We start from the raw sequence: 115,343 nt of genomic DNA, 5'->3' as shown, positions 1-115,343 counted from the left end.
CAGTTACCCGACTCACCAGGCAGCTAAGAAAACAGAATGTCAGCTCGGAGTTCAGCAATGCAGAATTATTAACCATGTCTTTACTGGAACAACACGGTAAATTATTATCAACAGAACTTGCCGAAATGGAGCGGGTTTCAAAGCAGGCCATTTCACAAATTATTAACCGCCTGTTTGATGCACATTGTGTAGAGCGATTTCCTAGTGATGATGATAAGCGTAAAATACACATTGGCTTAACAAAACTTGGTGAAAAGCATATCATCGCCAGTAGGAAAATAAAAGAAGAATGGCTGGTTAAAACCATGGAACAAATATTTTCAGAGGAAGAAATTAATCTTATTCAGGCTTTTCTCCCACTATTAACCCGGCTTGTAGAACACAATGGTACAAAGGTATAGTTTTACTTTCCCGTTATGTTAATTAGACTTAACTTGCGAATCCAATGGCATTATACTTTACATCCATAAATTCAGGCAGTAATGGCAATTGTTACTATGTTGGCAACGAAAACGAAGCCATTCTGGTTGACGTGGGCCTTACCTGTAAAGAGGTGGAAAAGAGAATGCTGCGATTAGGCCTTGTTATCGAAAAAGTAAAGGCTATTTTTATTTCTCATGAGCATAGTGATCATATTAAAGGCCTGTCAGTGTTCGCAAGGAAATATAAAATCCCAGTTTATATCAGTGTGGGAACACTCAAAAACAGTAAGTTAACCCTCGACGAGCAAAATACCTTCGGATTAAGCCATACCCAAAATATTCAAATCGGTAAACTGAAGATAACGGCGTTCTCAAAATTTCATGATGCTGCAGATCCTTATTCTTTTACCATAGAGTGTAATGCGGTGAGAGTTGGTGTTTTTACAGATATTGGTTCGGTATGCGATCACTTAATCTCACAGTTTAAACATTGTCATGCGGCATTTCTGGAAGCCAATTACTGCGCTAATATTTTAGCCAACGGACAATACCCTTATTTTTTAAAAAGAAGAATCACTGGTGGGCGGGGTCATTTGAGCAACGCACAGGCGCTTGATTTATTCATGAATCACCGTCCGGATTACATGACGCATCTCTTGCTCAGTCATTTATCCAAAGACAATAATGATCCGGCCCTGGTAGCGCAAATGTTTGCACCTGTTGCCGGCAATACCTTGATTAAGGTTGCATCCAGAGATCAGGAAAGTGAAATTTACTATGTATCCAATCAGGACAAAGTAAATTATCATTTCGATCCTAAACAGTATCAGCCTGATCAACTGAATTTATTTTAATTTTCTAAATTCATTCCGCAGCTTATCATTTAATATTTGAAGGCTTTTCGCTTCTGTTTTCTTTAATCATAAAGAATATATGCACTTGTGGAACTTAAATGATCAGTTTCATCTACCGCAAAAACAAATTTTTATTGTCTGCAATTCATTTTGTTCAGGCCGAAATGCCAGTCTTTTCATGCTTTCATCTCAGTCCTTTTGATCATTTATCTGGGTTGTAGTGTAACTGTTTTGATTTAACTTTTTTGAGCAAGAAAAATCAACATATGAAAACGATAAGAAATAAAATGTAAGCATATTTCTTCGAATAACACATTCAAAAAATATAATTTAAAATACAATACATTAATATTAATAATACAAATATAATCAATCGAAACTAATAATAAAAAAGCTGAAATCACACAAAAAGCATCATTAAACTGACTTAAAATAAAAATATATGTTTTTATTAAACCTTCCATAAAAGCTATTTTTTTTTAGGGAAAAGCCTGATATTTTATATTAATTAACATTATTATAATAAAAAATTAATGATCATATCTGTATTTTTTCTAAAAATTAGGATTATGTTTGTATTAAAATTACACAAACTATGTAATTTTATATCTTAATTGATATCAATATTTTGTCTTTGTATCAATTGTATTCATTTTATCCATTGCCAGATTTTATTATATTTTTATTATTTTTAATATATACATTAGACTTATTAATAATACACACAAATAATCTACTATTTTCTGCCTTTACGACATAAACTATACGAACTAATACATTCTATTTTTCATTCGGCATGCTGTTAAATCCTGCTGAATGGATGAGCAGAATAAAATGATCAAATTATGAACAGACATACGCTTATTGGCTTAACGCCTTTTGAAATTCCGGATACTACATTGGTAACCAGTTTAGCGAAAACTTCTTGTTTTCCTGTGCTCAGTCTTGGGCACGATCAGATTAAAGCCGTGCAGGCATTAAAAATCCTGAGCGAACAAACCATGACCGATTATGGTATCTGTTTCAATTCTGAAGCATTGCTGCAGATCGAAATCCCTACCGGGGTGAGTTTGATTATTGCTCCATTCGGCTTTGCTTTTGTCAAACCACCTGCTGCAAAAGTCATTTACCAGGTTTTTGATCTCGAATCAGCTAAAAATGCCAAAGCGGCCGGGGCGCACGGCATTATCATTAAAGGAAATGAAGGAGCAGGAAAAGTTGCCCGTGAATCCTCTTTCGTGCTTTTTCAGCGGGTGATGAAAGCAGCCTTAGGCATTCCGGTTTGGGTACAGGGTGGAGTGGGCATTCATACTGCCGCCTCATTAATTGCTCAGGGCGCTGCCGGAGTCATATTAGACAGTCAGCTGGCACTTTTTAAGGAATGTGCTGCGCCGCTAGAATTAAAAGCCATTTGTGGTAAATTAAACGGAACGGAAACCAGGCTTATTGATCACCACCGGGTATTGGTTCGTCCTCATTCTCCAGTATTACCTGAAGATAGTCAAAACTACTCCACACTTAAAACCTACTTTAAGGGCTATGATCTCCATACGAGTTATCTTCCAATGGGTCAAGATATCAGTTTATCAATAGATTTATTTGAGAAATATAAAAAGCTTGATAAGCTGGTATTTGGTTTTAAAACTTCCATTTTTGGTCATTTAAAACAAGCAAAGGCTTTAAATACCATTAGTGCCCACAATGCACTTGCTACAGATCTAAACATCAAATATCCCATTGCACAAGGTCCTATGACCCGGGTGAGTGATGTGCCACTTTTTGCTGATGCAGTTTCGACAGCCGGGGCTTTATCATTTGTAGCCTTATCTCTTTTAAAAGGAAATGCAGCGAAAAACCTGATCGATCAAACCAAAGCATTAGCGGGTGCCAAAACCTGGGGCGTTGGTATACTGGGTTTTGCACCGCAGGAACTTCGCGATGAACAGCAGCAATATATTTTAGCAGCAAAGCCACCCGTGTTGCTGATTGCCGGTGGAAGACCTTCACAGGCTAAACCCTTTGAAAAGGCCGGTATTAAAACATTTTTACATGTACCCTCTACCGCCTTATTAGATATGTACCTGAAAGAAGGTGCCAGAAGGTTTGTCTTCGAAGGCCGAGAATGCGGAGGCCATGTTGGCCCTTTATCCAGTATGGTTTTATGGGAAAAACAAATAGAACGACTTTTAAAGGAAGAGAAACCGGAAGAGATCAGTATATTTTTTGCAGGAGGCATTCATGATGCCTTTTCAGCTGCATTTATTTCCATCATGGCCGCTCCCCTTGCCGCAAAAGGAATGAAAATCGGTGTGTTGATGGGTACAGCTTATTTATATACACAGGAAGCTGTAAGCACGGGTGCTATCCTGAATAAGTTTCAGCAGGAAGCCATGCAGGCTCAGGATACCATTTTACTGGAAACCGCTCCGGGACATGAAACCAGGTGTCTGAACTCTTCATTTGCCGGTTTTTTCAATCAGGAAAAATCAAGGCTTCAAGCAGAAGGAACAGACAAAAAGCTGATTTGGGAAAAACTGGAAAGCCTGAATGTGGGCCGGCTGAGAATTGCGGCCAAAGGAATTGAAAGGCAGGGCGATCAACTGGTTGAACTCAGTGAGCAAGAACAAACTGAATTGGGCATGTATATGATTGGCCAGATTGCCCCTATGCACCAGGAAGTAATTTCCTTGGCGGATTTACATGAAGAGGTGGCGACTAAAAATTTCAGTTATATTGATCAGGCTATTTTACCTGCTCCGCCAAAAAGCGAAACCAAATCATTAGATGTAGCCATTGTTGGAATGGCCTGTATTTTCCCTGGTGCCAAAAATCTGGATGAATACTGGCGAAACATTGTATTAGGGAAAGACTCCGTTACGGAAGTTCCGGATGAAAGATGGAATAAGGATGTTTATTATGATCCCGAATCTACAGCCGGCGACATGTCGCACTCTAAATGGGGTGGTTTTATTCCACAGATCGATTTCGATCCGCTTGAATTTGGTATTCCCCCGCAATCTCTGGCGGCCATTGAACCTACCCAGCTCCTCACCTTACTGGTGGCTAAACAGGCCATGCAGCATGCCGGCTATGGTGATCAGGGCGTTGACAAGGAAAACGTATCCGTAATTATTGGGGCAGAAGGTGGAAATGACCTTGCCAACAGTTACAGTTTCAGGTGTTTTTATAAACAGGTGTTTGGAGAAATGCCGGCAGAAGTGGATGCCGCACTTCCTAAAATGACAGAAGATTCTTTTCCCGGCATTCTGGCCAATGTAATATCTGGCAGAATTACCAACCGGTTAAATTTAGGTGGACGAAATTTTACAGTTGATGCAGCCTGTGCCTCATCCCTTGCCGCTATTGACCTGGCTTGCCAGGAGCTTTTCCTCGAAAAGTCGGATATGGTTCTGGCTGGTGGAGCCGATCTTCACAACGGCATCAATGATTACCTGATGTTCTCCAGTACACATGCCCTCTCGAAAAAAGGAAGATGTGCCACTTTCGATTCGGAGGCAGATGGAATAGCCCTGGGCGAAGGCATTGCCATGGTAGTTTTGAAAAGACATGAGGATGCTTTAAGGGATGGCGACACGATTTACACTGTGATAAAAGGTGTTGGTGGTTCCAGCGATGGTAAAAGCCTCGGTCTTACTGCACCGCGTAAAAACGGACAAATCAATGCTTTGGAAAGGGCCTACAGCCAGGCCGGAATTATGCCTTCGAGTGTGGGCCTGATTGAGGCGCATGGTACGGGTACCGTTGTTGGCGACAAAACAGAGATCAGTGCTTTAACTGACATGCTGAACGAAACTGGTGCAACGGCCGGGCAAACACATCTGGGTTCAGTCAAAACACAGATCGGCCACACCAAATGTGCCGCCGGTATTGCCGGCTTAATTAAGACCTCACTTGCCGTTTACCATGGTATTAAACCACCAACCATTCATTTAAAAACACCGAATAGTTTTTACAATGCACAAACAAGTCCTTTTGCCTTCCATACTGAGGCTGGTTTATGGATGGATCGAAAACGTTATGCCGGAGTGAGTGCCTTTGGCTTTGGCGGAACCAATTTCCATGCCGTGCTGGAAAGTGGCAAAAATGTAGAAAATGAACATCCCATACTGAAATCGTGGCCATCAGAATTATTTGTGTTCAGGGGTGATACTTACGATGAAGCAAAAACGAGTCTTAACAACATCAAAAATTTACTGGAAATTAATGCTCAGATCGCGCTGAAAGATTTAGCCTTCAGCCTGGCAACAGGCAGCCAGAAACCCGTTCAAATGAGTATTGTAGCCAATAATGCCGAAGATCTGGTGATGAAAATTGACCTGGTTTTATCTGGTATAGAAAGTAAAGACACCTATAAAACGAATATAAAAGAAGGCAAAGTAGCCTTTCTGTTCCCAGGACAAGGCAGCCAGCGGATTAACATGGCCAGAGATCTTTTTGTGATTTTTCCTGAAATGAGGAAGTTGTTAAAGGACTATCCTGATTATGAAAAAATATTGTTCCCGAATGCAGTATTTGATCCTGAATCTGTCAAAAAACAAAAAGAAAACATCAAAGATACACGGATGGCCCAGCCACTACTTGGCATTGTTGACCTGGCCATTGCAAAATTACTCCAGTCTTTTGGTATTCAGCCTGATATGGTTGCCGGTCACAGTTACGGCGAATTACCGGCACTTTGTTTTGCAGGCGCTTTTGAAGATGACCAGCTGGTTAAATTAAGTGCCGAAAGGGCAGAGTCAATTCTGGATGCGGTTACGGATGGAGATCCCGGAAGTATGCTGGCGGTAAGCGTAAAACGTGAAGATTTAAACAGCCTGCTTTCTGGCGTAGACCATGTTTATCCCGTAAACTTTAATGCGCCAACGCAGTGCGTTATAGCAGGTTCAACACCTGGAATTCAGCATTTGGCGGCTAAACTCAAAGCGGCAAAAGTGTCTTACCGGCAGCTGGAAGTAGCCTGTGCTTTTCATAGCCCGGTGGTAGCCAAATCTAAAGAACTTTATCGCGATGTACTGACAAAAGTTTCATTTAACAATATTGAACTACCTGTTTGGTCGAACACTACGGCCAATGAATATCCTACAAATGCAGCAGCCATCAAGGAACGTTTAACGGAACACCTGGTTCAGCCGGTACTTTTTGTTGATCAGCTGAATAATATGTATCAAGCTGGCGCGAGAATTTTTATCGAAGTAGGCCCAGGTAAAGTACTAAGCGGATTAACAAAAGCCTGTATCGGTAAAGATGAAACTATATTTCATACCGAAGATCAGGGACAGAATAAACTGAGTAACCTGCTTGGAACTTTAGCCAGCTATATTTCAACCGGAAGAAGCATCAATCTGGAGAAATTATTTGAGGGAAGATCAGCAACCATGATCCAGGTTGATCAACCATTATTATACAAAAAAAGTTCAGCCATTTGGCATGTAAATGGTCAGCATGCCATCCCATCCACCGGAAAGCTTCCTGAAAACGGTGCTGCTCCGATTACCAAACCCATCATCCTCATGAAAGAAACACAAAGCCAAAGTATCAATCAACAGGTTACCACATCAGCAACAGACATGATGATGCAGGAATACCTGCATAGCATGAAAACTTTAATTCAGGCACAACGTGATGTGATGCTGTCTTTTCTGGGGCAAAACCCATCGGTTCAGATACCCGCTTATCCGCAGCCACAGAATGATTATCCAAACCAGGTTCCTATCAAAATTGAAAATCAGTTAACGGGTCAGGTGGAAATTTCTCCTGTGATGGAAGTAAAATCTGCAGTACTGGTGCAGAAAGATATTAAACAAATTCTCCTGCAAATTGTGAGTGATAAAACAGGCTATCCTCAGGAAATGCTGGGCATGGAAATGGATCTGGAAGCCGACCTGAGTATCGATTCCATTAAGCGGGTGGAAATTATCGGCGCATTACGTACTGAACTGGGTGGTTTTTCTGAACTGAATCTTCCGGAAGATAAGATCATGGAGCAGCTGGCAGGCTTAAAAACGCTGAGCAGCTTAGTGAACTGGATTACAGAAAATACACAACAGCAGGCACCTGAAATCCAGGTGGTAATCTCCACACAAATTGCAACGCCGCAAAAATTGTCTGTCGATCAGTTAAAACTGGCTATACTGGAAGTAGTAAGTGAAAAAACAGGCTATCCGAAAGAAATGCTGGGCATGGATTTAGACCTCGAGGCCGATTTAAGTATCGATTCGATTAAGCGCATGGAAATTATTGCCTCACTTAAAGAGAGAGTTGGTTTCGGTGCTCAAGGCGAGCAGACGGATGATTTAATGGAAAAGTTAGCCGCCATAAAAACCCTGAAAAGCCTGGTGAACTGGATCGCGGATATTGAAACCGAAACCACCGAAATACTGATTGAAGCGAAAAAAATAATAGAAGACAGTATTGACGACCAAACGGTTAAAGAGAAACTTTCGCGTTTACGTTTCGAACTCACTCCTGCGGCACTAACCATTACAGAGGCGGCGATATTAAAAGATCAACGTTTTGCACTTATGAATGATGGTGGCGGACAAGCTTTAAAAATTAAGGCGATGCTTGAAAAACATGGTGCCATTGCAGATATTGTAAACTTTGACGATGCACTTGAAAGCTATCAGGGCTTAATTATCCTGAACATGTTTGAAGCACAAAAAAAGGCAGGTATCCTGGATCATTTCTCTACCATTAAAAAACTCAACTTCGATAAGGTGAAATGGGTTTATCTGATCGCCGATACAAAAAGGTATTTCAATGCAGAATCAGATATTTCTTTTCTGAGAAATTACCAGGGCTATTCGGGTTTCTTTAAAAGCCTGGATCGGGAATACGAACACACCAAATGTCGCTTTATCAGCCTGGAGACTAAAATGTCGGCAGATGAAATTGCCAACGTAACCTTAAATGAAATCCTAAATCCGGATAAGCCTTCTGAAGTGATTTACAATGACCATAAAAGGCATATCATGGAACTGATCCCCACACAGCTGAGTATGGAAACTGATGAGGAACATATCAAACTGGATAAGGAAGCTGTAGTGTTGGTTCTGGGTGGCGCACAAGGCATTACAGCAGAATTGATGATACATTTCGCAAAAGATTATCCATGCCGCTACATTTTAGTAGGCCGGTCAGCCAACCCGCAGTTAAGCCTTCAGGAAGCAACTTCAAAATTAGAAACTAAAGACGACATCAGGCACTACGTCATTCAACAGGGACAATTTCCCACACCTGCAGAAATTGAAAAAGAAACCAGCCGGATTTACAAAAACAACCAGATCCTGCGATGCATTTCCATGCTGGAAGAAGGTGGCTCTACCGTGGTTTATGAATCATTAGACTTAAGGGATGAAGATGGCCTGACCAGATTGATCAAACAGGTTTATCAGGATTTCGGAAGGATTGACGGCGTGGTACATGGTGCCGGGCTACTGGAAGATAAATTGTTCAGCAGTAAAACTTCCGAATCTTTTGGAAGAGTTTTCGATACCAAGGTGACGCCTTTACGGGTACTTGCAGAGCAACTCCGGCCAGAAACCCAGTTCGTTATTCTCTTCTCCAGCATTGCATCGGTATACGGTAACCGCGGGCAAACAGATTATGCGGCGGCAAACAGCGTAATGGATAAATATGCCTGGGCTTTGAAACAAAAAATAAAGGGAAAAGTAATGGCCATTAACTGGGGACCCTGGAAAGGCGCCGGAATGGTTTCACCAACGCTTGAAAAAGAATACCAGCGCCGGGGCATTGCACTGATTCCCTTGCAGGATGGAATGGAAACTTTCTTGAACGAACTGAAGTATGGCAAAGAAAGCCAGGTGTTAATTATGGCTGGTAATACCTGGACTTAACCCATTTACAACTATGACGAAGAAAAGTGATGTTGCAATTATAGGGATGTCTTGTACATTTCCCGGGGCGAAGAATGTCCAAATCTTCTGGGAAAACATATTAAATGGCGTAGATTCTACCCAAACCGTTCCTGCTGATCGGATCGACCCGGTTCATTTTGATCAATCGGCGACAGGCGTAGATCGTTTTTACTGCAACAAAGGTGGTTTTATTCCAGAGTATAGCTTTGATCCGCAACGCTTTGGGATTTTACCCTTAGCTGTTGAAGGTACGGAGCCAGATCATTTGATTACGCTGGATTTGGTGCACAGTGCCCTGGAAGATGCGGCTATTTTCGAAAGAAATTACAGTCTTGATAAAACCGGAATTGTCATCGGCAAAGGCAATTACACTGGTCCCGGAGCAACCAGGGCCATTGAAATCGTGAGAACAGGAGAACAGATTTCCAGCATACTCAAAAACCTTATTCCTCATTTATCTGATGCAGACCTGGAAAAAGTAAAACAGGAGTTTCAGTTAAAAAAGGGCCGTTTTAGTGCAGATACCGCCATGGGATTAATCCCGAATCTGGTCGCATCACTGGTGGCTAACCGGTTTAACCTGGGTGGTTTGGCCTTTACACTTGATGCCGCCTGCGCAAGTTCACTTCTAGCTGTCGATCACGCCATACAGGAGCTAAACAGCGGACGCTGCGACATGATGATTGCAGGTGGTGTTCACTTGGGGCAAAACGCGGCTTTCTGGAGCATCTTTTCGCAACTCGGTGCCTTGTCAAAACAAGAAAAAATAAAACCTTTTGATCAGCATGCCGATGGATTAATTATTGGTGAGGGTTGTGGCTTTGTCGTACTTAAAAAACTGGAAAATGCAATTCAGGATCAGGATAAAATTTATGCGGTAATTAAAGGCATTGGGGTGAGTAGTGATGGTAGTGGCACGAGTGTGATGAGTCCATCCGTTAAAGGTCAGCTGAAAGCTGTTACACAGGCCTGGCAAAATGCAGCACTTGAACCACAGCACATCGGATACCTGGAGGCGCATGGAACAGGAACACCATTAGGCGATAAAACGGAAGTTGAAACACTGAAACAGTTTTTTGGCCAGGATGAAACGCTGCCCAAAGCCGGAATCGGTTCGGTGAAATCAAATATCGGGCATGCCATGCCTGCCGCCGGTATTGCAGGATTGATTAAAACTGCTTTAGCCCTGTACCATGGCGTAATCCCTCCTACTTTACACTGCGATGAACCATTGGCGCAATTGCAGGAAACCAGATTTTCTGCTGTTCAACAAACAACAGACTGGGAAAATTCGGGTTTACCAAAGCTGGCCGCCGTAAATGCTTTTGGCTTTGGCGGCATTAATGCGCATGTGGTTCTGGCTGGTTTTGATCAACCCAAAAAAGACGAAGTGATTGTACTTGCCCGTCAAACGCAGCAGGAATTATTGGAAGCCCTTAAAACGGAAGATTACCGTAAAGGATCGGGAAATTTCCGGATCGCCATCTTTAATCCAACTGTCGACAGGATCAATAAAGCCTTTAAAATCATAAACAAAAATATGCCCTGGAAAAACAAGCAGGACATCTGGTACAGCAATCATCCCCTGCTTGAGGAAGGTGCTAAAATAGCTTTTGTTTTTCCAGGCCTGGATGGCTTATCCGGCGGAGAAGTAAATAGCGTAAGTAAATATTTCAACATCGAAACAAACGAACAGGAAACCAGCGATGGCCTGCTCAGTGATGCGCTTCAAACTTTAAATAAAAGCAGTGTTCTGGATCAGGCACTAAAAAAATTAGGCCTGCGGTCTGACATGAATGCGGGCCACAGTTTAGGCGAATGGCTGGCTGCAAGATCTTCAGAACTGGCAGAAGAAAGTTCGGTAATGAATTTACTGAAGGTTTTAACACCCGAAACATTTGAACTAAAAGACTCACGCTTTATCGCCATCGGCTGTGGTGTAGAAAGCCTTGAACCCATAATCAAAAATATTCCAGACCTGTACATTTCAAACGATAACTGCCCGCAACAGGCTATTCTATGCGGCAGCAAAAATGCGTTGGAAGAACTGGTTCCTGTTTTAAAAAGGAAGCAGATCTTTCACCAGGTTTTACCTTTCCAATCAGGTTTCCACTCCCCTTTTGTAGCCGATAAACTGGAAGTCATCCTGGCAGGAATGAAAGATATGACTTTCAGAAAAACCACTACGCCATTGTGGTCGGCCACTACACTGGAAACTTACCCAGAAGGTTTCGAGGCCATCAGACAGTTAAGTGCAGAACATTTAATTAAACCAGTTCGTTTCCGGGAGCTGACAGAAAAGCTTTATCAGGAGGGCGCAAGAGTATTTATTCAGGTGGGTTCAGGTGGTTTAACCGGTTTTATTGATGATACCCTGAAAGGAAAAGAAATTAGTACAATCAGCGCCAATGTGCCTATCCGGTCTGGCATCGCACAATTACAAAGAGTTATAGCCGCCTTGTTTGTGGAGGGACGGGAAATTGGACTTGATTTTCTTGCACACAAAATATCCAGTCCGCTTAAGCCAAATAAGGGGATCAGGCTTGCACTGGGCTCACCCATCATCCGAGACCTTGAGCACTTAAAAAGCCTGGCTATTAAAAATCAGCCGAAGGCGAAACCTGTATTGGCCGATTCTTTACACCCGGTACTGAATGCTTTTAATGAAAACGTTTTAGAACTGATCAGCATGCAGGAAGAAATGATCGGGCATTTTGAAAATACAAATTTCAATGTCCGGCACCAGGCAAACATCGCATACCAGCATCCTCTAAAACCCATCCGTCAAGCTTTCAGCCAAATGCTGGATGTCAGCCTGGATAATTGTCCGTATTTAATCGATCATTCCTTGTTGCGGCAGCCAAAGGGATGGCCAACGGTTGAAGATATGGACCCGGTAATCCCGATGACGATGATTTTTGAACTGTTTGCAGAAATTGCCCAGGCACAATCACCAGCAGATAAGATTCATAAAATCAGCAACATGCGTGTTTTCCAATGGATGAACGTGGTTAAACCCTTTCAGGAAACGGTTATCGGAGCATGGAAAGATGAGGAGACCGTTTACCTCAATTTAGAACGCTTTGCCAATGCGGAGGTAAAACTCTCACCATTTTTAAACACAGCGCCAGACCGTAGTTTTGATATTGGCGAAAAGCTAAATATAGACCGGACAACGGAACAAATTTATGATGCCCATATGTTTCATGGTCCGGCCTACCAGGGCATTAAAAAAATTGTAGCTGTTGGCCAAAAAGGCATTACCGGAATTATTGAAGCAGCAGAAGGTAAGGGCTCACTACTGGATAATGCCGGACAGCTTTTTGGCTTATGGTTACAGCTCACGCTGGAAAAAGACCGTATCGCCTTTCCTGTTAAAATACAGGAAATAGAATTTTTTGGCGAAATGGCCGATCAGGAAGGCACTTTTGAATGCACTTGTGTGCTGACAGATCTGAACAATGAGTTTGCCACGGCCGATATCGTCATGAAAAGGGCCGGCAAAACCTGGCTGATTATTTCGGGCTGGCAAAACCGGCGACTGGAAATAGACGAACCGCTTTGGAATGTATCCATGTCGCCGCTACGCAACCGCTTATCTGAAGAAATTGCACCTGGGGTTTTCCTTTTCGGAAATGCCTATTCGAGAGTGGTATCATGGGATTTTATCCTGAAAAGATATTTCAACCAAACCGAAAAAAAATACCATAACAACCTTTTACCTAATAAAAGAAAAACATGGATGATCAGCAGGGTGGCAGCAAAAGATGCAGTTAGAAATTTGTTAAATACGGAAAAGCAACAGGCCTGCTACCCCATTACTTTCGAGGTTTTTTCTGATGAGTTTCGCAAACCCTATGTAAAAGGCGGTTTAACTGAAGGAATACAGATTTCTATTGCCCATAAGGGAACAGATGCCGTTGGTATTGCCCGGTTTGATCAGGCCGTAGGAATAGATATAGAGACCATCGAAGAAAGAAGTCCTGCCTTTTTCGACCTGGTTTTTAATGACCACGAACTCGAACTTTTAGCACAAAAAGATAAAAAGGAATGGGCAACCCGCTTCTGGGTAGCCAAAGAAGCATATGGCAAATTTTTAGGGAAAGGCTTACAGGGAAACCCCAAAGCTTATACCATAGAAAAAATTAATGGTGATGAACTCATCATTAATAACATCACAATCAAAACAATTCAACATCAAAACTATATCATCGGATGGACACTATAACGACTACAAAATTAAGCAGCGAAGAGATTTTCAATCTCATGAAAAAATTTATAACTGAAGTAATCGGAGAAGAATTTGTGGAGGAAATGGATATCACACCAGAAAGTTCCTTTACAAAAGATTTAGAAATGGACAGCATTGAGATTGTGTCCTTTTCAGAAAAAATCAAAGCTCATTTTGGCGATCAGATTGACTTTACGGGCTGGCTGTCATCAATGGATCTGGATCAATTGATCAATCTCAACCTGGGCATGATCATTTCTTACATCGAAGAATGCCAGTCTTAAGGATTAATAACAAATCGGTACATATTCAGGAGCTGAATCAAAACGCACCTGAAACCGTTGTGCTGGTGCATGGCATGTTCAGTAATTTATCGGTTTACTATTTCAACATCGCTCCTATTCTGGCTACGCATTTTCATGTAGTGCTGTATGATTTAAAAAGTCATGGCATTAGCGAGAAAACCCTGTCAGGTTATGATCTTGAAAGCATGACGAATGATTTAAAGTGCTTAATAGATGCACTGGACTTAAAACAGGTTTATTTAGGTGGCTATAGTTTCGGTGGATTAATTGCATTGAAAATGGCTATCCGATTTCCAAACCTGGTTAAAAAACTGGCGGTGATTGAAGCACCCGATCCCAGCGATGAAAAAGCCCGTGGCATCATTGAAGAATATAGCCGTGAGTTTCTGGAACATTATGTGGAAAATTTCACAGATACCACCAAAGTTAAAATGGGAAAACGACAAATGGAAAAGAATCACCGCATGTATGAATACCTTTTTCATCAAACCTCCATTAAAGAAGATATGATTCTGGAGAAGGATTTTTTTGAGGATGGTGCCATTAATCAACTTGATCAGGATGTGCTATTACTTTACGGTTTGACATCAAATTGCCTTGATGCCGGTAAAAACTTAAATCAAAAAATTAAAAATTCATCGATTCAAATCGTTGATGGAGACCATAATATTCCAATACAGGAGCCACAACTCATTGGAGAGGCGCTATTAAATTTCTTTCAACAAAAATAAAAAGCATTGATGCGTATGGCAAAATTTGTATTCATTGTACCTCCATTAACCGGTCACATTAACCCGACATTAAGCCTGGGTACTGTCTTGCTGGAACGCGGGCATGATGTTGGCTGGATTACTTTAGATCAATCATTGGGTGAAAAACTCCCTCCTGGTGGTGAGTTACTGCTCATCCAATACCACGAAAACGACCAGCAGAAAAAGGAAGCCGAAAAATATCTGGATCTCATTACCCAAAAAGTGGTTTACGGAATTGACAGTGTTAAGTTTCTGTATGAAGAGGTATTGATTCCCCTGAACCGACACAGTTACGAAGGTATTGCTGCCTTGCTGGATGAGTTTGAACCTGATCTTGTCATCACAGATCATCAGATGTTTGCAGGTGCCATGGCTGCTTTCCATAAAAACTTGCCTTACGCCACTTCCGTTACTGCGCCAGCGGCGATAAAAGTAATGGATGAATTGCCAAAAGTTCATGAATGGGAAGTGAATCAAATTACAGCTTTGCAACAGGAATTTGGTATTGAGCATTCAAGAAATCTCGCTACATCTGACCTCCTCACACTGATTTTTACGTCAAAAGAATTTTTCGGTGAAATGGAATTACCTGAACAATTTAAATTTGTGGGACCTGTTTTTAACCGTCGGCAAGTGGAAATCCCATTTAACTGGGAAGCTTTTCACGCCATTCGCCAACGCAGCATCCTGGTTAGTATTGGTACAACATTCGATCATGAACACAAGAAAAGCTTTTTTAGTAAAGTTGTCGAAGCATTTTCATCCCTGGATATTCATGTTATTGTTGTTTCTGATCCGGGTTTATTTGAGGCATGGCCGAAAAACTTTACCGTTCAAAAACAAGTCCCGCAGGTTAAATTATTGCCTTATGTAGCTGCAGTAGTTTGCCATGGCGGCCACAATACCGTTTGCGAAAGTTTAATGCATGGTCTCCCATTGGTGGTTACTCCGATTGCTTATGATCAAAGTCATGTTGCAGGACGCGTCGTTAGAGTGGGTGCAGGTGAACGCCTGAATTTTAATCGCTTTAAAGCGAAACATCTTTTAGAAGCAGTAAATCTTGTACTTGAAAATCCATCATACAAAGATGCTGCCATGCAGATTAAACAATCTTTCACTCATGCAGGTGGAAACGAAACTGCTGCCGATTTATTGGAAAATGCACTTTTCAAAACAAGTAAAACACTCATCATAACCTAAATCCATATGTCTAAATTTCTATTTGTTGTTCCGCCTTTCTTTGGTCACATTAGTCCAACGCTAAGCATTGGTGCAAGCCTACTGGCCCGGGGGCATGAAGTAAAATGGTTCGGAATCACTCCGCTGGCTCAAACTCATCTTCCGGAAGGTGGTGAATTTATCTATCCTGAGACAGATCTGCTCCCCTATGCTGATGAAATCAAACAGATCTTAAAACGTCAGGATGATGGCCCCGCCTGTTCCGGCCCGGAAGTGATGAAACTTGCCCTCGAAGAAACTTATGTTCCCTTTGCCCGGATGATGATGAAGGGCCTGAATAAATTTGTAGATGAATGGAAACCCGATGTTATCATTAACGACTGCATTACCTTTGCCGGTGCATTAAGTGCTCATTTGAAAGGCATTCCTTCAGTAACCACCACGCCGGTACCGCCCGATGTGATGGGTGATGCGGCAAAAAATACACCTAAAATATTTGAATGGCAGCAAAACCTGATTTTAGGCCTGCAGAAAGATATCGGCATTTATAGTGATCAAATCCATATCCATTCTCATCGGCTGAATTTAGTTTTCACTTCCCAGGCTTTTGCAGGTTTCGAGGAAAAACCACCACATATGCACTTTGTGGGCCCGGTAAAGGGTCGTCCAAACTCAGCCGAATTTGACTGGGATCGATTGGCCAAATCCACCACGCCAAAGGTTTTTGTGTCTTTAGGCACTTTACTGGTGGATATCCGCGCAGCATTTTTCCAGAAACTCATCGATGCTTTTGCTCATGAGCCCATTACCATCATTGCCGCAACCAATCCTGATATTTTCGAAGAATGGCCGGATAATTTTATCGTTAATGGCTTTGTTCCCCAGTCTGAACTCATGCCTTATATGGATGCTGTCATCTGCCACGGCGGCTTCAATACGGTAAACGATACTTTCACAAACGGGTTACCCATGCTGATTACTCCCATAGCCTACGACCATTTTCATACGGCAAAATTAATTGAGCAGGCTGGTTGTGGCATCAGCATCCGGTACAAACGGCTTCGAATTTCTGATTTAAGAAATACCGTTTTTGAACTATTGGAAAACCCCAAATATCGCGTGGCTGCTCAAAAAATAAGGGAAACATTTCTCGAAGCCGGAGGAAACGATAAAGCAGTTGAACTACTGGAAGATTTTGCGAAAAACAACAGCGTTTTAGAACCAGCCTGATGCATCAGATGAAAAGGAAATTACTCTTCGGCGAAAGGATGCTCTATGGTGATGGAAAACATCCGTTTAATATGGTAATTGGGTTTAAAGTGAGCGGATCAATTAAGGAAATCAATGTTGATTTAGCACTTATCAAAGTGCAGCAAAAGCATCCATGGCTAAGGGCATCAATAACAATTGACAAAGATAAGAGACCATGGTTTACCACACATTCAGCTTCTTCATTTAAGGTAGAGGTACTTGTGGTCAATCGCATTAGTGATGACGATTGGAAAAGGCAGTCTGAAACGGAATGGGCTAAACCCTTTGATGCGTCAAGATCGCCACTGTTCAGATTAACCTGGATAAAAGGTGAAGCGTTTTCTGAATTTTTACTCGTTTTTCACCATTGCCTTTGTGATGGTGCTGCAGGCCTTTCCATTCTGAAGGAGTTTCTTTTATTACTCGATAATCCCGAAGCCGCAATCGGTGAGGAAATTGCGATTCAAAGCATGAATGATATTATTCCGCCAAAGGTGCTGAAAAGCTATCGAATGCGCACTAAAAATACCTTAATTGGTAAAATGGCAACACTGGCCTTATGGATGATGCCGATAAAAAAAGTTGCAGTAGACCGGAAGCGTGATTTTTTGATCCACTGGAAACTTGATGAGCAATTTACTACAGCCATTTTATTGTTCTGCAAAACACATGGTTTTACTGTGAATACGCTCTTAAGTGCAGTTGTGCTGAAGGCTTTTAAGGCAGTACTGGCAGATAAGTCTTTTAATAAAATTTCCCTTCCTGTCGATATCAGGAACCTAAATCCATTAATCAAAAAAGACCATGTTTTTGCTTTTGGTTTGATGATCGTGCTCTCTGCCAGTAATGCCGATAGTTTTATTGAGGGCGTGAAACAACTTCAGAAGGATGTAAACCGTAAACTGGCGAAACTTGATCCTTATACGCTAATGATGATGATGGAGGCCTGTCACCCTGCCTTAGCTAACTTTAGTAACCTCTTAAAATATGGCAAAACGAGTAATGATTGCATGTTTTCCAATTTAGGAAAGCTCGATATTCCGCATGAGTATGAAAACTTTCGATTGGAAACCATTTACAGTCCTTCTGTGATAGGTCCGTTAGGCAATACAACTACCATTCTGACATCAACATTTAGAGAACAGATGGACTTTTCATTTGTGGCAAGCGAAGGATATGTTTCCTTTAATAATGCCGAACGAATTAAGGAGAAAATGATTTCTCTTCTCAAAGAAAACATTGGATTATAGGATGATCAATATGAATAGAAAATTAATACTCGGTGAAAGAATCATGTATGTTGACCCGGCAACGCCACTAAACTGTGTGTTCACGGCGAAAATACTGGGTGAGTTTGAGGAACCAAATCTCAGGATAGCACTCGACAAGATTCAGCGAAAGCATCCCTTGTTGAGGATGAATATTGAGCAGATAAATAAAACGCCACACTTTGTGCTTAATGAAAACATTGATAAAATTCCAATACGCGAAGTTGATTTTCATTCCGATCAGGATTGGCTCAGAGAATCGAAAACGGAGTGGTATAAGTTATTTAACCAGCATCATAAACCACTGGCCAGACTGGTTTGGATTAAAGGTCACCAGGAATCAAACCTGATATTGGTATTACCGCATTGTATTTGCGATGGCAGTACGATTGTCAACCTGATGCAGGAATTATTGACACTCATTGACAACCCAAGTCACGAACTTTATCCCTATCCGTCGTTTTCTTCCGTTAATGAATTACTACCAGATCATTACGTACCTGACCATTATCTAAAACGCAAAACTTTTGCTGCACTCGGCAGATTATTTTTTCTCTTCAAGCAAACCTCTGAAAAAAGATTGAACCAGAATAATTATGCAATTAACTGGAAGTTGGATAAAGAAGAAACCATTTTTTTTATCAAAAAATGTAAAGCTGAAAACACAAGTGTGCATGCTGCCATCTGTGCCATTTTTATAGCTGTTTTTAAGGTATTGAAGAATGATAAGGCACATGGGAAAGTAATTTGCCCCGTAGATATCAGGCGTTTTATTCCCGAAATTAAAGCCGATACCATGTTTGCATTTGCCCCAATTGCAGAGCTGAAGGTTCGGAAAAATGATGGTGATGTTTGGGAAAATGCCAGAATGTTAAAAGCAGATCTCGACAAAAAAGTCAGCGAAATGAATGTATCGCATCTGCTGCATGTGAGTGAATCTTTCCATCCGCTTGCAAATAAAATGATCGGTTTTCTACGGTCTACAAATGGATCCCATGATATTACGCTAAGCAATATGGGTTTGTTAAATATTAAACAAGATTACAAAAATTTTAGTGTGGAAACCATCTACAGTCCTACAGTTGCCTTCCCCTGGAAGAACGCAAACACACTGGTTGTCAGCACTTTCAATAATAAACTTGACTTTTCTTTAATGTCTGATGAAAATTTCCTGACCGAATCTGATGCGATGTGGATTAAGAAAAAAGTACTCGAAATGATGACTACTCACCATAATTCCCTTGCCAGTGCCTGATTTTGCAACAAATCATAAATTACGCTGGCGAAAATTCGTGAGGAAAACGTTATTGATCTATTTAATTCCGAATGTTACATTGAATACCGTGATTCCATATTTTGCGCTTAGCACGCAATCGTCAGTACATTTATTTACCGGTGAGCAAAACCTTGCCCGCTTTATATTGCCGATGTCTTTACTTCTTCCTTTTCTGATAACGGTGGATGTTTTTAAAAAGATAAAAGCATTACAGCATACTGAAGGTTTGCATTTTGAATGCAATAAGATACTAGAGGGAAAGATGAAGATGTTTAAGTTAGCAGGACTACATAGCCTATACACTATTTTGGCCATTCTATCTGCCCTGATGTTCATCCACTTTAGCTTTCCTGCAAATTTCGATTTCGGGATCATGAAATCGGCTTTGTCAGCTGGTATATTGGCCGGATTTTACTCCATCACCTTTTTTTATTTATCCGTTAAGAAAATCCGGGAAGTGCCTTAATGTGAAAAGCATTCTGAACGATCACTAAACAACTAACTACCTGCAAAACAAAAAGCTTTAAGGAAGATGAGTCAGATCATTCTTTCTTAAAGCTTTTCTTGAAATTCTTTTTCAGCTGATTTTTTTTGAGTCAGCCGCCAGAATTATAAATTTTTCACAATTGCTTCATCTAATGGTTTGGTTTTAGAACGGAAACGGTGTACCAGTTCTCCTTTTTCATTAATCAGGAATTTTTCAAAGTTCCATTTGATATCGCCCTGCTCCTCTGTATTGGTTTGGGAAGTCAGGTATTTAAATAACGGATTGATATCATCCCCCTTTACACTTGTCTTTTCTGCCATTAAGAAGGATACATTGTACTTACCTGTACAGAATTCTTTAATTTCGGCATTGGTAGAAAATTCCTGCCCGCCGAAATTACCAGCCGGGAAGCCAATTAACACCACTTTTTTACCATACTGTTTCTGAAGTTTTTCAAGGTCTTCATATTGAGGAGTAAAACCACATTTTGAAGCCGTATTCACTATCATAATTTTTTTACCTTTAAATTTAGATAGTTTTACTTCCTTACCATCAATGGTTTTAAAGCTGAAGTCATAAACATTTTTTGGAGGGTTCGGAACCAAAAAGTTCAATAGGATTAAGATTGTGCTGATCATCGTTTTTTATTTTTATATACGAATATAGGCACAAAAAGTTTGCTTAAACGTAATGTTCCTGTAATAATGTAAATGATCATTTTTCTTTCACCCTGGCAAGAAAGCAAAACGAATAGCTTTCTGCTTTCTGAAAATAATGATTAGCCTCACTTCTTAAATTTGAAAAAAAATCGTATAAAATTCCCTGCATGTTTTGATTTATGCTTTAATTATAGCTTTATTTGCACAAAATCGTATTTCATGGCTAAAAACTTATTAATCGTCGAGTCACCCGCAAAAGCTAAAACCATAGAGGGCTATTTAGGAAAAGATTTCCTTGTGAAATCAAGCTACGGCCATATCCGGGATTTGGTTAAAGGCGACATGGCCATTGATATTAAAAACAATTTTGCCCAGACCTACGAGGTGCCAGCTGATAAAAAAAGCATGGTGGCCGAACTTAAAAAATTAGCAAAGGAAGCCGAAATGGTCTGGCTAGCATCCGATGAGGACCGCGAGGGAGAAGCCATTTCCTGGCACCTGTTTGAGACTTTAGGCCTGAAAGAAGAGAAAACCAAAAGGATCGTATTTCATGAAATTACTAAACCTGCCATTTTAAAAGCCATAGATAGTCCGAGAAGTATTGATTACAACTTAGTTAATGCGCAACAGGCTCGTCGGGTTTTAGACCGGTTGGTAGGTTTTGAACTGTCACCGGTACTATGGAAAAAAGTAAAACCTTCTCTTTCAGCAGGTCGGGTTCAATCCGTAGCGGTGCGTTTAATTGTTGATAGAGAAAGAGAAGTTCAAAACTTTAATGCTTCAGCAGCCTTTAAAATTACCGCACAGTTTTCTACGGGCAAGGGCAAAGAAATAGTTAAAGCTGAACTGCCACAACGTTTCGATAGCGAGGCAGAAGCAGAAAAGTTTTTACAGGATTGTGCAACAGCAAAATTTGATATCACCAGCCTGGAAACCAGACCAGCGAAACGTAACCCTGCTGCCCCATTTACCACTTCAACCTTACAACAGGAAGCATCCAGAAAATTGGGTTTCTCCGTAGCCAGAACCATGCAGGTGGCGCAGAGATTGTATGAAGCCGGTAAGATTACGTATATGAGAACGGATTCGGTAAACTTATCTGATACCGCCTTATCTGCTGCTGAACAAGAAATAAAATCGGCCTATGGTAACCAATACCACCAGCCAAGAAAATATAAAACGAAATCTGCAGGTGCTCAGGAGGCTCACGAAGCCATCCGCCCAACTTATTTCGACAGACACACTGTTGACGGTGATATTTCTGAGAAACGTTTGTACGATTTGATCTGGAAACGTTCCATTGCTTCACAAATGAGCGAGGCATTATTTGAAAAAACCACTGCACAAATCACCGCATCTACCAGAAAAGAACATTTGGTTGCCGAAGGTGAAGTATTAAAATTTGATGGTTTCCTGAAAGTTTACCTGGAATCTACCGATGATGATGAGGGTGAAGAAAAAGAAGGTGGCGCCATCCTCCCTCCATTAGCAAAGGGCCAGGAGTTATTTTTAAATGAAATGCAGGCTACGGAACGTTATTCCCGTCCGCCGGCAAGATATACAGAAGCCAGTTTAGTTAAGAAATTAGAAGAACTGGGTATTGGCCGTCCATCTACTTATGCACCAACCATTTCTACCGTTCAGAACCGCGGTTATGTGGTTAAGGAAGACAGAGATGGCAAACCACGTAAGTTTACCGCAATCGTTTTAAATAACGGAACGGTTAAAAAGGAAATTAAATCTGAAATTTCAGGTGCTGAAAAATCAAAACTTTTCCCAACTGATATTGGCGAAGTTGTAAATGATTTCCTGGTTGAACACTTTAAAGGTATTGTCGATTTCAATTTTACAGCAAATGTAGAAAAGGAATTTGATGAGATTGCGCAGGGTTTACAGGAATGGACTAAAATGCTGCACTCTTTCTACAATCCATTCCACTTAGAAGTTGAAAACACTTTAGAAACCGCGGAACGTGCCACTGGTGAACGTTTATTGGGTACAGATCCGGCTACGGGCAAAAATGTATATACTAAGGTTGGTAAATTCGGTCCGCTGGTTCAGATTGGCGAACAGGATGACGAAGAAAAACCACGTTATGCTAGTTTAATGCGTAATCAGTCTGTCGCCACCATCCAGCTGGAAGATGCCCTTGAATTGTTTAAACTTCCGTTTTCGCTTCCTGACTTCGAAGGTAAAGAAGTGATGATCGGCGTAGGTCGTTTCGGCCCCTATGTAAAATGGGGAGAGAGCTTTATTTCATTGCCTAAAAATGAAGATCCCCTATCTGTTACCTACGACAGGGCAGTGGAAATTATTCGCGAGAAGATGGATGCGGATGCACCAATTGCGCATTATCAAGGCTTAGGTGTTACGAAGGGAAAAGGCCGTTTCGGACCATTTATCAAATGGAATGATTTATTCATCAATATTCCTGCAAAGGGCTATGATTTTGATAATTTATCTCAGGAAGATATTGAAACCCTGATTAATAAAAAGGTGGAGAAAGAAGCAAACCGCTTTATCAAAACCTGGGATGCGGAAAAAATTTCGATTGAAAATGGCCGTTGGGGACCATTTATCCGCTTCGGTAAGTTAATGCTTAAACTGAGAAACAACGAGGCTACCAAACAAAAATATACGCCTGAAGAATTAGCAGATATTGATTTGGAAGTGATTAAAAAAATGATTGTTGAGCAGGTGCCTAACGCATTTGAAACCAAGAAAAAAGCACCGGCAAAAAAGAAAGCACCAGCTACGAAAAAAGCCGTTGCGAAGAAAAAATAGATCAGGATTAAATTTACATGCTATTATTCTATCATTCAAAATTTCAATTATTCCATCATTAAACATTCAATCATTAAAAATTGAAAGCAGATTTACCAGAAAATATAGTTGAAGATATCGCAATGGCCGTTGTACTGATGAGCGAAACGCCGGAAGTTAAAAACTGGACTGTCTATTTGGTTAACTTAAAAAATGAGCCGATTACCAATGTGTTGATCAGCTCTAAAGGTTATGGCGAAAAAGATGGCAAGCAGGTTAAAACTTCTGTTTTGCGACATTTCATCGGCGATATGGCTGCACAGGACTTTAAAGGTGTAGAAGCCATTGATCCGGAAGTTTTTGGCTTGACAAATGAATACTGGCTGAGTTATTATATAGGTTCTACCATCTATGATAAGAAGTTCATCTTTCTTCCGGAAAGCATTATCGATACCAATTTGATCAAAATCCCATTGGTGAATAGACCGGGAGTAATGATTAAGTAAAAAGTAAAAGAATGAGGGTGTAGGAGGTTATCGATTAATGGAAATACCCAGGTATCAGGACTTTAGACGCTAACGTTAATTAAAGCACCTAAAACTCTAAACTAAAGGACTCAAGACTCCAAACTCCAAACTCAAGACTCCAAACTCAAGACTAAACTAAGGCACTTTAACCGCTTGCCTGCCCAGCAACTTCCACCCTGCCTTTTCTTTAGACCAGATGAGCAGGATATAAAGATTTACACTGCCCTTAATGCCCTTATCATTTGTTTGCGCCATCAATTTATGACGAACCAGTGCTGTATTACCTTGGACGATGGTTTTAGGATCAGCTATTATGATATCATCTAAAAAATCTGATTCACCAGAAAGTAATGAATGCATAAACTCCTGCTTATTTTGAATTTTTCCGCTAGAATGGCCGTAACTCAGATTGTTTAAAAGCAGCTGATCCAATTTAGTGCTATCTGGTGTAACCATTAATGCTAATAATTTGCTTACCGCCTGATCAACCTCCTTTTCAGCATTTTTTTGTTGCGCAAAAGAGCTAACAGCGACAAACATCAGGCATCCAAAAATCAATATTCTTTTCATTATATCTGGTTTAGGAGATTTAAGATGTAAACATATCTAAATCATCCTATATCAACAAATAGAAAAAGGAATAAACATTTTATGTGTTAAGTATTGATTGGCATTTAATGATTACATTCATTGATGATAAAACTGAAACAATCAAGACTATTAAAAGCTACAGAATCATTCTAATTGCGTCTTACTTTTCAACATCATTCTTTTTCAGCTGAATTTTATTTAATTTCCTCCACCTAAAACATTATTCCAAAATGGAGCAACCATCTACCTACCAATCATCATCCAAAAAGAAATTCATTTTTATAGGTCTCTTAGCAGTTTCTATTGCGGCAATCATCTTTATTTATTTCCGCCACAAGAAAAAATCAAATGACGACAATCAGGCCTATGCTAAATACATCGAGGCATATACCTCCGGTACAATATCTAAAAAAAGTTTCATCCGTATTCACCTGGCGAATGCAGCAACGGGCATGCAGGATTTGGGAAAGGCAGACTCCCGGGAGTTGTTCGATTTCTCGCCATCTATTTCTGGGAAAACTTATTGGATTGACCCACAAACGGTCGAATTCAGGCCGGATGAAAATCTGAAACCAGGCAAGGAATACGAAGCAAGCTTCAAATTATCAGAAGTTTCGGCAACGGAAAAAGGACTGGAAGATTTTGATTTTGAATTTAAGGTGATTACACCTGGCATCATGCTTACGCAGAATGGCCTGGTGTCTCAAAACAATACTTCGCTGGAGTATATGAAACTGACAGGCGAAGTGGCGACAGCAGATGCAGAGGAAACCGCGAAGATTGAAAAAGTCATTACCCTTGATTTTGACCAGAAATTAAAAATAAAATGGCAGCACGATCCTGCAAAAAACATATCAAAATTTACGGTCGACAGCATCAAGAAAAAAGCAACAGATCAAACCCTTAAATTAGATTGGGACGGTGATGAATTGGATGCAGAACAGAAAGGTAAAGAAGAAATCCGCATACCTGCCTTAAATAAGTTTGAAATTCTGGATATGAAAGCCATTCAGGGCGAAGAAGACTATGCCCTGGTACAATTTTCTGAGCCCATTGGTGTAGGTCAGGATTTAACCGGAATGATTTCCCTTGGAAATTTAAGTGACTTAAGGTTTACGATAGATGCCAGCCAGGTAAAGGTGTATGCTGCAGAAGAACTCAAAGGAAATTACACGTTAAATGTGAACAACGGCGTAGAGAATATCAATGGCAAAACATTAATGGGTGGCAAAACTGCCAATTTAGTTTTCGAAGATAAATTACCGGCCGTAACCATTGCAGGTGCTGGCACAATTCTGCCAAATTCAAGCAAACTTGTACTGCCTTTTGAAGCCATTAACCTTAAGGCTGTAGATGTGACTGTCATTAAAATTTATGAAAACAATATTCTGCAATTCTTCCAAAGCAATAGTTACCGGGATGGAAACGAGCTCAGAAGGGTAGCTAAACCTATTCTGCAGAAAACCATACGCCTGGATGAAGACAAATCTTTAAACCTGCATAAAAAGAATCGGTTTACGCTTGACTTAGATAAGATGATCCGTACGGAACCTGGTGCCATGTACCGGGTAACCATCGCGTTCAGAAGGGAATACAATGCGTATAACTGTAAAGCCAATGATGAAAAAGAGGAAAGCGATGGTGAGGATAGCTATTATGGTGAGAACGAAGGATATGGTGAAAAAATTGATGAGGATGACGATTTCTGGCAACGCTATAATAACTATTATCCTACCAATTACCGCTGGAATGATAAGGATAATCCTTGTACGCCATCTTTTTATACCAATCAGCGTTGGGTAAGCAGAAACTTACTGGCTTCTAATATCGGCTTGGTTGCAAAAAGAGGAAATGATAACAGCATGCTGATTGTGGCAACAGATTTGTTAACTGCCAAGCCATTAAGTGGTGTCGATTTGGAGTTGATGGATTACCAGAAGCAGGTCATTTTTACAACGAAGACAGATGGTGATGGCTTTGCGCGTTTTGACTTAAAACGCCAGCCTTTTTTGTTGATTGCCAAAAATGGTTCTGAACGTGGATATCTAAAACTGGATGACGGCAGTTCGCTTCCGTTAAGTCGTTTTGATGTGAGTGGTGATGTAGTGCAAAGTGGTTTAAAAGGATTTATTTATGGAGAACGCGGTGTCTGGCGACCTGGAGATAGTTTGTTTGTCTCTTTCGTACTGGAAGATAAACTCAAAAAACTACCGGCCAATTATCCGGTTACCATGGAATTTTATAATCCAAAAGGGCAATTGTATAAACGTCTGATTAATGGCAAACCGTTAAATGGTTTTTACACTTTCAAAACGGCAACCGAAAATACAGCACCAACCGGGAACTGGATGGCGAAAGTGAAGGCTGGCGGTGCAACTTTTACCAAAACCCTCAAAATTGAAACGGTTATGCCAAACCGGTTAAAGATTGATTTCAATGTAGGCAACAGGCCTTACCTTACCACCGGAACTTCTGCTGCTACCCTATCGGCTAAATGGCTGTTCGGAGCAGTTGCTCAGAATTTAAAGGCCAAAGTGGATGTTAACCTGAATACCACAGAAACTAAATTCAAAGGTTTTGAAGGCTTTAGCTTCGATAACCCTACGGTTAACTTTGAATCGCAGGTGAAAACCATTTTTGAAGGCACACTAAATGCTGTAGGAAGCGCACAGGTGAATACCAATTTAAATGAAAACAACACCGCCCCTGGTATTTTGAGGGCTAATTTTACTACAAAGGTTTTTGAACCGGGTGGGAATTTCAGTATTGATAATTTTAGTATTCCTTATCACGTATATAAGAGCTATTTGGGTATTCGTCCGGAAAAGGGTGATAAACTCAGTGGCATGCTGGTTACCGGCAAAGACCATAAAATTGAAATTGTAAATGTAAATACAGATGGAAAATTACTTTCTGGCAGTAAAACCGTTCAGGTAGAACTGTATAAAACACAATGGCGCTGGTGGTGGGAACAGGATGATCAGTATACCTACGCCAACTTTACGCAAAATCAATACAACAAGCTGGTAGAAACACACCAGGTAAACCTCTCAAATGGAAAAGGCAGCTGGAATTTAAGAATTAATGAACCGGAATGGGGTCGGTATTTAATTTTAGTTCGGGATGCAAATGGTGGTCATGTAACCGGAAAATCTGTTTACGTGGATTGGCCGGGATGGGCACAGCGCGAACAGGGTTCAAATCCAACAGAGGCCTCTATGTTATCATTCACCGCAAATAAAGAGAAATTTACGGTTGGTGAAGACATCACCTTAACTATTCCTACTGCCGAAAATGGCAGGGCATTGGTATCTATTGAAAATGGAAGCCGGGTTTTAAAAACCTTCTGGATTGATACCAAAGCCGGACAAACGCAATATAAATTTAAGGCAGAGAAGGAAATGGCACCAAATGTTTTCGCAAACATTACATTGTTACAGCCTCATGCACAGACGGTTAATGATTTACCGATCCGGATGTATGGTGCGATTCCAATTTTGGTGGAAGATCCACAAACCATTTTGAAGCCTACTATTAAAATGCAGGATAAGATTAAACCTGAAACGGAAAACACCATTACCGTTGGAGAACAGAATGGAAAGCCCATGACCTATACCATTGCACTGGTTGACGAAGGCTTACTGGATTTAACACGTTTCAAAACGCCAGATCCACATGGTGCATTCTATGCCCGTGAAGGATTAGGTGTTAAAACCTGGGATTTATTTGATTATGTTTTAGGTGCATGGGGTGGAAACCTGGAAAGAATTTTAAGTATTGGTGGAGATGGCAGTATCAATAAAAACCTAAATCCGGCAAAGGCTAACCGATTTAAAGCAGTGGTTAAATATATGGGACCATTTACGATCGGTAAAGGTGAAAGCAAAACCCATAAATTCAAATTGCCACAATATATTGGTGCCGTAAGAGCAATGGTTGTAGCCGGACAGGATGCAGCTTATGGCTTTGCAGAAAAATCAGTTCAGGTGAAAAAGCCTTTAATGGTTTTAGCAACATTGCCACGGGTAATTGGTCCGGGTGAAACCTTTACCTTACCGGTTACCGTTTTTGCGACAGAAAAAAATCTGAAAAATGTTTCTGTTCAGCTTCAGGCAAGTAACCTGATTGTTCAGGGTACCAATAAACAACAGCTTTTCTACAAGCAAACTGGAGAGCAAATGGCTTATTTTGAAGTAAAAGCTCCGAATACAATTGGCATTGCTAAAGTAAAAGTTATTGCACAAAGTGGTGGTGAGCGAACAGACTATGATGTGGAAATGGATATTCGAAATCCAAACCCTTATGTAACCAATGTGGTATCTGCAACCGTTCAACCTGGTCAGAAATGGGCGGTAAATTATGCCCCTATCGGGATGACCGGAACAAATTCAGGTGCACTTGAGGTATCTTCTATCCCATCGATTAACTTAAAGAAACGCCTGAGCTATCTCATTCAATATCCACATGGATGTATTGAGCAAACCACGTCAGGTATTTTTCCGCAATTGTATTTAGATCGGTTAAGTCCGTTGAATGAGCAACAAAAAGCCATGACGGAGAAAAATATTAAAGCTGGAATTAACAGAATAAAAGGATTCCAAACCACTGATGGTGGGTTATCTTACTGGCCTGGCGAAGGAAATGCAGATGAATGGGGCAGTAATTATGGTGGCCACTTTTTGGTTGAAGCACAAAATGCGGGTTACACTTTACCTGTCGGATTACTGGAAGATTTACTGCGTTATCAAAAAACAAAAGCAGCTAACTGGGCACCTAACAGCAATAATTTTTATGGTGGAGATTTATCTCAGGCTTATCGCTTGTATATGCTCGCACTTGCAAAAAAACCAGAAATGGCTGCGATGAACAGGTTAAAAGCATTCGAATACTTATCCGTTTCAGCAAAATGGCGCCTGGCTGCTGCTTATAAATTGGCCGGACAAAATGATATTGCCCAAAGCATGATTCGCGGATTAGACACTTCCATCCAGCCATACAAACAGTTAGGAGGAACTTATGGCTCCGATGTTCGTGACGAGGCAATGATCCTGGAGACGTTAACGCTGCTTGGTCAAAAAGCCAGGGCAGCAAGCTTGCTGCAACCCTTAGCATCAAAATTAGGCGAAAACTCCTGGTATAGCACGCAAACCACTGCATACAGTTTACTGGCTATTGCCAAATTCTGTGGCACCAATCAATCATCGAATAAATTACAATATCAATATGTTTTAGACGGAAAAACCGCAGCAGTCAATTCTGGTCAGTATTTAACCAGCACGGCAGTAAACTTTAAAGGAAATACGGCCTCAGTTACAAATAATGGTAAAAACGTAGTATTTGTACGTTTGGTTTTGGAAGGACAACCTGTTGCAGGTCAGAATAATTTCTTACCAAACCGACCTGAGGTATTGGACATGAACGTAATTTACAAGCGTTTAAACGGAAAGGTTTTAGATCCAACGACATTGAAACAAGGAACCGATTTTTATGCTGAAGTAACGGTTAAGAATCCGGGAAGAATGGGATATTATGAGCAAATGGCTTTAACGCAGATTTTCCCATCCGGATGGGAGATTATCAACACCAGGGTCAATGATAATCAAAGCATCCTGGCCTCCTCTCCTTTCACTTATCAGGATATTCGGGATGACCGCGTTTTCACTTACTTTAACATTCGTGAAAATGAAAGTGTAGTCTATAAGGTATTGCTTAATGCTTCTTATTTAGGGAAATATTATTTATCAGCCATTCAGTGCGAGGCCATGTATAATAATGATATTTCAGCAACGCAAGATGGTAAATGGGTGCAGGTAGTGAAATAGCCTGTTTCATTTATTCCTATCTTCAAACCTCACAGGTTTTAAAAACCTGTGAGGTTTCTAATTTTATAAAATAGTATGTATAAAACACCAAAAGCATTTCTTATCACAGATATCATTTGTATCATCTTGCTATTGGTGTTTTTATTGCTTTTACCTTCAAAACTTTTTAAATCTCCAACCTCTTTTGTGGTAGAGGCCAGTAATGGAAATCTACTGAGTGCAGCCATTGCCAGCGATGGCCAGTGGCGTTTTCCAGTGGCTGATTCTGTGCCTGTAAAATTCAAGGATTGTATTATTGCATTTGAAGATAAACGATTTTACAATCATTTTGGTGTTGATTTCCTCGCCATGAGCAGAGCCATGCGGCAAAACTTTCGGGCAAAAAGTGTAGTGAGTGGTGGCAGTACCTTAACCATGCAAGTGATCAGATTATCAAGAAAAGAAGATAGAACCATATGGCAGAAGATTTATGAAATGATCCTCGCTTTCAGGCTGGAACTCAAATATTCCAAGCAGGAAATTATTGGTTTATATGCTGCTAACGCACCTTTTGGTAGCAATGTAGTGGGATTGGAAGCTGCAAGCTGGCGTTATTATGGCCGTAATGCAAAAACACTCTCCTGGGGTGAAATGGCTACCTTAGCTGTTTTACCCAATAGTCCGTCATTGGTTCACCCCGGAAAAAATTCAAACCGGTTAATCAAAAAGCGAAATGATTTATTAGATAGGTTAGCAAAACTTAAGTATATAGATCAGGGAACGGCAAACCTGTCAAAGCTGGAACCTATTCCTGGAAAGCCCATGCCCCTGCCACAAAATGCACCGCATTTGCTAAATCGATTCAAGGCAGAAAGAGCGAGTTTGGAAATTAATTCTACCCGAATTACCACAACGCTGAATGAGGATATACAACTTAAAGTGAACGCCATTCTAAAACGCTATAATAATCGTTATCGTTCAAATGACATCAATAATATTTCTGCATTAATTCTTGATGCCAAAACCGGTACGGTGGTCAGCTATGTAGGTAATATTTATCAACCTGAAAATACAGAACTGCTTAGTCATGTAGATATGATCAAAGCACCAAGAAGCCCGGGAAGCACCTTAAAGCCATTGCTCTACGCCAGTATGTTAAACGATGGCTTTATTCTGCCGCACACCCTGATTCCGGATGTGCCCACGCAAATTGCTGGTTATTCCCCTCAAAATTATGATTTGGGTTATGATGGTGCCATTGCCGCCGATAAGGCTTTAAGCCGCTCCTTAAATATACCAGCAGTGAAAATGCTACAGCAGTATAAGTATGAAAGGTTTTACGATAAGCTAAAAAAACTTGGGATCGGAACATTAAATCAACCGGCAGATCACTATGGTTTATCTCTTATTTTAGGCGGCAGCGAAGTAACCATGTGGGATCTGGCAAATACTTACATGGGGATGGTGAGAACTTTGAACCATTTTAATGCCTATAAGGGATTATACGACCCTAATGATTATAAGCAAGCAACCTATTATCATCCTAAGCAAGATCCTGACAAAGATGATCAACGTAACTCTTTTTTAGATCATGGAGCCATTTGGGCAACATTTAATGCTATGGAAGAAGTCATGCGTCCGGGCGATGAAGGCTTATGGGAACAATTTTCTTCATCGCAAAGAGTAGCCTGGAAAACAGGTACAAGCTTTGGCTTTCGCGATGCCTGGGCATTAGGCTTAACGCCCAGTTATGTTGTTTGTGTGTGGGTGGGCAATGCAGATGGAGAAGGCAGGCCGGGTTTGGTAGGCATAGAAGCTGCCGCTCCGGTTTTATTTGATCTGTTTAGGTTATTGCCTAATGGAAAATGGTTTGAAACACCTAAAACAAAACTTAAAAAAATCAAAGTGTGTAAGCAAAGCGGTTACAAGGCCGGAGAATATTGTCCCGATGTGATAGAAGATTGGGTACCAGTTGCCGGAGAAAAAACCGCTGTTTGTCCCTTTCATAAAATTATTCATTTAGACAAGACCGGAACTTATCGTGTTACTGATCAATGTGAAAGTGTAACCAACATGCAGCATAAAAGCTGGTTCATTCTTCCCCCGGCTATGGAGTATTATTACCGGATTAAAAACAGTGACTATAAAAATTTGCCACCTTACCTTTCTGGTTGTGATCTATCCGGTGGAAATAATGTGATGGAGCTCATCTATCCAAAAAATGGCGCTTCAGTTTATATTCCGCTTGAATTAAATGGAACACGGGGAAAAATCGTTCTAAATGCGGCACATCGAAATCAAGGTTCTAAAATTTACTGGCACATTGATCATGAATATATCGCTACCACCACCAATTATCACCAATTGGCTGTTAGTCCGCCGCCAGGAAAACATACACTGACTTTGGTAGATGAAAATGGAGAAAGACTGGTGCAGGTTTTTACAGTGATGGATAAGGATAAAAAGAAATAGCGAGGTTATATCTTGGGAAGTTTTAACGGCAAAAAAAAGAAGATTTCCGCAAAGAATAAAAAATTAGGCGGGTTATTTTTTCACCACAGAGGGTAAAGAGATTTACACAGCGCACACCAAGAACTTGTAAAAGAAATAAAATTTGAGCTCGATACGCGCTATATCTCCGTTTGCTTCACCACCAATTCCCGCACCACTGTTCCATAAACGATCAGGTATTGCGCTAACATATAGCTGGCCATGATTAGTATGCCTGCCTGCGGAATAGGCCTGCTAAACTTATTAACTGCCAATACACTATCTGATAAAAGAAAGAGTAATGCGCCCATCAACACCAACTTAAAACTACTTAAATTCACTTTCCCATAACGGTTAAGTGCCATAATCGCCATGAATGTAATGATGATGGCATACATTAAAATAGCAAACTGCCAGGCACCGAGGTGAGGTTGTAAGTAAAAGAATAAGCCCATACAGAAGATAATTAATGCACCTGCACCCCACAAAAAAAACGGACTTCTAAACTCTGGATTAGATTTATGATCAAGTGTAAAAGCCCTGATATAGAAGATGTGACAAAGCAGAAATGCAAACAGTCCATAATTAAAAAAGCGTCCATTCCCTGCTGGTAACATTAAAAAAATATCACCAGCCAAACTGAAAATTAAACCTGTAAATATTCTTTTATGGAAACGGCCTTTAAGATGAGTAGCTACATACAACCAAATCAATAATATCATTATGATGAATGGTTTAGAAACTTGGCTCAACAAAATATGTCCTGCTGTTTCTGCATACAACTGAACAAGATATACCAATGAAAAAATGAAGGCAAAAAGTTTAGTTTTCATTAAAATTTACGAATCGAAGAACAAATTTAATGTTAATACTTAATGCCAGGAAATGGTAATGAAGGTATTCTGGTTAGCAAACCTGGCGAAGTTTTTTTGCCTTAATCTCGCCGCCCTCCTGAAGTCCAAAAATTAACATTAAAAATTCATCAGTTTCCTGAATGGCAATATTAACCACCACACCTGATAATCCACTTTCATCACTTATAGTATCACCCACCTTAATTTCCAGTAGTGTTGATGTTGGAATGTTATCATTTAAAACAGTCATGATATTGATATATTTATATAAATTAATTTGTCGGTAAAACAAGCTTAATGAGCTACATTTTAAATTTCACAGGAAATTAAAATATTCTTTAGGCCAGCTTCCCCTAAACGCTGGCAAAATTGAACATATTTTTAATAAGGCAAAGCATTAATCGTAAAGAAATTTGGTTTTCTTGACAAGCCAGTGAGACGGCTTTTGAGAAAAATGCACCAATACCGTTTTACAGCGAGATCGAAAACGAAATGTATTTTAAGCTAAAGGCCTTCACAAAAATGAATGGCCTTTAGCAAAATATTGTATTAAACGGTTAAAAGTGAGGGCTTCTCATGGTAGGTTCTCCATAGCAGTTCACCAAATAAGGTGTTCGACCAAGCAAACCAGTCACGGGTAAATTTAGCCGGATTGTCTTTATGAAAAGATTCGTGCATAAAACCTTTGCCGGCATGAGTTTTTTGTAAAGTACTGATACAATATTTGATTTCTGCATCATCTTTTGATGTTAATGCCCTCATCGTAATGCTCATTGGCCAGATCATATCCTGACCAACATGTGGTCCGCCTATTCCTTCAGCAGCAGTACCTTTAAAAAAGTATGGATTATCTTTAGACAACACAAATTTCCTTGTGTTTTGATAAATCGGATCATCGGCACTCATCGCACCAAGATAAGGCAAACTTAACAAGCTGGGTACATTAGCATCGTCCATCAAATAATTACTTCCAAAACCATCGGTTTCAAAAGCGTAGATTTTGCCATATTTTGGATGCGCCACAATTGCATGTTTTTGCAAAGCCTTATTTACCTCATCCGCCAGATTAAGCAAATTGCTTTCCAAAGTTTGATCACTTTGAAGTGCCTTAATCATTTCAGCTGCTTGCTTCAGACTGGATACGGCAAAGAAATTTGAAGGTATTAAAAATGGAAAAATGGTTGCATCATCACTTGGGCGAAAGGCCGAACAAATCAATCCGACCGGATTTACGGGAAAACCATATCCAGCCATTGGTAGTGAATCTGTTGGTTTGTTAGTTTCACGTTGAAAATGATACGGGCCGTGATCCGTTTTACGTTGCTGCTCTTTAAAGGTTTTTAGAATGGTTTCTATACCCTTCTTCCAATTGGCATCAAATGGTGCTTTATCACCTGTTTTTTTCCAATAATGATAAGCTAAACGAATGGGATAACATAACGAATCGATTTCCCACTTACGCTCATGTACACCTGCCTGCATGGCGGTATCATCTGTTTTCCATTCACCAACTTTATTGGCATCGCCATAAAAAGCATTGGCATAAGGATCTTTCAGCACACATTTCGTTTGATGATTGATCACTCCGGCAATTAATTTCTTAAGGGCTTCATCTTCATTTACGAACTGTAAATATGGCCAAACCTGGGCCGAGCTGTCCCTTAACCACATGGCATCTATGTCTCCGGTGATCACATAAGTATCCGGACGACCATTTTTTTCTGAATAATAAACGGTGGTATCTAATGTATTCGGAAAGCAATTTTCAAATAGCCAGGCCAGCTCAGGATTTTTAACCTTCGACTGGAAAGTTTTTATAGCATCATCTACAGCTTTACTTTGAAAATGCCTTTTTCCTGCCGGAACGCGAACTACCGGAAACGCCGGAGCAAAGTCTGCGGCAAACGAAAACTTGGACGCCACTACTCCTGCTCCAAGCAAGCCTGTATTTTGAATAAATGTTCTTCTTTTCATTAATTTATATTTTTACGATTTGGTTAAATTTAAAGTCGCCAGCCGGGCATATATTTCCAGTATTCCGGCTTGCTGCAACAAATTTTTATCAGTTTCCTTTCCTAAAAGATTTCTTTCATCACGTTCCGTTTTCCAAACACGTTCTGCATCATTAATAAAGAATGCCAGGCGTGATGCATTTTTTTCAACGGAGTACAGCGCGAGGTAACCTCTAAGTAAAACAGCATTAAACCAGTAATGATCCGGCAGTTTTCCATTTTTATAAAATCGTTTTTCAGCAGCAGTGGCAATAAATTTTGCTTCTTTGAGGTATTTTTCATCCTTTGTGATTTTATATAGCAGCACATTCGATTCCAGCATCGTACCCGTATTGTAAGTGTAGGTAGCAGAATCTATTTTTAATGATGAAACCTTTATGGCATCAAAATAAATACCATCAGGCCCCCTTAAGGTTTTATTTGTCCAGTTATAGACCATTAACGCTGTATCCAGATACTTCTTTTCCTTGGTAGCCTGATATAATCCGAGCGAAACTAAGATATTAGGCCCATTTGAACAAGTGTTTTTGGAGGTTTTCTCATCTTCTTTCCAGTATAAACCCCCACCGGTTTTTTCATCATATCCCGTTAAAAGCCAGGTATAAATTTCTTTTGCCCGGTTAAAGTAAACTTTGTTTTTGGTACGGCTGTAAGCATCGAGGTAAGCAATGGCAATCCATTGATTATCATCATAAAATCGACTGCTTTTTTCAATGTAGGATTGATAGGCTGGTGCAGGAGATGTTTTGGTATAATACTGATCAATCGCTTTCATCACTGGCTGCATCCCGTGATCATTTTTTAATACCTCTGTTTCATTTTTAGCCTGAATCAATGCACAAAGTGGCCATAAATAAGAATATGGTTTTTCGGTTTTTCCAATGTTTTCCAGGTATAGTCCCTTATCCTTCAGGTAAAAATAACGATCTATATTACCTTCGATAATCTTAATGCGTTGTAAATATTCAAATCTACTAACTTGTGCAGGTGAATTGATCCAGCAGGAAATCAGCAGTAAAAAGCCGGTTAATACTTTAATGATGTGTTGCATTTAAAATTATCAAATGTTAATCCCGCTTTATACCGATCATGGTTAGCCCTTAAGAAGATTCAGGTGATCGGCATTTGGTCAGAACTTAACAAATATTAGAATATTTTTTAAAAGATCAAAATTAAAAACATACATTTTGACATTCCTAAATCGATTTTATGAATCATTATGGGTGATTGATCTGAAATAGCAATATATCATCAATCAATATAAATAAAGCTGCATTTATCGGTTAAATCACCGCCACAGAAATATAAAAAGAGCAACAAGATCACCAGATAAAAAGAAACATGCATTGCTTAAATCAATGCTTCATTTAAGCGGAATCATTCAGCATGCTTTTTTATCTGGATTTTATATCTTTAAATAGATTATATAAATATGAATACAGATCATTCCCTGCCTTCAAACCGCATCTTATCTATTGATATCCTGAGAGGAATAGTAATGATTGTTATGGCACTTGACCATACACGTGATTTTTTTCACATATCGGCCGTAACAGGTAATCCGCTCGACCCGGCCACCACAACCGGGGCGTTGTTTTTCACCAGGTGGATTACCCATTTCTGTGCACCAATATTTGTCTTTCTTTCAGGTTTATCAGCTTATTTATCTGCTCAAAATAAAACTCCGGCAATAGCAGGTAAATTTCTGATTAAGCGTGGGCTATGGCTTATCGCAGTTGAAATTGTGATTGTGTCATTAGGGTTAACCTTTAATCCATTTTATCATTTTATCATTCTGCAGGTCATTTGGGCCATTGGCTGGAGCATGATTCTGCTGGGGCTGATAAGCAGATTATCATATAAAACGGTATTAATTATTGGGTTAATCCTGGTATTTGGGCATAATATCTTAAACCTGTTGCCAGTACCTCAAAATCCTACCTGGGCAATGATATTAAAAGTAGTATTTACCGCATTTGGAACAGTGCTACCCATATCTGACCATCATTTAGTTGGGGTATTTTATGCCATTCTACCCTGGACGGGCATCATGTTTATCGGTTATGCCATAGGCAGCTGGTACAAAAAAGGATATGATGGTGCGCGGCGTAAAAGAAATTTAATCCTCACAGGTTGTTTAACCACCCTACTATTTTTGGCTTTAAGATGGATTAACTTTTATGGCGATCCCGCTCCTAGAAAAGAATATCTTGATCTTTTCCGTAACATGCTTTCTTTTTTTAATGTAAGTAAGTACCCACCTTCCCTGCAGTATACCTGCATGACTTTAGGTCCCGCGATGCTGTTTTTGGCTTTCTCAGAACGTTTAAAAAATATCGGAAGCCGGATTTTTGCTATTTATGGTTCAGTCCCCTTCTTCTATTATATATTGCACTTTTACCTGTTGCATACTTTTCTGGTTATCGCTTTTTTTGCAACAGGCTTCACAGGGAAAGATATTGTTCAGATTCCATTTTATTTCAGACCAGTCAATTTCGGCTTTAACTTAATAGTGGTCTATCTGATCTGGTTTTCAGTTGCAGCGTTACTCTATCTTCCCTGCAAATGGTTTAAAAGATATAAACAAACGCACAGGCAATGGTGGCTGAGGTACATTTAAGTTGATGCCCCAACATGTAATCAACAAATTGAAGAACAAAAAAAACCGCTGGCAAAACCAGCGGTTTCATATCAAAAACCTAAACAATTAAATATTATTTTTTAGGTTTGGCACTCATGTAGAAAGTCAGCTTTCCGCCAGCTGTAATATCAGTATGTTTAATGCTATGATTCGTAATCTCTTTACCATTCAGCATCACTTTTTGAACATATACATTTTTATCACTTTGGCTTAAAGCCTCTACCGTAAATGTTTTATTATTTTCTAATTCTATTACCGCTTTGTTCACCAGCGGGCTACCCAGTGCATATACATCTGATCCCGGAGCTACAGGGTAAAAACCCATAGCCGAAAACATATACCAGGCACTCATTTGTCCGCAATCATCATTTCCACCTAAGCCATCGGCAGTAGGTTTGTATTGCATGTTTAAGATGTGGCGGATTTGTGCTTGGCCTTTATAGGCCTCATCCGTCCAGTTGTACAGATAAGCTACATGGTGAGCGGGTTCATTTCCATGTACATAACCGCCGATGATACCTTCACGGGTAATGTCTTCAGTGTGGGCAAAAAATTCGTCCGGCAGGTGCATGCTGAAAAGAGAATCCAGGCGTGCGGCAAATTTCTTTTTACCCCCCATAACCTCAATCAGGGAAGTGGGATTATGAGGCACAAAAAAACTGTAATTCCAGCTGTTACCTTCAATAAAACCTTGCCCCTCGGTATCCTTTGGATCAAATTTTTGCTTAAATGTTCCGTCAGCCAATTTAGGGCGCATAAAGCCAGATGCCTGATCATAATTGTTTCTCCAGTTTTCTGAACGCTTAATAAACTCATTATAAACATCCGTACGATTTAATTTTTTAGCCAATTGTGCTATCGCCCAATCATCGTAGGCATATTCTAAAGTATTGGAAACAGATACACCACTTTTTTCAGCCGGGATATAGCCCTTATCCATATAATAACCTATTCCTTCGTAATCCCGGTGTTTTGCGGTTACTACACAAGCATCAAGTGCCTGATTTGGATCTCCGTTGTAAGTGCCTTTAATAATAGCATCCGCAATTACTGAAACACTATGATATCCGCTCATACACCAGTTATCATTGGCGTAGTGTGACCAGATGGGCAACATGTGTAAACTGCTCTGATCATAATGGGCCAGCATCGATTTGACCATGTCATTGCTGCGACTGGGCTGCACCAGGTTGAAAAAGGGATGCAATGCCCGGTAAGTATCCCATAATGAAAATGTAGTGTAATTGGTAAAGCCTTCAGCTTTATGAACACCCTGATCCAAACCCTTATATTCGCCGTTTACATCAGTATAGGTAGTTGGATTTATGAAGGCATGATATAAAGCCGTATAAAAGTTAATTTTATTGGCGTTTGAAGTGGTTACCTGAATTTTATTCAGCTCTTTATTCCAGGTAGCTTGTGCTAGTGATTTTACTTTTTCAAAATCCCACCCTGAAATTTCAGTTCGCATATTTTGCAAGGCATTTTCCTGACTTACCGGAGATAGCGCAAACTTAATTTTCACCTGCTCTCCTTCTTTTGTATCAAAATCAAAGTACATTTTAATTTTTTTACCCGCTATTTCAGGAAAATTCTGCTCCTGGTTAAATTTACCCCAGAAACCCCGGTAGGCCTGTTTAGCATCATAGCTCTTTCTTCCGTAACTTTTAAAGGGTTTAGAGAAACTCATGGCAAAATAAACTGTCCGGGTACGTGCCCAGCCATTTGTTTGGCGATAACCTGTAATCAGGGTATCATTAACTACCCGAACGTAAGTCCAGACTGTTTTATCTTCGTAATTATAGATGCCCGCCATAAGATCCAGAATAATATGCGATTGATCTGATTTTGGGAAGGTATACCGGTGCATGCCTACCCGGTTGGTTGCCGTTAATTCTGCAGTAATGTGATGATCATCCAGCTTTACCTTATAATAACCGGCTTCAGCAGTTTCATTGGCATGAGCATAGGCAGAACGATAACCACTCTCAGGTCGATCTGCCGTACCCGGATTTAACTGCAGTTTACCTTGCGTAGGCATAATTAAGAAATCACCCAGATCTGAATGCCCTGTGCCACTAAAATGCGTATGACTAAAACCCACTATGGTTTTATCCTCATACTTATAACCTGCACAATACTTGTATACATCACCATTATACTTTCCATTCACTTCATAAGATAAAGTATCGGTTTCAGGGCTTAACTGTACCGCTCCAAAGGGTACTGTTGCCCCCGGATAAGTATGTCCCATTTTAGAGGTACCAATAATGGGGTTCACATATTGCACTAAATTCTGTTGTGCGGTGGCTAAAAATGCCGATAAAAGCAAACAAGGGAGGATAATTTTTTTGATCATGGATGTATTAAATTGAACAATTTCAACGAAAATTCTAAGGTATAAATTAAAATTGGAATCTACTTAAACATAAAACTAAAACGTTTAACTTAATTTTATATCTTTAGATTTCATCCATCTAAACCTGTATTCACAAAATCTATTTGATGTTTGATGTAGCATACACCTTACGCTGCCCTGCTTCTCCTTCAGCGGCTTTTTACAACGAACTGACTTGCTTTAAAAAATTTCAGGTAAATAAACCTTATTTTTGCAGGCAATAATTTAGAAATGAGTAAACACGGTAGAATTCTGGTGGCCATGAGTGGCGGGGTTGATAGTTCGGTAGCAGCGGTAATGTTGCACGAGCAGGGTTATGAGGTAATCGGACTGACCATGAAGACCTGGGATTATGCCAGTTCAGGGGGCAGCAGTAAGGAAACCGGATGTTGTTCACTTGACAGTATAAATGATGCCCGAACGCTTGCGGTTAACTATGGTTTTCCGCATTATATTCTGGATATTCGCGATGAGTTTGGCGATTATGTAATCGATAATTTCGTAGATGAATACCTTGCCGGAAGAACGCCTAACCCTTGTGTGTTGTGCAACACCCACATTAAATGGGAAGCATTATTAAAACGAGCCAATAAACTGGATTGCGAATTTATCGCCACCGGGCATTATGCCAATATCCGTCAGCAAGACAGCGGAAGATATGTAATTTCTAAAGGTAAAGACGAAAATAAAGACCAGTCTTATGTGCTTTGGGGTGTATCGCAGGAAAACCTCTCACGCACCAAGTTTCCTCTAGGAAGTTTTGCCAAATCAGAAATCAGGCAAATGGCATTGGATATGGGGCAGGAAGAACTGGCTAAAAAATCAGAAAGCTATGAAATTTGTTTCGTTCCTGATAATGACTACCGTGCCTTTTTAAAACACAAGGTAGAAGATCTGGAAGATCGTGTAGCTGGAGGAAATTTCATTTTAAGCAACGGAATGGTCGTTGGACAACATAAAGGTTATCCGTTTTATACCATTGGCCAACGTAAAGGTTTGGGCGTAGCATTTGGTGAACCTATGTTTGTAACGCAGATATTACCAGAAAGTAATACTGTAGTTTTAGGCCGGGCTGACGAACTGGAACGTAAGGAGGCCATGGTGCGCAATCTTAACCTGATTAAATATGCCAGCATAGAAGAGCCCATGGATAATGTTATCACCAAAATCCGTTACAAGGATGCGGGTATGCTAAGCACTATTGTTCAGGAGAAGGATAAAATGCGTGTTGTCTTTGATCATAACGTTTCGGCCATTGCGCCAGGCCAGTCTGCCGTATTTTATGAAGGAAATGATTTGCTAGGCGGTGGTTTTTTAATTTAATTTTTACATATCAAGATACGGATCCCGGCTGGCCACAGTCGGGATTTTTTTTGCATTAAATCTTAATTCCAATTTACAACCAAACAAAAAGTAGGTAATTCGCTTTGTTAAGGTAAACTTTATTAAATCATACTACCTTAAGCATGAATCACATCAAAAGACCATTTCAGCCGATAGAAAACTATGGCATTATCGGAAATTTAAAAACGGTGGCACTGGTTTCACTAAATGGTTCAATTGATTTCATGTGTGCGCCAAAATTTGATTCGCCTTCTGTATTTGCAACCATGCTCGACAGGCAGAAAGGTGGCTATTGTGCCATAGAACCTGAACTGGAAAATTTCACAACCAAACAGCTATACTTTCCTGGTACGGCCATTTTACTCACCAGGTTTTTTTCGGATACCGGAATTGCAGAACTGACTGATTTCATGCCCATATCAGAAGGTAAAGACTTATCAACAAGTGCCATTGTCAGAAAAATTAAAACCATCAGGGGCTGTATTAATTTTAAGTTCAGTTGCGTACCCCGGTTTGGTTATGCACAAAGCGAGTATAAGGCTTATAGTGATGAAAATCACCTCATTTTTGATTGCCCTGATGAAGAATTAAAAATTAAAGTTTCTGCAGATGTACCGCTGCTACTGAGAAAGGCAAATGGCTATGCCGAGTTTACACTCCAGGAGTCTGAAACGGCAACGATTGTACTCGAATTTTTAAAACCGGAAGAAGCTGGTGAGCAACTCGCCTACTATGCTGATCACGCTTACCATGAAACCAAAGATTTTTGGGTAAAGTGGATTAGCAAAACGAGTTATAAAGGGCATTATGGTGAATTGATTAAACGATCTGCCATTACACTGAAATTGCTCACTTCTGCAGAATTCGGTTCTGTGGTGGCCGCACCAACTTTTGGACTGCCAGAAACACTGGGAGGTGATAGAAACTGGGATTACCGCTTCACCTGGATCCGTGATGCAGCCTTTACCATGTATGCTTTCCTGGCCCTTGGTTTTAATGAAGAAGCCACTGCATTTATGGACTGGATTTTTAACCTTTGCCAGAAAATTGACCTGCAACTCATCTATCAGATAGACGGCAACCCAAAAATCGAAGAAAGAGAACTGGAACATTTTGAAGGTTACCGTAAATCAAAACCGGTACGCATTGGCAATGCTGCAGCAAACCAGGTTCAGATTGACATTTATGGTGAACTGATTGACACCATTTATATCTATAATAAGTCATACAAACCAATTACATATCAATTCTGGATGCTCATTGAGAAACAGATTGAACAGGTAATCAAAAACTGGAAAAAGCCAGATCATGGTATCTGGGAAATCAGGACCGCAGAAAAAGAATTTTTACATACCCGCCTGATGTGCTGGGTAGCCATGGACCGTGCCATTAAAATTGCGGAGCATCGTTCTTTTCCTTATCCCGAAGCGGAATGGCATAAAATCAGAAGTGAAATCTACCAAGATATTTACCATAATTTCTGGAATGAAAAACTGGGTTCATGGGTTCAATATAAAGGCGCAGAGCAGGTTGATGCCAGTGTATTGTTAATGCCGCTGACGCATTTTATTTCGCCAATAGAACCTAGGTGGCTTTCGACCATGAAAGTGATTGAAAAGGAATTGCTTTTAGATGTACTGGTTTACCGTTACAAAAATGGCGAAGAAAATTTTGATGGCCTGGAAGGCGAAGAAGGCACATTTAACATGTGTTCTTTCTGGTTTATCGAATCTCTTGCAAAAAGTGGCGAACTGGATAAAGCCGTGGAATATTTCGAGAAGATGATCAGCTATTCTAATCACCTTCTCTTATTTAGTGAAGAACTGGGTAAAAAGGGCGAACACTTAGGTAATTTCCCTCAGGCCTTTACGCATCTGGCCCTTATCAGTGCCGCTATTGAATTGAACAAACAGCTGAACAGAGAAAGCGGAAAAGACTAAGGTTCAAATATTTATTGTTCCTCATAATGATAAGTTAAACCACCGTCTACATAATAGGTTGATCCTGTTACGTAGGCGGCCTCGTCTGATGCCAGAAAAGCCACAACCGCTGCCACATCATCTACTGTACCCATCCTTTTCATTGGAATATTTCCGATTACTTTTTCCAACTGCTCCTTATCATTTAAAAGATCCTGATTAATGGGGGTAGATATGGCACCTGGCGCCACATTGTTCACCCTGATGTTAAATGGAGCCAGTTCAGTCGCCAGATTGCGGCTTAGCATCTTTAATCCGCCTTTACTGGCACAGTAAGCTGCAAAATGCGGGAAAACTATTTCTTCGTGCACCGAACTCATATTAACAATAGTACCAGGTCTTTTTTCTTTCCTGCAATAATTAACAAAAGCCTGCATGCCAAAAAATACCCCTTTTAAATTGGTATCCATCACCAGGTCATAATCTTCTTCCGTTACGTCCCAAAAATCTGCCTTTGTTTCTAAACCTGCATTATTCACCAGAATATCCAGTGCACCAAAAACATCAATGGCATCATGAACAAGCTTAATTACATCTTTAGTATTGCTCACATCAGCAGCTAAAAATTCTGCTCTTCCGCCCATTGCTTTAATCTCGGCAATTAGCTCCTCTCCACGTTCGTCGAATTTTCTACCATTTAAAATGATGTCGGCTCCTTCTTTGGCTAAACGCAATGCACAGGCTTCACCTATCCCCTGACTACTACCGGTAATTAATGCTATTTTATTTTTAAAACGTTTCATGAAAAGTATTTTTTTAATGATATGTAAACTACTTGTGGTAAACTATTTCATCGATTCGATGGTCCATTTTATGATCTTCAGGCAGGTTTTTCAGGTAAAACTCTTCATAATAAGCTTTAACAATAGCCGCCATAGGCGTAGCCAGAAGTGCTCCGGTTAAACCAAAAGCCGCACCCATGGCTAATAACATAACCAGTGATGATACCGGGTGGATGTTCATGGTTGATGAACGCAGCTTAGGCATCAAAAAATCGGATACCAGCTCATTTAGTAAAAGAAAAAACAAAAGGCACCAGAATGCCGTTAACGGACTAATGGAGAGCGCAACCAATGTTGGCGGGATGGCCATAATATAAAATCCCAGTTTGGGAATCAATTCGGAAAAGAAAGCCAGCGCAGCCCAAACCAATGCACCCGGCACACTTACAATACTGAGAAACGCATATACCAAAACAGATTGTATGGCACCTCCGATTAAATTAGATTTCATCCAGCCCACCAGCATGGTAGTGGTATGTTGCAGGGCATTTCTCGCGCTGTCTCTTTTACGTGGCTGAAAGAGCGACAAATACAATTCAACAATTGGTTTAGGATGACTTACATAAAAGACGACTAAACAAACAAATACGATAAACAAAAATACACCACCGATGATGCCGAAAGAAAAATTACCCAGACCAACAATGGTTTTTCCTACCGACGGGATGGCTGAACCGATGGAAACACCGCTATCCTGGATTTCACGGTTGAACTCCGGATAATTCTTCAATACCGATGCGATATGATGGGATGCAGAAGTATAATAACCGGGTAAATTGCTGATTAAAACATCGAGCTGATTGGTAATATGCGGGACAATTAACCAGCCTAGCCCAATACTTACACCGAAAATAACCACAAAAATAATCAGGCTGGCCAGCCATCTTTTCATTCCTTTTTTTTCAAATTTACTCACCGGTGCACTGATGATAATCCCCAGTACCAACGCAAAAATGACCAGCAATACGATAGAAATAATCTTAAAGGTAAAGAATAGCAGTAAAGTTAATCCAGTAATGTATAAGATGGTTGATTTTATTGTTTGGAAGAGGTTATGATTATGATTAGATACATTCATCTGGCTGGTATTTTTTTAATTATTTGCAGTTATTCGAGATCGGCAATTGAAATGGCATTAAACCAAAACTATTTTTTCTATCGTATGATCATCCTCACAGCGGATAAAAAGAACCCTGGGTTGATTTAAATTTCTGAAGCGACTTTTCAGCTTGGCAATAAAGCTTTTTGAGTTAGTTTCCTTCACCAAAGTAATGGCAATCGCATCAGAATTACCTCTTACCGCTATAATTTCTGTGGAATAAATCTCTTTAAGCTCACGAGTAAAATCCATACAAAAGAAACCAACATTTTAAATTAAAGTTTGATTCCAGGTATTAATTTTATAAAAGCAAAAAAAATCCTGAAAAAATGACAGGATTTTTTCAGGAGAATTATACTTGTAAAGTATGGTGAATAGTTGCTAACCTAAATTAACTTACATAACCATTTAATACCGCATAGCGGATTAATGCAGCTGAATTTTTAGCACCTGTTCGGTCAATTAAAGCCTGCCTGATGCCTTCAACCGTTCTTCTGCTTAAAAATACTTGTTCAGCGATTTCCTGATTCGTCATTCCATTGGCAATTAAAGCTAAAACCAATTGCTCCCGTTCCGACAGTGCAAGTCTGGGCATACCTTTTTCAGGCATATTGGTGAGTTGGTGATTGAAACGTTCCAGTACACCAATACTTAGTTCGGAGGATAAATAACGTTTTCCATTCATCACCTGGCGTAAAGCAAATAGCAATTCTGTTTCATCCACATCTTTGGAGAGGTAGGCTCGGGCACCTGCGACAAAAGATTTCGCCGCATATTTTTCATCTTCAAGGATAGAAAGCATTACTACCTGAATCTGTGTATTGATGAGATAAATTTCTGAGATCATTTGAATCCCATCCATATCCGGCATTGATACGTCTGTCAGTACGATATCAGCCTTTGTTCCATTTTTTAAAAGTTCTAAAAGTGCATGTGCGCCATCTACTGCAGCCACAACCTCTAAATCAGTATGTTGCTTTAACAACGCCTGTAAAGATCTGCGAACAATCTGATGGTCTTCTACTAAGATAATTCTGATCATATAATTTATTTAAAATAGCCTGGTCATTTACCAGACCGATAACATTTACCTAAATGTTATTTTGGAAGCATGATATAAAAGGTTGTTCCTTTATTTATTTCGGTATCAAACCAGATTTTCCCACCATGTAAATCAACAATAGCTTTAATGATTCCCATACCTAGTCCGTGCGATTCTTCTCCACTTAAACCACGTTTAAGGCCCTGTTCTCCCCTGTCAAAAAGCGTTGACCTCAGCTCAACAGGAATACCACATCCATTATCCGCAACAGATATCAGTACGGTCTCCTCCATTTCCTGTGCGGTAAGGGTAATTTCGCCCTGATCTGCCGTAAACTTAATGGCATTGGAAATCAGGTTATTTAACACCTGAAGAAATTTCATGCTGTCCATGCGAATGTAAATGCGGTCGGCCTTACAGTTAAATGAAAAGTTCTTTTTTTCTTTCAATCTTGATCGCCTGTAAAAACGAATCAGATCCCGGAATTCCCATACCAGGTCAGTCCGCTCTTTTTTAATTTCTACCTCTGATGATTTCAGGAATTCTTTATTGATCAGGCTTCTGACCATCTTCATATTCCTTTCACACATTTCAATAATAAAGGATAAGCCCTCCGATAAATATGTTTCATCTTTATCTTCAATGCCATTAACCATTGAAGAAGCGGCAAGTTTCATCATCCCAAAGGGCTCCTTCAGGTCGTGAGAAAGCACTTCAAGTGCAATATTTTTGCGGTTATTGATCATTTCAATAAGGATTTTATTTTGTCTGTCGACAGTAATATCTTCCACTATGCCGCATAAGGTTGTATGCTGAACACCGCTTATTTGGCTAATGCTCATTTTTAAGTACTTTACATCTTCATTTTCCAGCATCAGCCGGAATTCATACTTTCTGAAAATAGATTTAGCCGAAATTTCCTGAAAACAATAGCCAACCAGAACCTGATCATCGGGATGTACCCGATCAAATAAGACAGTTGGTGATTTTGATATATCTTCAGGCTTTAAACCCCATATGGATGCCAGTGCTGTGTTGAAGTATAAAAATTTACAATCAATAATATCATAAACAAAATATCCATCAGTGGATTTTTCTCCCAGTTGATAAAAAAGATCTTGTTGCATTACATTACTATTTTGTTGATAAATCATAAGCTATTGATTAAGTAGACAGGCATAACCCAAACAATAGGTTTGACAAAATGTTTACCAAAGCAGGTCAGATATCCAGGCTTTTCTGTAATAATTTTTCAACCATGCTTTCCAGGTAGGAAATATCAAAAGGTTTTGTGATCAGAAGATCATGTCCGCAGTCCAGACTTTCTTCATTTATAATTGCTGCTGACAGCAGGATTATGGGAACGTTAGACAGTGCCGGCATTTGCTTAAGTTTCCGGCAGATCACTCTCCCATCCTCAGCTCCCAGCATAATGTCGAGCATGATGAGGTCTGGTTTGAACTTCTCAAGTAAATTTTCGATATCGCTGATATCAGCAATGGTTTCAATTTTATAATTTTCCTGATCAAAAATAAATGGAATCATCTCACGGATGTTTTCATCATCATCAATAAGCAATAATTGTTTCCAGAGTCGCATAATTTAAAAGCTCAAATCTATATATAAATCAGAATTGGCGTACAAGTATATCTACGTGAATTTACCGCAACTATCATCATTACATTTCATTAGGGGCAGTGGTTAAACAGAAATTTAGATTCAATATGTAGATACCAGGTCCGTATATGAAATTTTATTGCTTCAATTCTATAAAACAGTGCCTTTAAATACTTGGTCAGGATTAAGCACAAATAATGATTTGGGCCAAATAAAGCTGCAAGTTTTTGATTTTCAGACAATAGCCAATATCAGTAAAATCATTTTGAAAATGTTCAAAAATAAAATTCAATTATATAAGATAAGCCCACTACATTTGCCGGAATGTTGTCACAATACCAAATCTTATATTTTTTTGAAGGCGAAGGATTAGTTATCATGGAACTTAAACGACTGGATATGCATGAGGGTGCAGATTTAGCTGAAATTTTCCATTGGCTTTATCTTGAAAAACAATCTCAGTCGTTAATTAAGTTATGGTTCAGGTCTATGGATTCATCAGCAGACATTGAGGAAAGATTTTTTGAGCAGGGCTATCTGAAATTCAATGCCAGGGAAGCTACCTTTATTGAAAAATATAATTCAGCGCAGCATAAATTGATCAATAACCCAGTTGACTCGGTAAGAGAAGAAATTCACATCATTATCAAAAATTACCTGAAGCAACCTTAATATTCTCTTTTTTTTCTTCTGGAGTCCGCTTATTAAGTCAAACCAGCCCTTTACCCATTTCTTCCGCCCATATTAAACAAATAACAACTTTATTTCCAGACATTTTTGGTTTTTAAGTGATAATTTCTTATATTGACGACATTAATCACCCTTAAATCAGATTGTTATGAAAAATATAGCCATTTTCATTCTTGCTTGTCTGATATCTACAGGCTCAGTCTTTTTTTCTAAAACAATAGCTGCGCCCGAGTTGGGAATATCTACTATATTACTGGTATGGGGTATGGCGAGCTGGTATTTTATCAACCGTCAAAATTCAACTATTGAAGATGAATGATACGCTGAAATTAATCCACTCAAACTCCGTTATTTCTCACCACTGCCACGGTAACCATTAACTGTCCTAAATGGCGCATGGTATGTTCAGCGGCATGAAAGAGCAATCCAATAACAGTAGAAGGTAAACCGGCTCTACCAACTCCCCTATATGCGGTTAAAGTTGATTCCGCTGTTTCTGTCAATTGTTTCAATGCTTGATTCACCTGAAGATTGAAACGCTCCACCAACATCAGCGTAGAAAGTTTCCCTGTGCTGTCATGCCCTTCTGCATTTAAATGCCGGAACTGTTTATCAGAAAGACTTTCTGCCCTGGCATAGGTAAATACCCGATCCAGCACGCCGCTTAAGTGTTGCAAATGAAATCCGGCTGAAGCCATTCCCGCAGGACGAACCCAGAGAAGCTCATCCGGAAATTGATTCAGATATTCGTTTAGTTCTTCCCTGGCCTGCAGCAAAGCATGGGCTACAGGCTGTAGTAACGGAGGAATTTCTGGTATTGGTCCTCTTTGCCAAACTTCTGTTTTCTGTGTCATATTAATGCTTTTGCATTTAAAGTTAAGTTTAATTTATAATTCAGGTTAAAAGCCGTAGAATAATCTTAAAACTTTAATGGTTTTCAGCCGTTTAATGGTGCAGATATTCATTGGCAACTAAAAACTTTTGCAGCACAAGTCTTTTTGCACAGAAGAATGACCATTGTGTTGATATAATTTTTATAATTTTAAAGCCTAATACCATAAAGCCACATGTCCGTCCGTTCACTTTCAGTCAATCACTTTTCTCAATATCAGGAAACACTTTCAGCACTACCTGATGCAAAGGAACGCTATTCTTTCATTAAAGAACTTTATCAGCGTTTAACCATAAATGAAGAAGAGTTGGAAGCACTGCAATTTGAGGCCGCACTTACCGAAATTCAGGAGCAACATGATCTTCAGAAAGATGCTTTTAGAAATGACCACCAGGTATTGAAAAGCATTAGGAAAGCTATTGACGACCGGATTTTAGCCGTAGAACAAAAGCTCTATCTTGGCCTGCCGGATGACCTGGCTGAAATGGATCGTTTAATAGCAGAGCAGGAAGCTATTGTTGCAGACCAGGAACAGCTCAATGAAAATGAACTTGCACTTTTAGAAAAGATGAGTCAGAGCGATATCAGCTATGGAAAAAAACTAGCCGCTCTTGATCAGTCCAAAACCAATCGCGAACTGCCCTTAAAATCAAAACTCGAAAGGCAACTTGCACAGGTAGCAGAAGCAGAGAAACAAACTGCATTTCGTACCGGCATAATTTCAATGGTGATAATATTGCTGATTCCGATTATCCTTGATTACTTTGCCTATCTGCTTGGATTAAACGGAAAAACCGACACCAGACTCATCTTTACGCACTATGTCTTCCTCATTTCTTTAATCCTTATTGAATTCTTTTATGCACAACGCATTAAGATCCTGGTTGCTGCGTTTCTTGCTAAAAAACAAGGTGATTTATTTTTAAATGAGATTTCAGCTTCGCTGGAAAGTATTGAAAAGAGCAAACGAAAACTGACTATTAACCGCAATTAATCACAACCGGCAATCATTCATGAATATGCCTTCTGGCCTGAAGCGAAAACAAAACCTCAACTGCTCTAAGGCACTACGGTATAAAACAGATAGGAAGCAAATATTACAAGCAATACCACTCCCTGCTGTACGTTTGTTTTACCGGTAGCCAGCGAGAACATAATGGTAATCATAGATAGCAGCAGCAATACAGTAGAACTCATATCAATACCTAAAGTAATCGGCATCCCAAAAGCAATAGACACTGCTGCAACTGCCGGAATGGTTAAACCGATGCTAGCCAAAGCAGATCCAAGTGCAAGGTTCAGGCTGGTTTGAAGCCTGTCTGCTTTTACGGCCCGGTAAGCGGCCAGGCCTTCAGGCAGTAAAACAATAGCCGCAATAATTACCCCTACAACAGACTGTGGTGCACCCAAGGCCAATACCATCACTTCAATATCATTAGAAAGAAACTTGGCCAATAGCACTACCGTTACCAAACTAATAATTAATAAGGCTAGACTGCTAAAGGTGGTTGCAATATTGGGTGAATGTTCATGTTCTTCTTCAGAAGCCGGATCTTTTGGTAAAAAGTAATCTCTGTGGCGTACCGTTTGCATAAAAATAAAACCACCATATAAAACCAGTGATACTATAGAAACAAATATTAACTGACTGGTGGTATATTCTCCAAGCGCACCGCTAATGGTATAATTTGGTAAAATAAGGGTAAGTACCAGGATGGATGCCAGCGTAATCAATGCTGCATTTACACCCTGTAGTTTATAGATCTGTTCTTTAAACTTAATTCCTCCGCGCAGCAAACAGATACCAACAATAGCGGTTAAAATAATCATGACGGCTGCAAAAACAGTATCCCTTGCCAGTGCTCGGGTGGCATCACCTCCGGCAAGCATTAAGGAGACGATCAGTCCAACTTCAATAGTAGTAATGGCCAGGGCAAGGATAATGGTTCCAAAAGGTTCACCAACCCGGTGTGCAATTACTTCCGCATGATGTACCGAAGCCAGAATACTTCCCACCAGCAAACCTGCCAGGATAATCCTGAACCAGCCACCTAGTTCAACTCCAGTTAAAAAATAAGATAAAATGCCTAGTATAGGTATAATGATAGTCCACTTGGGTAGATTTATATATTTCATAATTAAAATTGAGTTGCTTAACTAACAAAAAACTATATGTAGAGTTTTAATAAATCCGAATCAATAGGTATCAGCCAGCCCTGAAAACAATTGCATTTATCAGAAAACACTGGTATATTTATCAGATCAATCGAAATAATAAATTCAGAATATCACAAAAACTAATTTTTAAATTATGCTATTTTATGCGGTTCCTTTATATTTTCTGGTTTTCATTAGCTGGCTGATTTACGCCGGGTTGATCAAAAGAAACCTGAAACAAAATTTACCTCTGGTATATTTTGGGGGTGTTTTCAGTGTAATCTGGGTGGTGATTACAATTATATCCTTTACATAATCAGCTCGGGCATTATGTATATCGCACAGTATTAATTGCAGGTACCCATTCCTTTTTACCACAACGTTCGCAAATATGTGCTGTTGCTATTTTTACCACTTTGGCGCAATGTGTACAGGCATAATGGCCATCCTTAAAAATATTTTCAGTTTTTTGATGATAGGGTTTTGGGAATATAGGCAAGCCGTAATCAATCTGCTCATCGGGATAAAACAAGAAGCTCACCTGCCCGTTGGTTTCCAGTACCGCTGCCCTGACCTGGCCAAGATGCTCAATATTCTGAACCCTCATTTCTGCAAAAAATTCATCCTTGGCAAAGTTGGCATCACCGTCTTTTTTCATGGTAAATAAGCCATCTTCCACAATATACATCGGGTCTCCTTCCAGGATCATTTCAATTTTCTGGCTTTTAGCCGTGAGATAAGTAATCAGCCTGTACAGCAGCAGAATAACGATAAAAACCAGCAAAGATGGTAAAATAGCAGATTCCGAACTAACCATAGGGTCGCCGGCGGCAGAACCCAGCGCAATAATGATGGCCACTTCAAAGATACTAAGCTGGCGAACGCCCTTTTTTCCTGATGACCTCAGAAACACCAATACAAAAGTAAACATGATTAATGTACGGATCCCAATTTCCAGTGCCAATGAAAAATCAAGGTCCCTTAACCAAAAATTCTTCCAGTCAATTTCGAGCAAAATATTTATTCCCATTGGAATACAACAGCTTTTAGCAGGATTTGTTGCTGCTCTTCCTGAATGATGGGCAATATATCAGCTAAGTTGCTGATCCCAGCCAGTCTTTTTTTTTTGCATGACCGTTGGTTTTGCCTGTACGGTAAAATCATCTGAGAAATCATGGTTAAAGACCTGAAACGTCACAGACCACTCATCTTTTAATAGTCCGGATACAAACTTTGAAAATATCCCTTCAAAGCTTCTAAAGCTGATATCTGCCTTACAAACCACCAAATATTCCCGGTCAGATTTGATAATTACTTTATGAATCAGATTTCCCCATCTGGAGGTTAAAGCCAAAGGCAGGTGATTGAAATTTTGCTGATCAATAAAAGCAGCTAATTCACTTAAAAATGAAGGTGAAAAATCTGTTCCACTCACCTGACGCCATGTTCCTTCTGATTTTTCCATGCTGCCCAGCAACTCCCCTTCCAGCAATAAACGCCATGGATCTTCAGGAGAAAACTGAATCATCTGATAAATGAGTAGTTCATTATTGGCCTTTCTTGAAAAAAACTCCAGTTCAATCATAATTTAAATATCAATCCCAATAGTTTTCAAATATAACAATAAATACTAAAAATAATAGCAATCAGTTTCTGCAATTATAAGCTAAACAAAAGCAGGCGATACGTTTTGATAGATAAGTTGTCCATACAATCTTTTAATTTTAGCTAATTTGATTTAAGAAGCTATTCTCATATATCTGTTACAATCATAATCTTGGCACAGCATTTGAAATTTAATTAAAACACACAAATTAAATTTAGATTATTATGAAAAAGCTATTCATCATCTCCGCGATTGCAGGAATTGTTGCTTTAACATCCGGTCAATCTAACGCTCAGGTAAGTTTAAATGTAAATATTGGCACACAACCGGCATGGGTTCCTGCTGGTTACCAAAATGTAAACTATTATTATTTACCGGAAGTAAACTCCTATTATTATGTACCACAACGGCAGTTTGTATACCTGAATGGAAACAGGTGGACCAGATCAAGAAGCTTGCCTGCCAGATACAGGGGTTATGATTTGCGCCAGGGAAGAAAGGTTGTGGTATATGGAAATCAGCCTTACCGAAGCTATTATACACACCGGGTGAAGTATGCAAACGGACCAAGAGTTTACCGATCAGCCTACGGAGGCGGTCCACGTTTAGATCATGCCGGACCAGGAAGAGGTCGACACCATTTTTTTAAGGGAGATAGAAGACACCATAATGGTCACGGACCTCACGGCGGGCCAAGAGGGCGACATGGAAGACATTAATTAATTCATTAAGGAAATAATTGGCCGGAAGAGATTATCTTTCGGCTTTTTGATATGCAGTAAAGTTTTTCATCTTCAATTCAGAATAGCAATCAATAATAAAGGCTGGAATTTCTTCCAGCCTTTATTATTGCAAATGTTATTAATTAACCTACTAAAGTAATTAAGCTTTTGCAGGGCTATTTTCTTTACTGATTTTTAACTGTGCGTTAATGCGGTCTAAAACATCATAAATATCAAAAGGCTTACTGATGTAATCATTGGCAAAGGCTGCAATTGCTTTTTGTTCGCTGTTATTTTGTGCAGACATTACAATAATGGGAATGTGTTTGGTAAACATATCTGTTTTTAAATCTTCACATATCTCTGCACCATTTCCATCAGGCAACATCACATCCAGCAAAAACAAGTCTGGCATAGCATCCTGAATATTTTTTTTCAATTCTGCGAAAGAAGATGATAACTGCAATTCAAAGCCCTCTTCTTTTAAAAGAATTTCTATTACATTTCTGATTTCCTGATCGTCTTCTAAAATGTGTATTCGTTTAGTTTCCATATTCAAATTATATTGTTTTGGTTCTTGTATAAAATAAATTTATACGATAGTTACAGTAACACCTAAGCCTTCTAAATGTTTTACAATTTGTTCAGAAATTCCTTTATCGGTAATGATATGATCAATTTCTTCCAGCCCGCATATTTTCCCAAAGCCTCTTTTTCCAAATTTGGTAGAATCAGCAAGTACGATTGTTTTTTGAGCGGCATTAATCATTTTTCTGTTCAGGTGGGCTTCCATCGCATTGGTAGTGGTTAAACCGAAATCCAGGTCAATTCCGTCAACCCCTAAAAAAAGTTTGTTAAAATAAAAATCCTGCAGCACCTGTTCTGCATAGGCACCCATTACCGAAGAAGAACTTTTTCTTAAAATTCCGCCAAGCTGGATTACTTCTATATTGGGTTCGCGCATTAATTCCAAAGCAACATTAAGTGCTGATGTTACCACGGTTAAATGGGTTGATGGTGTAATGTTTTTAGCAAAATAATAAACCGTGGTACCTGAAGCGATGACAATAGAATCATTTTCATTCAACAATGCAGCGGCGGCCATACCGATTTTATTTTTTTCAGTAGATTGGATTTTCTCTTTCTCATTTACCGGCCGATCAATGGTATAAGGATTATTAACAGTGGCACCACCATGGGTTCTGAAAAGTAAGCTCTTATCTTCCAGGAGTTTTAAGTCCTTTCTTATCGTCACAGAAGACACTTTCAACTCCTTACATAAATCCACAACATTGATATATTGATCCTTTTGTAAGCGACTTAAAATAAACTGGTGCCTCTCCGCCAAATTCATCATAAACTTTTTTAGTTAAGTATTTCGCAAAATAGCAAATAAAAATCTCTATAAAATTGATTTGTGGAAATATTTAATATTTTTTTAATACAATTCGTATATGATTTCGAATTTGATTATCTATACTTGCGTATTGTTTCGTTTTAAAATTAGTGAAACCAAATGAAAACAGCATCGGATTATATTTTACCAGCCCACTCCGAATGGGACATCATCATCATAGGTGGTGGTGCCACTGGCTTGGGTACCGCACTGGATGCTGTTACCCGTGGCTTAAAAACATTGCTGGTAGAACAATCAGATTTTGCCAAAGGTACTTCGAGCCGTAGCACCAAACTGGTTCATGGAGGTGTTCGATACCTGGCACAAGGTGACATTGGTTTAGTGAAACGCGCATTAAAAGAACGTGGTTTATTACAGCAGAATGCCAATCACCTGGTGCATCATGAAGAATTTATTATTCCCTGCTACAGTTGGTTTTCGGTAATTAAATACTTGACGGGCTTAACCCTTTATGATTGGCTGGCTGGCAAATTTTCTTTTGGTAAATCCAGGTTCTTTTCAACAAAAGAAACCCTGCAACGAATGCCTGGGATTAGATCTAAAGGATTGAAAGGCAGTATCAGCTATTATGATGGCAAGTTTGATGATGCCCGTCTGGCGATTAACATTGCTCAAACTGCTATAGAACAAGGTGCCACACTTTGTAATTATACCAAAGTAACCAACCTTATTAAAAATGAAAGTGGTGCAGTAACAGGTATTGAAATGCTGCACATGCTTAATGGCAACACCGCAAAAGCAAAAGGAAAAGTAGTGATTAATGCCACAGGAGTATTTGTAGATGATATTCTGGCGATGAATGACCCAACCTCTAAAAAATTGGTCAGGCCGAGTCAGGGTGTGCATATCGTGCTGCACAAAGCATTTCTCCAAAGCCATGCGGCCTTAATGATTCCAAAAACGTCAGACGGCAGGGTACTTTTTGCTGTGCCCTGGCATGATCACCTTTTGGTAGGCACAACCGATACACCTTTAAATGAACACGCTTTAGAACCCAGGGCTTTAAAAGAAGAAGTTGATTTTATTTTAAATACCGCCGGTGATTATTTCCAAAAAGTGCCAAATGAACAGGACATTTTAAGTGTGTTTTCAGGTTTACGTCCATTGGCCGCACCAGCCAGTGGCGATGAAAACAATACAAAAGAAATCAGCAGAGACCATAAACTTATTGTATCAGCCAAAGGCCTGATTACCATTACGGGCGGTAAATGGACAACCTATAGAAGCATGGCAGAGGAAACCGTTGATCTAGCCATCAGTCATGCACAACTCAAAGCAACTACATGCAAAACCCAAAACCTGAATATTCATGGTTGCAGTGCATTTAATGGAAACCATTATCTTGATCTTTATGGATCAGACCGTGAAAAGATTGAAAAGCTTGCTGCTGAACTTCCTGAATTTAACCAAAAGCTTCACCCTGATTTTCCGGACAGCGAAATTCAGGTAATCTGGGCAGCCAGGTATGAAATGGCCAAAACAGTTGAAGATGTGCTGAGCAGAAGATTGCGCATCTTATTTATTGATGCCAGGGCAGCAAAAATGATGGCACCGAAAGTAGCAGCCATTCTTGCCGCTGAGTTCAGTCAGGATGAATCCTGGCAAATTGAACAGGTTAAAGCCTTTAACCTGCTGGCCGATGGCTATATTTATGGGCATCAAAACAGTGAACAACTTCCAAATTAAGTTAAACGTATCTAACCAAAACATAATGAGCAAGTATATCTTATCCCTTGATCAGGGAACCACAAGTTCAAGAGCGATTGTTTTTAACCACAATGGCGAAATCGTAGCCATTGCGCAGAAGGAATTTACACAGGTTTATCCGCAGGCCGGTTGGGTAGAGCACGATCCCTTGGAAATCTGGTCTACACAATTAACTGTTGCTACTGAAGCCATTATAAAGGCTGGATTATCAGTTTCAGATATTAATGCTATAGGTATTACCAATCAAAGAGAAACTACTGTGGTATGGGATAAGGAAACAGGACAGCCCGTGTACAATGCTATTGTTTGGCAAGACAGGCGAACTTCAGCATATTGTGATGAAATTAAGGAGCAGGAATTCTCCGGTAAAATACAACAGAAGACAGGTTTAGTGATTGATGCTTACTTTTCTGCTACCAAAGCCAAATGGATTCTGGATCATGTGGAGGGTGCGAGGGAAAAAGCAGATGCAGGTAAACTGGCCTTCGGAACTGTGGACACCTGGCTGATCTGGAAACTTACTGCCGGAAAAACCTTTGTTACTGATGTTACCAATGCTTCACGCACCATGTTGTATAACATTCATACGCTGAACTGGGATGATGAGCTTACGGATTTTTTTGGCATCCCGAAGAGTATGTTGCCTGAAGTCAAATCATCAAGTGAGGTATATGGCGAAACTGCCGGCAAAATCCTGGCGGCTAAAATACCAATTGCCGGAATTGCCGGAGATCAGCAATCTGCTCTTTTCGGGCAGATGTGTACGGAAGTCGGAATGGTTAAGAACACCTATGGTACGGGCTGTTTCATGTTAATGAACATTGGTGATACACCTAAAATATCTGCCAATAATTTACTAACCACTATCGCCTGGAAAATAAATGGCCAGGTAAATTATGCCTTGGAAGGAAGTATTTTTATAGGAGGTGCGGTGGTACAATGGTTAAGAGATGAGCTTGGACTGATTTCTAAATCAGCAGATATAGAAACGCTGGCCAAACAGGAAAAAGACACCAATGGAGTGTATATTGTTCCGGCTTTTGCCGGTTTAGGTGCACCACATTGGGATCAGCATGCCCGGGGAACTATTACCGGTTTAACGAGAGGCACCAACAAAGCACATATTGCCAGGGCGGCACTTGAAAGTATTGCTTACCAAACCATGGATGTGTTAAAAGCCATGGAGGCCGACGCCAGTATAGAAATCACTGAACTTCGCGTTGATGGCGGTGCAACCAGTAACGACCTGCTGATGCAGTTTCAGGCCGATTTATTAAAAAGTATGGTGGTCAGGCCTGAAATCACTGAAGTGACTGCCCTGGGGGCTGCCTACCTGGCCGGACTGGCAACAGGTTACTGGGATAGCATTGAACAAATCAGGTCGCAATGGAAGATCGATAAAACATTCAGGGCTCAAGAAGGAATAGATAATACATCACGAATTAAAGGCTGGAACAGAGCCATAAAAGCTGCGAGGATCGGTACCGCAGATTAAATCAACATATAAAATAAGATCAATCAATCAGCTTATGACAGAATTTGTCGCAGAATTAATTGGAACAGCCCTGCTTATTCTTTTAGGAAACGGCGTAGTGGCAAACGTAGTGCTTAATGGTACAAAAGGCCATAACAGTGGCTGGATGGTGATCACCACCGCATGGGCCCTGGCTGTTTTTGTAGGTGTGGTAATTGCTGCACCCTATAGTGGTGCACACCTGAATCCTGCAGTGACTATTGCCCTGGCCATTGCCCAGAAATTTGATTGGATTAAAGTTCCTTATTATATCCTGGCTCAATTGTGCGGGGCGATGATCGGCTCATTCCTGGTGTGGATCATGTATAAAGATCATTTTGATGCGACTGCAGATCAAAGTTTAAAAGCAGCCCCATTCGCTACCTCACCAGCGATTAGAAATCTTACATCCAATCTCTTATCTGAAATTATTGGCACTTTTGTACTCATTTTTGTAATCTTCTATTTTACGAATGCTGAAATGGGAATTGACAAAACGCCTATCGGTTTAGGCTCATTAGGTGCTATACCAGTAGCCTTTTTAGTTTGGGTAATTGGTTTAGGACTTGGTGGCACAACTGGCTATGCCATTAATCCGGTGAGGGATCTGGGTCCCAGAATTATTCATGCACTCATTCCAATGAAGGGAAAAGGAAGCAGTGACTGGTCTTACGCCTGGGTGCCGATTCTTGGTCCGGTAATAGGTGCGACACTCGCTGCCTTGCTTTACATGGCCTTATTGAAGTAAGAGCGTTATTAAAGTGTTTATTGGCTGATCAAATTAATTAGGTTATCGATCAGCATAATCAAATTTTATTACCTTTGGTACAAGATGCAGTTTTCATTGAATTGCTTCGGCTAACCTAAATATCACCAGTTGCACAATTATTTCCTTTTTATAGATACAGAAACATCCGGCCTGCCCAAAAACTGGCGGGCTCCCTATTCCAAGGAGAATAACTGGCCGCACATTCTGCAAATGGCATGGATTATTTTTGATCAGCATTTCGTTGAAATCAAACGTGCAAACCATTATATCGAAAACTCGGGCTTTATCATTGATAAATCCGCACAAAAAATTCATCACATTACAAATGATTTTTTAAAACTTCATGGCGAGCCGATTCAACCCATAATGCAATCTTTCTGTGCGGATATGAAAAAATTTAATCCTTTAGTTATCGGGCATTTCGTCGAACTGGATTTTCATATGGTTAATGTTGAACTCAATCGTTTAGGTATAGAAAGTATTTTTAGTCTGTCAACGTTCTATTGCACCATGAAAACAAGTGCTGATTATGTGACCAATACCGTGATCAGCCACCTTAAACTTGATAAATTCTATACCATTCTGTTTAATGAAGAGCCTGATGAAACACATAATGCGCTTACTGATGCTTTAAATACTTCAAAAATTTTCTTTCATTTGCTGAGAGATCAAAAAATAAGCATATCTTCCATTTACAATCAGGAACAAACCTTTATAAAAGTGTCGGAGGAAGAAGAACGCTCATTGTTTAGACGTATTTTACAAAAAATATTTCCATGGATAATAAGTTAGCAGATAAAATCTATACTTCAAGAATTGGTGATATTACGTTTAAAAAAATCGTGAGCTGTTCTCCGGATACGCCGGTTTTTAAAGCGGCGATTAAAATGGCTGAACACAAAACCAGTTGCCTGTTTATTGAGGATGATTCAGGCCAGTTTAAAGGCTTTGTAACGGACATCATTCTTCGTGATGAAGTTATTGCCAAACGCATTGACCCCCAAATAGCCATCAGTAAAGTGATGGATCCAGATATAGTAACCATTACACCTCAGGCATTTGTATATGAAGCAATCCTGATGATGTTTGGGAAAAAATCAAGGTATCTATTGGTGAATGACAATGGCAATTATGTTGGTTTCTTGAGTCGTAACAGGCTTTTGAGCGAGCAGGCAGAATCGCCGCTGGTATTTATCCAATCAGTTAAATCAGCTGTAAATACTGCTGACTTAAAATCTAAATGGCAAAAAGTACCACATATTGTGGCGCAGCTTTTAGATAGAGGTGTTCATGCAAAAATCGTGAATGAAGTGGTTACCACCATTGCCGATACGATCTCGCTTAAAATAATAGAAGAGGTAATTGATAAACTCGGACAGCCCCCGGCAAAATTTGTGTTTATGGTTCTGGGCAGCGAGGGCCGAAAGGAACTGAGTTTAAAAACTGATCAGGACAATGCCATTCTGTACGAAGATACGCCAGAAGATCAAAGACCGGCAGTTCGCTCCTACTTTCTTGATTTTGCCACACAGGTGTCAGACAAATTGAACCATGTGGGCTTTGTTTACTGTGATGGCGATTATATGGCCACCAATCCAAACTGGACACATTCACTGGAACACTGGAAATACAATTACAAAAACTGGATTGAAGAAGCCCTTCCTGAAACCGCCGTTAAGTTTGCCGCTTTTTTTGACTGCAGGGCCATTTATGGTGATTTATCTTTAATGACCAGTCTGCGGTCTTTTGTAGATGAGGAACTTCAGAAACCTATAGAAAAATTTTATGTATATCTGGCCAAAAATGCATTATTATATGAGCCGCCGCTCACTTACTTTAGAAACATCCGGACACAAAAAATTGCCAAGCGTGAAGTTTTTGATATTAAAACCGCAATGACGCCAATTGTGGATCTGGCAAGGGTATATGCTTTACAAAACAGAATTTTCCAGAAAGAGAATACTGGCGAGCGTTTAAAAGCATTAAGAGAATTAACTGTTTTTAGTGAAAAGCAATACAGTGAGCTTTCGCATGCTTATTATTATTTGATGGCACTGCGCCTAAAACATCAGGCCAGTCTCATCATTAACGATCAGGCTATCCCAAATAATTTTATTGATATTGATTCACTGACAAAAATTGAAAAGGTAACTTTAATTGAAATCTTTAAAATTATTCAGGATTTCCAAAGCGGGATCAGAATGAAGTTTACGAATAGCTTAAACTAAAGAGACTGGTTAATTGATTTAGTGGTGCACGTATATTTCAAAGCTCAATTGAATCGAGGCCTATTCTATACAATAATTATCTTCAGGTAATTTGATTTGATGCAAGGCGTTACCTGCAGATCAACATGATTTCGCAGGTTATTGCTACTTGCTTCCTCTTGAATCTCCAAAATCTGTGTGATAGTATTTTGATCGTTAAGAATTCGTATAAAACAAAAATGTTCCGATTTTCACCGGAACATTTTTAAAATATGATTGTCGCCTAAGCGAGAATTTCTATTTTACTGCATCAATTACAGCTTTGAAAGCTTCTGGGTGATTCATTGCTAAATCAGCCAATACTTTACGGTTTAAACCGATTTCTTTTGAAGCCAGTTTACCAATTAATTGAGAGTAAGAAATACCGTGCTGACGAGCACCTGCATTAATACGTTGGATCCATAATCCGCGGAATTCTCTTTTCTTAACTTTACGGTCACGGTATGCATATTGCAAACCTTTTTCTACCGTGTTTTTAGCAACTGTAAAAACTTTACTTCTTGCGCCCCAATAGCCTTTGGCCATATTAAGGACTTTTTTCCGTCTTCTTCTCGAAGCTACTGCGTTTACCGAACGTGGCATGTTGTTGTTGTTTTTTGGTAAGCGGCGTTCCTTTTTCTCGGAAACTTAAGGCCTGATACCTGGTGAATTAATAAATTACTTTCCGATGCAAAGCATACGTTTAACATTACCTGAATCTGCATCTGTTACAATTCCTGCATTTCCAAGCGCACGTTTACGTTTAGTACTCATCTTGGTTAAGATGTGACTTTTGTATGCTTTGTTTCTTTTGATTTTACCTGTTCCAGTAAGCGAAAAACGCTTTTTAGCACTGGAATTGGTTTTCATTTTTGGCATAACCTGTTTTTTAATTTATAAACCTATTTTTATTTTTTTGCTACTTTAGGCGCAACGGTCAAGAACATTCTCTTACCTTCCAATTTAGGCAATAATTCTACTTTACCCACATCTTCCAAAGCCTGGGCAAATTTTAAAAGTAAAATTTCACCCTGCTCCTTGTACACAATTGCCCTACCTTTAAAATGCACATAAGCCCGAACTTTTTCACCGTTCTCTAAAAAGCTTATTGCATGTTTCAATTTAAACTGGAAATCGTGATCATTTGTATTCGGACCAAAACGAATTTCCTTAATTACAGTTTGTTTAGCATTGGATTTAATTTCTTTCTGCTTTTTCTTTTGTTCGTAAACAAACTTACTGTAATCAATAATTCTACAAACTGGTGGTACAGCATTTGGAGAAATTTCTACCAAATCCAATTCCAGATCATCAGCAAGCGCCAAAGCTTTTGCCAAAGGATAAATCCCAGGTTCAACATTATCGCCAGCCAAACGCACTTCAGGCGATTTAATGTACTGATTAATGTTATGCTCTGCTTCTTTTTTCTTAAAAGGCGGACGTGGTCCCCTGTTAAATCCTGGTCTTCCTAATGCCAAACGTGTAACTATTTTAATTTAAACTGTTATTTCTTTTTTTAATAAAGTGTTGAACTCCTCCAACGTCATTTCCCCTAAATCTCCTTCACCATGTTTACGTACTGAAACTTTTCCATCAGCCATTTCTTTATCGCCAATAATAAGCATATAAGGGATCTTTTTAACTTCGGCATCACGGATTTTACGTCCGATTTTCTCATCTCGAAAGTCAATCAGCCCGCGAATATCGGAATTATTTAATTCATCTAAAACTTTTTTTGCATATTCTTCATATTTTTCTGAAATCGGAAGAATAATAAATTGCTCCGGACTTAGCCAAAGAGGGAAATTTCCAGCACAATGCTCAATTAAAACTGCGATGAATCTTTCCAATGAACCAAATGGCGCACGGTGAATCATTACCGGTCTGTGTTTTTGGTTATCGCTACCGGTATATTCCAGTTCAAAACGCTCTGGTAAATTATAATCTACCTGGATAGTCCCTAACTGCCATTTCCTACCCAAAGCATCTTTCACCATGAAATCCAGCTTAGGTCCGTAAAAGGCCGCTTCGCCATATTCCACCACAGTATTCAAACCTTTCTCGGCAGCAGCCTCGATAATGGATTCCTCTGCAAGTTTCCAATTCTCATCATTACCAATATACTTCGATCTATTATCCGGATCACGAAGAGATACCTGGGCAATATAATTATCAAAACCCAGCGATTTAAATACATAAAGTACTAAATCGATCACTTTTTTAAATTCTTCTTTTACCTGATCAGGGCGGCAAAATAAATGCGCGTCATCCTGAGTAAAACCTCTTACACGGGTTAAGCCATGTAACTCACCACTTTGTTCGTAACGATATACCGTACCAAATTCTGCAAAACGAACAGGTAGATCCTTGTATGATCTTGGCTTAAATTTGTACATTTCACAGTGGTGCGGACAATTCATCGGCTTTAATAAAAACTCCTCTCCTTCTTGCGGCGTTTTTATTGGCTGAAAACTATCCTTACCATATTTCTCGTAATGTCCGGAAGTGATATATAAATTCTTATTCCCTATATGTGGTGTAACTACTTGCTCATAACCGTGTTTTGCCTGCGCTTTTGTTAAAAACTGTACCAAGCGTTCTCTTAATGCAGTTCCTTTTGGCAACCACATTGGTAAGCCCATCCCTACCTTTTCTGAAAACATAAAGAGTTCTAACTCTTTTCCCAGTTTACGATGATCACGTTTTTTAGCTTCTTCAATCATGGCTAAATATTCGGTCAGCTCGCTTGCTTTAGGAAAAGTTACACCATAAATACGGGTTAACTGTTTTTTAGTTTCATCACCGCGCCAGTAAGCACCGGCGACGTTCATCAGTTTTACGGCTTTAACGAAACCGGTATTGGGAATATGCGGACCACGGCATAAATCAGTAAACTGGCCCTGAGAATAGAAAGTAATTTTTCCATCTTCCAAACCCTCAATCAAATCCAGTTTATATTCGTCGCCTTTTTCGGTAAAATATTTGATTGCATCCGCTTTGCTTACACTTTCACGGGTGAAAGTTTCCTTTTGCTTAGCCAGTTCGATCATTTTAGTTTCGATGGCCTTGAAATCATCAGAAGAAAACTCCTTGTCGCCGAAATCTACATCGTAATAAAAACCAGTTTCAATGGCCGGACCAATACCGAATTTTGTTCCCGGATAAATTGCTTCTAAAGCCTCAGCCATTAAGTGGGCTGATGAATGCCAGAAAGTCGATTTACCGGCAGTATCATTCCAGGTTAGCAATTTTACTGAAGAATCAGCTTCAATTGGGCGTGTGGCATCCCAAACTTCGCCATTAACCTCGGCAGCTAAAACATTACGGGCTAAACCCTCAGAAATGGATAGTGCAATTTGATGGGCAGATGTGCCCTGTTCATACTGACGAACGGAGCCGTCAGGTAAAGTAATATTAATCATCTACAACTATGATTTGTTCCTTATTCAGTATTAAAATTTCGGAACGGTTTAAAAATATGGTGAATTCTAAATCACATACAAAGTGATTTTTATTGCTGCGAAGATAAGAAAATTTATCTCATCGTTATTTGAGACGGCGAAATATTTTGAGAAATTTAAGGTGGTTGATTACAGTAGACATATCCTGAATCAAGTTCAGGAAGATGCTCGTGGACTACGCTGAAGTGCAGGAATGATTCGGCAGGAAACATGCCGGGAAAATTGCGCTTCATGCCTTAATATTTCAAATAAAATCCAGATTTGAATCGAGTTTAGGAGGACGCCCAAGGGAGGAGTACATGAGAACGGACGAAATAATTACTTCTAAAACTTCTTAGAAATTAACCCTTTTTAAAGATAAAAGCCTTTCAAAATAAATCTGAAAGGCCTCTATAATACATTTTTCCAATTTTAATTCCCTGGAACAACAATTCGCTGAACACCACCACGTGGCCTGTTTTGCCTGAAACGCTTCATCATATTGTCCATTTTAACTTTATATTCCGCTTCAGTAATTAACCTTGCTTTCTTTGGAGGTGTAACATCTTTAGTGCTTACGCCCCTATATTCAATACTTTTGGCAATGGTTGAACTACCTCTTCCTTCAATAGCCAAAACTGTACCTTCTGTCCACATTTTAGGATTTGGAGAAAAATTAAATCCAAGATCATTCGTATACCAGAGATGTGTTTCTTCAGTTACGTCTTTATCCATATCCAGAATTTTAACTGATCTGGTTGATTTGACAATGACCTCTTTACAATCAAACCCAATGATTTTTTTTGTAGCACCCGTTTTTAAAACTTCTATTTTTGGAGCTGCAACCGGTTTAGGTTTTGAAGTATCACCAGGTGCTCCGCCCATTCTAAATGAGCTAATCGAACCAGAAGCAGACAGTTCCAATTTACTTGGCATATAATAGGTGGTATCATTTAAATCAAAAACTTCAGTAAGCTTTTGATCTGCAAAATTATAATAGTATTCCCGGTTGCCGCCACCTCCACCGAAACGCATCATCATTCTGCCCATTCCGCCGCCGCCACCCGCACCATTGCTATCTTCCATATCTTCAACAGCCATGTAACTTGCCTGGGTGGCCGTAAACAACAATTCGAAATTGCTCTTACTGGCCGAAGGCATTCTAGCTTTCATCTGATCCGGAATCTGCATGCCACTTGCTGCTGCCATAGCTGCCGGATCGATGGTGGTTTCAAACTGAATGGCACCCGAAGTTTTCTTTTGTGCATCTGCAACGGATAAAAGGCAAGTAATCCCTATCAGTGCTAAAAATATTTTTTTCATTTTTTGAATGTGTTTTTTTAATCATTAAGAGGCAAATAAATCTGATTTTTTTAGGCTTATAATTGCTGCTTCTTAATTTCTTTTGGATACAATCGGATCAAAAAGGTTTAATGACCTTTGGGTTTTGTTTGGCGTTTGGCGTTTGGCGTTTGGCGTTTGGCGTTTGGCGTTTAAGGAAAATTTTAATTAATGCGAGTAGTTTGTATTAAACGCTACTTTACGGAAACATTTATGCTGACGAAATTAATATTCAGTACTTTCCAGCCAGCCATTACACAAAACATCAGCAAGGTGCATGGTTTTGATGGGCAGGTTATTTTTTTCAATGTAGCCTTGTAAATGCAATAAGCAGGATAAATCTGTTGAAATAATGTAATCAGCATGTTGTGCCATGGCGTGATTTACTTTTTGTTCGGCCATTGCAGAAGAAATCGCATCGAATTTAACCGCAAAGGTACCTCCAAAACCACAGCACATATCTGTATCCTCCATTTCCAGCATTTCCAAACCATGAACTTTTGAAAGCAACTGACGGGGTTCGTCTTTAATTTTACATTCACGTAAAGCACTGCACGAATCGTGGTAAACGGCCTTACCTTCCAGCTCTGCGCCGAAATAATCTTTTTTCGCTACGTTGATCAAAAAGTCTGAAAGTTCCCAGATATTAGATTGTAAATTCCTGCATTTGTTGTGCACGATCGTATTGGTAAACAAATCATTATAGCCACCCTTTACCATGCCTACACAGGAGGCAGAAGGTGCCACTACATAAGTATTTTCTGAAAAATCATTTAAAAATTTAGTACCTACTTCTTTTGCTTCATCCCAGTAACCGGCATTATAGGCTGGCTGCCCGCAACACGTTTGTTTGGAATTATAGCTAACCTCACAGCCTGATTTTTCTAATAACCTTAACGTATTAAAGGCGGTTTCGGGATAGAGCTGATCTACAAAACAAGGCACAAATAATTCTACTTTCATCATATTTCAGGGCAAACTTACGGTTTTACTATTTCTTTGCTTTCGTTTTTTCTTAAGATCAGCAAAAAGATTAAACCAATGATGAAAAATGATGCCAAAGCAATAATGGAATAGCGAATATTACCTGTTAAATCTTCAATATAGGCAAAACTAAATAACCCGATTACAATAGCCAGTTTCTCCGTAACATCATAAAAACTAAAAAATGAGGTGGTATCTGGTGTATTTAAGGGCAAATATTTAGAATAGGTAGAACGGGATAGCGACTGAATTCCACCCATAATCAGTCCCACAATCGCGGCCATAGCATAAAACTGGTATTCGTTGGTAATGTTGTAGCCATATACGCAACAGCCGATCCAAACCAGCACCACCATGATTAAAACATTCACATTACCCACCTTTTTAGCCAGAAACGACATCAGTAATGCTCCCGGAATAGCAACGAGTTGAATAATTAAGATCACCGCGATTAACTTTGCTGTTCCTAATTTTAATGTTTTTTCGGCAAAACCTGCAGCAGCCAGCATGATGGTTTGAACACCCATTGAATAAAAGAAAAAAGAAAATAGAAAACCTTTTAGTCTTTTAATTTGCTTCAGCTGTTTCCAAACCTTCGATAATTCACTAAAGCCATCTTTAAAGATATTGGTTTTGATTTTAGTTACCTGGGGAGTTCCGTTTGGCAGCACATGAAACGGAATTTGGGAAAATGCGATCCACCACACCCCTACCAGTAAGAATGACAATCTCGGCGGAAAGGAGGCATCTGTAATACCGAACCACTCTGGCTTTAATACAAATAAAAAACAAATCAGCTGAAGCAAAACAGAGCCGATATATCCATAAGAAAAGCCCTGTGCACTTACCCGGTCCTGGTGTTCTTCTGTCGCGATTTCAGGGAGGTATGCATTACTAAACAACACCCCACCAATATAGCCCATTGCAGCCAGTACAAAAAATATGATACTCATTTCAAGGGTATCCAGCTTAAAGAAATATAAGGCCATGCAAGCCAGGCCACCCATGTATGTGAAAAATTTCATGAATGATTTTTTATTTCCCCTCCTGTCGGCAATAGAAGAAAGTATGGGCAGGGCCAAAGCCATAATCAGATATGCAAATGATAGCGCATAGTTAGAAAGCGATGTATTAACAAAATGTCTTCCAAAAAAGGTAACCTGATCACCATGTTCTTTAGTTGTGGTGATAATAGTATAGTAAGCTGGAAAAATTGTGGACGTAATTACGAGATTGTAGGCCGAATTTGCCCAGTCGAAGAAAGCCCATGAACGGATGGTTTTCTTATTGTTTTTTTCTATCATTTATATTTTCGCTTCGCGGAAGATTACACAGATTGATATGATTAATACAAAACTAATATTTTACCGATAATTATGGTTAACAGTTCTCAATTTACAATTAATAGTTTTCAAATCTCAAATCTGGCATCGCAAATCTATCTTTTTACGCCTCCAGATAATATTTCTTTCCATCCGTTTTAATTTTACCTGCGTCTAATAATTCCCGAATGGCATCGATCCGTTCATTTTCAGTACCCTTCTTAATGGCGGTTACCAAATCATCCAGCGTAAAGGCCTGTTGCTGCAATAAAGAAATGATTTCGAAGTCAATTTCATCATTGATCAGCTGGTCGTTTTCAGCTTTTTTTTCAGCTAGGCAAACATCGCAAACGCCACATTTTGAAGCATGATGTTCATCAAAATAAGCCAGTAACTGAATGCTGCGGCAAATATTTGTTGAAGCATAGCTGATTACTGCATTTATCTGCTTCAGCAGAATTTCTTTACGCAATTCGAGATACTTTACATCTAAATCAAAATGATCCATATCCACACGTGGACTGACATATTGCAACTGTGGCTGGTCGGTTTGCTGAATATAAGTAAGCAGTTCCAGCGATTGTAATTTATGCAGTAGGGCAATGATATCCTTATAAGACAAACCTGTTTTTTTGGCCAGATCTGCTTCATTGATGCTGATAAAGCCATCAAAAGCACCTCCATGTGATCTTAAAATGGTTTTAATAATACCATCGTAAGCCTTGTTTTCGATCTGAAACCTGTAAATATCTTCATGACTGGCGATAAACATCATTCTGGAGGATAGAAAAACACTTTCTGACAGGGTAAGGTAGCCATCATGTTCCAGAAACTTGAGGGCAGATATCGTTTTTAATACACTGATGTTAAAACGCTTGCAAAAATCAGCTATATCAAAAGTAAAAGTAAGGCCTTCGCCCGCACCAAAAGCCAGCTGAAAGTAGCTGCCCAGATAATGGTAGGTTTTTCGGATATCATCAGGAGCAGGAAAACTGTCAATATAGCGTGATTCCAGGTTCAAGATATCAGATTGATTGGCCAATAAAACGGCGTAACTTCTTTTCTCATCCCTTCCGGCCCTCCCCGCTTCCTGATAATAAGCTTCCAGGCTTTCGGGTAAATCCAGGTGTACCACAGTACGCACGTCAGCCTTGTCAATCCCCATTCCAAAAGCATTTGTGGCCACCATAATACGGGTCTTATTTAGTTTCCAGTCTTCCTGCTTTTTAAATCTGACATCCCTTTCTAAACCAGCATGGTAAAAATCAGCCTTGACCTGATTGCGGTTTAAAAAATTGGAAACTTCAGCCGTTTCACGCCTGTTGCGCACATATACCAAACCTGTGCCCTTCACATTTGTACAAATGTCCAGTAGTTTTTTATACTTATCTTCTTTATTAAAAACAACATAGCTCAGGTTATCGCGAGCAAAACTTTTCACAAAAACCTGCGGATCAGTCATCTCCAGCTTATCCATGATATCTTGTCTAACAAAAGCCGTTGCCGTAGCAGTGAGTGCCAATACCGGTACTTCGGGATGAATTTCCCTGAGCCTGGCAATTTGCTGGTATGGCGGCCGAAAATCATATCCCCATTGGGAAATACAATGCGCTTCATCAACTGCAATAAGATTGACATTCATATAAGAAATCCGCACACGAACCAATTCAGCTAATAGTCTTTCAGGAGACAGGTAAAGGAACTTGATCTTACCGTAGATACAGTTATCCAGTAAAATATCAATTTCGCGCTTTCCCATCCCTGCATAAATGGCTATGGCTTCAATTCCCCTTGATTTCAGGTTTTCCACCTGATCTTTCATCAGGGCGATTAAGGGCGAAACGACAATACAAATGCCTTCTTTTACCAATGCGGGAACCTGAAAACAAACCGATTTACCTCCTCCGGTGGGTAGAAGTGCTAAACTGTCTTTTCCCTCCAGAACAGAATTGATAATATCCTGCTGGAGCGGTCGGAAGGCTGGATAACCCCAGTATTTTTGTAAAATTTCTATGGCTGTCATAAATCGGCGGCATCAAAACTATAAAATTTATATGTAAAGCAATAGCATATTTACAATTGGATCAAAACCATCTTGCAAAAGATTATTAACTTTGTTAAATACGTCAATAAATGCTGGAAAATCAGTTCACTGAAATTATTTACTTGATTAAAAATGTCCTTAATATAAAATGAAAAACCTTTACTTTTTTTCTGCGCTCTCTCTTTTATTTTTCACTTCAAATGCCCAGGAAAAAAAATGGGATGTAGAAAAATATCAGGGTACAACCAAGAATTTTACGCTAAATACGGATGAAGGTACCTGGATGAACCTGGATGTGAGTCCGGATGGCCAGGAAATCGTTTTTGATTTATTGGGTGATATCTACACCCTGCCCATTTCCGGTGGCCAGGCCAAATTAATCAGCGGTGGCATTGCTTACGATGTTCAGCCAAGGTTTAGTCCGAATGGCAAATATATTTCTTACACCAGCGATAAAAGTGGTGGTGATAACATCTGGATTATGAGCCGCGATGGCTCTGATAAAAAGCAGGTAACAAAGGAAAACTTCAGGCTCTTAAATAACGCTACCTGGATGCCAAACAGTGAATACCTGATCGCCCGTAAGCATTTTACCGCCAGTCGCTCATTAGGTGCCGGTGAAATGTGGATGTACAATATAAACGGCGGTGAAGGTGTTCAGCTTACCAAACGGAAAAATGACCAGCAGGATGCCGGTGAACCCAACGTTTCACCCGATGGAAGATATGTCTACTTCAGTGAAGATGTAAGTCCCGGACCAGATTTTGAATACAGTAAAGACCCGAATGGCACCATTTATGCCATCCGCCAGCTGGATTTAACCACCGGAAAATTAACCACATTTATTAATGAGCAAGGGGGCGCCTGCCGTCCTCAGGTTTCACCGGATGGAAATCTGATCGCTTTTGTGAAAAGGGTCCGTTTGAAATCTACACTATATGTACAAAATATTAAAACAGGTGAAGAATGGCCTGTAAACGAAGATTTATCTCACGATCAGCAGGAAACCTGGGCTATTTTTGGTGTTTACCCGAATTTCGCCTGGACACCTGACAGCAAAAGCCTCGTGTTTTACGCTAAAGGAAAAATCAGGAAGACAGAAATTGGAACGCTGATCAATTCAACCATTCCGTTTCAGGCAAACACTGTTCAAACCATACAGCAGGCTTTACATTTTGAGCAGCAGGTATTTAGCAAAGATTTTTCAGCAAAAATGCTCAGGCAGTTAAGTACATCACCAGATGGTAAAACCATTATTTTTAACGCAGCCGGATATCTTTATAAACAAGAATTGCCCAATGGAACACCCGAACGTTTAACCAATGGATTGGATTTTGAATTTGAGCCGGCATTTAGTCCGGATGGCAGGTTTGTAGTATACACCACCTGGAGCGACGAACTCCGCGGAGCCATTAAAAGAACCGATCTAAAATCTGGAAAAACCATTAGCTTAAGCGACGAAAAAGGTTTTTATTATTCGCCTCAATATTCTACCAAAGGTGATAAAATTGTGTTCAGAAAAGGTAGTGGAAATGATGTGCTGGGCTATAATTATGGTCGTGGAACCGGAATTTTCATCATGCCGGCAAACGGTGGGGCTAAAACGCTTGTTTCTGATAATGGCATCCGTCCGCAGTTTAACAATACCGATACGCGGATTTATTTTCAAAGTTATGCTGAAGGAAAGAAAGCCCTGAAAAGCATTGATCTAAATGGCGGAAATGAAAGAACACATTTCACATCCCAATATGCCAATCAGTTTGTCATCAGTCCGGATAATAAATGGCTGGCTTTTAACGAGCTCTTCAATGTGTATATTACCCCAATGATCAATATTGGAACCGCCCAGGATGCATCAGCAGGAAACAAAGCCATTCCGGTGGCCAAAATTACCACAGATGGCGGAACATACATCCAATGGAGTGCCGACAGTAAAAACCTGCACTGGACTTTAGGACCTAAATATTTTACGGTAGATGTAAACCGTTCCTTTAATTTTGATGGCAGCTCGCCAAAAATTCAGGCCACTTCAGTTGATATTAACCTGGTTCTAAAATCAGATGTACCTACTGGTATGGTGGCATTAAAAGGTGCCAGAATTATCTCCATGAAAGGCGACGAAGTAATTGAAAACGGAACCATATTAACTGATGGTAATAAAATTACGGCCATTGGTAAAACTGATGCGGTTACGATTCCGGCCAATGCAAAAGTGATTGATGTGAATGGAAAAACCATTATGCCCGGTATAATTGATGTACATGCGCATCTACGCACAAGTCCTGACGGGATTTCACCACAAAGCGACTGGAGTTACCTGGCCAACCTGGCCTTTGGAGTTACAACATCACATGATCCATCCAGCAATACGGAAATGGTATTCAGCCAGAGTGAAATGCTGAAAGCAGGCAGGATGATTGGTCCGAGGGTTTATTCAACCGGTTCGATTTTATATGGTGCCGATGGAGATTTCAAAGTAGTGATTAATAGTTTAGATGATGCCTTGGCCAATCTTAAGCGTTTAAAGGCCGTGGGTGCATTTTCCGTAAAATCATATAATCAACCCCGCAGAGAGCAGCGCCAGCAAATTCTGGAAGCAGCAAGACAGTTAAAAATGGAAGTGGTGCCTGAGGGTGGTTCCACATTTTTTCATAATATGAATATGATTGTGGACGGACATACGGGCATTGAGCATAGTATACCGGTTTTACCTGTTTATAAAGATGTCACCACACTATGGAACAATACAGATGTGGCCTATACCCCTACTTTAATTGTGGCCTATGGAGGCCAGTGGGGCGAAAATTACTGGTATGATCGAACCAATGTATGGGAAAACGAAAAGTTAATGACTTATACGCCGCGTTCCATTATTGATGCCAGGGCCAGACGCCGAACAACTTCTGAATACAGTGACTACAACCATATTGATATTGCTAAGGCTGCCAAACAAATTGCCAATGGAGGTACTAAAGTAAACCTGGGCGCACATGGCCAAATCCAGGGTTTGGGCGCACACTGGGAATTGTGGATGTTTGTACAAGGTGGATTTACACCGCTGCAGGCAATTAGAAATGCCACTTTAAATGGTGCAGCTTATTTAGGGATGAATAAAGAACTTGGCTCTTTGGAAGTTGGAAAACTGGCCGATATGGTGATTATGGATGCCAATCCCCTGGATGATATCCGTAATTCAGAAAAAATCAAATACGTGATGATTAATGGCCGGCTATATGATAGTGCAACCATGAATGAGGTTGGCACCAGGGAAAAGCTCCGCAGTAAATTATGGTTCGAAAATGCCAGGGGAAATGGATACATCGTGCCAAATGGTGAATCTGAAACCTGGACTTTTACGGTTCCGCATTGTGACTAAATTGTATCCCGCAGATTAATAAGATTTATGCAGGTGTTTGTAATCTGCGGGGAAACTTATAAAAAAATTAAAGCACCAACAAACCAAATTCCCTCAAATTGTTGACTGGTTTTGAATACCAGAACAATTCGAAGTTTTCCATCCCTGTTTCAAAATCAGCTTTAACATCGGCGAAAGTATAAACCGTTTCTCTTTCAATTGAAATTTTTTGAAGAATAGCACGCAACCATTCGCCTTCATTTCTATTGGTTTGAATGGTAAATGTTTGCTTTTTATCATGAAAAGTAAGCGTTGTCATTTCCCACGAATTTCCTTTTTTGGTTTTAGTAAAATAATCTATTTCAGGATTATTACCTAACCAAACTACTTTTGCTGTAGTCTTCGTATTGAATTGTTGATCTTCGTTTAAGGCAATTTCAATAAAGTCTTCCGGGATTTTTGTCCTGGGAATCTTAAAATCAAACCAGTCCTGAAGATCATAATCAAAGCAGATGCCGTGCATGAAGTTGAACAATGACTTTTTTAATCCAAAGCTGAATTTATTATGATCGATTCCTGTTCTATCGGTATAATTAATGTCGTTATTGGCAAAGGTTCCGATGATTTCTGAATCTTTTATTACGCCAAATTTTTCAGGATATAATCCCACCGGACTATGTGCCGTCATGGCGAACTGATGCCAGAAACCGGATTGCAGGATACCTGCTTCAAATAACTGCCTGACCATTTCAAGGCTATCTACCGTTTCCTGGATGGTTTGTGTAGGATAACCGTACATTAAATAAGCATGTACCATAATACCTGCTTCGGTAAAGTTCCGGGTTACCCGGGCTACCTGTTCAACCGTTACGCCTTTTTCAATCAGTTTAAGTAAGCGATCTGAGGCAACTTCTAATCCACCTGAAACAGCAATACAACCCGATGCCTTTAAAAGCAAACATAAATCTGCGGTAAAACTTTTCTCGAACCGGATATTGGTCCACCAGGTAACAGCCAGTTTACGCCGGAGAATTTCCAGGGCCACCTCACGCATCAGGGCTGGTGGTGCGGCTTCGTCCACAAAATGGAATCCGTTTTGTCCGGTTTTAATGGATAATTCCTCAATCCGGTCTACAATCTGCTTTGCCTGAACTGGTTCATAAACTTTAATGTAATCCAGTGAAATATCGCAGAAGGTGCACTTACCCCAATAACAGCCATGGGCCATGGTTAACTTATTCCACCTGCCATCGCTCCACATGCGGTGCATTGGGTTCACGATTTCAATCACTGAGATGTATTGATCCAGCAATAAACCTGAATAATCCGGTGTACCAACATCAGCCTGTTTATAATCTTTGCGGAAGGAATCATTTCTGTAAACTACTTTTCCGTTTTCCAGCAGAAAAGTACGTTTATAGAGCTGCATCTCTTTTGGAACTCTTCCACTGATGTTCTCAATAAGCAATTCTATCGGCAACTCACCATCATCCAGGGTGATGAAATCAAAAAATTCAAAAACCCGCGTATCTGAAAGGGAGCGCAATTCTGTATTTGGAAAACCGCCACCCATGGAAATTTTAATTTGGGGATGATGTTTTTTAACCCACTGTGCAGCGCGGAATGCACTATACAAATTCCCGGGAAAGGGAACTGAAATCAGAAATAGCTCCGGCTGAACTTTTTCGATATGTTCTTTTAAAATGGAAATCAGGAGCTGATCAATATAACTGGGAGCCTGCGCCAGTGTAGTATACAATTCGTCAAAGGAATTAGCACTTCTGCCCAGTCGTTCTGCATATCGGCTGAAACCAAAATTCTCATCCACACATTCTACAATATAATCTGAAAGATCTTCGAGATAGAGTGTCGCCAGATGCTTGGCTTTATCTTGTGTACCCATGGCACCAAAGGCCCAGTCAAGCTCTTCCAGCTGTGAAAACCGTGATGCCTCCGGCAGAAAATCACTGCTGCAAATCTGTAAGGCTAAAGTTGGATTTTTACCCTGAAGAAAATGAATAACCGTATCAATGGTTTTCAGGTACTCATTTTTTAAAGCGAGTATTCGCTTTGAATTGGCACTTAGCGGTTTTGTTACAGGCGTAGCAAATAATGAGGTTAAGCCGTTCTTAGAAAACATTTTGAGGATCACCTCAATACCTAGATCAGCCTGGGTAGCACTGATATTTTTAGTATTCAGAAAGCCTTTTATATATGCCGATGCCGGATAGGGTGTATTCAGTTGGGTAAAAGGTGGCGTGATGATAAAAAGTTCTGTCTTCAAAGGAAATATTTAAAACACAAAAGTACGGGATTTTGTAGATTTTAAATCATTGATGATGTTTTCTTAAATCTTTTGAATTAAATATGAGTAAATAATGAATGAAAGTATTCTATCATAGTTTATATTTTTTACAATTATAGATATGCCAATTTATTATGTAAATACCTTTAAAACATAAAAGCACCCAAATAGTATGCCTTATACTTTCTAATGTGCATTATATAGTTAATCATGAACATATCAGACATGGAATCATTTAAGACCAAAAGCACAAGGCTAAAAATGAAAAACAACTCTATCAAACCAGCATTGATATTCTAATGTGCCTTATGTGGTTAAACCTGACTTTTTTGATAATTTCATTTTTTTAAGATCAGCCAAATACTATGTCTTTGGACTACCAGACGAAGTGTTCTCTATTTACCGCTAACATATAAACACCTATTAGCATAATTATCATCCAGCTCATAAGGGCATGTTATAGGATATGGTGATACATGAGGTTTAAACTAACCTGTAAAGGAAAAGTAAACCTTGGCAAAGCACACCTCGTCATCTCGACAGCAATGTAGATATCTTTTTGATCCCCCAAAAGTGGCCAGCTGAAAACATCCCTATTGACAATTATACAATAAGATTACTTCGCTGGCTGAAAAAGCCGCCTCGAAATGACGATTTAACTAATCATCTGCATTCCGCTATAGCCACCACGCTATCTGCACCCTGCTACCGGCCTGGGAGATGATGGCAGGAGAGGCCGTTGAAATTTTTGCACCTCCGTTCAAATGACCCTACTGCCCAAGGTAGCACACACGGCTCCCTCGAAATTAATCTTTATGACCAAACAAAATCGAGTCCTTGTGCTAACGCCATTAAAATTTCGACGCACTAATCCAACATCAGGTCCTAGCCTTTTAGTTATGCCTTGGTGTTTGTTGTTTTTATAGGTAGTCATGCTTTCACTGCGCTCAGGTTTGTTTCTTTTGGGCTACGCCAAAAGAAAGAGCCCATCGGCGGCAGCCAGCCAAGGCAAGCCAGAGCATGGGGCAAAATAAAAAAGTACAGCAGAGTAGTGAAAGCATTAAGGTTCCAGCCTGCACGGGAATGACGATCTCATTAGAAAAATTTTTAAAAGGTAACATACAAAGATCTCTCCACTGCGGTCGAGATGACGATTGATCCTGAATGAAATTACGCGTAACATTCCTCTGCTACCGGCCTGGCATATTTTCGCAGAAAAAAGCACGAAAATCTATGCACTTCCGCTCATTAACCCACAACCCAAGGCAGAATCAAGCTTGTGCGCTGGGATAAGAAAGGGGTAAGAAGCCTAGAGGCTGCCGCAATAAAGATTTTCGTAGCTTTTTACAAGAAAGGATGCAAGCCTTGGGTTTTTGTTTCTTTTGGGCTAAGCCAAAAGAAAGAGCCCATCGGCGGCAGCCAGCCGAGGCAAGCCAGAGCATGGGGCAAAATAAAAAAGTACAGCGGAATAGGGAAAGCATTAAGGTTCCCACCTGCACGGGAATGAAGATCGCATTAGAAAAATTTTTAGAAGGTTAAGTACAAAGATCTCTCCACTGCGGTCGAGACGACGATTGATCCTGAATGAAATTATTCGTAACATTCCTCTGCTCCCTGCTACCGGCCTGGCAGATTTTCGCAGAAAAAAGCACGAAAATCTATGCACTTCCGCTCATTAACCCACAACCCAAGGCAGAATCAAGCTTGTGTGCTGGGATAAGAAAGGGGTAAGAAGCCTAGAGGCTGCCGCAATAAAGATTTTCGTAGCTTTTTACAAGAAAGGATGCAAGCCTTGGGTTTTTGTTTCTTTTGGGCTAAGCCAAAAGAAAGAGCCCCTCGGCGGCGGTGAGCCGAGGCAAGCCAGAGCATGGGGCAAAATAAAAAAGTACAGCAGAATAGTGAAGGCATTAAGGTTCCAGCCTGCGTGGGAATGAAGGACGTGTCAGAAATATTTTTAAAGGTTAGGTACAAAGATCTCTCCACTTCGGTCGAGATGACGATTGATCCTGAATGAAATTACGCGTAACATTCCTCTGCTACCGGCCTGGCAGATTTTAGCAGAAAAAAGCACTAAAATCTATGCACTTCCGCTCATTAACCCACAACCCAAGGCAGAATCAAGCTTGTGCGCTGGGATAAGAAAGGGGTAAGAAGCCTAGAGGCTGCCGGAATCAAGATTTTCGTAGCTTTTTACAAGAAAGTATGCAAGCCTTTGGGTTTTTGTTTCTTTTGGGCTAAACCAAAAGAAAGAGCCCCTCGGCGGCGGTGAGCCGAGGCAAGCCAGAGCATGGGGCAAAATAAAAAAGTACAGCGGAATAGTGAAAGCATTAAGGTTCACGCCTGTGTGGGAATGAAGGACGTGTCAGAAATATTTTTAAAGGTTAAGTACAAAGATCTCTCCACTTCGGTCGAGATGACGATTGAATGAAATTATGCGTAACATTCCTCTGCTACCGGCCTGGCAGATTTTCGCACAAAAAAGCACGAAAATCTATGCACTTCCGCTCATTAACCCACAACCCAAGGCAGAATCAAGCTTGTGCGCTGGGATAAGAAAGGGGTAAGAAGCCTAGAGGCTGCCGCAATAAAGATTTTCGTAGCTTTTTACAAGAAAGGATGCAAGCCTTGGGTTTTTGTTTCTTTTGGGCTAAGCCAAAAGAAAGAGCCCATCGGCGGCAGCCAGCCGAAAACAACTCCTGCCAGTAATTACGGCAAAAGATTGCTTTCCCTAAAGGTCTGGACAGGCTGCCGGCTGAAAAAGCCGGCAAAGCAACGATGGCCTAACCGATGATTCTTTATAGGCTTACCTACAAATGCTCATCCTAAACTAGCGATTCACGTTAAGCCTTTTCCCGGCAAGGTCTTCCCAACGGTAAAAATGAAAGGTCTTATCATCACTCATGGCCACCAGCAAACCATGTTTAAAATCAGCATTTAAAGGTACTGAAACCACATCAATTCCGTCGGTTTGGTTAGCCGCATATTTTAGGGTGCTTAACAGCGGGTGCTGGTTTGGCGTACCATCTTTGCCTGTTCTGCCATATACCTTTAACTGCCTGCCCCCCTGATCTGAAACTAAAATATATCCCTTATTACCTGGGGTTTTATAAATAGCAATCCCTTCATTATCTACGGCAAAATCACCCTGCCCAAACAATGCCAGCTGTTGGTTGCCTTTTGCCGGATCTGCATAATATTTCCGAATGCCAAACTGTTCGTCACAGTAATACACAAAACCCAATTCATTATCTACTGCAATAGCCTCAATTTCCTTTTTGCCGCTGTAGCTGCCAAACTTCCGCACTAAATCTGCCTTTACATGCCCATGGCCATCATCCTTTAAAAGGTATTGCCATAAATATCCACCTTCATTCGGCCCGGATTTCCGACCAACTATGACATAAATTTGCCCTTTAGGATCAGTATACATCGAAATCCCCATCAGGTCGCGGTATTCTGCCCCGGTTTCCCCGACAAAAACCGGGATGCCACCATTATCAACAGGTGTCATATCAGGCAAGCTGTACATCCGCAGTTTGTGCGTATAGCGTTCGGTAGTTACGGCAATATCAGTCTTTTTACCGTTCAGATTTAAACCATAAGCAATATCCACATTATTGGGCCGCTTTAAACCCTTAACTGTTTTCGATTTGATGATCTTTCCTTTCAGGTCAAAAACATATAATCCGCCATTGGTATCTTTATCCGTACCAATCACCAATGATTTTGCCGGATTGGCCTTATTAACCCAGATGGCCGGGTCATCGCTATCAAAAGCAACCGGATCGGATACATATAAAGGTTTTACTTCATTATTATTTATTTGCTGCGCGCCGCCATTACAGGAAAGGCTTAGGCTTAACACCACAACTGATGCGATGTATATGAGGTTTCTGTGCTTCATTTGATTATTTTGTGCCATATGCGCCAATAAACGCAGCTGGTGCTGGTGAGGTGTAAGTTATTCCGTTTTTCATGACAATTCCTGCCTGATGATGACGTGTAAAGTTGGTAATCCCTTTGTTTAAAGCTGGTGAATTCCCCTGCAAATGAAAATCCCAGGCAGTATTAAAATCTGCATTGTTTACAGCGGTATTTAAAGGATAATTTACAAATTTAGGATCATTCGCACCTGCAACAGTACTGATCACATCATTTTTACCCCCAATAATATCACCTTTGGGCTGAAACTGATTCACCGTAACCTGGTCAAAACCATAATACCAGTTGTTGCTGTATACAGAGCGTGAATCTTCCGGTTTTTTAGGATCTCTTTTAACACCAAAACGGGTATTGGAAAAGAGATTATTATACAAATCAGCCCGTACAGTACTTTCCAGCCATACTGAACCACCTTTTGCCGTTGGTCTTCTCCAGCCGGTATTCACCATGGTATTGTTATAGGCAATAATATAGGCTTGCGGTACCTTATCGCCGGTATTGGAAAGTTTTAAAGCATTGGTGTTGGTACTGTAAATCAGGTTATAAGCAATATCTGCCAAACAGCCCGATTTAAAGTTCATGGCCTCGCCACCGGTTACCCCTGTAGTGTAGAAAATATTGTTGGCAAAAATGATCTTTCCGCCTTCAATATAGGTACAATCTTCCTGCAGGTTTCTAAAAATACTATTTTGTACCACCAATTTACCTTTGGCATTGGCAAACCAAAGTGCTGGCAAATTTTCACCTGCAACGGCTTTGTAAAGGCCCATTTTTACCGAAGTGGAAGCATCTGAGGTAGTGGAGCCGGCATACTCAATAATGGCGTGATCCAAAACCAGTTCTTCGCAAGTTGGACCGGCCAGTATGCCACCCCAAAGCTTCCCAAATTTCTTTTGGGTGGTTTTATAAAATTCATTTACCGTAAATTTAATCGGGTTATCTACCGTGCCCAGAGCATATAAATTGCCTTTTACCACAATTTCAGGTTTAGCTACAGTATCCATTAAAATGGTTACGCCTTCTTCAATGGTGAGTGACTTACCTTCCGGGATAATGATATCGCCTTTTATTACCTGCGTACTTCCTTTTGCCCAAACACCGGATACTTCTCCGATGGCTGAGCCATTCACCTCGCTCGTATCTACATCAATATTGGCTTTTTCGCATCCGGCAAGGGCCAACACCAACAGGATGAGTAATTTAAAAATCTGATTCGATTTCATCTTTTTATATTTTAAATTTTCGATTAGTTAAACTTATACCTGAAACCCAGCAAATAGCTCTGTCCGTAGTAATCACTTCTGATCAGTGTGTGCCCATCTTTAACCAGATCTTCATTGATTTTATCATTCTCAGGGTTGGTACCTTTAATAAATAATTTAGTAGGGGTATTTAAGATGTTGTTTGCCTTGATAAAAACACTGATCCCGCCTTTGAAACGTTTCTCGGCCGAGGCATCCATCTGAATAAAACCTTCCTGCCATAAATCATTATTGAGGAATTGTGAAACGGTATTGATCCGCGGACCTGTGTAAGCACCGGCCAGCTGGGCATCCCAGCCCTTTTTAGTATCCTTAAATAATAAAGAAAGGTTTCCGATATGTTCAGACTGTCCGAAAAGTGGACGTTCCTGATCTACTGAAAGCGCCTGAATATCTCCTGTAATTGCATTGATGGTTCGGGTTGTTTTAGGCGTAGTAATGCGGGAGTGCGTATAGGTATAATTCGCCTTTACCCCTATCTTGCTGAAATACTTGATATAATCTACCTCTGCACCATAGTTATGAGCTGTGCCGAAATTTCCCGGAGTATAGTAAATATCCTGTCCGCGAGTCGCATCAGCCTGAAAAGTATATTCAATAGGGTCTTTAATCTTTTTATAAAAAGCACCAACCATTAACTGTTCTGATGCACCAGGAAAAAGCTCGTAGCGTAAATCATAATTATCGGCCAGGGCACGCTTCAAATTTGGATTACCTCGTTCCTGAAACTCTTCATTAACAACCTTTCCAGGTACAATTTCATAAAACCCTGGGCGATTAAGTGCCTTATAATACGAAGCGTGCAATTGTGCTTTTTCGGTTAAAAAGTATTTTGCCGTTAGACTCGGTAATACATCAGTATATACTTCTGATCCCTTTGGAAATATTTCTCCTGCAGGAAAAAGCAGGTTATAGCCCTGGTTGGTGTGCTCAATTCTGGCACCACCTACTACTTCCAATTTTGATACGCTATATTTAAACATCCCATAACCTGCACTGATTTTTTCCGATGCATCATAGGTTAAGGGATTAGCCACCGCACCTGTTGGGTTGGTTACAATTAAATTCAAATCAGTATACTTCTGGAAATCTACCCCATAAACACGGCCTGCATCGGCAGCACCCGGTGAGAATGTATAATTATTGAAAAAGCTGCTGCGCTGTTTATTGCGGTATAACCCACCAGCCATTACATCCAACTTGTTATTTCCAATGGCGAAACGGTAAGTGAGATCTAAATAGCCTGCTAAATCTTCATCGGTATTGCGCTCCCACCTGTGGTTTACAGGAGAAGTATTTACCAAAGTTGTTCTGCTGCTTTGAAAGTGCTGCTGTAAGCCATTCAGGCTGATGCTGGTATTATCCGGCACATCGTTTTTGGCTGAAGAATAAACCGCCGACCATTGTACCTTAAATTTATCATTAAAGAATTGATGATCGCCATGAAGTGTGCTGTTGTAAATCTGTTGTTCAGTTAAACGGCTCCGGGTATTGTAAACCAGTTCAGCATTACCAGCCGTTGGATTGTACACACTATTGTATGTTGTGGTCACCGCATCTCTGAGCTGCTGATTTTTTAAATTAACGTAAACATTGTAAAGCGTTAACTGGTGATTTTTATTGAAAACATAATCTACCTTTCCATGTAAACCTGTACGTTGCTGTTGCTCTGAAAATTCACGATAACTTTTGCTGGTAATCACAGCATAGGCATCTGTTCCGGTAACAGCATTATTATAAAAAGTACTGTTGCTGCCGCGATAAGTATTCTGATAACTACCGGCCAAAACTACGCCTAACTTATTATCTAAAAACCGCTGACTTAAAGATAAACTCCCGATAAGGTTTGGTGCCGGATTTTTATATTGATAATCAAGCGTTCCTTTAGTGAAATCATTTTGGGTGGCACTATAGCTTTTACCATTACGTTCATAAGGTGATTTGTGTTGAATATCAGAAGCATTATAACTGGCAAATTTGCGGTCGAAAAACAACTGGTTATAGCCGGTAGAAAGATTGGCATTTACCTGGAACTTGCCCGGCGCATTTTTCATCACCATGTTGATTCCACCGCCTATGGCATCACCCTCCAAATTTGGTGTTAACGTTTTATAAACTTCTAAACGATCCAGCAAATCAGCCGGAAAAAGATCAAGCGGCACGTATCGGTATTTGTTATCCGGACTTGGGATCTTTACCCCGTTCACCAGCGTATAATTGTATCTTTTATCCATGCCCCTTAGAATAGCGTATTGCCCGTCGCCATTGCTGTTCCGCTCAATAGATACACCAGATACACGCTGCATCACATTCGCTACCGTTAAATCGGGTGAAATTTCAATGGCTTTGCCCGAAACAATATTCATCACCTGAGTGGCATTTTTCTCCAGTCTGCGGGCACCCTGGTCTGTTGAACTTACCGGATTTGATTTAATCGTGATATCATCCAGCCGCTTCGAATCACTTTCCATATAAAATTTTAAGTGTTCATTATCTTCCTTTTCTACGGTAAAGGTTTTGGTAATGGTTTTATAGGTGATATAACTTACACTGATGGAGGCTGATCCCGTAGCTACCGCCTTAAATTCGAAAGTTCCATCAAGGCCGGTATTGGTTACCCGCCTGGGGTTTTCCATCACTACCGTAGCACCAACAATGGCTTCCCCGGTTTGCTTATCGTAAACGTGTCCCTTTATTTTCGTGGCATGGGCTGTGCCCACACAAAAGAGAACAAAAAACAGAATTTGTAATAGTTTATTCATTGTGTTTGGTATGTCTGTTATGATCGACGGAACAAAGGTGTATACCCCGGCTCGCAACAAAAAATTAATAGGGTTACATAAAGGCAACAGCGTTACAACAGGCATCAACGAAAAGGCAACAACAATACATAAAAAACTGAAGGACAAAACTTTAAATATTCATAGAAACGCCGTTATGCTTTTATTACCGTTACATTAACTAATTGTTAAGCCTCAAAAACACCTGAAATAGCACATGAAATTCAGCAGCGATGTAACGCTTAGAGTGCCTGTATAAATGCAGAAAGGTTATCACCCTGGGCCAGGTTGAGTTTTCGCCGCAGCCTGTAACGCGATACCCTTAAGCTATCTGTAGATATGCCCAGTAAAGTGGCAATATCAGCAGAATCGAGGTTCATTTTGAGCAGCGCAATCAGTCGCATATCTGCCGAGGTAAGCGCATTACTAAATTTTTTCAGGTTTTCCAGAAACTGATGGTGTACCTGTTCAAAAGCTTGGGTAAACTCTTTCCAGTTGCGTTCATGGTTAAAGCTCTGGTTTATCTCTGTTAGGATTTGATTCATTTGCTTTTTCTGATCCCGCTTATCATCCTTCACCATCGCCTGCAAGGTGTTGCGCAAATTTTCCAAGAACTGATTATGCTTGATCAGGTTTAAGGTATGGTTGGATAATTCCCTGCTTTTCACTTCCAGCTGTTGTTTCAGGTGCTGCTCTTCCAGTTGAAGATTCTTCAACTCCAGGCTCGTTAAATCATGTTCAATTTCCTTTTGCTTGGCCAACATCTGCTGATCCCGAAGTCTCAATCGCTGCCTGCTGAAAACCACAAATCCCAATACCACCAGCAGTAAGGTCACAATAGTAGCCGAAGCGATGATAATGCGGTTAAGTTTTTTATCATTTTGCAGCTTATTGATTTCATCAGATTTTTTATTAATATCATAAAGCACCTGCAAAAAAGCCACCTGCCTGGCCCCGTCTTCAGAGTATAAATCCAGCGTATATTTATAGCCCAGCTTAACGTAGTGATAGGCACTATCCATCTGGTTAGTCAATTCATAAGCCTTACCCAGATCCCTGTAACATGATGCCAGCTGGTAAATATTGCCCAGTTTATCTGCCAGGTTCATAGCAGCCTTTGTTTGTACTATACTTTCCTGGTAATGCCCTGTTTTACGTAAAATATCACCCAGGTTATTAATCACTTCAATACTGGCAACCTGGTTTCTATTCTGCTGATATAAACGGAGTGATTTTTTAAAATTGAGATCAGCCAAATCATACTTTTCTAAATCTTCATAAATGCTTCCTATATTTTCATAAATTTTGGCTGCACCGGCCAGATCGTTATTTTTCTCACTCAATTTTAAAGCAGTTTTCTGATAATTAAAGGCCTGCTCATAATTCTGCCGCTTTTCATAAAGCTGCCCGATATGCCCATATACAGCTGATTGTCCGCGTAAATGGTGTAACCGCTGATATGTTTTAAGTGCAGAGCGATAACATTTCAGTGCTTTATCCGGTTGTTTAATATAAAAATAGAGCACGCCAATATCACACTGGGTAGCCGCCAGCATCAGTGGTTTATTTGAAACATCAAAAATTTTATCGGCTTTAAGATAAAACTCTAAAGACTGCCTGAAATGCCCCTGAACATAACACACCTTCCCCATTTGCTGCAGGCATTTTCCTTCTAAAATTACATTGCCATCTTCTATAGCTTGCGCATATATTTTTTTCAGCTTGGTAAGCGATTCAATTGGTTTTTTAGCGTCCTGATCAAAAAAAGATAATTGTCCGGCTTTCTGGCTGTAAACGGTCGAGATGGGAAATATGAAAAATAAACAAATCCAAAAATACTTTATCATGCTAAAAGCTGGTTTTTCAGCAAAGTAAGCGCTTGCATGTTAAATTAAGGTTAAGCAGATCGCTTGATCAGGATCTCTTTTCTTAAGAAGATTTCATAGCATTGCGTACCAGGAAAACTTCATCGGACTCAACACATTTAAATAGTAATCATCAGCTAATTTAAAGATGCAAACCTGCTTTCTAATTTGTTTAGCCATTTTTCTCTTTTTTCGGGCGTAACCATTTTAACTCGATTGAAACTCATCCATTTTCTGTTGTTATAACCCATTTTCCAAAATGTACCGAGCAGCATTGCCTTTTTTATAGCATTGCCAAAAATTAAGGCATAAAGCCAGCCGGGCGTATTCATTGTGGTAATTATGGTTACACTTTTTAATTTGGTGAGCAGTGGCTTCATCAACGTATTTGAGGCATCCTTATAATCATATGCAATGCCAGGAAAAATTACTTTGTCGATAAAACCCTTCATCATGGCAGGCATCAACTCCCACCATATCGGGAATATAAAAATGATGTGATCAGCATCAATTAACCGTGCCTTGTAATCAATTACAACCGGGTCAACGGGCATTTTTCTACGGAATGCGTTTAGGTCATCAGCTGTCATCACCGGGTTAAACCCATCCCGATCAAGATGAATTAAATCAACTTCATATTCGGCTTTTTTTAGTCCTGCTGTGACAGATTGAAGGATAGCGTTACAATAACTTCCTTCATATGGGTGGTTGAAAACGATTAATACTTTCATATTTGTGCTTTTAAATGATACAGCACAAAAGTGATTCTTTACAAAATGGAGGACGATAACAATTGTTAAGTAATATTATTTCCGGTTTCTGATCCTGCTTAAGGAAACAGATGTAATGCCGAGATAAGAGGCGATGTAGTGTTGAGGTACCCGCTGTAATATTTTTGGATATTGTGTCAGCATATTTTTATATCGCTGTTCAGGATTATCTCTGATACGGGATAGAAACAGTTGCTGATAAAAAACCAACCTCTGAAAGATATGTTCTTCAACTTCATTTTTAACCTGATCAGATTTTTCTATGATGGATTGGAAATCTTTTTTGGTAATACATTCAAGCATTGAAGGTTCTATACTTTCTAAAAAGAAATTGCTCGGAAGGCCAGATCTAAAACTTTCCAAAGAAGATACAAATTCCCCCTCAAAGAAAAACTGAAAGGTAATATCTCTGCCATGATCATTGAACCAAAGCCTTAAGCAACCATTTTTGATTAGAAAAGCATGTCTAGCGACCGCCCCATCTTCTAACAAAATTGTTTTTGCCGCTACCGTTTTTGACTTAAAATAAGGACTAAACGTTTCTGGTAAAACTAATGCTGATAAGGTATTTAAAATCATTAGGTATATTTTAAATGGTGAACCACAAATCTAGAAACAGAAAAGTGGAACCTGTTAATGATTCCACTGATTTAAGTAACAAATTTCGCAAAAAGAATTGATTAACTTTTACTTCGCTTAACAGACATACGCTTAGCCAATCTGTTCTGTTTCTTTTCTTCATCACCCAAAATTATTCCCCAGGGTTTCAAACTTTCAATCCGGTCGAAAATAATTTTAAGTACGGCAATCACCGGGATGGACAGAAACATTCCGGATATACCCCAGAGCATTTCACCCACAATTACGCCCAATACGGTGATTAAAGCATTAATTCTCACTTTAGATCCCACTACAATCGGCAACAGTACATTACTGTCAATCAGGTGGATAACCACCAGGGTAACCACCACCAATATTACTTTGGTTAACACGGCTGCAGTAGCAAAAGTGATTAATGTGCTTAATAAAAGGGCCACAAAAATCCCGATGTACGGAATAACATTTAGAATCCCTGTGATTAGCCCAAGCAGGATGGCATATTTGATGCCCAGCGCCCAGAAAATAATACTTACCGCTGTGGCTACAATGCCCATTTCAATCAGGAGGCCAATAATATATTTCCTGATAATGTATTGCACTTGCTCAATGATATCATAAACCAGTTTTTTATTCTCTTCCAGAAAAACCGAAACCAAAAACTTCATAATTAAGCTACGGTATAAGAGAAAGAAAAAGGTATAAATAAAAGTAAAGACCAGAAAAAGTAAAATGGATGAGAGTGACAGCACGGTGGCACTCACTACCGTTGTACTGGAAGCCAGTGCTTTAGTGGTAGCACTATGTACATAATTAAGTTGGTGTGCCGCATCAATATTAAAGCGGGCATCAATCCACTGTTGAAGATTTGATATTGAAACGCTTAATTGCTCTTTAAACTGAGGCCAGTCTGAAGCAAGGTTACTCAGCTGCGAACCAATTACATAAAGTACCAGGCAAATGATGCCCAGCATCAGAATTACAGATAACATCGAAGCCGCACTTCTGGGCAGGTTAAATCGCCTTTCAAAAAAAGAAGCCATCGGCAACAGCAAAATGGAAAACAAGCATGAAAAAATCAATGGCGAGAGAATTTCTTTCGCGATGATGACCAGGTAACCAAAGGCAATCAGGCTAACCAGCACGCACATGGTTTTGACATAAAAAGGGCGTTGCGAGAATTGAAGATCCATAACTATATGTTGTAAGGGTTTATATTGGTAAGCTGATTAGCATTGTTGTTTTTAAGTGGGAACATTTTCTTCATCCAATACCTGTGGCTTTTTCTCTTCCGGTTTGGCAATGCGTTTTAATATATACGATAAAACCATAGCGAAAATGACGTAACCCACAAAAATTAAATATCCGGGTTGTAAACTGCTGTTATTCTCAGTTACGGTTTTCAATGGTCCGGTATCCATATTGAGGTTAGAAAGCTGACTTTTTAAAATGCCATTTAAACCGATATAAGTCATGGCGACACCTACCACCATCACATCAGACATATCCCATTTGCCAGATTCAAAAGCCAGGTAGCGCACTACCTTACTTTCAGCAAAACGATCGCTGCCCCATACATGCAGCCCCTTCCCCAACAGCCTCAAAACAGGCAGCGCAATAACAAAAAGCATTAACAGCGCGCCAACCAAAATCGAATCAGGTTTGGGCTGCTTCATTAAGGTTTCAATAATCCCCAGAATACTTTTGCTTTGAAAAAATAACACCTGATTGGTAAATGCGATATTTTCATCAAAAAGCTTAAAGTTCAGGGTTTGGATTCTGGCATCTACTTCAATAATGGTAGTGGTAATACCCGAGGCCAATAATACCAGGGCAAACAAAAGCGACATGATAAAAAGTGTGGTTTGCAGTCCGGTCTTTTTTCTTAAGATGAACCACAATACCAGTGCACAAAGTACACAAGCCATCATGGCATAAGCATAATGGTAAGTGAGGTTATTAATGGCCCTCAGCTTATTTTTAACTGACTGATCAAAGGCAGACGCATTTGAGACCTGATACTTGGCAAACATCTGGCGCGTCATGGCATTTTTAGCAATTTCAGTTTTATCATAAGTTTGATCTTCCAGCTGATCCATTTTACTGTTCGCAATGCGCTTAAGCCTTCTTTTACTTGCCGGACTATTAATCTTGGTGATAATCGTTTTGGAAAAAACAGGAACCAGCGCGTGGAGTTCATCTTCGTCCACAAAACTGTTAAAAGCCAGTTTTTTGAGTTTACCGCCAAGGCTTTTTTGCGGTTTATTAATTTGTGCTACTGTTTTATTGATTAAGCCATTCAGCTGATCAGTAACCTGAGCCTGTAAGGCTGCTTTCTGTTTGGCTGTCATACTGAAACCATTCACTTGCTGCCCTACCACGGCAGAAATTTTCTCGCGCCATTGGTCAACAGAAAAAATACCAAAGGTAATGCTGTTCACCACGCTGTAATCTTCTTTTATCTGCTCCTGCTCCGCAGAAATGGTATGCAGGCGATAGCCAAAATAGCTTTCCCCGCAAAGCAAAATCCCCAGGCCTGCAATAAGCAGCATATTGGCCACGGTGGTTTTTCTTTTGGCTGGTTGTTGAATATGATTTGTCAATGCTGATTGTATATGATGGTGAAAAATACTTTTAAGTGAGTTAGTGCGAATCGTGCGGCGTGATAAACTTTAAAATGGTAGATAACGTTAATCCGTACAGTACAAAGCTGATAAAGATGATGTAGCCGGGCTGAAGTGCAGTATTATTGGTCGTGATGATGGTTAAAAGATCACTATTGATGTGCAGACTTTTCAGTTGAGCCTCCAGCAGACCATTCAGGCCGATGTAAGTCATTAATATCGCAATTACAATTACATCTGCCATGCTCCACTTGCCTGATTGAAAAGCAAAATATTTAATAAATTTATTTTCGGCAAACTTCTTGTTGCCCAACAGGTGAATACCGGTCGAACTCAATTTCATAATTGGGAACAACACACTAAATACCAGGATCAAAATACCTACTAAAATTGAGTCAATGGCTGATTGGCCGATTAAAACCAGTACCACATCCATAATACTTTTACTCTGGAAAAACAGTACCTGATCTTTAAATACCACATGTTCGCCCAGCAAGGTGAAATCAAGAGATTTAATCCGTGCATCTACCTCAATCATAGAAGCGGTTAATCCAACTGCCAGTAAGATAAAAGCAAAAAGTAATGACATTATAAATAGTGTGGTATGCAGTTCAGTGCGTTTTCTGAAAGCCCACCAAAGCGATAGTACGACCACAATGCAACCCAGCATTCCAAAAGAATAACCATAGGTAGATTTCCGGATGTCAGCCAGGCTGGTCGTAAATTTTTGATTCAATTCTTCCGTTGATGATACCTGGTACTTTTTGTACATGCCCTTTGTGGTGGTTTCAATAGCGGTCAAAGTACTGTCAATGGTTCCGGTACGTTCCATTTCTGTAAATTTACCCATGGCCATTTTACTCATCTTTTTCTTATTCGCTGCATTATCAACCTGGGCAATAATGGTTCTGGCAAAGGCCGGGGCCTGCGCTTTAATCTTATCTACATCTACAAATGTATTGATCACGAACTTTTTGATCTTTCCATCCACCGTTTTCTTTGGCTTATTTACCAAAGCCTCAGCCTTATCGACCAAGGCCACAATGACCTGTTCCACTTCCGTTTGCAGTTCCTTTTTTTGACTCTTGGTCATGTTAAAATTCCGTACCTGGTGGTGGATAATCGCAGCAACCTTATCATGCCATTGCGCTACCGAGAAAAGACCATAGGTGATGTTGTTGATATCAGCATAATCTTTCTTAAGATGTTCCTGTTCACTTGAAAGAATGTGTAATCTATAGGCAAAAAACCCCTCAACGCTAAGTAAAATGGCGAGGAAGAGAATCAGCAGGATTCTGGGTACAAAAGATTTTGCCCCGTTAACGGCTTGTTGTGGTGTAGTCAAGTGTATAAATTTAGGTTTGTTGGCTGAACGGATAGTTAATCTGCAAGTTAAAACTGGTGATCAATCAAAAATATATGGTGCTAAATAAATTTGTTACTGGCCCATGGCAGATGGATGAATCATATCTTAATCTACCATCATTCCATTTAATATTGGTTAAATTAGATAGCTTAACAGCCAACTGCCGAGATGGTTTTACCAAATGGATAATATATTTTAAAGGAGTATGATTTTTAAAGCCATTTATCCAAACGCTTTGCGTTTTTGATCGTATCAGCCCTGATAAATCAAGATTGGCACCAAGCATATCGCCTCCAATATATTTCTGGAATTTCATCTTTCTGAAAGGGATATATACCAAAAAAGCCAGTCATTTTTTAATGACCGGCTTTTTTTTATACATTTTGAATATCCTGCGGATAAAATTTGATTTCAGCACTACTCTCCGGGATCTGACAATGCAATTAACATGGCACCACCGATAATGGCAATTCCGCCTACGATGATTTGCCAGGTGATTTTCTCCCTTAAGAAAATGATGGATAACAAGATGGCAAATACCAGCGAAGAGCGTTCTATGGCTGAAACATAGGATGCTGGCCCCATAGACAGTGCTTTATAAGAAAATAAGGTAGATAGAGAGGTAAAAACACCCGCTGCCAGTAAAAACATCCATGCATTTTTTTCTATACCTTTCCAATCGCCAATATTCCCCTGATAAAGTACAACGCTCCAGGTAATGAGCAAAATCAATACCGCCTGTATGGCGAAGGCCAGGCTAGAATCTACATTTTTCAAGCCGGCTTTGGTTAATACGATTACCAGCGCCGCTGATATGGCAGCAAGCACTGCCCATAATATCCACATGTTTATCTTTCAAATTAATTGTAAAGCATCCGAAATGGTCAATGGTGATTATTCTTCCAGGCCTCTGCCGGTTTTATGCTGCAGTTCATCAATCCGTTTTGAAGCTTCAGATTTACTTAAAGTATCATCAAATGCTTCACCCGCTTCATCAGAAAGTGTTTTAAGATAAGATTGCTGTGCGCCCGTCATAGGTTCGTCACCTGTAGTCCACTCATCCGGATCTTTGATGGTATTGGATCCTTTTGCCTGATGGTTGTTAATTTCTTCCGTTTGGTCTTTTCCGCCTGCTATCGGTTGCTCGTCTTTGTTTATCATTACCTTTTATCATTAGTTTGATATAGGAACAAATCTTTTGATTCAAAAGTTTGGCGGGATTTCGCCAGGAGGAAGATTATGCGTAAAGCCAGGCAGTTATCGTATGGCTGAATTTAGCGCAGTGATAATTTCAGAAAGCCTGTTATCCAGAACTTTTCAGGAAAATAGATCATATTGCAGGGCAGATCATTTACGATAATAAAAACCCAAGCCACTTATCTAAAAGAAGTTAGTTATTACTTAAACCTTTGATATTAAACAATATAGATACACCGGCAGAACTGAGATTACCTTCATATTTTCCAATACCGGTTAAGGGAACTTTTAAAAATGGCTGTAATCCAAGACTTAAACGTGAATTTACTTTTCGCTCCACCCCTATTGAAAAATTGGCAATGCCCATAAAATGCTTGTTACCGGTAACCTCTTCATTGGTCACTGTTAAATCGGGGCCGCTGGTTAACTGGTATTTTTCATTCAACATGATGTAGCTGGAAAGTCCGGCACTCGCATTAACAGTAATGCTTCTTTTCTTGAAAACCCGGTAATTGATATTAACAGGTATATCAAGCACTCTACAATCTGCATTTACTTGCCACGGGCCGGCGCTATAACCAGGTAAGGAAGCACCTGAACCATTATAATCGTATATTTTTTTTGCATAAATAACACCTGTTGTAATTCCTATTTTTTGGGTTAATGCATAGTTCATCATTAGACCAAAATTCGTACTGACTTTATTACCCACACTCGAACTGGTAGATGAGATATCTGGTGCTGCCATTACCGTTAAAGAAAACCGGTTTGGCGCAACAATCTTCTGCAAATCTTTTCCTGAAGGCATTGGTTTGCCTGCACTTAAAGTCAAGGGCAGTAGCCCATCCGTTTTCAGCTGTGCCAGTGATGCATTATTAACATCATTTTCATCTATAACAACCTTTGATAAAACAGGTTGCAGGTATCTGATCGCAGCAGCAGGTACACTGGCTAAAGCATGCTGCTCAGCCATAACAGGGGTTTGCTTCTCTATTGACGGTTTTTTCCCTTCAGGATGAATCAGCGTATCAGCAGTGGTGTTTTCAGGCGATATTAAAGGCTGGTATTTTTCTATCCGGCTTGCCGTATGGTTGTTTTTAGGTGTGTTAAAAAAAATAAAAAATACTAAAACTGCAGCTGCTGCCGTAGCGCAAAGACTCCACCAAAGTGGAAAATTCGTTTTTTTATCCTGCTGATCAAGTTTTTTGGACATTTCCGCCCAGTCTGGCTCATGAAAGGGAATATCAATCTCATCCAGCCCCTCTTTAAACAACTTATCCAGATTATGCTCGTCTTTCATTATTAATCCTGATTTTTTCTTGGTTAGAAACAACTTTCATTCTCGCATTCAGGGGTTCCATATCCCTGATCATCTCCTGAAGCCTTTGCCTGGCTTTAAAGAGGTTTGATTTGGAAGTACCCACTGAAATATTTAAGGTTTTTGCAATCTCATCATGCGAATAGCCATCAATGGCATACATATTAAAAACTACCCTATAGCTTGGTGAAAGACTTTGTACTAACATTAATAACTCTTTGTAAGCCATTTGTTCGTATACAATGGCCTCCGTACCGTTTTGTTCATATTCACTGAGATCATCATAGGTGGTAAAGCGCAGGTTTGCCCGATAATGATCGATCGCTGTATTCACCATAATCTTACCTATCCATGCTTTAATGGGTTTGGCAGGATCATACTTATTTATATTATTGAAAATTTTTAAAAATCCGTTATTCAGTACATCTGCCGCTTCAAAATCACTGATGGAATATCTTTTACATATCCCCATGCAGTAACTGTAAAATTCTTTGTATAGCAGATGCTGACTGGCTCTATCCTTCCTGATACATCCACTAATAATTTCGTTCACTAACAAGTCTATGTTATTGTTTTGTTCTTCTTTATACACGGTATACGGGACAAGCACTCAAAAGGTTGCCAAAGCTAGCAAAAATACTTTAGAAGAATTTAAGCAACTGTTTAATAGCCATTTAAAAAAAAACTAAAACAATTTGAATCCATGCAGGCAACCTTTTGCCTGACAGCGCCGTAACCCTGATAATTAAACAATTTTAAAATTATCTTTTATGAAACTTAAATTCAAGAAAAACTGGTCTCTGTTCGCTCTTTTATTCGTTACCGTAATTTCTTCCTGTTCAAAAAACAATGTGGCCAGCCCCGATCCAACAACTGCAACAGGGAAAAAAACATTGAAAACAGTTTCAAATGCAAATTTTGGAACAGTCATCACTGATGGAGATGGCAGAACATTGTACTTCTTTTCTATGGATGCCAATGGCAGTTCAGGCTGTACCGGTGGTTGCGAAACAGCCTGGCCGGTATTTCTAGCTGACGATCTAAGCAGCATGCCCGGTTTAAACGCTGCAGATGTTTCAACGATTACCAGGACAGACGGAAAGAAACAAACCACCTACAAAGGCTGGCCATTATATTATTATGCTGGTGATGTGGCGGCTTTGGATATTAAAGGTGATGCTTCCGGAGGCACCTGGTTTGTGGCCAAGCCAGACTATTCAGTAATGCTGGCGAATACGCAGCTGGTTGGAAACGATGGAAAAAACTACCTTGAAAATGCTACCGCTGGCGATGGCATTACCCAGTACCTCACCGATGCATCGGGCCGTACACTCTATGCATTCGCTCCGGATACTTATAATGTAAATACTTACACCAAGGCCGATTTAAGCAATAATAACATCTGGCCGATTTATGAATCGGATGTATTAAATGTGCCTTCTGTACTTTCAAAAAATGTGTTCAGCCAGATTACAGCCGCAGGAAAAAAACAGCTGACCTACAAAGGCCATCCACTATATTATTTCGGACCAGATGCTAAACGTGGCGAAACAAAAGGTGTGAGTGTACCAAATCCTGGTGTTTGGCCAATTCTGACAAAATCTACCATTGCCTTAAACCCATAACGATGAAAAAAAATCAGAAACTAATATACGCTGCCCTGGTTGTCGTATACATCTTAATGAGCATCAGTTGCTCTAAAAGACAGGCCGATGAAATGGTTCCGAAACCCACAAATCCGGGTGGCGGAACATCGACGGTTACTTATACCAATTTTACGCAAGCACTTATCCAAACAAAATGCGCTGGTTGCCATGCGCCCGGAAGGTCTGTAGCATCTGTATGGACTTTCAATGGCCTGGCATCAATTACAAGTAATGAAACCAGAATCAGACGGGTTGTACTGGAAACCAAATCAATGCCCGTTGGAGGTTCATTAACTGCTGCAGAGCTCTCATCACTACAAGAATGGTTTGATAACAAAATGCCTAATTAATTATGAAAAAAATACTTTTTTTAGCAGTAATGGGGTTTTTCTGCCTCCCTGCCTTTGCCCAGATCATCAGTACCAACAAAGCTCAGGTTTCTTTTTATTCCAAAACACCTTTAGAAGATATTGAGGCTAAAAGTGTGACCGGTAATTCTGTCATCGATGTAAAATCAGGGAAGATTATCTTCAGGTTAAATAACCGCTCATTTGAGTTCCCTAAAAAACTGATGCAGGAACATTTTAATGAGAATTATATGGAGTCTGACAAATATCCTACATCTGAATTTAAAGGGACACTTTCTGCGCCTATTAATCTGGCAAAAGACGGGCTTACTAAAATGGATGTAGATGGAACGCTTAATGTTCATGGTGTAACTAAACCATGTAAAGCAAAAGTAGATATCCTTGTTTCAAAAGGTATAGTTACCGCAACTTCAACTTTCAAAATTAAGATAGCAGATCATAAAATAGATATTCCGACAATCGTTTTCAAGAAAATCGCTGAGGAAATTGATGTGCGAATTCAGGCTACCTATTCAGAAAAGAAATCATGAAAAAATACACAAACAAACTAAGTATCTGTCTGTCAATCCTGGCCATTATGATTTCATTTAAAGGATATGGGCAGGATGATATGGAAAAGGCCATGGCTACGTCAGGCGGAAAGAGTGAAAAGGTGATAGCTACATTTAAATCCACCAAACTCATTAATGGCCATACCAATGAAACACTTTATAAACATGAACTGGATTTCAAAGTAGATCACCGTTTTGGTGATATAGCAGGAAGTAACGGCGGGATAAAAAAGTTTTTCGGACTGGATAATTCAACTGATGTACGGATTGGTTTTGAATATGGGTTAACCGATAAATTAACCGTCGGACTTGCCCGTGCAAAAGGTGCAACCGCTGTGCAACAGCTTTATGAAGGAAGCCTCAAGTATCGTTTATTGGAACAAACAGTAGACAATAAGGTACCCTTGGCGGTCACGCTTTTCGGGAGTAATACCATTGCCGCAGTGGAAGCCAATAAGGATGATCCTACCGCAGCTACTTCGTACCGGAATTTCGGTGAAAGAATGAACTGGGTAGCACAAATTATCCTGGCCAGGAAATTCAGTTCTAATTTGTCCTTTAGTTTAACGCCAAGTTATGTACACCGAAACCTAACCACCTTCAGAGATCCGAATGACTTGTTTGCAATTGGTGCCGGCGGAAGATTCAAATTTACCAAACGCATGGCCCTGGTAATTGATTATTTTCTTCCTTTCCGAAATAAAGCTGATAAAGAATACGTAGAAGCACAAAGGGCAACAAAATTCTATAATCCACTTGGTGTGGGCTTAGAAATGGAAACCGGTGGCCATGTATTCCATATCAATTTTACCAATGCAACAGCCATTCAGGAAATGCAGTTTATTCCGGAAACCACAAGCTCTTGGTTAAAGGGGCAGTACCGCTGGGGTTTCAGTATTTCCAGGAGATTTTCTTTTGACCGCAAAAAAGCAAAATCTGAAGGTAAGGAATAAGAGTGGACATTATTCGATAAGGTAGATGAAGTATAAAATAAATCAGATGCAACGGATGCTGTTTTGAACCTGAGATTTGACATCTTTTATATTTATCAGATTGATTAATCATAGCTTCCCTTCCATCAAAAAAATAATTTAAAATTTTAAAACAAAACTCAATTTAAGTGGTTTTTATACTACATCTACCTAAAAAACTGATCGTATACTTTGGTTAGTTGACCGATCAAAGATAAGGCTGCCCTTTAAACAGGCAGCCTTATTTATTTTTGTCCCGGCGACCAGACAGCAGATCATTCTTCCATCTTCCTTTAAACGTTCAGATAGCTCTCACTTTCAAGTTTTAACTTTTTAAAAAAACTTTTTTGAATAAATTACCGTTTTGGATTAGAATTTTATTAATTAACATCAAGATGCCAATACATAGGGGGAAACTGCTCAAATCAATCATTCAGAAAAGCGATATATCTATATTCGATTTATCAAAAGCCCTGGAATACTCCATAGATGCCATTCACCACCACATTGAAATGGAAACACTCGATTTTAAACTCCTGCTTGCCTATGGTGAAGTTTTAAAATATGATTTCTCCGTTGATTTCCCCGAAATGAAAAGCCTGACAGCAAAAGAGACCTTTAACATTGAAGTAATGAACTATGATGAACTGCTGAAAGACCGCGATCACTGGAAATTGAAGTACATTCAACTGCTTGAAAAACACAATGAACTGCTGATCCGCAGACTCAATTTTTCTTCATCAAACTAATAGATCCTGAAATGATAGGAAAAATTTATTCCTATCATTTCATTCCTTCTTCTAATCCACCAGTTTTCATAAACATGTTTTCGATTTCGGCATGGTATTTTGGATCGCTTACCTGGTAAAGTTCCTTCAAAAAATCAACGGAAACCGGTTTTGGATTCGGGTACTTATGCCTGGCCAGGAAATTTCTGAGTGCCAGATTTACCTTCTCTTCGCCAATCAGTTCGCTTAACCTGTACATGATTACCGCACCTTTGGAATAGGAAATGTGAATATCTTCATTTTTCACCCGGTATAAGGGTTGTTCAGTAGTAAAGCCTTTTTCATCCAGATAAATCCCCAGGTGCATTTTTATTTTCTCCAGCAGTTTTGCCTTGCCATGCATCTTTTTCAATAGCATCATCTCTGTATACATCGCCAGCGTTTCTGTAAGCATGGCTGCACCATCCCTATCATCGGGCGAGATCTGATTATTCCCCCACCACATGTGCGACAATTCATGGCCGGCCAGTTCATTAATGACGTCCTGCTGCCTATCCCCCTTAATATTCGCATGAAACAACATATCTTCGGTCATAAAAATTGTTGCAGGATAGGCCGTTGCGGCAAAACCTTTGGTAAAGCCGGAAACCTCGGCAAAACGAATGGTTTTAAAGGGATAAGGACCAAAATTGTTTTCGCAATAATCCAGTGTTATTTCTGCATTTTTAAGCAAATGCGCTACATTTTCATCATGAGCAGGATGGTAATAAATTTCAAAGTTTTTCCCCTTATAAAACGCCTTTTTAATGGCATACTTTGCAGCTGAGATAGCAAATCGAAAAGGAATTGGTGAGCTTGTTTGGTATTGAAAGTAATTTCTATCTGCATCTTTCCATTGCCTGTTGAGTTCACCAACACCAATAGCAGTTTGCTTCAACGGTGTGGAGATTACCATATTCAAATTGATGAAATCATCATTGGGCACTTTAGGCGCATCAAAAGCCTTTACAGCCGTAACCGGACCTAGTCCGAATGGCTTCCTGCGGCTTTTACCTGTTATTTCCTTAGTTGACAAATAACCAAACTGCGGATAAAACCTGCTGATGCGCATAAATGAGCCATTTTGTACAATGGCATTAAACGACTGGTGTCCGTTCACAGCTTTCCATGAATAGCGGATACTAAACTCAAAGCGGGCTTCCTGATTTGGCAACAAGGCTTTTCGCAATCGAATGAATTCGTATGGCTTTTTGATCCGGATCTTTTCTGCACCATTTATGTAAACAGCATACTCCAAATCCATTTCATTACCCAGGTTGACAAGCAGCCCATTGATGCGCTGTTTTGTTTTATTGACGAGCTTATAGTTACCACGGATATGATAAGCATTTTTTTCCGGGAACAAATCTACTTGTGTAGTTACTTCAGTAACAGTAGGCTGTGGCAGGTGCTGGTATTTCCTGTAAGCAATTTCATAAGCAGCTTGCCGTTGCAAATCATATTGTTCATTTTTAGGCCGGTAACCCTGCATCAAAATACTTCCCATACTAAAACTCAGGACTACAGCAAACAGTAAAGCAATCATGCCAGGCCATTTTAACAACTTCCCTTTGGGCAGGTTGAACATAATGAGCAATAGGGCTACTATCCCAATCCCAAAACATAATCTTTCTACATAAAAAGCAGTATAAGCACCAAAGCCATTCATATCACTAAACACTCCTTGAAAAGGTTGTAAAAACTTCACCAAAGGATGACTGAAAACCTTTTTGCCTAAGGAAGTGGCCATGATCAGCGCAAAAAGAGCAGTTAAACCAAGGCCGGCATACTTTTGCCTGATCACCTTCTGGATCAACAAAATAAGCATCCCCAATAATACCAGTGGAAAACTATTAAACAGGAATACATGCGCGTAAACCCACCACTCTATAAAAGGATAATGATACAGCAACTGAAAAAGAATACCTTCCAGTATGATCAGTCCGCTAAACAAAAAGATCAAAATGGCCAGTGACAGGCATTGGGCAAAAAAATGGAATTTAACATTGCCCGCGGTATCTTCAATCAGATTAAAGTTGGCATTTTTGCTTTTCCAGTAAATTTCATGTGCATAATATAATACCGCAATCATACATAAGGCATGAAAATCCTGGATGATGGTACTTACCATTAAACCTGAACTGGCATATTGTTGCGGGATCCTGATGCCTTTTTCTATCTCCCCATACATTTCCATCCCTACATAAAATAGCAGGGCCATTGCGGTAATGATAAATGGTATACTTTTAAAAATATAAACCAGATCCATCCTGACAAATGAAACCAGTGCGTTGAATTGCGCCTTAAGATGATCACTTGTTTTAACGGGTTGATAAGCAGCCAAAGTAATGTGTTCCGTACTCTCCACTCGAGCTGCAGTTCGCTTATATTTTTGGATTTTAATTAGCGAAGTCTTTTTAATGCCTAACCATATTGAGCCCGCAGAGAGAACCAGTACGGCAAATCTGTTGAATAAAAACAAGCCACTTAATTCTACTATTTCTGAATTTCGCTGTGCTACTGACCAGTGCGCTGTCTGGTAAAAAAAAGCAGAAAAGCCAAAGGGATCGAATAATGCAGCAATAAACTGCGCCTGATCGGATTGTGGCATACTTTGCGCCATCAAGGGTGAACCAGAATAGATCAGGGCCACCATATACAAGATATACAACAGCAGGCCGCTTACATACACCAGTAATTTATTCCGGCTAAACCACGCTATAGTACTTAATACCGAAGTGGTAAATAAAGTATTAATCAGCGTGAAAACCACCATCGGATACCAATACCAGTTGAATACAAATCCGGTATGTTTTGCTGAAGATTCTCCAAATGCATATCCGATAAAAAAACTCATAATCAGCAATAGCATACATGACAAGCTCAGCGATAAAAGTGCGGCATACCTGCCTGCAAAAAATGCATTCTTCTTTATGGGTGTGCTAAAGAGCAGGAGTTCAAAACGGGCATCAGTTTCCCTGAAAAGCAATTGCGAGGCAAACAAAGTACTAAAAAAAATCGTCACCAAACTAACCAGGTTAGTGATTAAACTAATCTGGTAAGGTGAATTATCAAAAACATCTTCCCCAACCGAAAACCTGGCATGGGCACCACCCAGCACAGCCAGTATAGTGAGGAGCAATAAAAGGGCGTAAAAACCTGGCCTTTTAAAATATCCCTGAAGATCAAAAAGAAATATGGCTTTCATGATCAGGCTTTTGCAGGTTTAAGAACTGAAAAATATACATCCTCCAGGATTGGCATTACCGGCCTAAAATTTTCAGGTGCTTTATCTGCCCTTATTCGGATACTCATTTTACCGGCTATAAACTGTGAAGACAAGATCTGCAGTTCATTTTTGTATTGTTCCAGTTCACTGCTGCTTACTTGTTTCTGCCAGATTCTGCCCTCCAGTTCCTGAATAAGATCACTTGGGTTACCATGGGCTAGTAGGGTGCCTTTATTCATAATGGCCATTTTTGCACATAAATGATGTACGTCTTCCACCAGGTGCGTGGAAAGAATCACAATCACTTCCTCACTGATGCTGCTTAACAAATTATTAAAACGGTTGCGTTCTTCAGGGTCAAGACCAGCAGTAGGCTCATCCACAATGACCAGCTGAGGTTGCCCCAGCAGGGCCTGTGCCACACCGAATCGCTGACGCATACCGCCCGAGAATGTATGCACTTCTTTATTCCGGTGCTGAAAAAGGTTTACTTTATCCAGCAAAGCCAGAATTTGTGCTTTTCTTTCAGCGGCATTTGTTACGCCCTTTAAAACAGCCAGGTGCGAAAGCAGGTCATAGGCTGATATTTTGGGGTAGACACCAAAATCCTGTGGCAGAAAACCCAGGTGTTTTTTAATCAAGGCCGGATCTGCCAATACATCTGCACCATTGAACATGATTTCGCCGCTATCCGCAGCCTGGAGACCAACAATGGTTTTCATTAAGGATGATTTTCCTGCGCCATTTGGGCCCAATAAACCAAACATGCCATTCCCGATTTCAAGGGAAATATTATTGATGGCTTCCACACCATTGGCGTACGTTTTTCGAAGGTTTTTAATGGATAAGTGATTCATTTTTATTAATTTTTAGACAATACGATTTCCGTGCACTGAGGAAAGTGCTTTTTTAAATGAAAAGATAAAAGCTGTTATTTATACTTCTATATACTCCAGAATATCGCCTGGCTGGCAATTCAGGATTTTGCAAATGGCTTCCAGTGTATCAAACCTTACTCCTTTTGCCTTCCCGGTTTTAAGTATGGATAAATTAGCTGGGGTGATCCCTAACCGGTCGGCCAGTTCCTTACTCTGCATTTTACGTTTGGCCAGCATCACATCTACATTTACTACAATTGGCATGGTTAAATAATTAGGTCCTGGTCGTTCTGTAAATTCAAACCCTGCTCAAATATGGCAGCGAGAAAAAGCGCAAATATCCCCATGATGCAATGGGCTGTAATCATGGCTACATAGGGATAATCTTCAATAGAATAAATACCCAGAATAAGGAATACCAGCGGAAAAAGAAAGAGATTGATCAGGTAGAAAAACCGGAGATGGCGAATGCCCTTCATCGTAAATATTTTTTGAGGCCTGAATGATTGGAAAACATTACTGAGCAAGGCAAAAAACGCGCCGTACAGAAAGATAACCAGAATCATTTCTGTAATGTACCCCACAGTATATTCAGCACCCAATAAAAAATGCTCGGAAGTAAAGGGATAACAAATGGCGAAGCGGTTACCGGGCAGGTGTTGCAGGGTAGATGGCTGGAATAGCGCACAAAGGATAATGTAAAGAGCCGTTAAAATATATCCGGCAGCCATTACCCTGGTCAGGTAAAAGGCGATGATTGAAATATGGCGAACTAACTTCATATAGCTGGCAAATAAATTATTCACCAAAAATAATAATTAATTATCGTAAAACAATAATTAATTATTATAAAAATACAAATCAATCATTTTTTACCTAACAGCTACAGGCATTATTAATTAGCAGATTTTTTAGTATCATCATTGGAAATGCTGCGTTCACTCTTTTTAATGGAGCCTTTCAGTTTTCCGAATTTCCAGTTCATGCTCAGGTTAATACGCCTGAAGGCGTTTTCACGAATTCGTTCCTGTGTAAAATTCACTCCTTCATTATCACTTCTATACGCCCTGTATTTTTGAAAAGGATTAGCCACCATGGCCGAAAAAATCAGCTTATCCTTGATAATATCTTTACTTCCGCTGAAGGCGATGTAATAATTATCATTTGACTTGCCCTGTAACATTACATCCGGCGCACCATAATTTACTGAAACGCTGGACTTCCAGTTTTTTTCAAACTTATAACTGGTATTAAAATTAGCATAACCGGTAATGCCACTATTTTTGGTGAGCACACCTGCAATCATCCCTTCCAGCCAGATATAATTCATATTCGCACTCACGTTAAGGTTCCACTTCCCTGTAATCGGATAATTAAAATTGGCATTGGTACCCAGAAGTTTGTTTTTACCAATATTATAAGAGGTAATTCGTGTCAGGTTTTCGGCTGCAAAATATTCATATACTTGCTGTTGAGTGTTGTTGGCGAAATTATAGGTTAAACTGATGTTTAAAGATCCTTTCTTAAAGTTGCTATAGGTCATTTCGAAGTTATTGCTTAAAGCAGCTTTCAGGTCAGGGTTTCCAAAATATTCAAAATTTGGCCTTGATTTATCTACAAATGGATTCAGATCCCAAATACCCGGACGCTGAATGCGTTGAGTGAAGCCTAAACTAATACTCTGACTGTTTTTCAAAGTCCTGTTTAAGGAAACCGATGGAATCAGGTTAAAATAATCAGACTTAACCGTTGAGTTGGTGCTTTCGAAATTGCCTTTCACATCCGTATGCTCCAAACGGGCACCTCCTTTAAAAGTCCAGTCTTTTAATTTTAAGGTGTAGGTATTGTATACTCCAAAAATATTCTGATCATTGGTATAAACGTTACTTTGCGTTGGATCATTGATATAGATCTGCTGGGCCTCATTAAAATTCAGGTACTGAAAATTGCTTTCACCATTTCTCAAAATTGCTTTTACACCTGCTTCTATCGTTAGCTTTTTAAATGGATTAATGTAATCGATCTGAGCGGTTTGTTCCTTCGATTTGCTCGTATTATCCTGCTTATAGTTCAGTCCCGTATAATTGAACCTGTTGCTAAACATCACATCATTCAACTGTGGTTCGGAACTGTCAAAAAACTTATAAGAGAAAGTTAGGAGATGGTCTTTTTTATCTTTAAATCCTTTCTGAAAGTTTAGTGTATAGTCCGTTCCACCCCATTCATACCTGGTCTTGCTATCCAGATCATAACCTGATGATACCGAGCCATCTTTAATATCAAAATGCTGATTTAAGTTTTGTTCATTGTAACCACCGTACGGGTTCACTTCAAGGGTTACCAGATTTAAGGAATCAATTTCATAGCTAAACTCGCCGCCACCCCAGCCCCATTTATTATCTGTTTTTTGCGTACCTAAAGAATACATGCTAGACGGAATGGCGGTGCCACGGCTGTTTCTCAACTCTGTAATTTTTATGCCATCTATCTGCCACACACCCGTACCACCGTAAAGGCTGGCACCAAAGTTTCCCTGCTTGATCGTCATGTTTAGATTACCACTCGGCCCGCCTGGAAACTGGTTGCGTACATTCACATTCCCGCTGTAGCCATTCTCCATTTTTTTTGAAGTGATGATATTGATAATCCCGGCCAAACCCTCGCTTTCATATTTGGATGTTGGCGTGGTAATTACTTCTATCTTCTGCACACCTGCGGCAGGCATGCTTTTTAGAAACTCTTTAGGATCACGTGTTAAGATTCCTGAAGGCTTTCCATTAATCAGGATGCGGTAATTGCCGGTTCCTTTTAGTTTAACATTGTCATCTGCATCTACAGATAGAAGCGGCACTTTACGCATCATATCCAATACAGATAGCACCTTACTTTCAGGGTCAGACTGAATATCATAGGTAATCCGGTCTGGTTCTTGTTTAATGATAGGTTTACTTCCTGCAACAGATACTTCATTAAGTTCATTACCTGATGAAATAACCAAAATTTTACCGATGTTAATATCCTCTTTAAGGTTGAGATCAAGCATTTTTGACCGATATCCAAGCGATCCGATAATGATTTTATATTTACCCTGACTAATTCCTTCGAAAGAGAATTTTCCCTGTTCATTGGAAACAGCGCTTTTAATAACCAACGAATCTTTTTTTAATGCAACGGTAAAATATTCACCTGGTTTTTGGGTAAGGCTATCGACAATAACACCGCTCAGTTGATGTTTTTTTTCTTGTGCCTGGAGAGTGAAAAAGGTAAAACTACACAGCAAGGCCATGCATAAGATCGTTAAGTATCTGCTCATAGAAAATGGATTTGGTCTGCAAAATAATTTGCCCGGTTATTTACTAGATGCAGAAGTTTAGCGAATGTTGCACAGGCTTTTAAATTTTGTTGAAAATGATTTGAAAATCAACAAATTAATTTCATTTGTGCTTTAAAGCAGATCAATCTGACTTGCCGGAAAGTATTCTTTATATGAAAAAAAATAAGTAACATTTGGATGCTATTCCTTGCTGCGCTGCGGATATTTTCTTTTCATCCATAACAGGCTTCCGGTGATGGATAAAAATGCAGGTGTAAGTCCAAATAAAACATAAATCCATTGAAGTACATGACCGCCAAAGGCACCTATATGTAGTTGATAAGCCATATATTCAAAACGATCTTCCATACTTTGCTTATCAATTACAGTCTGCTTTTTCAATTTTCCGGTTTCTGCATCAAAGGTCATGCTACTCGCCTTTCCCTGGAGCAGTACATTAGTCGTTGATGGCATATGCCCCCTTACCAGTATTTCACCATTCTTAACTGTCGGGATATTCACTGCAATCGGCACAAAGCCCGGAACATGCACTTTCGCTTTTGCTACAATGTGATCAATATTTGCAGATACCTCGTAATTTTTCTGCTGTTTTGGTAGTACCCACATGGAAGGACTGAAATATTCCCTGAGCATCCAGAAACCAGTAAAAAAAAGCAACACATTAAAGACCAGCGACCATACTCCAATAATGCGGTGAAGAGATGACGCGCCGGTACGCCAGTTGTTAAAGCGAAAACCTGATCTAAATGTTACTACCTGCCAAAAACGCCTGCGGTATATAATGATGCCGGTGAGCAGTGAAAACAACATCAAAAATCCCATAATGGCTGTGATCAACATGCCCGGGATGCCCATCTGCAGGCTGTAATGCAAGGTGTAAAGCCAACGCAAAAAAGAAGGCGAAAACTGACCATGATCACCTTCTTTAATAATTTTTCCGGTGTAGGGATTTACAAAAACATAATACAGGTAACTGGCGGTGAGTTGCTCTTGCCGCTTATAAAGCATAAATTCATAACAGTCGAAATGGTCACGCGGAAAATCATGCAGCACCAGCTTTTTCAGGTTAGGGTGCGTGCGAAGAATCATCCTGTAAATATCATCAGCCGGAACTTTTGTATTCCCGGGCTTCAGATGATGAAGTCCGGGATTAAAGTAACGGTCAAGATCATGCCTAAAAACAAGCAATGAACCACTGATTCCATAAAGCAGAAAGAACAGTCCCAAAGCGAGCCCCAGCCAGCCATGCACCTTAAAAGATATTTTTGTCAACCGTTTCATCTTCATACTGCTTTAAAATTTATACCCGAGGTTTAGCCTGAATTCGCGTGGCGGATAGGGTACATAAGCATAGGCACCAATATTGGCTGAAGATGGCGTAATCCATCCGCTGCCATAGTTAAACCTATTCAAGAGGTTGTTGATAATTCCGTTGACAGAAAAACGGCTGTTAGACCAGCCTACACCACCATCCAGGCGGAATATGGGTGCCAATGATAATTGTTGAAGTTCGTATCTCCCTGCCCTGCCTACCTGCCATTGATATCCACCGGAAACTGAAAAACCTTTTAAGCCTGTAAATGGAATAGCATAATTCAGCCAGGTATTCTGTATGTGCTTTACCCGAAATGGTGTAACCAGCCCTACCCGGGCAGGATTGGTGTCTTTTGAAATATGACTATCAGTATAGGCATAGTTGATCACCGCATTCAGTCCTTTAAAAACCTCACCTTTCAAATCAAATTCTATACCCTTTGAAAGGGTTTGCCCAAGTTGTGTCTGTACATTAATGGTAGGATCGCTCACTTTCACATTATCGCGGATAATCCGGTATACAGAAACGGTAGTATTCCACTTGCCGTTCATCCAGTCTTTTTTCAATCCAAATTCCAGGTTTTGTCCTTTCAATGGTTTAAATGCTTCACCTGTGGTGGTGTTTACGCCGCTTTGTGGCGTAAAAGTTTCGTCGTAAAGACCATAGACAGAAAACTCAGGAAGCAATGAATAACTCATGCCTATCTTCGGTGTAAATACTTTGTTCTTAGTGGTGCCCAAACTGGTTTTTGAAGCACTTTTTTGCACACCAGTTTCACTAAAAGTAAACCTGGCACCAAGTGTTAAGCGGAGTTTTCCCTTAAGCAGTCCGAGTTCATCCTGCACATAGGCAGCCTGATAAGCAATAGATTGCTGGTCTGTTGCAATATCTGCAAGTGCGCCTGTCCTTATATTGGCATCAAAAGCAATCCCATAAACCGGGTTTGAAGCATCAAGCGGATAAAGCGTTTGATTTGCCGTTGGATCGTTAGACCCTGAATAAGAAAGGAAACTTTTGTGATTAATGTCGAAACCTCCTATAAAATTATGTTGGATGTTGCCCGTATTAAATACCCCATTGATATAGGGCTGGATAGCCAATACATCGGTATTGAGTCTTTCATAAGTTGCCCTCCGCATGATCAGATTTGGCTGAGCAGCGTTGTACCTGGACACAAAAAAGTAAGTTCCTTCCAGGTGGTCATGGGCATAGGCCGCATTTACCGTTAACTGCCAGTTGGCATTGAAGGCATTGTGATAGCTTAAAAAACCATTGTGCTCAACAGATTTCATGGGTGCCTTGTTGGGGTCATTGATGGTGAAATCAGTCGGCAAACTTGCAAATCCATCTGGCGCAAAAACGGTGGCAAAGTATTGCTGAAAGCGTTGCGACTGAAAAATGTATTCAGCCGAAAGGTATGAATGGTTGTTAATATTGTATTTCAGCACCGGATCTACCACCACCTTATCGTTAAAATTATATTGCTGAAAGGATTTAGCTTTCTGCGCGGCTGCATTCAGACGATACTGCCATTTTCCGGCTTTGTCCAGGTTGCCGTCAAAATCAACATTTGCCCTGTACAGGTTGAAGCTACCAACAGAAAAACCAAGCTCACGGGTATGGGTACCCATGGGTTGTTTGGTTACTATGTTATAGGAACCTGCCGGATCAAAAAGGCCATTGATATAGCTGGAAGGACCTTTAATAAATTCTACCCGGCTGATGATGGCGGCATCCTCCGCACTTGGACCGGCATAGATCATTGAAAGATCCAAACCATTGCGCATCGGGCTAATCTGAGCACCACGCATAAATACATAAGAGGTGTAAAGATCAGCATTGTTATTCCGTGTGGCACCGCTGACATTTCTGGTTACACTTTCATTGACTGAAATGGCCTGCTGATCAGCAATGATGCTTTGATCAATCTCCTGAATATTTTGCGGCAACTGGAGTAAGGGCGTTTTAAGTTTCAGACTGGCTGACGACTTATTGATGTTGTAACGGCGATAGTAACGCGAACTGATTTTCACTTCGCTGAGTGTTTTTGCCGAAGTATCCCTTACCTTGCTCGTCGAATCTTTGTTCATTGATGGCTTTTCCTGAGCGAATGCCAGGAATATTTGTAGTACCAGACAGAGTCCGGTAAATATGATTTTTTTCATTATTTTTTTATGAGTAGTTTTCTAACTACCGCTAATGGTGGAAACGATGATCCATAGCTGGATCATTGCCCAAAAAATTAATTGTGAATAAATTTATTTGCAATATGACCTGAGTGATCTTGCGCGTTGCTACTTAATTTTTATCGTGATGATGATCCGTTTGATTTGATGGAGTTATCAGATTAAATTTTTTCAGGTAAGCATGCGATTCATTAAGGATTTGATTGTATTGGCTATCCAGTTTTTTAATCTTAATTCGCTCTCCTTCAAAGTACTTAACAGCCTCCGCATTACGCTTTCCTTCTATATCCGGCACAAAATCCTGCATCCATTTCATCATATCCTGATCTACCTGATTAAGCTTTGTATTTAGTATGGCGATGTTTTTTTGTTCAGCTGTGGTATCAATACCTGGCTGAGTTATCCTGATTCCCTTCAATCCTGTTCTGGATAAAGTATCCAACATGAGCCTGTATTTTGAGGCCATTTCGCCATCCTCCATTACCTTATTGTGCAGATCGACCACTTCCTGACGAATCACCTTATAATCAGGCTCATTGGTACAACCTAAAAACATTGAAATACAGAGAATAAACAGTACCCTGACAGCATTATCTATTTTAAAAAACCTTTTCATGATGTTAGCATTTTTAACGCGAATTCACATTTACTAAAGCTTTCTACCGCGAGCAGTAAATTTTTAGTAAACAGCATATTTATTTCAGAAAAAAAGAATACAGGCTATTGCCAGAACATTCCTAACAATAGAGCAGGAACATTTAAAGGCATAAAAGAAATATCATAACAGCTTTTTTAAGCTATAAGATATAATCTAAAATGATAAAGCACATTATTAAGCCTGTAGAATAGTAGATTTCGGCGGTTGGAATATGGTAAAAGTTCGGTGTACCGTATTGAGCACCGGACGTTGTGGATAGATAACCCTGATGTTTGATTTCTTAAAAGTAAAAGATGCTGCAGCTACAGGCAGTGCTTCCATGTGATGGCTCCGCTGATTTTCCCTTTCCTGCTTTTTTTCTTTTTCTTCAGCAAGCTTAAGTTTCTTCATTAAAAAACACTTGCCATTACAATGCATCCAGGGCCGGTCTCTGTTTTCGCATAGTTTTTCTGAAATATACTTCTGGTTTAACTCAAAACCGGCATAGATGAAAAAACGCGAACAGTTAGATCCGATCAGTGCAACTAATAAAGATATGGCAATAAACCTGTTCAACATTGAGCGGCAAAGATATGGAATACTGATTTCAAAAATGAAACAAAACTTATAATATTAAAAATTCAGCATATTGTTTAATCCGTAAAGAATTGATTCGCCTAATCCGCCTCCGTGCGCCGTTTGTGCTTCTCCACAAATTCAGTCGGCGTTAATTCGAACTGGGTATAAAAACATTTACTGAAATAGGAATGCGAATTGAAACCCACCATATAGCCGATTTCGGCAATGGTATATTCCTGTTCAACCAGTAATTTTGCAGCCATCTTCAAACGAATAATCCGCACAAATTCATTCGGCACATGCCCGGTTTTGGCTTTGATCTTTTTGTATAAACTCGATCTGCTCAGCCCTACTTCCCTGCCCAGGTCTTCTACTGAAAGTTGCGGATCGGCAATTCTGCCTTCAATAATCTGTGTGATTTTCGCCAGAAACTTTTTATCCCGGTTTCCGGTATTCAGTATTTCCGTTCCTTCCAGCGGGTTTTGGGCGAACCGCTGTTTTAAATTAGACTGGCGTTCGAGTAGGTTTTTGATCATCAGCGACAGCTGTTTCCATTTAAACGGTTTCGAAATATAAGCATCGGCACCACTTTCCAATCCCTGGATCTCCGCTTCGGTATTCGTTTTAGCCGTAAGCAAAACCACTGGCAAATGACTGTAATCAATATCGTTCTTGATGATTTTACACAATTCAATCCCATCCATTACGGGCATCATCACATCAGAAATGACCAGGTCAACCTGATGATTATCCAATTGTTTCAATCCTTCCTTGCCATTTTTTGCCCTTAAAGTATGATAACCTTCGGCAATAAAACTTTTGGAAAGGAAATCCAACAGCGAAGGGTCATCTTCCACCACCAGGACTATTTGCTTTCCTTCATGTTCTTCGTTGGCTTCTTCCAGCTCAAGTGCTGGTGCAAGTTCATACTGGCGAAATGGAATGAGCACCGTAAAAATGGTTCTTAGTCCTTCTTCGCTTTGCACCTCAAGCCGTCCGCCATGTTTTTCTGTCAGTGATTTGGCCAGCGCCAGGCCGATGCCGGTGCCACCCAGATTGGTGTACTGATGCCCTTCGGTTGACACCTTAAAAAACTTTTTAAAGATCGAATCCAATTGTGCTTTCGGGATACCAATGCCATCATCTTCCACGCTGATGGAAATCATTTCTTCACCATTGACAGCCACCTGCATATCATTGATTTTAATTTCCAGTTTTCTCCTGGCAAATTTAAATGCGTTGATCAACAAATTACTCAGAATCTTCATCAGGGCTTCCGGATCAGCATGAATATCCAGTTTTTCAAATGCAGTGGCTACACTAAACTCCAATCCCTTTTTAGTGGCGATTGGCGAGAAACGATCCCTGATGCTATTGATTAAATAAATCAGTTCTAAAGGTTCGGGATGAATTTCAAAAATATCACTTTCAATCCGCCTGAAATCCAGTAATTGGTTGACCAGTGTAAGCAAGCGGTCTGAGTTTTCTTCCATCACCAGCAACTGCTCCATACTTTCCGGATCTTTCTTCTTTTGAGTCAGGAGGTGTTCCAAAGGAGCAATAATGAGCGAGAGCGGGGTACGCACTTCATGCGCCATAGCCGTAAAAAACTCTATCTTTTGCTTATAAAAATCCTGCTCACTTTTATTTTTAAGCCGTTCCAGCTTGATTTCATTTCGTTTACGTTCTTTTTCATACACATACCTTCGGAGCCAGATGGCACCTGAAACCAGTGCGATCAGGTAAAGAATATACGCCGTAACGGTTTTGTAAAATGGCGGCAGGATTTTAATTTTAATACCGGACACTTCGCCGACACCCGTCCCTAAATCATCAATCACCCTCACCTGAAAATGATAATCTCCCGGAGGCAGATTGGTGTAAGTGGCCTTCCGCTGGCTGCCCACATTGTTCCAGCCTTTATCAAAACCTTCCATTTTAAAGGCATATTGGAGTTTGTTGGGTGCAATAAAACTGAGTGAGGCATATTCTATGCTCAATACCGATTGATGATGCTTTAAAACAATTTCGCTAGTGTAGTTGATGGATTGCTTCAAAGGACTATTACTGTCGTTCCCATCCAGATCTTTATTGAACAGCTGAAAATTAGTGAAACTTACCTTTGGTATAGCCGGACTGCTTTTTACCTCCGCTGGTGAAAATGCATTGAACCCGTTAATGCCACCAAAATAGAGTTTGCCTGATGAATCTTTATAATAGGCCTTATAATTGTATTGCTGGCTTTGCAGGTTATCCCATTTTCCAAAACTTCTTTTGGTTTTCGTTTTTGGATGATATTCAAAGATGCCATTATTGGTCGAAAACCATAATTTCCCGGCCTGATCTTTTACAATGCCGTAAATTACAGCACTCCTGATCCAGTTTTCATGATCAAAGGCCCTAAATTTCCCGGTCTTTTTGTTGAGTACATTCAGTCCGCTGCCATCCGTTCCCAGCCATAAATTTCCATCCCCGTCATCCAGCATGCAGATCACCTTATTGGAACTGATGGAACCGGGTTTTTGCGAATAGGCATACTGTGTGAGGTGGTTATTTCGATCCATTCTGATCAGGCCATTATCATAGGTGGCAATCCAGATGACCTGATCTTCATCCTGATAGACCTGATAGATACAGCTTTTGTCCAGGTTTTTGCCTTTAATACGAATAAAGCGATCATTTTGCTGATCGTACAAATTCAAGCCTGAAATGGTGGATACCCAGATGCGTCCCTGCCGGTCTTCATCAATGGAGTAAACGCTGTTGTCACTCAGTGAAGCCGGATTGGCTGGGTCACTTTTATAACGCCTGATCTTTCCGGTACGTGGATTTAGGATATTCACTCCACCGGTGTACATGCCGATCCAGATGTTGCCGGCCTTGTCCTGATAAAGCGCATGAATATTGTGATAAGAGAGACTATCCTGCCCGGCTGAAAAGGGAAATTTGCGGAAGGATTTATCTGTGGTATTGAAATAGTTGAGTCCGCCATCTTCTGTACCAATCCACATCTGGCCAGGTTTGGTTTCTAAAAAGGCACTTACCGCATTCCCGGAAAGGGAATTTTTCACGCCCGAAGGATAGTAAAATTCAAAGCCCGAGCTTCCTTCATGGTAATAATTGAGTCCGCCGAAATAGGTGCCGATCCAGATGCCCCCTTCCCGGTCTTTAAACACATTATAAACCGCATCATCATTAATGCTGAAAGGATCGTGGTTCTTTTTCTGATAAGCGGTGAATCGGTTATTTTTCCGGTCGAAAATGTTTAAACCTTTTTCCGTGCCTAAGCAAATGTATCCGGGTTTGGGCTCATAAATGGCCCTTACAATATTATCGCTAATGGAATTTCCCGACGATTTCTGGTAAATGGTGAATTGGTTTGTACGTTTATTCCAGAGGTTTAAGCCGCCCGCCATGGTGCCAATCCAGATATCGCCATGACTATCTTTGTACAAATCGAGGATGACATTACTCGAAAGTTTCGCTCCTGGCGATGATGTACTGTATTGTCTGATTTGATTGGTTCTGGGGTTAAGCACATCAATGCCTTTGCCATAAGTGCCCATCCAGATCTCTCCAGCATCATCCTGGAGGATTTTAGACACCTCGTTTGATGCTAGTGCTGGTGAAGATGTAGTATTGAAACGCTTGATTTGCCGGCTTTTTGCTGCGTAAACGAAAACCCCTTTCTCTTTAGTCGCGATCCAGATGTCGCCATTTCGAGCACGAATGACATCATTGATAAAAAAATGCTGAAGCGGTTTAAAAAGGCTAAACTTTTCGGTTTCCAGGTTGAAGATATAAATCCCCTCATCGGTACCGATCCAAAAGGTTTTTGCATCATACTTAAAAATTTTGCGAATAAAGTTGTTGCCTAAACTTCCGGGAATGCCTTTCTGAAACTGGAAGGATTTAAAATCATAGCCATCAAAACGGCTCAGGCCATATTTAGTGCCGAACCACATGTAACCCTGATCATCCTGCTCAATATCCCAGATCGTATTGGCACACAAACCATCAGATACAGTATAGTGCCTAAAGAAAATTTTCTGAGCAGTGACAGAATTTAAAATAAAAAGGCTAAAAAAAAGGAGCAGGACTACTGCCCTGCTTATCTTTTTGTACATCA

Annotated in this window: 86 protein-coding genes (2 of these 86 running past the window's edge); 34 read left to right on the top strand and 52 right to left on the bottom strand. The window is 40.0% G+C overall.

Annotated elements, in window-relative coordinates; genetic code table 11:
- The 11 genes from OQX64_RS04810 to OQX64_RS04760 all read left to right on the top strand — a co-directional run.
- On the top strand, nucleotides 1-401 hold the 3' portion of the coding sequence (locus OQX64_RS04810) for a MarR family winged helix-turn-helix transcriptional regulator (RefSeq protein ID WP_088302655.1). Its footprint begins 43 nt before the window's first position; 401 of the gene's 444 nt are visible here — the last part of the coding sequence; its start codon lies off the left edge, out of view; its stop codon occupies nucleotides 399-401.
- Between the two features lie 44 nt (nucleotides 402-445).
- Nucleotides 446-1,276: an MBL fold metallo-hydrolase gene (locus OQX64_RS04805; RefSeq protein ID WP_265817865.1), complete on the top strand. Its 831-nt coding sequence runs from the start codon at nucleotides 446-448 to the stop codon at nucleotides 1,274-1,276.
- Between the two features lie 845 nt (nucleotides 1,277-2,121).
- Nucleotides 2,122-9,153: a type I polyketide synthase gene (locus tag OQX64_RS04800; RefSeq protein WP_265817864.1), complete on the top strand. Its 7,032-nt coding sequence runs from the start codon at nucleotides 2,122-2,124 to the stop codon at nucleotides 9,151-9,153.
- Nucleotides 9,154-9,166: 13 nt separating this feature from the next.
- Complete coding sequence (locus OQX64_RS04795) at nucleotides 9,167-13,402, top strand: beta-ketoacyl synthase N-terminal-like domain-containing protein (RefSeq protein WP_265817863.1); 4,236 nt, start codon at nucleotides 9,167-9,169, stop codon at nucleotides 13,400-13,402.
- A gap of 38 nt (nucleotides 13,403-13,440) precedes the next feature.
- On the top strand, nucleotides 13,441-13,689 hold the full coding sequence (locus tag OQX64_RS04790) for a phosphopantetheine-binding protein (RefSeq protein WP_229676745.1): 249 nt from the start codon (nucleotides 13,441-13,443) through the stop codon (nucleotides 13,687-13,689).
- Nucleotides 13,677-14,441 (top strand): alpha/beta fold hydrolase, encoded by a 765-nt coding sequence (locus OQX64_RS04785; RefSeq protein ID WP_265817862.1) that lies wholly within the window; start codon nucleotides 13,677-13,679, stop codon nucleotides 14,439-14,441. Before OQX64_RS04790 ends, OQX64_RS04785 begins: the two co-directional genes overlap by 13 nt.
- A 15-nt stretch (nucleotides 14,442-14,456) precedes the next feature.
- Nucleotides 14,457-15,662 carry a glycosyltransferase gene (locus OQX64_RS04780; protein WP_265817861.1) on the top strand — a complete coding sequence of 402 codons (1,206 nt, stop codon included), beginning with the start codon at nucleotides 14,457-14,459 and terminating at the stop codon, nucleotides 15,660-15,662.
- 6 nt (nucleotides 15,663-15,668) lie between these two features.
- Nucleotides 15,669-16,871 carry a glycosyltransferase gene (locus tag OQX64_RS04775; RefSeq protein ID WP_265817860.1) on the top strand — a complete coding sequence of 401 codons (1,203 nt, stop codon included), beginning with the start codon at nucleotides 15,669-15,671 and terminating at the stop codon, nucleotides 16,869-16,871.
- A gap of 8 nt (nucleotides 16,872-16,879) precedes the next feature.
- The gene (locus OQX64_RS04770; protein ID WP_265817859.1) at nucleotides 16,880-18,142 is read left to right on the top strand and encodes a condensation domain-containing protein; all 1,263 of its coding nucleotides are present in this window, start codon (nucleotides 16,880-16,882) and stop codon (nucleotides 18,140-18,142) included.
- 10 nt (nucleotides 18,143-18,152) lie between these two features.
- Complete coding sequence (locus tag OQX64_RS04765) at nucleotides 18,153-19,415, top strand: phthiocerol/phthiodiolone dimycocerosyl transferase family protein (protein ID WP_265817858.1); 1,263 nt, start codon at nucleotides 18,153-18,155, stop codon at nucleotides 19,413-19,415.
- A 37-nt stretch (nucleotides 19,416-19,452) separates the two neighbouring features.
- The gene (locus tag OQX64_RS04760; protein ID WP_265817857.1) at nucleotides 19,453-19,902 is read left to right on the top strand and encodes a hypothetical protein; all 450 of its coding nucleotides are present in this window, start codon (nucleotides 19,453-19,455) and stop codon (nucleotides 19,900-19,902) included.
- A 143-nt stretch (nucleotides 19,903-20,045) separates the two neighbouring features.
- Here the strand turns inward: OQX64_RS04760 and OQX64_RS04755 are convergent, their stop codons facing one another.
- Nucleotides 20,046-20,561 carry a glutathione peroxidase gene (locus OQX64_RS04755; RefSeq protein ID WP_265817856.1) on the bottom strand — a complete coding sequence of 172 codons (516 nt, stop codon included), beginning with the start codon at nucleotides 20,559-20,561 and terminating at the stop codon, nucleotides 20,046-20,048.
- Nucleotides 20,562-20,801: 240 nt separating this feature from the next.
- On the opposite strand from OQX64_RS04755, the gene topA reads away from it, so the two are divergent.
- Together topA and OQX64_RS04745 are read left to right on the top strand one after the other, a co-directional pair.
- A complete protein-coding gene (gene topA, locus OQX64_RS04750) occupies nucleotides 20,802-23,366 on the top strand; it encodes a type I DNA topoisomerase (RefSeq protein WP_265817855.1) in 2,565 nt (854 codons plus the stop codon).
- A gap of 80 nt (nucleotides 23,367-23,446) precedes the next feature.
- Nucleotides 23,447-23,851: a hypothetical protein gene (locus OQX64_RS04745; RefSeq protein WP_088302682.1), complete on the top strand. Its 405-nt coding sequence runs from the start codon at nucleotides 23,447-23,449 to the stop codon at nucleotides 23,849-23,851.
- 156 nt (nucleotides 23,852-24,007) lie between these two features.
- Here OQX64_RS04745 and OQX64_RS04740 read toward each other — a convergent pair whose 3' ends face one another.
- Nucleotides 24,008-24,442: a nuclear transport factor 2 family protein gene (locus tag OQX64_RS04740; protein ID WP_253249079.1), complete on the bottom strand. Its 435-nt coding sequence runs from the start codon at nucleotides 24,440-24,442 to the stop codon at nucleotides 24,008-24,010.
- Between the two features lie 251 nt (nucleotides 24,443-24,693).
- Between OQX64_RS04740 and OQX64_RS04735 the strand changes: the two genes are divergently transcribed.
- Nucleotides 24,694-30,285: an alpha-2-macroglobulin family protein gene (locus OQX64_RS04735; RefSeq protein WP_265817854.1), complete on the top strand. Its 5,592-nt coding sequence runs from the start codon at nucleotides 24,694-24,696 to the stop codon at nucleotides 30,283-30,285.
- A gap of 75 nt (nucleotides 30,286-30,360) precedes the next feature.
- On the top strand, nucleotides 30,361-32,736 hold the full coding sequence (gene pbpC / locus OQX64_RS04730) for a penicillin-binding protein 1C (protein WP_265817853.1): 2,376 nt from the start codon (nucleotides 30,361-30,363) through the stop codon (nucleotides 32,734-32,736).
- Between the two features lie 158 nt (nucleotides 32,737-32,894).
- On the opposite strand, the gene OQX64_RS04725 is transcribed toward pbpC, so the two are convergent.
- From OQX64_RS04725 to OQX64_RS04710, 4 genes are all read right to left on the bottom strand, one after another.
- Nucleotides 32,895-33,587, bottom strand: a complete 693-nt coding sequence (locus OQX64_RS04725; RefSeq protein ID WP_265817852.1) for a lysoplasmalogenase — start codon at nucleotides 33,585-33,587, stop codon at nucleotides 32,895-32,897.
- Between the two features lie 73 nt (nucleotides 33,588-33,660).
- Nucleotides 33,661-33,858 (bottom strand): hypothetical protein, encoded by a 198-nt coding sequence (locus OQX64_RS04720; protein ID WP_088302692.1) that lies wholly within the window; start codon nucleotides 33,856-33,858, stop codon nucleotides 33,661-33,663.
- Nucleotides 33,859-34,157: 299 nt separating this feature from the next.
- Nucleotides 34,158-35,582, bottom strand: a complete 1,425-nt coding sequence (locus OQX64_RS04715) for a glycoside hydrolase family 125 protein (RefSeq protein WP_265817851.1) — start codon at nucleotides 35,580-35,582, stop codon at nucleotides 34,158-34,160.
- 12 nt (nucleotides 35,583-35,594) lie between these two features.
- A complete protein-coding gene (locus OQX64_RS04710; RefSeq protein WP_265817850.1) occupies nucleotides 35,595-36,671 on the bottom strand; it encodes a glycoside hydrolase family 76 protein in 1,077 nt (358 codons plus the stop codon).
- A gap of 381 nt (nucleotides 36,672-37,052) precedes the next feature.
- Here OQX64_RS04710 and OQX64_RS04705 point away from each other — a divergent pair, with 381 nt between their 5' ends.
- Nucleotides 37,053-38,240, top strand: a complete 1,188-nt coding sequence (locus tag OQX64_RS04705) for a DUF1624 domain-containing protein (RefSeq protein WP_265817849.1) — start codon at nucleotides 37,053-37,055, stop codon at nucleotides 38,238-38,240.
- Between the two features lie 94 nt (nucleotides 38,241-38,334).
- Here OQX64_RS04705 and OQX64_RS04700 read toward each other — a convergent pair whose 3' ends face one another.
- The gene (locus OQX64_RS04700; protein WP_265817848.1) at nucleotides 38,335-40,620 is read right to left on the bottom strand and encodes a GH92 family glycosyl hydrolase; all 2,286 of its coding nucleotides are present in this window, start codon (nucleotides 40,618-40,620) and stop codon (nucleotides 38,335-38,337) included.
- 270 nt (nucleotides 40,621-40,890) lie between these two features.
- Here OQX64_RS04700 and mnmA point away from each other — a divergent pair, with 270 nt between their 5' ends.
- Together mnmA and OQX64_RS04690 are read left to right on the top strand one after the other, a co-directional pair.
- Complete coding sequence (gene mnmA, locus OQX64_RS04695) at nucleotides 40,891-41,982, top strand: tRNA 2-thiouridine(34) synthase MnmA (protein ID WP_088302700.1); 1,092 nt, start codon at nucleotides 40,891-40,893, stop codon at nucleotides 41,980-41,982.
- A 143-nt stretch (nucleotides 41,983-42,125) separates the two neighbouring features.
- The gene (locus OQX64_RS04690) at nucleotides 42,126-43,943 is read left to right on the top strand and encodes a glycoside hydrolase family 15 protein (protein ID WP_265817847.1); all 1,818 of its coding nucleotides are present in this window, start codon (nucleotides 42,126-42,128) and stop codon (nucleotides 43,941-43,943) included.
- Nucleotides 43,944-43,954: 11 nt separating this feature from the next.
- Here the strand turns inward: OQX64_RS04690 and OQX64_RS04685 are convergent, their stop codons facing one another.
- The 6 genes from OQX64_RS04685 to OQX64_RS04660 all read right to left on the bottom strand — a co-directional run bounded on the left by OQX64_RS04685 (nucleotide 43,955) and on the right by OQX64_RS04660 (nucleotide 48,504).
- The gene (locus OQX64_RS04685) at nucleotides 43,955-44,725 is read right to left on the bottom strand and encodes an SDR family NAD(P)-dependent oxidoreductase (RefSeq protein WP_088302704.1); all 771 of its coding nucleotides are present in this window, start codon (nucleotides 44,723-44,725) and stop codon (nucleotides 43,955-43,957) included.
- A 28-nt stretch (nucleotides 44,726-44,753) separates the two neighbouring features.
- Nucleotides 44,754-45,842, bottom strand: coding sequence for an AI-2E family transporter (locus OQX64_RS04680; RefSeq protein WP_265817846.1), 1,089 nt, complete (start codon nucleotides 45,840-45,842; stop codon nucleotides 44,754-44,756).
- A 57-nt stretch (nucleotides 45,843-45,899) separates the two neighbouring features.
- Nucleotides 45,900-46,115: a hypothetical protein gene (locus tag OQX64_RS04675; RefSeq protein ID WP_088302708.1), complete on the bottom strand. Its 216-nt coding sequence runs from the start codon at nucleotides 46,113-46,115 to the stop codon at nucleotides 45,900-45,902.
- A 139-nt stretch (nucleotides 46,116-46,254) separates the two neighbouring features.
- Nucleotides 46,255-46,905: a response regulator transcription factor gene (locus OQX64_RS04670; RefSeq protein WP_088302710.1), complete on the bottom strand. Its 651-nt coding sequence runs from the start codon at nucleotides 46,903-46,905 to the stop codon at nucleotides 46,255-46,257.
- Between the two features lie 56 nt (nucleotides 46,906-46,961).
- On the bottom strand, nucleotides 46,962-48,059 hold the full coding sequence (locus OQX64_RS04665; protein WP_265817845.1) for a PAS domain-containing sensor histidine kinase: 1,098 nt from the start codon (nucleotides 48,057-48,059) through the stop codon (nucleotides 46,962-46,964).
- A 67-nt stretch (nucleotides 48,060-48,126) separates the two neighbouring features.
- Nucleotides 48,127-48,504: a response regulator transcription factor gene (locus OQX64_RS04660; protein ID WP_088302712.1), complete on the bottom strand. Its 378-nt coding sequence runs from the start codon at nucleotides 48,502-48,504 to the stop codon at nucleotides 48,127-48,129.
- A 396-nt stretch (nucleotides 48,505-48,900) separates the two neighbouring features.
- Here OQX64_RS04660 and OQX64_RS04655 point away from each other — a divergent pair, with 396 nt between their 5' ends.
- Nucleotides 48,901-49,194, top strand: coding sequence for a hypothetical protein (locus OQX64_RS04655; RefSeq protein WP_265817844.1), 294 nt, complete (start codon nucleotides 48,901-48,903; stop codon nucleotides 49,192-49,194).
- Nucleotides 49,195-49,360: 166 nt separating this feature from the next.
- Nucleotides 49,361-49,531: a hypothetical protein gene (locus OQX64_RS04650; protein WP_265817843.1), complete on the top strand. Its 171-nt coding sequence runs from the start codon at nucleotides 49,361-49,363 to the stop codon at nucleotides 49,529-49,531.
- A gap of 19 nt (nucleotides 49,532-49,550) precedes the next feature.
- On the opposite strand, the gene OQX64_RS04645 is transcribed toward OQX64_RS04650, so the two are convergent.
- Nucleotides 49,551-50,066: a DinB family protein gene (locus OQX64_RS04645; RefSeq protein WP_265817842.1), complete on the bottom strand. Its 516-nt coding sequence runs from the start codon at nucleotides 50,064-50,066 to the stop codon at nucleotides 49,551-49,553.
- 213 nt (nucleotides 50,067-50,279) lie between these two features.
- On the opposite strand from OQX64_RS04645, the gene OQX64_RS04640 reads away from it, so the two are divergent.
- A complete protein-coding gene (locus OQX64_RS04640; RefSeq protein ID WP_265817841.1) occupies nucleotides 50,280-51,098 on the top strand; it encodes a hypothetical protein in 819 nt (272 codons plus the stop codon).
- A 65-nt stretch (nucleotides 51,099-51,163) separates the two neighbouring features.
- Here OQX64_RS04640 and OQX64_RS04635 read toward each other — a convergent pair whose 3' ends face one another.
- The 3 genes from OQX64_RS04635 to OQX64_RS04625 all read right to left on the bottom strand — a co-directional run bounded on the left by OQX64_RS04635 (nucleotide 51,164) and on the right by OQX64_RS04625 (nucleotide 53,846).
- On the bottom strand, nucleotides 51,164-52,240 hold the full coding sequence (locus tag OQX64_RS04635) for a calcium:proton antiporter (protein WP_088302720.1): 1,077 nt from the start codon (nucleotides 52,238-52,240) through the stop codon (nucleotides 51,164-51,166).
- Between the two features lie 349 nt (nucleotides 52,241-52,589).
- Nucleotides 52,590-53,291: a DUF421 domain-containing protein gene (locus OQX64_RS04630; RefSeq protein WP_172406569.1), complete on the bottom strand. Its 702-nt coding sequence runs from the start codon at nucleotides 53,289-53,291 to the stop codon at nucleotides 52,590-52,592.
- Nucleotides 53,292-53,351: 60 nt separating this feature from the next.
- Nucleotides 53,352-53,846 carry a hypothetical protein gene (locus tag OQX64_RS04625; RefSeq protein ID WP_265817840.1) on the bottom strand — a complete coding sequence of 165 codons (495 nt, stop codon included), beginning with the start codon at nucleotides 53,844-53,846 and terminating at the stop codon, nucleotides 53,352-53,354.
- 245 nt (nucleotides 53,847-54,091) lie between these two features.
- Between OQX64_RS04625 and OQX64_RS04620 the strand changes: the two genes are divergently transcribed.
- Complete coding sequence (locus OQX64_RS04620; protein ID WP_088302724.1) at nucleotides 54,092-54,586, top strand: hypothetical protein; 495 nt, start codon at nucleotides 54,092-54,094, stop codon at nucleotides 54,584-54,586.
- Between the two features lie 163 nt (nucleotides 54,587-54,749).
- On the opposite strand, the gene OQX64_RS04615 is transcribed toward OQX64_RS04620, so the two are convergent.
- Nucleotides 54,750-55,142, bottom strand: coding sequence for a response regulator transcription factor (locus OQX64_RS04615; protein WP_036677030.1), 393 nt, complete (start codon nucleotides 55,140-55,142; stop codon nucleotides 54,750-54,752).
- 39 nt (nucleotides 55,143-55,181) lie between these two features.
- Entirely contained in the window at nucleotides 55,182-55,946 is a 765-nt protein-coding gene (locus OQX64_RS04610; RefSeq protein WP_088302726.1) for a DeoR/GlpR family DNA-binding transcription regulator, read from the bottom strand.
- Nucleotides 55,947-56,105: 159 nt separating this feature from the next.
- On the opposite strand from OQX64_RS04610, the gene OQX64_RS04605 reads away from it, so the two are divergent.
- From OQX64_RS04605 to OQX64_RS04585, 5 genes are all read left to right on the top strand, one after another.
- Nucleotides 56,106-57,692: a glycerol-3-phosphate dehydrogenase/oxidase gene (locus OQX64_RS04605; protein WP_265817839.1), complete on the top strand. Its 1,587-nt coding sequence runs from the start codon at nucleotides 56,106-56,108 to the stop codon at nucleotides 57,690-57,692.
- A gap of 25 nt (nucleotides 57,693-57,717) precedes the next feature.
- Complete coding sequence (gene glpK / locus OQX64_RS04600) at nucleotides 57,718-59,208, top strand: glycerol kinase GlpK (protein WP_265817838.1); 1,491 nt, start codon at nucleotides 57,718-57,720, stop codon at nucleotides 59,206-59,208.
- 34 nt (nucleotides 59,209-59,242) lie between these two features.
- Complete coding sequence (locus OQX64_RS04595) at nucleotides 59,243-59,974, top strand: MIP/aquaporin family protein (protein ID WP_265817837.1); 732 nt, start codon at nucleotides 59,243-59,245, stop codon at nucleotides 59,972-59,974.
- A 129-nt stretch (nucleotides 59,975-60,103) separates the two neighbouring features.
- The gene (locus OQX64_RS04590; protein ID WP_265817836.1) at nucleotides 60,104-60,787 is read left to right on the top strand and encodes a 3'-5' exonuclease; all 684 of its coding nucleotides are present in this window, start codon (nucleotides 60,104-60,106) and stop codon (nucleotides 60,785-60,787) included.
- A complete protein-coding gene (locus tag OQX64_RS04585) occupies nucleotides 60,772-62,223 on the top strand; it encodes a DUF294 nucleotidyltransferase-like domain-containing protein (RefSeq protein WP_265817835.1) in 1,452 nt (483 codons plus the stop codon). Before OQX64_RS04590 ends, OQX64_RS04585 begins: the two co-directional genes overlap by 16 nt.
- Before the next feature lie 276 nt (nucleotides 62,224-62,499).
- Here the strand turns inward: OQX64_RS04585 and rplT are convergent, their stop codons facing one another.
- From rplT to OQX64_RS04545, 8 genes are all read right to left on the bottom strand, one after another.
- Nucleotides 62,500-62,844, bottom strand: coding sequence for a 50S ribosomal protein L20 (gene rplT / locus OQX64_RS04580; protein ID WP_029285460.1), 345 nt, complete (start codon nucleotides 62,842-62,844; stop codon nucleotides 62,500-62,502).
- Nucleotides 62,845-62,919: 75 nt separating this feature from the next.
- Entirely contained in the window at nucleotides 62,920-63,120 is a 201-nt protein-coding gene (gene rpmI / locus OQX64_RS04575) for a 50S ribosomal protein L35 (protein WP_010600880.1), read from the bottom strand.
- Between the two features lie 29 nt (nucleotides 63,121-63,149).
- On the bottom strand, nucleotides 63,150-63,719 hold the full coding sequence (gene infC / locus OQX64_RS04570; protein ID WP_088302733.1) for a translation initiation factor IF-3: 570 nt from the start codon (nucleotides 63,717-63,719) through the stop codon (nucleotides 63,150-63,152).
- 18 nt (nucleotides 63,720-63,737) lie between these two features.
- Nucleotides 63,738-65,663 (bottom strand): threonine--tRNA ligase, encoded by a 1,926-nt coding sequence (thrS, locus tag OQX64_RS04565; RefSeq protein WP_088302734.1) that lies wholly within the window; start codon nucleotides 65,661-65,663, stop codon nucleotides 63,738-63,740.
- 450 nt (nucleotides 65,664-66,113) lie between these two features.
- Nucleotides 66,114-67,004: a hypothetical protein gene (locus OQX64_RS04560; RefSeq protein ID WP_265817834.1), complete on the bottom strand. Its 891-nt coding sequence runs from the start codon at nucleotides 67,002-67,004 to the stop codon at nucleotides 66,114-66,116.
- A 243-nt stretch (nucleotides 67,005-67,247) separates the two neighbouring features.
- Nucleotides 67,248-67,985 (bottom strand): (Fe-S)-binding protein, encoded by a 738-nt coding sequence (locus OQX64_RS04555; protein ID WP_088302736.1) that lies wholly within the window; start codon nucleotides 67,983-67,985, stop codon nucleotides 67,248-67,250.
- Nucleotides 67,986-68,002: 17 nt separating this feature from the next.
- Nucleotides 68,003-69,310 carry an MFS transporter gene (locus OQX64_RS04550; RefSeq protein ID WP_265817833.1) on the bottom strand — a complete coding sequence of 436 codons (1,308 nt, stop codon included), beginning with the start codon at nucleotides 69,308-69,310 and terminating at the stop codon, nucleotides 68,003-68,005.
- A 142-nt stretch (nucleotides 69,311-69,452) separates the two neighbouring features.
- On the bottom strand, nucleotides 69,453-71,351 hold the full coding sequence (locus OQX64_RS04545) for a RecQ family ATP-dependent DNA helicase (RefSeq protein WP_265817832.1): 1,899 nt from the start codon (nucleotides 71,349-71,351) through the stop codon (nucleotides 69,453-69,455).
- Between the two features lie 169 nt (nucleotides 71,352-71,520).
- On the opposite strand from OQX64_RS04545, the gene OQX64_RS04540 reads away from it, so the two are divergent.
- Complete coding sequence (locus tag OQX64_RS04540; RefSeq protein WP_265817831.1) at nucleotides 71,521-74,748, top strand: amidohydrolase family protein; 3,228 nt, start codon at nucleotides 71,521-71,523, stop codon at nucleotides 74,746-74,748.
- A gap of 67 nt (nucleotides 74,749-74,815) precedes the next feature.
- Here the strand turns inward: OQX64_RS04540 and OQX64_RS04535 are convergent, their stop codons facing one another.
- The 15 genes from OQX64_RS04535 to OQX64_RS04465 all read right to left on the bottom strand — a co-directional run bounded on the left by OQX64_RS04535 (nucleotide 74,816) and on the right by OQX64_RS04465 (nucleotide 95,306).
- The gene (locus OQX64_RS04535; protein ID WP_265817830.1) at nucleotides 74,816-77,011 is read right to left on the bottom strand and encodes a B12-binding domain-containing radical SAM protein; all 2,196 of its coding nucleotides are present in this window, start codon (nucleotides 77,009-77,011) and stop codon (nucleotides 74,816-74,818) included.
- A 2,848-nt stretch (nucleotides 77,012-79,859) separates the two neighbouring features.
- Nucleotides 79,860-80,936, bottom strand: a complete 1,077-nt coding sequence (locus tag OQX64_RS04530) for a phytase (protein WP_265817829.1) — start codon at nucleotides 80,934-80,936, stop codon at nucleotides 79,860-79,862.
- Nucleotides 80,937-80,940: 4 nt separating this feature from the next.
- Nucleotides 80,941-82,197 (bottom strand): right-handed parallel beta-helix repeat-containing protein, encoded by a 1,257-nt coding sequence (locus OQX64_RS04525; protein ID WP_265817828.1) that lies wholly within the window; start codon nucleotides 82,195-82,197, stop codon nucleotides 80,941-80,943.
- Between the two features lie 23 nt (nucleotides 82,198-82,220).
- Nucleotides 82,221-84,998: a TonB-dependent receptor gene (locus OQX64_RS04520; RefSeq protein WP_265817827.1), complete on the bottom strand. Its 2,778-nt coding sequence runs from the start codon at nucleotides 84,996-84,998 to the stop codon at nucleotides 82,221-82,223.
- A gap of 260 nt (nucleotides 84,999-85,258) precedes the next feature.
- Entirely contained in the window at nucleotides 85,259-86,863 is a 1,605-nt protein-coding gene (locus tag OQX64_RS04515) for a tetratricopeptide repeat protein (RefSeq protein ID WP_265817826.1), read from the bottom strand.
- A 155-nt stretch (nucleotides 86,864-87,018) separates the two neighbouring features.
- Nucleotides 87,019-87,612, bottom strand: coding sequence for an NAD(P)H-dependent oxidoreductase (locus OQX64_RS04510; RefSeq protein WP_265817825.1), 594 nt, complete (start codon nucleotides 87,610-87,612; stop codon nucleotides 87,019-87,021).
- A 75-nt stretch (nucleotides 87,613-87,687) separates the two neighbouring features.
- A complete protein-coding gene (locus OQX64_RS04505) occupies nucleotides 87,688-88,230 on the bottom strand; it encodes a Crp/Fnr family transcriptional regulator (protein WP_265817824.1) in 543 nt (180 codons plus the stop codon).
- Nucleotides 88,231-88,331: 101 nt separating this feature from the next.
- On the bottom strand, nucleotides 88,332-89,441 hold the full coding sequence (locus OQX64_RS04500) for an AI-2E family transporter (RefSeq protein ID WP_265817823.1): 1,110 nt from the start codon (nucleotides 89,439-89,441) through the stop codon (nucleotides 88,332-88,334).
- A gap of 51 nt (nucleotides 89,442-89,492) precedes the next feature.
- Nucleotides 89,493-90,851 (bottom strand): paraquat-inducible protein A, encoded by a 1,359-nt coding sequence (locus OQX64_RS04495; RefSeq protein ID WP_253248973.1) that lies wholly within the window; start codon nucleotides 90,849-90,851, stop codon nucleotides 89,493-89,495.
- Nucleotides 90,852-90,891: 40 nt separating this feature from the next.
- Complete coding sequence (locus OQX64_RS04490) at nucleotides 90,892-92,217, bottom strand: paraquat-inducible protein A (RefSeq protein ID WP_265817822.1); 1,326 nt, start codon at nucleotides 92,215-92,217, stop codon at nucleotides 90,892-90,894.
- A gap of 64 nt (nucleotides 92,218-92,281) precedes the next feature.
- Entirely contained in the window at nucleotides 92,282-92,554 is a 273-nt protein-coding gene (locus OQX64_RS04485) for a hypothetical protein (protein ID WP_265817821.1), read from the bottom strand.
- 101 nt (nucleotides 92,555-92,655) lie between these two features.
- The gene (locus OQX64_RS04480; protein WP_088300400.1) at nucleotides 92,656-93,084 is read right to left on the bottom strand and encodes an EamA family transporter; all 429 of its coding nucleotides are present in this window, start codon (nucleotides 93,082-93,084) and stop codon (nucleotides 92,656-92,658) included.
- Nucleotides 93,085-93,132: 48 nt separating this feature from the next.
- A complete protein-coding gene (locus tag OQX64_RS04475) occupies nucleotides 93,133-93,399 on the bottom strand; it encodes a DUF3072 domain-containing protein (RefSeq protein ID WP_088300401.1) in 267 nt (88 codons plus the stop codon).
- A 229-nt stretch (nucleotides 93,400-93,628) separates the two neighbouring features.
- Nucleotides 93,629-94,735: a hypothetical protein gene (locus OQX64_RS04470; protein ID WP_265817820.1), complete on the bottom strand. Its 1,107-nt coding sequence runs from the start codon at nucleotides 94,733-94,735 to the stop codon at nucleotides 93,629-93,631.
- A complete protein-coding gene (locus OQX64_RS04465; protein ID WP_265817819.1) occupies nucleotides 94,719-95,306 on the bottom strand; it encodes an RNA polymerase sigma factor in 588 nt (195 codons plus the stop codon). Before OQX64_RS04465 ends, OQX64_RS04470 begins: the two co-directional genes overlap by 17 nt.
- 217 nt (nucleotides 95,307-95,523) lie before the next feature.
- On the opposite strand from OQX64_RS04465, the gene OQX64_RS04460 reads away from it, so the two are divergent.
- The 5 genes from OQX64_RS04460 to OQX64_RS04440 all read left to right on the top strand — a co-directional run bounded on the left by OQX64_RS04460 (nucleotide 95,524) and on the right by OQX64_RS04440 (nucleotide 99,038).
- On the top strand, nucleotides 95,524-96,378 hold the full coding sequence (locus tag OQX64_RS04460) for a hypothetical protein (RefSeq protein ID WP_265817818.1): 855 nt from the start codon (nucleotides 95,524-95,526) through the stop codon (nucleotides 96,376-96,378).
- A gap of 2 nt (nucleotides 96,379-96,380) precedes the next feature.
- The gene (locus OQX64_RS04455) at nucleotides 96,381-96,749 is read left to right on the top strand and encodes a c-type cytochrome (protein ID WP_265817817.1); all 369 of its coding nucleotides are present in this window, start codon (nucleotides 96,381-96,383) and stop codon (nucleotides 96,747-96,749) included.
- A gap of 2 nt (nucleotides 96,750-96,751) precedes the next feature.
- The gene (locus OQX64_RS04450; RefSeq protein ID WP_265817816.1) at nucleotides 96,752-97,297 is read left to right on the top strand and encodes a YceI family protein; all 546 of its coding nucleotides are present in this window, start codon (nucleotides 96,752-96,754) and stop codon (nucleotides 97,295-97,297) included.
- Entirely contained in the window at nucleotides 97,294-98,271 is a 978-nt protein-coding gene (locus OQX64_RS04445) for a DUF5777 family beta-barrel protein (RefSeq protein WP_265817815.1), read from the top strand. The genes OQX64_RS04450 and OQX64_RS04445 overlap by 4 nt, the downstream gene beginning before the upstream one ends.
- Before the next feature lie 413 nt (nucleotides 98,272-98,684).
- Nucleotides 98,685-99,038 carry a hypothetical protein gene (locus OQX64_RS04440; RefSeq protein WP_088300408.1) on the top strand — a complete coding sequence of 118 codons (354 nt, stop codon included), beginning with the start codon at nucleotides 98,685-98,687 and terminating at the stop codon, nucleotides 99,036-99,038.
- A 34-nt stretch (nucleotides 99,039-99,072) separates the two neighbouring features.
- Here OQX64_RS04440 and OQX64_RS04435 read toward each other — a convergent pair whose 3' ends face one another.
- From OQX64_RS04435 to OQX64_RS04395, 9 genes are all read right to left on the bottom strand, one after another.
- Nucleotides 99,073-102,264 (bottom strand): ABC transporter permease/M1 family aminopeptidase, encoded by a 3,192-nt coding sequence (locus OQX64_RS04435; RefSeq protein ID WP_265817814.1) that lies wholly within the window; start codon nucleotides 102,262-102,264, stop codon nucleotides 99,073-99,075.
- A 2-nt stretch (nucleotides 102,265-102,266) separates the two neighbouring features.
- Nucleotides 102,267-103,142: an ABC transporter ATP-binding protein gene (locus OQX64_RS04430; RefSeq protein WP_088300410.1), complete on the bottom strand. Its 876-nt coding sequence runs from the start codon at nucleotides 103,140-103,142 to the stop codon at nucleotides 102,267-102,269.
- A 78-nt stretch (nucleotides 103,143-103,220) separates the two neighbouring features.
- Nucleotides 103,221-103,427, bottom strand: coding sequence for a helix-turn-helix domain-containing protein (locus OQX64_RS04425; protein ID WP_265817813.1), 207 nt, complete (start codon nucleotides 103,425-103,427; stop codon nucleotides 103,221-103,223).
- Nucleotides 103,428-103,429: 2 nt separating this feature from the next.
- Entirely contained in the window at nucleotides 103,430-103,945 is a 516-nt protein-coding gene (locus tag OQX64_RS04420; protein ID WP_265817812.1) for a DUF2975 domain-containing protein, read from the bottom strand.
- Nucleotides 103,946-104,058: 113 nt separating this feature from the next.
- Nucleotides 104,059-106,476, bottom strand: coding sequence for an outer membrane beta-barrel protein (locus tag OQX64_RS04415; RefSeq protein ID WP_265817811.1), 2,418 nt, complete (start codon nucleotides 106,474-106,476; stop codon nucleotides 104,059-104,061).
- A gap of 201 nt (nucleotides 106,477-106,677) precedes the next feature.
- Nucleotides 106,678-107,778, bottom strand: coding sequence for a PepSY-associated TM helix domain-containing protein (locus OQX64_RS04410; RefSeq protein ID WP_265817810.1), 1,101 nt, complete (start codon nucleotides 107,776-107,778; stop codon nucleotides 106,678-106,680).
- 12 nt (nucleotides 107,779-107,790) lie between these two features.
- On the bottom strand, nucleotides 107,791-109,977 hold the full coding sequence (locus OQX64_RS04405; protein WP_265817809.1) for a TonB-dependent siderophore receptor: 2,187 nt from the start codon (nucleotides 109,975-109,977) through the stop codon (nucleotides 107,791-107,793).
- 133 nt (nucleotides 109,978-110,110) lie between these two features.
- Complete coding sequence (locus tag OQX64_RS04400; RefSeq protein ID WP_265817808.1) at nucleotides 110,111-110,614, bottom strand: hypothetical protein; 504 nt, start codon at nucleotides 110,612-110,614, stop codon at nucleotides 110,111-110,113.
- Between the two features lie 216 nt (nucleotides 110,615-110,830).
- On the bottom strand, nucleotides 110,831-111,046 hold the full coding sequence (locus OQX64_RS04395) for a hypothetical protein (RefSeq protein ID WP_265817807.1): 216 nt from the start codon (nucleotides 111,044-111,046) through the stop codon (nucleotides 110,831-110,833).
- Between the two features lie 97 nt (nucleotides 111,047-111,143).
- Here OQX64_RS04395 and OQX64_RS04390 point away from each other — a divergent pair, with 97 nt between their 5' ends.
- Nucleotides 111,144-111,266, top strand: coding sequence for a hypothetical protein (locus OQX64_RS04390; RefSeq protein WP_265817806.1), 123 nt, complete (start codon nucleotides 111,144-111,146; stop codon nucleotides 111,264-111,266).
- Between the two features lie 46 nt (nucleotides 111,267-111,312).
- Here OQX64_RS04390 and OQX64_RS04385 read toward each other — a convergent pair whose 3' ends face one another.
- Nucleotides 111,313-115,343: the 3' portion of a hybrid sensor histidine kinase/response regulator transcription factor gene (locus OQX64_RS04385; RefSeq protein WP_265817805.1), read on the bottom strand. Its footprint extends 1 nt past the window's final position; only the last 4,031 of its 4,032 coding nucleotides appear in the window; only part of the start codon is in view: it crosses the right edge, with 2 bases visible at nucleotides 115,342-115,343; its stop codon occupies nucleotides 111,313-111,315.

Source organism: Pedobacter sp. GR22-10, assembly GCF_026239715.1.
In the GTDB taxonomy this organism is placed as follows: domain Bacteria; phylum Bacteroidota; class Bacteroidia; order Sphingobacteriales; family Sphingobacteriaceae; genus Pedobacter.
This window is presented reverse-complemented; position numbering and strand designations above follow the sequence as displayed.

What these genes read in the sequence shown, in the direction of transcription:
- OQX64_RS04805 (WP_265817865.1), top strand. Translation starts at nt 446, where the DNA reads ATGGCATTATACTTTACATCCATAAATTCAGGCAGTAATGGCAATTGT.
- OQX64_RS04800 (WP_265817864.1), top strand. Translation starts at nt 2,122, where the DNA reads ATGAACAGACATACGCTTATTGGCTTAACGCCTTTTGAAATTCCGGAT.
- OQX64_RS04795 (WP_265817863.1), top strand. Translation starts at nt 9,167, where the DNA reads ATGACGAAGAAAAGTGATGTTGCAATTATAGGGATGTCTTGTACATTT.
- OQX64_RS04790 (WP_229676745.1), top strand. Translation starts at nt 13,441, where the DNA reads ATGAAAAAATTTATAACTGAAGTAATCGGAGAAGAATTTGTGGAGGAA.
- OQX64_RS04785 (WP_265817862.1), top strand. Translation starts at nt 13,677, where the DNA reads ATGCCAGTCTTAAGGATTAATAACAAATCGGTACATATTCAGGAGCTG.
- OQX64_RS04780 (WP_265817861.1), top strand. Translation starts at nt 14,457, where the DNA reads ATGGCAAAATTTGTATTCATTGTACCTCCATTAACCGGTCACATTAAC.
- OQX64_RS04775 (WP_265817860.1), top strand. Translation starts at nt 15,669, where the DNA reads ATGTCTAAATTTCTATTTGTTGTTCCGCCTTTCTTTGGTCACATTAGT.
- OQX64_RS04770 (WP_265817859.1), top strand. Translation starts at nt 16,880, where the DNA reads ATGAAAAGGAAATTACTCTTCGGCGAAAGGATGCTCTATGGTGATGGA.
- OQX64_RS04765 (WP_265817858.1), top strand. Translation starts at nt 18,153, where the DNA reads ATGAATAGAAAATTAATACTCGGTGAAAGAATCATGTATGTTGACCCG.
- OQX64_RS04755 (WP_265817856.1), bottom strand. Translation starts at nt 20,561, where the DNA reads ATGATCAGCACAATCTTAATCCTATTGAACTTTTTGGTTCCGAACCCT.
- topA (WP_265817855.1), top strand. Translation starts at nt 20,802, where the DNA reads ATGGCTAAAAACTTATTAATCGTCGAGTCACCCGCAAAAGCTAAAACC.
- OQX64_RS04740 (WP_253249079.1), bottom strand. Translation starts at nt 24,442, where the DNA reads ATGAAAAGAATATTGATTTTTGGATGCCTGATGTTTGTCGCTGTTAGC.
- OQX64_RS04735 (WP_265817854.1), top strand. Translation starts at nt 24,694, where the DNA reads ATGGAGCAACCATCTACCTACCAATCATCATCCAAAAAGAAATTCATT.
- pbpC (WP_265817853.1), top strand. Translation starts at nt 30,361, where the DNA reads ATGTATAAAACACCAAAAGCATTTCTTATCACAGATATCATTTGTATC.
- OQX64_RS04725 (WP_265817852.1), bottom strand. Translation starts at nt 33,587, where the DNA reads ATGAAAACTAAACTTTTTGCCTTCATTTTTTCATTGGTATATCTTGTT.
- OQX64_RS04720 (WP_088302692.1), bottom strand. Translation starts at nt 33,858, where the DNA reads ATGACTGTTTTAAATGATAACATTCCAACATCAACACTACTGGAAATT.
- OQX64_RS04715 (WP_265817851.1), bottom strand. Translation starts at nt 35,582, where the DNA reads ATGAAAAGAAGAACATTTATTCAAAATACAGGCTTGCTTGGAGCAGGA.
- OQX64_RS04710 (WP_265817850.1), bottom strand. Translation starts at nt 36,671, where the DNA reads ATGCAACACATCATTAAAGTATTAACCGGCTTTTTACTGCTGATTTCC.
- OQX64_RS04705 (WP_265817849.1), top strand. Translation starts at nt 37,053, where the DNA reads ATGAATACAGATCATTCCCTGCCTTCAAACCGCATCTTATCTATTGAT.
- OQX64_RS04700 (WP_265817848.1), bottom strand. Translation starts at nt 40,620, where the DNA reads ATGATCAAAAAAATTATCCTCCCTTGTTTGCTTTTATCGGCATTTTTA.
- mnmA (WP_088302700.1), top strand. Translation starts at nt 40,891, where the DNA reads ATGAGTAAACACGGTAGAATTCTGGTGGCCATGAGTGGCGGGGTTGAT.
- OQX64_RS04690 (WP_265817847.1), top strand. Translation starts at nt 42,126, where the DNA reads ATGAATCACATCAAAAGACCATTTCAGCCGATAGAAAACTATGGCATT.
- OQX64_RS04685 (WP_088302704.1), bottom strand. Translation starts at nt 44,725, where the DNA reads ATGAAACGTTTTAAAAATAAAATAGCATTAATTACCGGTAGTAGTCAG.
- OQX64_RS04680 (WP_265817846.1), bottom strand. Translation starts at nt 45,842, where the DNA reads ATGAATGTATCTAATCATAATCATAACCTCTTCCAAACAATAAAATCA.
- OQX64_RS04675 (WP_088302708.1), bottom strand. Translation starts at nt 46,115, where the DNA reads ATGGATTTTACTCGTGAGCTTAAAGAGATTTATTCCACAGAAATTATA.
- OQX64_RS04670 (WP_088302710.1), bottom strand. Translation starts at nt 46,905, where the DNA reads ATGATCAGAATTATCTTAGTAGAAGACCATCAGATTGTTCGCAGATCT.
- OQX64_RS04665 (WP_265817845.1), bottom strand. Translation starts at nt 48,059, where the DNA reads ATGATTTATCAACAAAATAGTAATGTAATGCAACAAGATCTTTTTTAT.
- OQX64_RS04660 (WP_088302712.1), bottom strand. Translation starts at nt 48,504, where the DNA reads ATGCGACTCTGGAAACAATTATTGCTTATTGATGATGATGAAAACATC.
- OQX64_RS04655 (WP_265817844.1), top strand. Translation starts at nt 48,901, where the DNA reads ATGGAACTTAAACGACTGGATATGCATGAGGGTGCAGATTTAGCTGAA.
- OQX64_RS04650 (WP_265817843.1), top strand. Translation starts at nt 49,361, where the DNA reads ATGAAAAATATAGCCATTTTCATTCTTGCTTGTCTGATATCTACAGGC.
- OQX64_RS04645 (WP_265817842.1), bottom strand. Translation starts at nt 50,066, where the DNA reads ATGACACAGAAAACAGAAGTTTGGCAAAGAGGACCAATACCAGAAATT.
- OQX64_RS04640 (WP_265817841.1), top strand. Translation starts at nt 50,280, where the DNA reads ATGTCCGTCCGTTCACTTTCAGTCAATCACTTTTCTCAATATCAGGAA.
- OQX64_RS04635 (WP_088302720.1), bottom strand. Translation starts at nt 52,240, where the DNA reads ATGAAATATATAAATCTACCCAAGTGGACTATCATTATACCTATACTA.
- OQX64_RS04630 (WP_172406569.1), bottom strand. Translation starts at nt 53,291, where the DNA reads ATGGGAATAAATATTTTGCTCGAAATTGACTGGAAGAATTTTTGGTTA.
- OQX64_RS04625 (WP_265817840.1), bottom strand. Translation starts at nt 53,846, where the DNA reads ATGATTGAACTGGAGTTTTTTTCAAGAAAGGCCAATAATGAACTACTC.
- OQX64_RS04620 (WP_088302724.1), top strand. Translation starts at nt 54,092, where the DNA reads ATGAAAAAGCTATTCATCATCTCCGCGATTGCAGGAATTGTTGCTTTA.
- OQX64_RS04615 (WP_036677030.1), bottom strand. Translation starts at nt 55,142, where the DNA reads ATGGAAACTAAACGAATACACATTTTAGAAGACGATCAGGAAATCAGA.
- OQX64_RS04610 (WP_088302726.1), bottom strand. Translation starts at nt 55,946, where the DNA reads ATGATGAATTTGGCGGAGAGGCACCAGTTTATTTTAAGTCGCTTACAA.
- OQX64_RS04605 (WP_265817839.1), top strand. Translation starts at nt 56,106, where the DNA reads ATGAAAACAGCATCGGATTATATTTTACCAGCCCACTCCGAATGGGAC.
- glpK (WP_265817838.1), top strand. Translation starts at nt 57,718, where the DNA reads ATGAGCAAGTATATCTTATCCCTTGATCAGGGAACCACAAGTTCAAGA.
- OQX64_RS04595 (WP_265817837.1), top strand. Translation starts at nt 59,243, where the DNA reads ATGACAGAATTTGTCGCAGAATTAATTGGAACAGCCCTGCTTATTCTT.
- OQX64_RS04585 (WP_265817835.1), top strand. Translation starts at nt 60,772, where the DNA reads ATGGATAATAAGTTAGCAGATAAAATCTATACTTCAAGAATTGGTGAT.
- rplT (WP_029285460.1), bottom strand. Translation starts at nt 62,844, where the DNA reads ATGCCACGTTCGGTAAACGCAGTAGCTTCGAGAAGAAGACGGAAAAAA.
- rpmI (WP_010600880.1), bottom strand. Translation starts at nt 63,120, where the DNA reads ATGCCAAAAATGAAAACCAATTCCAGTGCTAAAAAGCGTTTTTCGCTT.
- thrS (WP_088302734.1), bottom strand. Translation starts at nt 65,663, where the DNA reads ATGATTAATATTACTTTACCTGACGGCTCCGTTCGTCAGTATGAACAG.
- OQX64_RS04560 (WP_265817834.1), bottom strand. Translation starts at nt 67,004, where the DNA reads ATGAAAAAAATATTTTTAGCACTGATAGGGATTACTTGCCTTTTATCC.
- OQX64_RS04555 (WP_088302736.1), bottom strand. Translation starts at nt 67,985, where the DNA reads ATGAAAGTAGAATTATTTGTGCCTTGTTTTGTAGATCAGCTCTATCCC.
- OQX64_RS04550 (WP_265817833.1), bottom strand. Translation starts at nt 69,310, where the DNA reads ATGATAGAAAAAAACAATAAGAAAACCATCCGTTCATGGGCTTTCTTC.
- OQX64_RS04545 (WP_265817832.1), bottom strand. Translation starts at nt 71,351, where the DNA reads ATGACAGCCATAGAAATTTTACAAAAATACTGGGGTTATCCAGCCTTC.
- OQX64_RS04540 (WP_265817831.1), top strand. Translation starts at nt 71,521, where the DNA reads ATGAAAAACCTTTACTTTTTTTCTGCGCTCTCTCTTTTATTTTTCACT.
- OQX64_RS04530 (WP_265817829.1), bottom strand. Translation starts at nt 80,936, where the DNA reads ATGAAGCACAGAAACCTCATATACATCGCATCAGTTGTGGTGTTAAGC.
- OQX64_RS04525 (WP_265817828.1), bottom strand. Translation starts at nt 82,197, where the DNA reads ATGAAATCGAATCAGATTTTTAAATTACTCATCCTGTTGGTGTTGGCC.
- OQX64_RS04520 (WP_265817827.1), bottom strand. Translation starts at nt 84,998, where the DNA reads ATGAATAAACTATTACAAATTCTGTTTTTTGTTCTCTTTTGTGTGGGC.
- OQX64_RS04515 (WP_265817826.1), bottom strand. Translation starts at nt 86,863, where the DNA reads ATGATAAAGTATTTTTGGATTTGTTTATTTTTCATATTTCCCATCTCG.
- OQX64_RS04510 (WP_265817825.1), bottom strand. Translation starts at nt 87,612, where the DNA reads ATGAAAGTATTAATCGTTTTCAACCACCCATATGAAGGAAGTTATTGT.
- OQX64_RS04505 (WP_265817824.1), bottom strand. Translation starts at nt 88,230, where the DNA reads ATGATTTTAAATACCTTATCAGCATTAGTTTTACCAGAAACGTTTAGT.
- OQX64_RS04500 (WP_265817823.1), bottom strand. Translation starts at nt 89,441, where the DNA reads ATGGATCTTCAATTCTCGCAACGCCCTTTTTATGTCAAAACCATGTGC.
- OQX64_RS04485 (WP_265817821.1), bottom strand. Translation starts at nt 92,554, where the DNA reads ATGAAATTCCAGAAATATATTGGAGGCGATATGCTTGGTGCCAATCTT.
- OQX64_RS04480 (WP_088300400.1), bottom strand. Translation starts at nt 93,084, where the DNA reads ATGTGGATATTATGGGCAGTGCTTGCTGCCATATCAGCGGCGCTGGTA.
- OQX64_RS04475 (WP_088300401.1), bottom strand. Translation starts at nt 93,399, where the DNA reads ATGATAAACAAAGACGAGCAACCGATAGCAGGCGGAAAAGACCAAACG.
- OQX64_RS04470 (WP_265817820.1), bottom strand. Translation starts at nt 94,735, where the DNA reads ATGAAAGACGAGCATAATCTGGATAAGTTGTTTAAAGAGGGGCTGGAT.
- OQX64_RS04460 (WP_265817818.1), top strand. Translation starts at nt 95,524, where the DNA reads ATGAAACTTAAATTCAAGAAAAACTGGTCTCTGTTCGCTCTTTTATTC.
- OQX64_RS04455 (WP_265817817.1), top strand. Translation starts at nt 96,381, where the DNA reads ATGAAAAAAAATCAGAAACTAATATACGCTGCCCTGGTTGTCGTATAC.
- OQX64_RS04450 (WP_265817816.1), top strand. Translation starts at nt 96,752, where the DNA reads ATGAAAAAAATACTTTTTTTAGCAGTAATGGGGTTTTTCTGCCTCCCT.
- OQX64_RS04445 (WP_265817815.1), top strand. Translation starts at nt 97,294, where the DNA reads ATGAAAAAATACACAAACAAACTAAGTATCTGTCTGTCAATCCTGGCC.
- OQX64_RS04440 (WP_088300408.1), top strand. Translation starts at nt 98,685, where the DNA reads ATGCCAATACATAGGGGGAAACTGCTCAAATCAATCATTCAGAAAAGC.
- OQX64_RS04435 (WP_265817814.1), bottom strand. Translation starts at nt 102,264, where the DNA reads ATGAAAGCCATATTTCTTTTTGATCTTCAGGGATATTTTAAAAGGCCA.
- OQX64_RS04430 (WP_088300410.1), bottom strand. Translation starts at nt 103,142, where the DNA reads ATGAATCACTTATCCATTAAAAACCTTCGAAAAACGTACGCCAATGGT.
- OQX64_RS04425 (WP_265817813.1), bottom strand. Translation starts at nt 103,427, where the DNA reads ATGCCAATTGTAGTAAATGTAGATGTGATGCTGGCCAAACGTAAAATG.
- OQX64_RS04420 (WP_265817812.1), bottom strand. Translation starts at nt 103,945, where the DNA reads ATGAAGTTAGTTCGCCATATTTCAATCATCGCCTTTTACCTGACCAGG.
- OQX64_RS04415 (WP_265817811.1), bottom strand. Translation starts at nt 106,476, where the DNA reads ATGAGCAGATACTTAACGATCTTATGCATGGCCTTGCTGTGTAGTTTT.
- OQX64_RS04410 (WP_265817810.1), bottom strand. Translation starts at nt 107,778, where the DNA reads ATGAAACGGTTGACAAAAATATCTTTTAAGGTGCATGGCTGGCTGGGG.
- OQX64_RS04405 (WP_265817809.1), bottom strand. Translation starts at nt 109,977, where the DNA reads ATGAAAAAAATCATATTTACCGGACTCTGTCTGGTACTACAAATATTC.
- OQX64_RS04400 (WP_265817808.1), bottom strand. Translation starts at nt 110,614, where the DNA reads ATGAAAAGGTTTTTTAAAATAGATAATGCTGTCAGGGTACTGTTTATT.
- OQX64_RS04395 (WP_265817807.1), bottom strand. Translation starts at nt 111,046, where the DNA reads ATGAAGAAACTTAAGCTTGCTGAAGAAAAAGAAAAAAAGCAGGAAAGG.
- OQX64_RS04390 (WP_265817806.1), top strand. Translation starts at nt 111,144, where the DNA reads ATGAAAAAACGCGAACAGTTAGATCCGATCAGTGCAACTAATAAAGAT.